This is a genomic window from Stenotrophomonas nitritireducens (genome assembly GCF_001431425.1).
Taxonomy (GTDB): Bacteria; Pseudomonadota; Gammaproteobacteria; order Xanthomonadales; family Xanthomonadaceae; genus Stenotrophomonas; species Stenotrophomonas nitritireducens.
Genome location: NZ_LDJG01000015.1, coordinates 1 through 111202 on the forward strand (window position 1 = coordinate 1; position 111202 = coordinate 111202).

At 69.2% G+C, this 111202-nt stretch carries 105 protein-coding genes (1 of these 105 cut by a window edge); 47 read left to right on the forward strand and 58 right to left on the reverse strand.

The annotated features are described in order from the left end of the window. Positions 1 to 752: 752 nt before the first annotated feature. The 4 genes from ABB22_RS09930 to hemN form a co-directional block, all read right to left on the reverse strand. Complete coding sequence (locus ABB22_RS09930) at positions 753 to 3026, reverse strand: nitric-oxide reductase large subunit (protein ID WP_055767390.1); 2274 nt, start codon at positions 3024 to 3026, stop codon at positions 753 to 755. A 747-nt stretch (positions 3027 to 3773) separates the two neighbouring features. Continuing rightward, positions 3774 to 3914, reverse strand: a complete 141-nt coding sequence (locus ABB22_RS18415) for a hypothetical protein (protein WP_161809362.1) — start codon at positions 3912 to 3914, stop codon at positions 3774 to 3776. Positions 3915 to 3967: 53 nt separating this feature from the next. Beyond that, positions 3968 to 4723, reverse strand: coding sequence for a helix-turn-helix domain-containing protein (locus tag ABB22_RS09935; RefSeq protein ID WP_055766692.1), 756 nt, complete (start codon positions 4721 to 4723; stop codon positions 3968 to 3970). Positions 4724 to 4742: 19 nt separating this feature from the next. Then, the gene (gene hemN, locus ABB22_RS09940; RefSeq protein WP_055766689.1) at positions 4743 to 6146 is read right to left on the reverse strand and encodes an oxygen-independent coproporphyrinogen III oxidase; all 1404 of its coding nucleotides are present in this window, start codon (positions 6144 to 6146) and stop codon (positions 4743 to 4745) included. 158 nt (positions 6147 to 6304) lie between these two features. Between hemN and rocF the strand changes: the two genes are divergently transcribed. The 4 genes from rocF to ABB22_RS09960 all read left to right on the forward strand — a co-directional run bounded on the left by rocF (position 6305) and on the right by ABB22_RS09960 (position 8104). Further along, positions 6305 to 7225, forward strand: coding sequence for an arginase (gene rocF / locus ABB22_RS09945; RefSeq protein ID WP_055766685.1), 921 nt, complete (start codon positions 6305 to 6307; stop codon positions 7223 to 7225). 127 nt (positions 7226 to 7352) lie between these two features. Continuing rightward, entirely contained in the window at positions 7353 to 7505 is a 153-nt protein-coding gene (locus ABB22_RS09950; RefSeq protein WP_055766683.1) for an entericidin A/B family lipoprotein, read from the forward strand. Between the two features lie 55 nt (positions 7506 to 7560). Next, positions 7561 to 7695, forward strand: a complete 135-nt coding sequence (locus ABB22_RS09955) for an entericidin A/B family lipoprotein (RefSeq protein WP_055766680.1) — start codon at positions 7561 to 7563, stop codon at positions 7693 to 7695. A gap of 187 nt (positions 7696 to 7882) precedes the next feature. After that, positions 7883 to 8104, forward strand: coding sequence for a CsbD family protein (locus ABB22_RS09960; RefSeq protein WP_055766676.1), 222 nt, complete (start codon positions 7883 to 7885; stop codon positions 8102 to 8104). Positions 8105 to 8184: 80 nt separating this feature from the next. On the opposite strand, the gene ABB22_RS09965 is transcribed toward ABB22_RS09960, so the two are convergent. Further along, a complete protein-coding gene (locus ABB22_RS09965; RefSeq protein WP_055766673.1) occupies positions 8185 to 8976 on the reverse strand; it encodes a hypothetical protein in 792 nt (263 codons plus the stop codon). Positions 8977 to 9086: 110 nt separating this feature from the next. Between ABB22_RS09965 and ABB22_RS09970 the strand changes: the two genes are divergently transcribed. From ABB22_RS09970 to ABB22_RS09985, 4 genes are all read left to right on the forward strand, one after another. Continuing rightward, the gene (locus ABB22_RS09970) at positions 9087 to 10379 is read left to right on the forward strand and encodes a tryptophan--tRNA ligase (protein ID WP_055766669.1); all 1293 of its coding nucleotides are present in this window, start codon (positions 9087 to 9089) and stop codon (positions 10377 to 10379) included. 67 nt (positions 10380 to 10446) lie between these two features. Then, positions 10447 to 10746 carry a hypothetical protein gene (locus ABB22_RS09975; protein WP_055766666.1) on the forward strand — a complete coding sequence of 100 codons (300 nt, stop codon included), beginning with the start codon at positions 10447 to 10449 and terminating at the stop codon, positions 10744 to 10746. Between the two features lie 168 nt (positions 10747 to 10914). Further along, positions 10915 to 11847, forward strand: a complete 933-nt coding sequence (locus tag ABB22_RS09980) for an MBL fold metallo-hydrolase (protein ID WP_055766664.1) — start codon at positions 10915 to 10917, stop codon at positions 11845 to 11847. Between the two features lie 160 nt (positions 11848 to 12007). Beyond that, a complete protein-coding gene (locus ABB22_RS09985) occupies positions 12008 to 13660 on the forward strand; it encodes a M28 family metallopeptidase (RefSeq protein ID WP_055766660.1) in 1653 nt (550 codons plus the stop codon). Positions 13661 to 13682: 22 nt separating this feature from the next. Here the strand turns inward: ABB22_RS09985 and ABB22_RS09990 are convergent, their stop codons facing one another. Next, on the reverse strand, positions 13683 to 15017 hold the full coding sequence (locus ABB22_RS09990) for an MFS transporter (RefSeq protein ID WP_055766657.1): 1335 nt from the start codon (positions 15015 to 15017) through the stop codon (positions 13683 to 13685). Between the two features lie 171 nt (positions 15018 to 15188). Between ABB22_RS09990 and yedA the strand changes: the two genes are divergently transcribed. Together yedA and rarD are read left to right on the forward strand one after the other, a co-directional pair. Then, positions 15189 to 16088, forward strand: coding sequence for a drug/metabolite exporter YedA (yedA, locus tag ABB22_RS09995; RefSeq protein WP_055766654.1), 900 nt, complete (start codon positions 15189 to 15191; stop codon positions 16086 to 16088). Continuing rightward, positions 16085 to 16996 carry an EamA family transporter RarD gene (rarD, locus tag ABB22_RS10000; RefSeq protein WP_055766651.1) on the forward strand — a complete coding sequence of 304 codons (912 nt, stop codon included), beginning with the start codon at positions 16085 to 16087 and terminating at the stop codon, positions 16994 to 16996. Before yedA ends, rarD begins: the two co-directional genes overlap by 4 nt. 8 nt (positions 16997 to 17004) lie before the next feature. Here the strand turns inward: rarD and ABB22_RS10005 are convergent, their stop codons facing one another. The 7 genes from ABB22_RS10005 to ABB22_RS10035 form a co-directional block, all read right to left on the reverse strand. After that, positions 17005 to 18168, reverse strand: coding sequence for an alpha/beta fold hydrolase (locus ABB22_RS10005; RefSeq protein WP_055766648.1), 1164 nt, complete (start codon positions 18166 to 18168; stop codon positions 17005 to 17007). 182 nt (positions 18169 to 18350) lie between these two features. Further along, the gene (locus tag ABB22_RS10010) at positions 18351 to 21203 is read right to left on the reverse strand and encodes a TonB-dependent receptor (protein ID WP_055766647.1); all 2853 of its coding nucleotides are present in this window, start codon (positions 21201 to 21203) and stop codon (positions 18351 to 18353) included. A gap of 248 nt (positions 21204 to 21451) precedes the next feature. Continuing rightward, positions 21452 to 22756, reverse strand: coding sequence for an ABC transporter permease (locus ABB22_RS10015; RefSeq protein WP_055766644.1), 1305 nt, complete (start codon positions 22754 to 22756; stop codon positions 21452 to 21454). Between the two features lie 10 nt (positions 22757 to 22766). After that, positions 22767 to 23927, reverse strand: a complete 1161-nt coding sequence (locus ABB22_RS10020; protein WP_055766639.1) for an ABC transporter permease — start codon at positions 23925 to 23927, stop codon at positions 22767 to 22769. Between the two features lie 202 nt (positions 23928 to 24129). Further along, on the reverse strand, positions 24130 to 24816 hold the full coding sequence (locus ABB22_RS10025; RefSeq protein ID WP_055766636.1) for an ABC transporter ATP-binding protein: 687 nt from the start codon (positions 24814 to 24816) through the stop codon (positions 24130 to 24132). 612 nt (positions 24817 to 25428) lie between these two features. Then, complete coding sequence (locus tag ABB22_RS18505) at positions 25429 to 25632, reverse strand: hypothetical protein (RefSeq protein ID WP_057505205.1); 204 nt, start codon at positions 25630 to 25632, stop codon at positions 25429 to 25431. A 77-nt stretch (positions 25633 to 25709) separates the two neighbouring features. Further along, positions 25710 to 26960, reverse strand: coding sequence for an efflux RND transporter periplasmic adaptor subunit (locus tag ABB22_RS10035; RefSeq protein WP_055766630.1), 1251 nt, complete (start codon positions 26958 to 26960; stop codon positions 25710 to 25712). A gap of 204 nt (positions 26961 to 27164) precedes the next feature. Here ABB22_RS10035 and ABB22_RS10040 point away from each other — a divergent pair, with 204 nt between their 5' ends. From ABB22_RS10040 to ABB22_RS10055, 4 genes are read left to right on the forward strand one after another with little or no spacing between them, the layout of a single operon-like run. Then, positions 27165 to 28091, forward strand: coding sequence for an ABC transporter ATP-binding protein (locus tag ABB22_RS10040; RefSeq protein ID WP_055766627.1), 927 nt, complete (start codon positions 27165 to 27167; stop codon positions 28089 to 28091). Next, on the forward strand, positions 28091 to 28876 hold the full coding sequence (locus ABB22_RS10045; protein ID WP_055766624.1) for an ABC transporter permease: 786 nt from the start codon (positions 28091 to 28093) through the stop codon (positions 28874 to 28876). Before ABB22_RS10040 ends, ABB22_RS10045 begins: the two co-directional genes overlap by 1 nt. A gap of 36 nt (positions 28877 to 28912) precedes the next feature. After that, positions 28913 to 30109, forward strand: coding sequence for a sensor histidine kinase (locus tag ABB22_RS10050; protein ID WP_235504259.1), 1197 nt, complete (start codon positions 28913 to 28915; stop codon positions 30107 to 30109). Next, a complete protein-coding gene (locus ABB22_RS10055) occupies positions 30106 to 30708 on the forward strand; it encodes a response regulator transcription factor (protein ID WP_055766618.1) in 603 nt (200 codons plus the stop codon). Before ABB22_RS10050 ends, ABB22_RS10055 begins: the two co-directional genes overlap by 4 nt. Positions 30709 to 30817: 109 nt before the next feature. Here the strand turns inward: ABB22_RS10055 and ABB22_RS10060 are convergent, their stop codons facing one another. From ABB22_RS10060 to ABB22_RS10105, 10 genes are all read right to left on the reverse strand, one after another. After that, a complete protein-coding gene (locus tag ABB22_RS10060; RefSeq protein WP_055766615.1) occupies positions 30818 to 31354 on the reverse strand; it encodes a cytochrome b in 537 nt (178 codons plus the stop codon). After that, positions 31351 to 32457, reverse strand: coding sequence for a catalase family peroxidase (locus tag ABB22_RS10065; protein WP_055766612.1), 1107 nt, complete (start codon positions 32455 to 32457; stop codon positions 31351 to 31353). Before ABB22_RS10065 ends, ABB22_RS10060 begins: the two co-directional genes overlap by 4 nt. A gap of 142 nt (positions 32458 to 32599) precedes the next feature. Next, positions 32600 to 33985: a leucyl aminopeptidase family protein gene (locus ABB22_RS10070; RefSeq protein WP_200911349.1), complete on the reverse strand. Its 1386-nt coding sequence runs from the start codon at positions 33983 to 33985 to the stop codon at positions 32600 to 32602. Between the two features lie 46 nt (positions 33986 to 34031). Further along, entirely contained in the window at positions 34032 to 34691 is a 660-nt protein-coding gene (locus ABB22_RS18735; RefSeq protein WP_055766608.1) for a DUF1294 domain-containing protein, read from the reverse strand. Positions 34692 to 34695: 4 nt separating this feature from the next. Beyond that, the gene (locus tag ABB22_RS10080; protein WP_055766606.1) at positions 34696 to 35391 is read right to left on the reverse strand and encodes an HAD family hydrolase; all 696 of its coding nucleotides are present in this window, start codon (positions 35389 to 35391) and stop codon (positions 34696 to 34698) included. Positions 35392 to 35429: 38 nt separating this feature from the next. After that, a complete protein-coding gene (locus tag ABB22_RS10085; protein WP_055766602.1) occupies positions 35430 to 36527 on the reverse strand; it encodes an AI-2E family transporter in 1098 nt (365 codons plus the stop codon). Positions 36528 to 36572: 45 nt separating this feature from the next. Beyond that, entirely contained in the window at positions 36573 to 36989 is a 417-nt protein-coding gene (locus tag ABB22_RS10090) for a hypothetical protein (protein WP_055766599.1), read from the reverse strand. After that, positions 36986 to 37483 (reverse strand): phage holin family protein, encoded by a 498-nt coding sequence (locus tag ABB22_RS10095; protein ID WP_055766596.1) that lies wholly within the window; start codon positions 37481 to 37483, stop codon positions 36986 to 36988. The genes ABB22_RS10090 and ABB22_RS10095 overlap by 4 nt, the downstream gene beginning before the upstream one ends. Before the next feature lie 7 nt (positions 37484 to 37490). After that, complete coding sequence (locus ABB22_RS10100) at positions 37491 to 37850, reverse strand: hypothetical protein (RefSeq protein WP_055766593.1); 360 nt, start codon at positions 37848 to 37850, stop codon at positions 37491 to 37493. Positions 37851 to 37949: 99 nt separating this feature from the next. After that, a complete protein-coding gene (locus tag ABB22_RS10105) occupies positions 37950 to 39374 on the reverse strand; it encodes a Do family serine endopeptidase (protein WP_055766589.1) in 1425 nt (474 codons plus the stop codon). Between the two features lie 465 nt (positions 39375 to 39839). Here ABB22_RS10105 and ABB22_RS10110 point away from each other — a divergent pair, with 465 nt between their 5' ends. From ABB22_RS10110 to ABB22_RS10125, 4 genes are all read left to right on the forward strand, one after another. Beyond that, on the forward strand, positions 39840 to 41993 hold the full coding sequence (locus ABB22_RS10110; RefSeq protein ID WP_055766586.1) for an adenosylcobalamin-dependent ribonucleoside-diphosphate reductase: 2154 nt from the start codon (positions 39840 to 39842) through the stop codon (positions 41991 to 41993). A 141-nt stretch (positions 41994 to 42134) separates the two neighbouring features. After that, positions 42135 to 42776: a hypothetical protein gene (locus ABB22_RS10115; RefSeq protein WP_055766584.1), complete on the forward strand. Its 642-nt coding sequence runs from the start codon at positions 42135 to 42137 to the stop codon at positions 42774 to 42776. Positions 42777 to 42852: 76 nt separating this feature from the next. Then, positions 42853 to 43617, forward strand: coding sequence for a TSCPD domain-containing protein (locus tag ABB22_RS10120; RefSeq protein ID WP_055766581.1), 765 nt, complete (start codon positions 42853 to 42855; stop codon positions 43615 to 43617). 111 nt (positions 43618 to 43728) lie between these two features. Beyond that, positions 43729 to 44595 (forward strand): hypothetical protein, encoded by an 867-nt coding sequence (locus tag ABB22_RS10125; RefSeq protein WP_055766578.1) that lies wholly within the window; start codon positions 43729 to 43731, stop codon positions 44593 to 44595. Positions 44596 to 45222: 627 nt separating this feature from the next. On the opposite strand, the gene ABB22_RS10135 is transcribed toward ABB22_RS10125, so the two are convergent. Further along, complete coding sequence (locus ABB22_RS10135; protein WP_055766572.1) at positions 45223 to 45600, reverse strand: VOC family protein; 378 nt, start codon at positions 45598 to 45600, stop codon at positions 45223 to 45225. 181 nt (positions 45601 to 45781) lie between these two features. Here ABB22_RS10135 and ABB22_RS10140 point away from each other — a divergent pair, with 181 nt between their 5' ends. From ABB22_RS10140 to bioD, 6 genes are all read left to right on the forward strand, one after another. After that, positions 45782 to 46909 carry an alpha/beta fold hydrolase gene (locus ABB22_RS10140; RefSeq protein WP_055766569.1) on the forward strand — a complete coding sequence of 376 codons (1128 nt, stop codon included), beginning with the start codon at positions 45782 to 45784 and terminating at the stop codon, positions 46907 to 46909. Between the two features lie 918 nt (positions 46910 to 47827). After that, positions 47828 to 48496 carry a hypothetical protein gene (locus tag ABB22_RS10145; RefSeq protein ID WP_055766566.1) on the forward strand — a complete coding sequence of 223 codons (669 nt, stop codon included), beginning with the start codon at positions 47828 to 47830 and terminating at the stop codon, positions 48494 to 48496. Between the two features lie 78 nt (positions 48497 to 48574). Beyond that, positions 48575 to 48847, forward strand: a complete 273-nt coding sequence (locus tag ABB22_RS10150) for a hypothetical protein (protein WP_055766563.1) — start codon at positions 48575 to 48577, stop codon at positions 48845 to 48847. A 61-nt stretch (positions 48848 to 48908) separates the two neighbouring features. After that, positions 48909 to 49478 carry a DinB family protein gene (locus ABB22_RS10155; protein ID WP_055766560.1) on the forward strand — a complete coding sequence of 190 codons (570 nt, stop codon included), beginning with the start codon at positions 48909 to 48911 and terminating at the stop codon, positions 49476 to 49478. Between the two features lie 45 nt (positions 49479 to 49523). Next, positions 49524 to 50816, forward strand: coding sequence for an adenosylmethionine--8-amino-7-oxononanoate transaminase (gene bioA / locus ABB22_RS10160; RefSeq protein WP_200911348.1), 1293 nt, complete (start codon positions 49524 to 49526; stop codon positions 50814 to 50816). Beyond that, entirely contained in the window at positions 50813 to 51463 is a 651-nt protein-coding gene (bioD, locus tag ABB22_RS10165; protein WP_055766557.1) for a dethiobiotin synthase, read from the forward strand. The genes bioA and bioD overlap by 4 nt, the downstream gene beginning before the upstream one ends. A gap of 231 nt (positions 51464 to 51694) precedes the next feature. Here bioD and ABB22_RS10170 read toward each other — a convergent pair whose 3' ends face one another. Beyond that, positions 51695 to 54061 carry a membrane-bound PQQ-dependent dehydrogenase, glucose/quinate/shikimate family gene (locus ABB22_RS10170; protein WP_055766554.1) on the reverse strand — a complete coding sequence of 789 codons (2367 nt, stop codon included), beginning with the start codon at positions 54059 to 54061 and terminating at the stop codon, positions 51695 to 51697. A 201-nt stretch (positions 54062 to 54262) separates the two neighbouring features. Between ABB22_RS10170 and ABB22_RS18895 the strand changes: the two genes are divergently transcribed. After that, positions 54263 to 54391 carry a hypothetical protein gene (locus tag ABB22_RS18895; protein ID WP_268768277.1) on the forward strand — a complete coding sequence of 43 codons (129 nt, stop codon included), beginning with the start codon at positions 54263 to 54265 and terminating at the stop codon, positions 54389 to 54391. Positions 54392 to 54463: 72 nt separating this feature from the next. On the opposite strand, the gene ABB22_RS10175 is transcribed toward ABB22_RS18895, so the two are convergent. Further along, the gene (locus ABB22_RS10175) at positions 54464 to 54853 is read right to left on the reverse strand and encodes a DUF6165 family protein (protein ID WP_152984118.1); all 390 of its coding nucleotides are present in this window, start codon (positions 54851 to 54853) and stop codon (positions 54464 to 54466) included. A gap of 147 nt (positions 54854 to 55000) precedes the next feature. Between ABB22_RS10175 and ABB22_RS10180 the strand changes: the two genes are divergently transcribed. After that, a complete protein-coding gene (locus ABB22_RS10180) occupies positions 55001 to 55429 on the forward strand; it encodes a hypothetical protein (protein WP_152984119.1) in 429 nt (142 codons plus the stop codon). Positions 55430 to 55457: 28 nt separating this feature from the next. Here ABB22_RS10180 and ABB22_RS10185 read toward each other — a convergent pair whose 3' ends face one another. Continuing rightward, positions 55458 to 55658 carry a heavy-metal-associated domain-containing protein gene (locus ABB22_RS10185; protein WP_055766545.1) on the reverse strand — a complete coding sequence of 67 codons (201 nt, stop codon included), beginning with the start codon at positions 55656 to 55658 and terminating at the stop codon, positions 55458 to 55460. Between the two features lie 147 nt (positions 55659 to 55805). Between ABB22_RS10185 and ABB22_RS10190 the strand changes: the two genes are divergently transcribed. The 3 genes from ABB22_RS10190 to ABB22_RS10200 all read left to right on the forward strand — a co-directional run bounded on the left by ABB22_RS10190 (position 55806) and on the right by ABB22_RS10200 (position 59564). Further along, a complete protein-coding gene (locus ABB22_RS10190) occupies positions 55806 to 58286 on the forward strand; it encodes a heavy metal translocating P-type ATPase (RefSeq protein ID WP_055766542.1) in 2481 nt (826 codons plus the stop codon). 93 nt (positions 58287 to 58379) lie between these two features. Next, positions 58380 to 58853 carry a Cu(I)-responsive transcriptional regulator gene (cueR, locus tag ABB22_RS10195; protein WP_082443549.1) on the forward strand — a complete coding sequence of 158 codons (474 nt, stop codon included), beginning with the start codon at positions 58380 to 58382 and terminating at the stop codon, positions 58851 to 58853. Positions 58854 to 58988: 135 nt separating this feature from the next. After that, on the forward strand, positions 58989 to 59564 hold the full coding sequence (locus ABB22_RS10200; RefSeq protein WP_055766539.1) for an OmpO family porin: 576 nt from the start codon (positions 58989 to 58991) through the stop codon (positions 59562 to 59564). 330 nt (positions 59565 to 59894) lie between these two features. Here ABB22_RS10200 and ABB22_RS10205 read toward each other — a convergent pair whose 3' ends face one another. Continuing rightward, a complete protein-coding gene (locus tag ABB22_RS10205; RefSeq protein WP_055766536.1) occupies positions 59895 to 60365 on the reverse strand; it encodes a YehS family protein in 471 nt (156 codons plus the stop codon). 107 nt (positions 60366 to 60472) lie between these two features. On the opposite strand from ABB22_RS10205, the gene ABB22_RS10210 reads away from it, so the two are divergent. Both ABB22_RS10210 and ABB22_RS10215 read left to right on the forward strand, forming a co-directional pair. Then, entirely contained in the window at positions 60473 to 61519 is a 1047-nt protein-coding gene (locus ABB22_RS10210; protein WP_057505207.1) for an NAD(P)-dependent alcohol dehydrogenase, read from the forward strand. Positions 61520 to 61526: 7 nt separating this feature from the next. Continuing rightward, on the forward strand, positions 61527 to 61850 hold the full coding sequence (locus tag ABB22_RS10215) for a DUF6122 family protein (RefSeq protein ID WP_055766530.1): 324 nt from the start codon (positions 61527 to 61529) through the stop codon (positions 61848 to 61850). Positions 61851 to 61884: 34 nt separating this feature from the next. Here the strand turns inward: ABB22_RS10215 and ABB22_RS10220 are convergent, their stop codons facing one another. The 3 genes from ABB22_RS10220 to ABB22_RS10230 all read right to left on the reverse strand — a co-directional run bounded on the left by ABB22_RS10220 (position 61885) and on the right by ABB22_RS10230 (position 64146). Further along, complete coding sequence (locus tag ABB22_RS10220) at positions 61885 to 62322, reverse strand: hypothetical protein (RefSeq protein WP_055766526.1); 438 nt, start codon at positions 62320 to 62322, stop codon at positions 61885 to 61887. A gap of 97 nt (positions 62323 to 62419) precedes the next feature. Continuing rightward, the gene (locus tag ABB22_RS10225) at positions 62420 to 63631 is read right to left on the reverse strand and encodes an NAD(P)/FAD-dependent oxidoreductase (protein ID WP_055766523.1); all 1212 of its coding nucleotides are present in this window, start codon (positions 63629 to 63631) and stop codon (positions 62420 to 62422) included. A gap of 23 nt (positions 63632 to 63654) precedes the next feature. Continuing rightward, positions 63655 to 64146 (reverse strand): lipocalin family protein, encoded by a 492-nt coding sequence (locus ABB22_RS10230; protein ID WP_055766520.1) that lies wholly within the window; start codon positions 64144 to 64146, stop codon positions 63655 to 63657. Between the two features lie 143 nt (positions 64147 to 64289). Between ABB22_RS10230 and ABB22_RS10235 the strand changes: the two genes are divergently transcribed. Both ABB22_RS10235 and ABB22_RS10240 read left to right on the forward strand, forming a co-directional pair. Continuing rightward, positions 64290 to 64538 (forward strand): hypothetical protein, encoded by a 249-nt coding sequence (locus ABB22_RS10235; RefSeq protein ID WP_055766515.1) that lies wholly within the window; start codon positions 64290 to 64292, stop codon positions 64536 to 64538. A gap of 203 nt (positions 64539 to 64741) precedes the next feature. Next, positions 64742 to 67123, forward strand: coding sequence for a DUF3772 domain-containing protein (locus tag ABB22_RS10240; RefSeq protein ID WP_082443548.1), 2382 nt, complete (start codon positions 64742 to 64744; stop codon positions 67121 to 67123). A 42-nt stretch (positions 67124 to 67165) separates the two neighbouring features. Here the strand turns inward: ABB22_RS10240 and ABB22_RS10245 are convergent, their stop codons facing one another. Together ABB22_RS10245 and ABB22_RS10250 are read right to left on the reverse strand one after the other, a co-directional pair. Next, positions 67166 to 69268, reverse strand: a complete 2103-nt coding sequence (locus ABB22_RS10245; RefSeq protein WP_055766508.1) for a phosphoglycerol transferase I — start codon at positions 69266 to 69268, stop codon at positions 67166 to 67168. Between the two features lie 331 nt (positions 69269 to 69599). Further along, on the reverse strand, positions 69600 to 71252 hold the full coding sequence (locus tag ABB22_RS10250) for an ABC1 kinase family protein (protein ID WP_152984137.1): 1653 nt from the start codon (positions 71250 to 71252) through the stop codon (positions 69600 to 69602). A gap of 178 nt (positions 71253 to 71430) precedes the next feature. Between ABB22_RS10250 and ABB22_RS10255 the strand changes: the two genes are divergently transcribed. Then, positions 71431 to 72339 (forward strand): DUF808 domain-containing protein, encoded by a 909-nt coding sequence (locus ABB22_RS10255; RefSeq protein ID WP_055766505.1) that lies wholly within the window; start codon positions 71431 to 71433, stop codon positions 72337 to 72339. Positions 72340 to 72534: 195 nt separating this feature from the next. Here the strand turns inward: ABB22_RS10255 and ABB22_RS18420 are convergent, their stop codons facing one another. Beyond that, a complete protein-coding gene (locus ABB22_RS18420) occupies positions 72535 to 72711 on the reverse strand; it encodes a hypothetical protein (RefSeq protein WP_156357987.1) in 177 nt (58 codons plus the stop codon). Between the two features lie 69 nt (positions 72712 to 72780). Between ABB22_RS18420 and ABB22_RS10265 the strand changes: the two genes are divergently transcribed. Continuing rightward, complete coding sequence (locus ABB22_RS10265; RefSeq protein ID WP_055766496.1) at positions 72781 to 75531, forward strand: M16 family metallopeptidase; 2751 nt, start codon at positions 72781 to 72783, stop codon at positions 75529 to 75531. An 84-nt stretch (positions 75532 to 75615) separates the two neighbouring features. Here ABB22_RS10265 and ABB22_RS10270 read toward each other — a convergent pair whose 3' ends face one another. Further along, a complete protein-coding gene (locus ABB22_RS10270; protein ID WP_055766493.1) occupies positions 75616 to 77169 on the reverse strand; it encodes a GGDEF domain-containing protein in 1554 nt (517 codons plus the stop codon). A 108-nt stretch (positions 77170 to 77277) separates the two neighbouring features. On the opposite strand from ABB22_RS10270, the gene ABB22_RS10275 reads away from it, so the two are divergent. Then, on the forward strand, positions 77278 to 77910 hold the full coding sequence (locus ABB22_RS10275) for an NAD(P)H-binding protein (RefSeq protein WP_055766490.1): 633 nt from the start codon (positions 77278 to 77280) through the stop codon (positions 77908 to 77910). A 50-nt stretch (positions 77911 to 77960) separates the two neighbouring features. On the opposite strand, the gene ABB22_RS10280 is transcribed toward ABB22_RS10275, so the two are convergent. The 8 genes from ABB22_RS10280 to pdhA all read right to left on the reverse strand — a co-directional run bounded on the left by ABB22_RS10280 (position 77961) and on the right by pdhA (position 84326). Then, positions 77961 to 78719, reverse strand: coding sequence for an SDR family NAD(P)-dependent oxidoreductase (locus tag ABB22_RS10280; RefSeq protein ID WP_055766487.1), 759 nt, complete (start codon positions 78717 to 78719; stop codon positions 77961 to 77963). 53 nt (positions 78720 to 78772) lie between these two features. After that, positions 78773 to 79159 carry a VOC family protein gene (locus ABB22_RS10285; RefSeq protein WP_055766485.1) on the reverse strand — a complete coding sequence of 129 codons (387 nt, stop codon included), beginning with the start codon at positions 79157 to 79159 and terminating at the stop codon, positions 78773 to 78775. A 30-nt stretch (positions 79160 to 79189) separates the two neighbouring features. Further along, positions 79190 to 79822, reverse strand: coding sequence for a DUF998 domain-containing protein (locus ABB22_RS10290; protein WP_055766482.1), 633 nt, complete (start codon positions 79820 to 79822; stop codon positions 79190 to 79192). Positions 79823 to 79852: 30 nt separating this feature from the next. After that, entirely contained in the window at positions 79853 to 80191 is a 339-nt protein-coding gene (locus ABB22_RS10295) for a hypothetical protein (protein ID WP_055766479.1), read from the reverse strand. 277 nt (positions 80192 to 80468) lie between these two features. Continuing rightward, complete coding sequence (locus tag ABB22_RS10300) at positions 80469 to 81815, reverse strand: dihydrolipoamide acetyltransferase family protein (protein ID WP_055766475.1); 1347 nt, start codon at positions 81813 to 81815, stop codon at positions 80469 to 80471. A gap of 1 nt (position 81816) precedes the next feature. After that, on the reverse strand, positions 81817 to 82167 hold the full coding sequence (locus ABB22_RS10305) for an SH3 domain-containing protein (RefSeq protein WP_055766473.1): 351 nt from the start codon (positions 82165 to 82167) through the stop codon (positions 81817 to 81819). Between the two features lies 1 nt (position 82168). Further along, positions 82169 to 83245 carry an alpha-ketoacid dehydrogenase subunit beta gene (locus ABB22_RS10310; RefSeq protein ID WP_055766470.1) on the reverse strand — a complete coding sequence of 359 codons (1077 nt, stop codon included), beginning with the start codon at positions 83243 to 83245 and terminating at the stop codon, positions 82169 to 82171. Next, positions 83238 to 84326: a pyruvate dehydrogenase (acetyl-transferring) E1 component subunit alpha gene (pdhA, locus tag ABB22_RS10315; protein ID WP_055766467.1), complete on the reverse strand. Its 1089-nt coding sequence runs from the start codon at positions 84324 to 84326 to the stop codon at positions 83238 to 83240. Before pdhA ends, ABB22_RS10310 begins: the two co-directional genes overlap by 8 nt. 280 nt (positions 84327 to 84606) lie before the next feature. Between pdhA and ABB22_RS10320 the strand changes: the two genes are divergently transcribed. From ABB22_RS10320 to ABB22_RS10335, 4 genes are all read left to right on the forward strand, one after another. Then, complete coding sequence (locus tag ABB22_RS10320; protein WP_055766463.1) at positions 84607 to 85485, forward strand: tryptophan 2,3-dioxygenase; 879 nt, start codon at positions 84607 to 84609, stop codon at positions 85483 to 85485. A 198-nt stretch (positions 85486 to 85683) separates the two neighbouring features. Continuing rightward, a complete protein-coding gene (locus tag ABB22_RS10325) occupies positions 85684 to 87174 on the forward strand; it encodes a peptide MFS transporter (RefSeq protein ID WP_055766460.1) in 1491 nt (496 codons plus the stop codon). A 10-nt stretch (positions 87175 to 87184) separates the two neighbouring features. Further along, complete coding sequence (locus ABB22_RS10330; protein WP_055766456.1) at positions 87185 to 87781, forward strand: thioredoxin family protein; 597 nt, start codon at positions 87185 to 87187, stop codon at positions 87779 to 87781. A gap of 119 nt (positions 87782 to 87900) precedes the next feature. After that, complete coding sequence (locus ABB22_RS10335; RefSeq protein ID WP_055766454.1) at positions 87901 to 89019, forward strand: hypothetical protein; 1119 nt, start codon at positions 87901 to 87903, stop codon at positions 89017 to 89019. Positions 89020 to 89074: 55 nt separating this feature from the next. Here ABB22_RS10335 and ABB22_RS10340 read toward each other — a convergent pair whose 3' ends face one another. Then, positions 89075 to 89569 (reverse strand): MarR family winged helix-turn-helix transcriptional regulator, encoded by a 495-nt coding sequence (locus ABB22_RS10340; RefSeq protein WP_055766452.1) that lies wholly within the window; start codon positions 89567 to 89569, stop codon positions 89075 to 89077. Positions 89570 to 89695: 126 nt separating this feature from the next. On the opposite strand from ABB22_RS10340, the gene hppD reads away from it, so the two are divergent. From hppD to ABB22_RS10360, 4 genes are all read left to right on the forward strand, one after another. Further along, entirely contained in the window at positions 89696 to 90811 is a 1116-nt protein-coding gene (hppD, locus tag ABB22_RS10345) for a 4-hydroxyphenylpyruvate dioxygenase (protein ID WP_055766449.1), read from the forward strand. A 31-nt stretch (positions 90812 to 90842) separates the two neighbouring features. Continuing rightward, complete coding sequence (locus tag ABB22_RS10350; RefSeq protein WP_055766445.1) at positions 90843 to 91307, forward strand: hypothetical protein; 465 nt, start codon at positions 90843 to 90845, stop codon at positions 91305 to 91307. 40 nt (positions 91308 to 91347) lie between these two features. Then, positions 91348 to 92643 carry a homogentisate 1,2-dioxygenase gene (hmgA, locus tag ABB22_RS10355; RefSeq protein WP_055766442.1) on the forward strand — a complete coding sequence of 432 codons (1296 nt, stop codon included), beginning with the start codon at positions 91348 to 91350 and terminating at the stop codon, positions 92641 to 92643. A gap of 338 nt (positions 92644 to 92981) precedes the next feature. Continuing rightward, positions 92982 to 95858 carry a TonB-dependent receptor domain-containing protein gene (locus ABB22_RS10360; RefSeq protein ID WP_082443517.1) on the forward strand — a complete coding sequence of 959 codons (2877 nt, stop codon included), beginning with the start codon at positions 92982 to 92984 and terminating at the stop codon, positions 95856 to 95858. 100 nt (positions 95859 to 95958) lie between these two features. Here ABB22_RS10360 and ABB22_RS10365 read toward each other — a convergent pair whose 3' ends face one another. From ABB22_RS10365 to ABB22_RS10420, 12 genes are all read right to left on the reverse strand, one after another. Then, entirely contained in the window at positions 95959 to 96318 is a 360-nt protein-coding gene (locus tag ABB22_RS10365) for a hypothetical protein (protein WP_152984120.1), read from the reverse strand. Between the two features lie 148 nt (positions 96319 to 96466). Further along, positions 96467 to 98155 carry a putative 2OG-Fe(II) oxygenase gene (locus tag ABB22_RS10370; protein ID WP_082443516.1) on the reverse strand — a complete coding sequence of 563 codons (1689 nt, stop codon included), beginning with the start codon at positions 98153 to 98155 and terminating at the stop codon, positions 96467 to 96469. A gap of 6 nt (positions 98156 to 98161) precedes the next feature. Then, positions 98162 to 98626 carry a hypothetical protein gene (locus tag ABB22_RS10375; RefSeq protein ID WP_055766429.1) on the reverse strand — a complete coding sequence of 155 codons (465 nt, stop codon included), beginning with the start codon at positions 98624 to 98626 and terminating at the stop codon, positions 98162 to 98164. Positions 98627 to 98669: 43 nt separating this feature from the next. Continuing rightward, a complete protein-coding gene (locus ABB22_RS10380; protein WP_055766426.1) occupies positions 98670 to 99944 on the reverse strand; it encodes an aspartyl/asparaginyl beta-hydroxylase domain-containing protein in 1275 nt (424 codons plus the stop codon). 279 nt (positions 99945 to 100223) lie between these two features. Beyond that, a complete protein-coding gene (locus tag ABB22_RS10385) occupies positions 100224 to 100724 on the reverse strand; it encodes a hypothetical protein (RefSeq protein WP_055766423.1) in 501 nt (166 codons plus the stop codon). 86 nt (positions 100725 to 100810) lie between these two features. After that, entirely contained in the window at positions 100811 to 101182 is a 372-nt protein-coding gene (locus ABB22_RS10390; protein WP_055766420.1) for a Na+/H+ antiporter subunit G, read from the reverse strand. Further along, positions 101179 to 101421 (reverse strand): K+/H+ antiporter subunit F, encoded by a 243-nt coding sequence (locus tag ABB22_RS10395; protein ID WP_267914007.1) that lies wholly within the window; start codon positions 101419 to 101421, stop codon positions 101179 to 101181. The genes ABB22_RS10390 and ABB22_RS10395 overlap by 4 nt, the downstream gene beginning before the upstream one ends. A gap of 38 nt (positions 101422 to 101459) precedes the next feature. Beyond that, positions 101460 to 101966, reverse strand: coding sequence for a Na+/H+ antiporter subunit E (locus tag ABB22_RS10400; RefSeq protein ID WP_055766413.1), 507 nt, complete (start codon positions 101964 to 101966; stop codon positions 101460 to 101462). After that, complete coding sequence (locus ABB22_RS10405; protein WP_055766411.1) at positions 101963 to 103510, reverse strand: monovalent cation/H+ antiporter subunit D; 1548 nt, start codon at positions 103508 to 103510, stop codon at positions 101963 to 101965. The genes ABB22_RS10400 and ABB22_RS10405 overlap by 4 nt, the downstream gene beginning before the upstream one ends. After that, positions 103507 to 103869 carry a Na+/H+ antiporter subunit C gene (locus tag ABB22_RS10410; RefSeq protein WP_055766408.1) on the reverse strand — a complete coding sequence of 121 codons (363 nt, stop codon included), beginning with the start codon at positions 103867 to 103869 and terminating at the stop codon, positions 103507 to 103509. Before ABB22_RS10410 ends, ABB22_RS10405 begins: the two co-directional genes overlap by 4 nt. Further along, positions 103869 to 106697 carry a monovalent cation/H+ antiporter subunit A gene (locus ABB22_RS10415; protein ID WP_055766406.1) on the reverse strand — a complete coding sequence of 943 codons (2829 nt, stop codon included), beginning with the start codon at positions 106695 to 106697 and terminating at the stop codon, positions 103869 to 103871. Before ABB22_RS10415 ends, ABB22_RS10410 begins: the two co-directional genes overlap by 1 nt. A gap of 325 nt (positions 106698 to 107022) precedes the next feature. Next, positions 107023 to 107943 (reverse strand): universal stress protein, encoded by a 921-nt coding sequence (locus tag ABB22_RS10420; RefSeq protein WP_055766401.1) that lies wholly within the window; start codon positions 107941 to 107943, stop codon positions 107023 to 107025. A gap of 75 nt (positions 107944 to 108018) precedes the next feature. Between ABB22_RS10420 and ABB22_RS10425 the strand changes: the two genes are divergently transcribed. Further along, positions 108019 to 108906 carry an NAD-dependent epimerase/dehydratase family protein gene (locus ABB22_RS10425; protein ID WP_055766399.1) on the forward strand — a complete coding sequence of 296 codons (888 nt, stop codon included), beginning with the start codon at positions 108019 to 108021 and terminating at the stop codon, positions 108904 to 108906. A 286-nt stretch (positions 108907 to 109192) separates the two neighbouring features. Here the strand turns inward: ABB22_RS10425 and ABB22_RS10430 are convergent, their stop codons facing one another. Then, positions 109193 to 109672: an Mpo1 family 2-hydroxy fatty acid dioxygenase gene (locus tag ABB22_RS10430; RefSeq protein WP_055766397.1), complete on the reverse strand. Its 480-nt coding sequence runs from the start codon at positions 109670 to 109672 to the stop codon at positions 109193 to 109195. 56 nt (positions 109673 to 109728) lie between these two features. Continuing rightward, positions 109729 to 110655, reverse strand: coding sequence for a phosphoribosylaminoimidazolesuccinocarboxamide synthase (locus tag ABB22_RS10435; RefSeq protein ID WP_055767375.1), 927 nt, complete (start codon positions 110653 to 110655; stop codon positions 109729 to 109731). Positions 110656 to 110799: 144 nt separating this feature from the next. Here ABB22_RS10435 and ABB22_RS10440 point away from each other — a divergent pair, with 144 nt between their 5' ends. Then, positions 110800 to 111129, forward strand: a complete 330-nt coding sequence (locus tag ABB22_RS10440; RefSeq protein WP_055766393.1) for a J domain-containing protein — start codon at positions 110800 to 110802, stop codon at positions 111127 to 111129. An 11-nt stretch (positions 111130 to 111140) separates the two neighbouring features. Continuing rightward, on the forward strand, positions 111141 to 111202 hold the 5' portion of the coding sequence (gene rpe, locus ABB22_RS10445) for a ribulose-phosphate 3-epimerase (protein ID WP_055766391.1). Its footprint extends 613 nt past the window's final position; 62 of the gene's 675 nt are visible here — the first part of the coding sequence; the start codon lies at positions 111141 to 111143; the stop codon falls past the right edge of the window.

Sequence of the window (111202 nt, forward strand, 5' to 3'; positions counted from 1 at the left end):
CGGCGGCCGGCGGCCGGCGGTTGTTGCCGTTGCTGTTGTTCCTTGGCTTTGACTTACGGATCCCCTTCCGTAGCGGCGGAGTGGACCCGGAGTGCCGCAGGCACGGAGGGCGCGGAGGCGGGGAGGGCGCGGAGGCAGGGGCGTGTTTCTTTGGGCCACGTTTCTTTGCACGAGTAAAGAGGAGCTTTTTCAACAGCCGAATGGCTGGTCAAGGTGGCTCGCGTCCCGAAGGGGAGCGAAAGCCCTTGATTCTGCTTCCGCCCTTGCTTGGGCTCCCCAAGGCCGGCCAGGGCAGAGTCCGGGAGAACCGTGCCCAGGCGATAGCCGGGAAATCCAATGGGAAAATCCAAAGGCAAAGCCTGAGAGCAGGCGCTTGAAAGCAAGGCTTTCACTCCTGCTTCGCAGGAGCGAGTTACTTCTCTTTGCTCGTGCAAAGAGAAGTAACCAAGAGAAAGCACGGGCCGGGCCGCGAGCCGTCGGGCTGCGCCCACCGGTTCCCTGCGCTCCTCGCGGGCCAGGGGGACGGCGCACAACTCGCTTCGCTCAGACACGTGCGCCTCTTCGCCCCCTGTCCCGCTGCGGTGCTCGGCTCGCTCTACGGCCATGGGAATAAAAAGCTGGGAGCAACAGCAACAGCAACAGCAACAGCAACAGCAACAGCAACAGCAACAGCAACAGCAGCTGTTGTCGCCTAACAAAAAGGAAGAGCCGCTTTTGCGGCTCTTCCTCGTTGCATCGTGCGCTATGCCCGATCAGGCCTGATCGGTCTCGCCCACCGGCAACGCCGCCTTCTTCGGCGCCACCCACAGGCGGAACACGAACCAGGCCAGCGCCAGCGCGCCGACGCTGAACAGCGTGTCCGACGGCACCCGCATCCACACCAGCATGTCCACGATCGGCTGCTGCATGAACTCGGCCGAGCGCGCATACCAGTAACCGTGCTTGAGCGCGGCGCTGAGCTGCAGGATGCCCAGCGGCAGCAGGGTGAACGCGGCCATGCCGGCCAGGCCCAGGTTCAGCGCCCAGAAGGCGGCCTTGAGCAGTTTCTCGTTCCACACCACGTTCGGTTTGAGGCCGCGCAGGCAGAACAGCATCAGGCCGATGCCGAGCATGCCGTACACGCCGAACAGCGCGGTGTGGCCGTGGGTCGGGGTCAGGTTCAGGCCCTGCATGTAGTACAGCGACAGCGGCGGGTTGATCAGGAAGCCGAACAGGCCGGCGCCGACCAGGTTCCAGAACGAGACCGCGATGAAGAACAGGATCGGCCACTTGTACTTGGCCATCCACGGCGTCGCCTTGCCCATGCGGTAGTTGTGGTACGCCTCGAAGCCCACGTAGGCCAGCGGCACCACTTCCAGCGCGCTGAAGCTGGCGCCCAGCGCGATGACCGCGGTCGGGGTGCCGGCGAAGTACAGGTGGTGCAGGGTGCCGAGCACGCCGCCGGCCATGAACACGATGGTGGCGAACAGCACGGCCACCGTGGCCGACTTCACCTGCAGCATGCCCAGGCGGGTGAACAGGAAGGCGATGACCGCCACCGCGAACACCTCGAAGAAGCCTTCCACCCACAGGTGCACGACCCACCAGCGCCAGTACTCGACCATCGACAGGTGCGTGTGCTCGCCCCACATCAGGCCGGCGGCATAGAACAGGCCGATGGCGACCACCGACAGGAACAGCAGGCTGACGATCGATTTGGATTCGCCGCCATTCCTGATCGCCGGCCACAGCGCACGCCCGACCAGGGTCAGCCACAGCATCAGGCCGATGAACAGGAACCACTGCCAGAAGCGGCCCAGGTCCACGTATTCCCAGCCCTGGTGGCCGAACCAGAAGTTGTACTTCAGGCCCAGCTTCTGCATCACCGCGAACCACTGGCCGGCGAACGCGCCGACCACGATCACGATCAGGCAGACCCACAGGAAGTTCACCCCCAGACGCTGGAACTTCGGTTCGTGGCCGGAGATCGCCGGGGCGATGTACAGGCCCATGCCCAGCCAGGCGGTGGCGATCCACAGCACCGCCAGCTGCGTGTGCCAGGTACGCGTGAGCGAGTAGGGCAGCACGTCGGAGAGGGCGAAGCCGTAGGCCTGCTGGCCTTCGATCTGGTAGTGCGCGGTGATGGCGCCGAGCAGGATCTGGGTCAGGAACAGCGCGATCACCACCCAGAAATACTTGGCGGTGGCGCGCATCGACGGGGTGATCTTGATGGCGGCCAGCGGGTCGGTCTTCGGCAGCACCGGCGCCATTTCATCGCCGTGGCTGACCGCGTAGTGCCATCCGAGCAGGGCGACGCCGGCGATCAGGAACAGCACGCTGAACACCGTCCAGATGAAGGTGCTCGGCGGTGCGGTATTTCCCACCAGGCTGTCGGCCGGCCAGTTGGCCGTATAGGTGATGTCCGAACCGGGGCGCTCGGTCACCGACGCCCAGGCCGCCCACCAGTAGAAGGCGGTCAGTTCGCGGCGGTGTTCGGCATCGGGCACTGTGTCGTTGCGCATGGCGTAGGCCTCGCGCAGTCCGGCGGTGGCCGGGTCGGCCGAGAACAGGCTCTCGTAGTGCGCGGCGACCGTGGCCATCGCTTCGGCACGGTCGTTGTCCACGGTGATCGTGCCGTCGACCGCGTCATAGGTGTTGGGGCGCATCAGGTTCTGCACGCGCTTGGTGTAGGCAGCCTGGGTGGCTTCATCCAACGCCTTGTGGTTCTCTGCGCCGGCCTCGCGCCTGGCCCAGATGTCGAGGACGGCTTCGGCCTCGCGGTGCAGCCAGTCCGCGCCCCAGTCCGGGGCGACGTAGCCGCCGTGGCCCCAGATGGAGCCGAGCTGCTGGCCACCGATCGACTGCCAGACCTGGCGGCCGGTTTCGATGTCCTTGCGGGTGTAGATGACCCGGCCGTCCTCGGTCACGACCCTGTCGGGCAGAGGGGGGGCCTGGCGGTGGACCTCGCTCCCGACCCATAGCAGGACGGCGAACGAGGCGATGAGCAGGGCCGCCAGCCCTACCCATAGCTTGCGTGTCGAATTCATGATGCGGCTCTCCTGGGGAACGGCCGCATCATCGGCGGGGCGGTCGAGGGGCTCCATGACGCAGGTCAAGCGTGGGGGCGATTGCAGTCTCGCGGCTCGGTGAGCCGGTTGGCGCCGTTGCGGTTGCCATCGCTCTTGCCCCTTTGCCCTCGCTGTCTCCCGGCTTTTGCTTTGCTCCTGGCGTTGACGTCCCCCGGCCGTAGAGCGAGCCGAGCACCGCAGCGGGGCAGGACGCGAAGAGGCGCACGTGTCTGAGCGCAGGGAGTTGTGCGCCGTCGCCTGGCCCGCGAGGACCACAGGGAACCGATGCGGCGTAGCCGCATCGGCTCGCGGCCAGGCCCGTGCTTGATCAGCTATTAGGCTGTTGGAAAAACACTTCTCTTGGTTACTTCTCTTTGCACGAGCAAAGAGAAGTAACTCGCTCCTGCGAAGCAGGGGCGAAAGCTGTGCTTTCAAGCTTCAGCTCTGGCGGTTTCCTCTTTTCAGAGCCAAGGTCCAAGCGACGGCTGAGGCAGGATCAAGAGCTTTCGCTCCCCTTCGGGGCGCGAGCTACTTTTCTTTGCCCGTGCAAAGAAAAGATAGCCAAAAGAAACACGGGCCGGACGCGATCCGTCGGGCTGCGCCCGTCGGTCCTCTGCGCTCCTCGTGTGCCGAGGGGACGGCGCACAACTCGCTTCGCTCAGACACGTGCGCCTCTGCGCCCCTCGTCACACTGCGGTGCTCGGCTCGCTTTACGGCCGAGGTAAGTCAAAAACCAGGAGCAACAGCAAAATCACGGGCAACGGCAACGGCAACGGCAACGGCAACGGCAACGGCAACGGCAACGGCAACGGCAACGGCAACGGCAACGGCAGCAACTGCAAAGGCTGCAATGAAAAGAGCCCGCACGGGGCGGGCTCCACGGGGCTTCGGAATAGGGGGAAGCCGTACCGCGCGCGGACTCAGTCGCGCAGGACCGCCAGCGCCATCGTCTCCAGGCGCGGCAGGTCGAGGATCTCCACGTCGCGCTGCTTGATGTGCAGCAGCCCTTCCTGCTCGAAACGGCGCAGCACCCGGCTCACCGTCTCCGGTGCCTGCCGCAGGTAGTTGGCGATATCGGTGCGGGCCATCGTCAGCTGGAACCGGCGCGGCGAGAAACCGCGCGCGGCCAGGCGCCGCGACAGGCCGATCAGGAACGCGGCCATGCGCTCGTCGGCGCTGTTGTCGCGCGCGAACAGCGAGGCCACGCCGATGTCGCGGCTCATCAGCTTGAACAGGTGCTGCTGCAGGTTGGGCAGGCGCGTGGCCAGCAGGGCGATGCGCGGGAACGAGAAACGGCACAGCATCACCGTGTCCAGCGCTACCGCGTTGCACGGGTAGCGGTCGCCGTGGATCGCGTTCAGACCGATCACTTCGCCGGGCAGGTGGAAGCCCAGCACCTGCTCGTGGCCGTTGCGGTCTGTCTGGTAGGTCTTGACCGTGCCGGCGCGGACCGCGGCGATCGCGCCGAACGGATCGCCCTCGCGGAACACGTGCTCGCCGGCGCGCAGCGGGCCGACATGTTCGACCAGCACGTGCAGGTCGGCCAGCGCGCCCTTGTCCATGCCCTCGGACAGGCAGGCCTGCGAGAACGCGCAGGTGGAACAGAACGTCAGGGCGTCGCCGTCGTCGGCGACGATGCGCGCGTCGGTGCGCGGGAAGACCAGCGGCGAACTCATTCGGGCACTCCCGTCGGGGTCACACCGTGCGCGAGAAGCGCGGTGTCGCGGCGGCGGTATCGGCGGTGGGCAGATGGTTGTCGAAGCACATGGCGATGATACGCAACAGCAGGCGCCCCCGCGAGGTAGCCCGCAGGCCGTCCGCGGAGAGCTCCACCAGCCCATCCGCGCGCAGGGCCTGCAGGCGCTGCAGGGCGGTGGCGAAGTAGCTGGCGAACTCGATCACGTGGCGCTGCTCGATGTCGCGGTAGTCCAGCGCGCCATGGCACATCAGGCGCTGGATCACGTCGGCGCGGATCACGTCGTCCTCTTCCAGGCGCATGCCGCGCCACACCGGCAGGTGGCCGCGGTCGATGGCCTGTTCCCAGCTGCCCAGGTCGCGCGGGTTCTGGCTGAAGCTGGGGCCGATGTGGCTGATGGCGCTCACGCCAAGGCCGATCAGGTCGCTTTCGGCGTGGGTGGTGTAGCCCATGAAATTGCGGTGCAGGCTGCCGTTGCGCTGGGCTACGGCCAGGCTGTCCCCGGGCAGGGCGAAGTGGTCCATGCCGATGTAGACGTAGCCGGCCTGGCCGAGCTTGTCGATCGCGCACTGCAGCAGGCCGAGCTTGGCTTCGGGGCTCGGCAGTTCGCTGGCGTCGATGCGCTGCTGCGGGCGGAACATCGACGGCAGGTGGGCATAGCCATAGATCGCCAGCCGGTCCGGGCGCGCCTGCAGGGTGATGTCCAGGGTGCGCGAGAACCCTTCCAGGCTCTGCCGCGGCAGGCCGTAGATCAGGTCCACGTTGACCGAGCGCAGGCCATGGCGGCGGCAGGCCTCGATGATCGCCAGCGTCTGCTCGACGCCCTGGATGCGGTTGACCGCGCGCTGCACCTCCGGGTCGAAGTCCTGCACGCCGAGGCTGGCGCGGTTGAAGCCGGCCGCGGCCAGTTCGCCCACTTCGTCGGGGGTGATGAAGCGCGGGTCCAGTTCGATGGAGCAGTCCAGCCGTTGCGGCGCGGCGAAGGAGAAGTGCCGGCGCAGCACGTCCATGGCCTCGGCGATCTGCGCCGGCGCGAGGAAATTGGGAGTGCCGCCGCCGAAGTGGACCTGCTCGACCTCGCGGTCGCGGTCGAACAGCGCCGACATCATCGCCATCTCGCGGTACAGCCGGGTCAGGTAGGCGGCGCCGCGCGCGGTGTCGCGGGTGATGATGCGGTTGCAGCCGCAGTAGAAGCAGGGGCTGGTGCAGAACGGGATATGCAGGTACAGCGACAGCGGGCGCGGGATCGGGTCGCCGTTGCTGGTCGCCGCCATCTCGCGCAGGTCGGCTTCCTGGAACTCCGGGGTGAACTGGGGGGCGGTCGGGTAGGAGGTATAGCGTGGCCCCGGCGTGTCGTAGCGCCGCAGCAGCTCGGAATCGAACAGGGGAGACGGAGTGACCATTGCGCCAGCCTAGGCAGGCACCGCGGGGTTGTCCTTGACGTGGGTCAACCGCGTCGCGCATGCCGGCAACGGTTGTCAGGGCGCTGGAACTGCTGCGTTGCCGCAGGCGGCTGTAACCTGCGCCCGCTAGACTATTTTCATTTGTAACGGAGAAAGGCATGGCCACTCATCGTCCCGTTTCGCTGATCGGTGTGCCCACCGACGTCGGTGCCGGCCACCGCGGCGCGCGCCTGGGACCGGAGGCGCTGCGCATCGCCGGCCTGCCCGAGGCGCTGGCTGCGCGCGGCGTGGCCGTGCGCGACGTGGGCAACCTGCAGGGGCCGCGCAATCCGTGGACCGACCCGGTGGATGGCTACCGCCACCTGGACGAGGTGGTGGCCTGGAACCACGCGCTGATGGAAGCGACCCGTGCCGAACTGCGCGACGGCCGCCTGCCGATCATGCTCGGCGGCGACCATTGCCTGGGCATCGGCTCGATCACCGCGGTGGCGCGCTGGTGCCGCGAACAGGGCAAGCAGCTGCGCGTGCTGTGGCTGGATGCGCATTCGGATTTCAACACTTCCGAAGTCACGCCCTCGGGCAACATCCACGGCATGCCGGTTGCCTGCCTGTGCGGACTCGGCCCTGATGCGTTGACCCGGCTTGGCGGCGACGCCCCCGCGATCTCGCCGCAGCAGGTGCGGCAGATCGGCATCCGCTCGGTGGACCAGGACGAGAAGCGCCTGATCAAGCAGCACCAGGTGGACGTGTACGACATGCGCTACATCGACGAAAGCGGCATGAAGCGCACCATGGAAGCGGCGCTGGAGGGCATCGACGCCAACACCCACCTGCACGTCAGTTTCGACGTGGATTTCCTCGATCCGAGCATCGCCCCGGGCGTGGGCACCACGGTGCCGGGCGGGGTGAACTACCGCGAGGCGCAGCTGGTGATGGAGATGATCGCCGACACCGGGCTGATGGGCTCGCTGGACATCGTCGAACTCAATCCGCTGCTCGATCGCCGCAACCGCACCGCCAAGCTGGCGGTGGACCTGGTCGAAAGCCTGTTCGGCAAATCGACCCTGATGCGCGATTGACGGCGGCGCCACGTCACTGAACCGGCGCCGGCGGCATTCACGTCCGCTGCACATGAATGCCGCCAGATTCCTCTCCACACGCGGCGTCGCCACCCGGCGGCCGCCAGTCGAGCAGAGGAGAAAACTGATGAAGCGAGTACTGATGCTGGCCCTGCTGGGGATGTTTTCGGCGGGAATGCTCAGCGCCTGCAACACCGTCGCCGGCGCCGGCAAGGACATGCAGAAGGCCGGCGAAAAGGTCGAGGACAAGGCCCACGACTGCCGCGACGGCAAGTGCTGATCCCCACCGCGGCCCGCCCGGGCCGCGATATCCACGAGCCACTCAGGAGAAAGACATGAAGCGCTTGGTAGCCCTGACGATGTTGTCGCTGTTCTCGATCGCAATGCTGTCCGCCTGCAACACCGTGGCCGGCGCGGGCAAGGACGTGCAGAAGGCCGGCGAAAAGGTAGAGGACGCAGCCAAGCGCTGAGCCTGGCGATTGGCGGGAATGGAAAGGCCGGCGCATCGCGGGCCTTTTCGTTTGCGTCGCCGGAAGATGAAGCACCCGTTCAAGAACATCGCGGTCTGCAAACGAATCGTCGATGCGGCGCCAACATCGGCGCCGGCATGCTGGTTGCGCGGCGGAAATGCCGCCATTCCCCCGAAAGGAGACACGCATGAACAAAGACATCATTTCCGGCAAGTGGACCCAGCTCAAGGGCAAGGCGCAGGCCAAGTGGGGCGACCTGACGGATGACGATCTCAAGGTCGCCGAGGGCAATGCCGAATACCTCGCCGGCCGCCTGCAGGAACGCTATGGGTGGGCCAAGGACCGCGCCGAGACGGAAGTGCACGATTTCCAGAAGGCCTTGCACAAGGATTACCCGGACTGGCACTGAGGCGGCGCCGGTGACCGGCGCGCATCGCCAGTGATGCACGAGGGACGGGCCGCACTGCGGCCCGTCCCTGTCATGGGCGATCAGCGCCCGCGCGCCGGCGGATCGGGCACGAAGCCGCCGGGGAACGCACGCGGCGCGGTGTCCACGCGCTGGCGCGGCAGGACGCCCATCGCCACCAGGCGCGCACGCGCGTCGTAACGCAGCTGGCCGAGCTGTACCGGCGTGCCGCTGGCACGCTCGAAGCGGGTGGCGCGGCTGGCCGATCCTTCGCGCTCGTCATGGCCGGTGCCCAGCTGCTGGCGCTCGCGCACTTCCCCGCGCCCGACCGGCGCCTGCGGGGCCATCGCGCGGTCGGCGCGCGCGTCCTGCGCGATCACCGGCGCGGGCCGGCGCGGCATCGGCTGCGGCGCGATGTAGACCGGGCGCGCCTCGCGGAACACCGCGATGCCGACCACGCCGACGTCGGCCGGGCGGCCGGTACGGCTGGCGTAACTGTCGCCGTGGTCGGTGAACACGAACTGCGCCACCTCCGCCGACGACTTGCGCCAGCCGGTGATCTCGCTGTCCTGCCAGGGCTCGAGCACGTAGCCGGCCTGGTCAGGCGCGGCGGTTTCGCCGCTGATGGCATTGACCCCGTCCACCGACAGCACCGCCAGCACGCGTTCGCCGGTGAGGTTGCGCAGGCGCACGGCATAGCGGTGGCCGGGGGTGCCGGCCACCCAGCGATCGCCGCGGTGCGGGTACTGGGCCAGCTCCTCGCCGGTATCGCGGTCGACCAGCGACAGGGCCACCGGTCCCGTGGCGGGGGGCGGCACGGCGCGGAAGCCGCACAGGGCAAGGACGGTCAGCAGGCAGGCGGAAAAGCGGTACATGGCGGGCTCCTTGGCCGGGGGACGGAGCCATGAACGGACCGGTGCGGGCGGCGGGGTTGGCGCGCGGCGGTTACACTGGGCCGGTTAATCCGTCCGTCACGTCTGCGTTCATGACTACCCGCGTCCTCACCGGCATCACCCCTTCCGGCACTCCCCACCTCGGCAACTACGTCGGCGCCATCCGACCGGCCATCGCGGCCAGCCGCGCGCAGGAGATCGAGAGTTTCTTCTTCCTGGCCGACCTGCACAGCCTGATCAAGTCGCAGGAGCCCGAGCGCACCCAGCGTTCGACGCTGGAGATCGCCGCCAGCTGGCTGGCCTGCGGCCTGGACCCGGACAAGGTGTGGTTCTACCGGCAGAGCGACATCCCGGAAACCACCGAACTGATGTGGTTCCTGACCGTGGTGGCCGGCAAGGGCATCCTCAACCGCGCCCACGCCTACAAGGCGGCCGTGGACAAGAACCGCGAGGAGCAGCTGGACGACGATGCCGGCGTCACCGCCGGACTGTTCATGTACCCGGTGCTGATGGCCGCCGACATCCTGATCTTCAACGCCGACAAGGTGCCGGTGGGCCGCGACCAGATCCAGCACATCGAGATGGCGCGCGATTTCGCCCAGCGCTTCAACCACATCTACGGCAAGGAATATTTCACCCTGCCGGAAGTGGTGATCGACGAGCAGGTGGCGACGCTGGCCGGCCTCGACGGCCGCAAGATGAGCAAGAGCTACCACAACACCATCCCGCTGTTCGCCCCGCGCGAGGAGCTGAAGAAGCTGGTGTTCTCCATCGTCACCGACTCGCGCGCGCCCGGCGAGCCCAAGGACACCGAGGGCTCGGCGCTGTTCCAGATGTACCAGGCCTTCGCCACGGCCGAGCAGACCGCCGCGTTCGCCGCGGCGTTTGCCGCCGGCATCGGCTGGGGCGAGGCCAAGCAGCAGCTGTTCGAACGCATCGACGGCGAACTGGCGCCGCTGCGCGAGCGCTACAACGCGCTGATGGCCGAGCCGGAGAAGATCGAGGCGATCCTGCGCCGGCGCGGCCAGCAGCTGCGCGAGCAGTTCGCCATCCCGCTGCTGAAGGAACTGCGCCACGCCGTGGGCCTGCGTGACCTGTCCGCCGCCGGCGACAAGCCCAGGGCCGCGGCCGCCGCCAAGGCCGCGCTGCCGCTGTTCAAGCAGTACCGCGAGAAGGACGGCCGCTTCTACTTCAAGCTGCTCGACGGCGAGGGCGCGCTGCTGGTGCAGAGCCAGGGCTTCGATTCGCCGCGCGATGCCGGCCAGCTGATCGCCGCGCTCAAGCAGGCCGGACACGGCGATGCGCTGCAGGGCGGGCAGTACACGCTCGAAGCGGATGTCGATACGGTGCTGGCGGCCCTGCGCCAGCTGCGCGAAGCGGACTGACGCGGCGCTTTCCCGCCGCCTGCCACGGCGCCCGCCCTGCCGGCGCGCGCCCAACACGGAGCTCACGATGGCCTGGTTGTCGTTGCTGTTGTTCCTGCCCTGGTTCGGGGTGATGGCCGGGCTGTACTGGTGGTTCCCGCGCCAGCCGCGGCATCGCGCGCGCACCGTGTTCGACGCTTGCGTGCTGGCGCTGGCCCTGCTGGTCAGCGTCTGCTCCATGCACTGGGGTTACCGCATCGGCGCGGCCGACGTCGATGCGGACACGATGTGGAAGCAGATCCTGGCGGTGCTCTACGCCTACGGCGGCTTCCTCGCGGTGATGGTGCTGGCGCTGCTGCTGCGGCCGCGCGTGCTGCGCCGCCGGTAGGGCCGCCTTTTCCCGCAGGACCGGCTTCAGCCGTCAAAGGGCTTTTCCTGCGGACTCCCCATCGCGGCTGAAGCCGCTCCTGCGGAGGCGCCCGCAGACCCGACGAAAGCCGTATTGCCGCGTTCCGGTGCCGGTGACAGCATCGGGCCGGATCCCGGGAGCCATTGCATGAGCGCCGAGCACGACATCCACGTCATCGACACCGCCTTCCAGCGCGACCATTTCGATGCCGCCTACCTGCTGGTGGGCAATGGCCGCGGCGCCTTCATCGACTGCGGCACCAGCCACTCGCTGCCGAACCTGCTGGCGGCGGTGGAGCGGGCCGGGTTGGGCGTGGATGCCATCGACTGGCTGATCCTGACCCACGTGCACCTGGACCATGCCGGCGGTGCCGGTGCGCTGATGCAGCGCCTGCCCAATGCGCGGCTGCTGCTGCACCCGCGCGGGGCGCCGCATATGATCGACCCGGCACGGCTGGTCGCCGGCGCCACCGCGGTCTACGGCGAAGCGGAAATGGCGCGCAGCTACGGGCGGATCGTGCCGGTGGCGGCCGAGCGCGTGGTGGTGGCCGAAGACGGTCACCGCCTGTCGCTGGGCGGGCGCGAGCTTTTGTGCATCGACACCCCAGGCCATGCCCGCCACCACCTGTGCGTGTGGGACGAGGCCAGCCGCGGCTGGTTCACCGGCGACACTTTCGGCCTGTCCTACCGCGAACTGGACAGCGCGCAGGGCGCCTTCATCGTTCCCACAACCTCGCCGGTGCAGTTCGAGCCGGAAGCGCTGCATGCCTCGATCGACCGGCTGATGGCGCAGGCGCCGGAAGCGATGTACCTGACCCACTATGGGCGCGTGCGCGACACCGCCCCACTGGCCGCCGACCTGCACGTGCAGATCGACGCGATGACCGCCATCGCCCGCGCCTGCGATGGCCGCGCCGACCGCCACCGCGCGCTGGTGGCGGCGCTGGGCGAGTTGTGCCTGGAGCGCGCCCGCGTGCATGGTTGCCGGCTCGACGACGCTGGCGTGCTGCGCGTGCTCGGCATGGACATCGAACTCAACGCCCAGGGCCTGGAATGCTGGCTGGATCGCGGCCGTACGTAGGAGCGCACGCCAGTGCGCGACGGGGCGGACAATCCCTGCACCATGGTCCGCGCCTCCATGTGCACCGGTTGAACCGGGAAGGCGTACCGCAGCAGCCAAGCTGCGCTGCTGCGGGTAAAATCACGCGCTTCTCCTGCTGTCTGGTACCGCCGTGAATCCGATGCGCATGCTGTTGTTGTCGTCCTGCCTGTTCGTCGGCGGCATCGCCAGCGCGGCCAACGACCTGCCCGGTGGCGGCATCGACCCGGAAGCGCTGTCGCAACATGTGCGGGTGCTGGCCTCGGACGAGTTCGAAGGCCGCGCGCCGGCCACCGCCGGCGAACAGCGCACCGTCGATTACCTGGTCGAGCAGTTCCGCAAGGCCGGCGTGCAGCCCGGCGGCAGCGACGGCGGCTGGGTGCAGGAAGTGCCGCTGGTGCGCGCGCAGGTGGACGGCGCCATCGATGCCAGCCTGCAGCTGGCCGGCAAGCGCCAGGCGCTGGTCAATGGCGAGGATGTGACCCTGCAGAGCCTGCGCCCGCTCGGCGACGTGGACCTGGAGAACGTGCCGCTGGTGTTCGTCGGCTACGGCATCGACGCGCCTGAGCGGCACTGGAACGATTACAAGGACGTGGACCTGCACGGCCGGATCGCGGTGGTGCTGATCAACGATGCCGACTTCGAGGCCGACGCGCCGGGCGCGTTCGACGGCAGGGCGGTGACCTATTACGGCCGCTGGACCTACAAGTTCGAGGAAGCCGCGCGGCGCGGTGCGGCGGGCGTGCTGATCGTGCACGAGACCGCGCCGGCAGCGTATCCGTGGGCGACGGTGAAGGCCTCCGGCACCTCGCCGCTGTTCGACATCCAGCGCAGCGATGCCGACGCGCGGGCGCTGCACACGCCGTTGCGCGGCTGGATGCAGCGCGCGCTGGCCGAGCGCATCTTCGCCGCCGCCGGGCTGGATTTCGAAGCGGAGAAGCGCAAGGCGATGCGCGCCGATTTCCGCCCGGTGGAACTGGGCGATGCACGCCTGTCGGCCCGCTTCAAGGTCAAGCGCGAGCCGGTCATCACCCGCAACGTGGTGGCGAAACTGGAAGGCGCGGCGCATCCGGACGAATCGGTGGTCTTCTCCGCGCACTGGGATGCGTTCGGCATCGGCCAGCCCGACGCCAGTGGCGACAGCATTCGCCACGGCGCCATCGACAACGCCACCGGCGTGGCCTCGGTGCTGGAACTGGCGCGCGTGTTCGCCGCCGGCCCGCGCCCGCAGCGCACGCTGTACTTCATCGCGCTGACCGCCGAGGAAAAGGGCCTGCTCGGCGCCAGTTACTACGCCGAGCATCCGCTGGCACCGCTGGAGAAGACCGCCGCGGTGCTGAACATCGAGATGTTCAGCCCGGACGGCGAAACCGCCGACATCGCCACCTGGGGCAATGGCCGCGTGTCGCTGGAGGGCGATGTGGCGCGTGTGGCGCAGGCCCGCGGACGGCGCTGGTCGCCGGATCCGAACCTGGAGGCCGGCTTCTTCTACCGCGCCGACCATTTCGCCTTCGCCCGCAAGGGCGTGCCGGCGATCACCGTCGGCGCCGGCCTGGACAAGCGCGAGGGCGGTGTCGCCGCCGGCCGCGCGCTGCGCGATGCCTACTTCGCCCGGTGCTACCACCAGGCCTGCGACGCGTGGTCGCCACAGTGGGATGCGCGCGGCCTGGCCGCCGACACGCTGCTGGTCTACGACCTGGGGCTGGAACTGGCCAACAGCCGGCGCTGGCCCGCCTGGGACAAGGGCGCCGAGTTCGAGGCCGCGCGCGAGGCCAGCGACGCCGCGCGCCGCTGATGCGGCAGCACGGCGCGGCGGATCAGCGCGTGCCGTCCAGCCAGTTCGGCCCCTTGTTCTGCAGGAAGAACACGTAGACCAGCAGCGACACGGCGATCACCGCGGTGACGTACAGCGCGAACGCGCCGACGTGGCCGGTGCGCAGCGCGGCCTGGTACAGCAGCGGCGCGGTGCCGCCGAACAGCGAGTTGGCCAGTGCGTAGCCGAAGCCCACGCCGAGCGCGCGCACGTGGGTGGGGAACAGTTCGGCCTTCACCACCGCGTTGATCGAGGTATAGCCGGTGAGGATGATGAAGCCGACCGCCAGCGTCGCGAACGCGGCCAGCGCGTCGTGCTGCTGCGGCAGCCGGGTCACCAGGTATCCGCTGTAGAGCACGCCGCCGACGCCGAAGAACACCAGCAGTGCCTTGCGGCCGACCAGGTCCGAGAGCCAGCCGCCGACCGGCTGCAGCAGCATCAGGAACACGAGCACGCCGAGGTTGATCAGGGTGCCGGTCATCGGGTCGTCGCCGGCGAAGGCGCTCTGGATCATCTTCGGCCCGTTCACCGAATACGTGTAGAAAGCGACGGTGCCGCCGGCGGTGATCAGGAAGCACAGCAGCAGCGGCCGCCACTGGTGCACGAACAGTTCGCGCATCGAGCCGGCGGTGCGGGCCCTGCCTTCGCGCGCGGCGGCGATGGAGGACGCTTCCAGCGATTCGTCCATGGAGCGGCGCAGCCAGAACACCACGATCGCCGCCACGCCGCCCAGGGCGAAGGCGATGCGCCAGCCCCATTCGGAAATCTGCGGCCGTTCCCAGAACAGCAGCATCGCCAGCAGGGTCAGCTGCGCCAGCACGTGGCCGCCGACCAGGGTGACGTAGTGGAACGAGGACAGGAAGCCGCGGCGGCCGGGCAGGGCCGCTTCGGACATGTAGGTGGCGCTGGTGCCGTACTCGCCGCCGGTGGCGAAGCCCTGCAGCAGGCGCGCCAGCAGCAGGATCAACGCCGCCCAGATGCCGATCGTGCCGGCGGTGGGGGTGATGGCGACCACGAACGAACAGCCGGCCATCACCGACACCGAGACGGTCAGGGCCAGGCGCCGGCCGTAGCGGTCGGCGAAACGGCCGAAGTACCACGCGCCCACTGGCCGCATCAGGAAGGTGGCGGCGAAGATCGCCCACACGTACAGCGTGGAATTCCTGTCGGCGGCGGAGAAGAAGCGCGACTCGAAATACACCGCGAACACCGAGTAGACGTAGACGTCGTACCACTCGACCAGGTTGCCGGCCGAGCCCTTGAGGGTATTGGCGATGGAGCGCCGCAGCGCGGTGCGCTCCGGTCGTGCGGCGGTGGCGGCGGCCGTGGAAGTGCGCATGCCGGGAAGGTCCTCGCGTGGAAAGCGGCTGTCCGCACCCGGCCGGGCATGGCCGGGGCTACCCCGCCGCCAGGCGCGGCCGGGGCGGATACAGCATGCCGTTTTTCGCGCTGATCGCCAGCGCCGCGGTGCCCTAGAATCCGCATTCCCCCGGATGGCGGTACCTGCCCCATGTCTGCGCCCCCCACCACGTCGGCTGCTCCACGGAGCGGCCTTGTCGTTCTGGCCCTGTTCCTCGTGTACGTCGTCTGGGGTTCGACCTACCTCGGCATCCATCTGGCGCTGGAGGGCGGCATGCCGCCGCTGTCGGTGATCTCCGGCACCCGCTTCGTCATCGCCGGCGGCGTGCTCTATGCGATGCTGCGCTGGCGCGGCGTGGCCCCGCCGACGCGCGCGCAGTGGCGGACGCTGGCGGTGATGGGCCTGAGCCTGCTGTTCCTGGGCAACGGCATGGTGGTGCTGGCCGAGCGCGACGTATCCTCGGGCCTGGCCGCGGTGGCGGTGGCCTCGGTGCCGCTGTGGATGGCGCTGTTCTCCGCGTTCCGCGGGCAGCGCGTGACCGGCGGCGAATGGCTGGGCATCGCGGTCGGTTTCGCCGGCGTGCTGTGGCTCAACGCCGGCAGCAGCCTGACCGCGACGCCGGCCGGGCTGGTGTTCCTGCTGGTGGCGCCGCTGGGCTGGGCCGCCGGTTCGATCTGGTCGCGCGGGCGCGACCTGCCGTCGCCGTTCATGACCGCCGCCGGGCAGATGCTGTGCGGCGGCGCGATCCTGGTGGTGGCCGGCCTGCTGCGCGGCGAACGCATGACCGCGCCGCCGTCGCTGCAGGGCGTGCTGGCGGTGGCCTACCTGTGCGTGTTCGGCTCCATCGTCGCCTTCACCGCCTACGTGTGGCTGCTGCACAACGTGCGCCCGGTGCTGGCCAGCAGCTATGCCTACGTCAACCCGGTGATCGCGGTGGCGCTGGGCGCGTGGATCGCGCACGAGCGCTTCAGCGCTGCCGACATCGGTGCGATGGCGGTGATCCTGGCCGGCGTCGTGGTCATCACCCTGGCCCGGATGCGCCGCGCATGACGCCCGCCCACGAACACCGCAACGGCCTGCTGGCCACCACCCTGGCCTTCGTCATCTGGGGCCTGTTCCCGCTGTACTGGCGGCTGCTGATCGAAGTGCCGTCGTTCCTGATCATCGCCCACCGCATCATCTGGAGCGCGGTGCTGCTGATCGGCGGGCTGGGCCTCGTGCGCGGCTGGGGCTGGCTGCGCGAGGTGTGGGCGACGCCACGGCGGTTCTGGCTGCTGGGGCTGTCGAGCCTGCTGATCGGCGCCAACTGGAGCCTGTACATCTGGGCGGTGAACGCCGGCCACGTGGTCGAGACCAGCCTGGGCTATTTCATCAATCCGCTGCTGAGCGTGGTGCTGGGCGTGGCGGTGCTGCGCGAGCGGCTGGGCCGGCTGCAATGGCTGGCGGTGGCGCTGGCCGCGCTGGGCGTGGCCTGGCTGACCTGGCAGAGCGGGCGCGCGCCGTGGATCGCGATCGGGCTGTCGATCACCTTCGGCCTGTACGGACTGCTGCGCAAGCTGGTGGTGGTCGAGGCGGTGACCGGGCTCGGCGTGGAAAGCCTGTTCATGGTGGCGCCGGCGCTGGCCTATGCGCTGTGGGCCGAGAACGGCCACGGCGGCGGGTTCGTGTCCGGCTGGGGCTGGGGCAACGATGCGCTGCTGGTGCTGGCCGGCGTGGTCAGCGCGGTGCCGCTGATCGCCTTCGCCTACGGCGTGCGCCGCATCCCGCTGTCGGTGGTCGGGCTGCTGCAGTACATCGGCCCGACGCTGCAGTTCCTGATCGGCGTGCTGATCCTGCGCGAACCGTTCGCACCCTCGCAGCTGATCGGCTTCGGCCTGATCTGGGCCGGGCTGGTGGTGTTCGCGACCGCCGGCGTGCGCGCTGCGGCACGGGCGCGTTCGCAGGCCCAGGCACGGTAGGAACGGCTTCAGCCGCGAAACGCTTTCCCGGCCGAGTCCTTCGGGACTGGCGCCGCACCCGTGGCCGGGGATGCCGCCACGACCGTTCCGCCGGATGCGGGTGCGGCAGGTATCGGGCAGGGCGCCCCGTCGTTGCCGGCCTGCGCGAACCAGTCGTCGACCACGCCCGAGAGGCGGTCCAGCCGCAGCGGCAGGGTCAGGTGGTCCTCGCCCTGCAGCTCCAGGTAGCGCGCGCGCGGCGCGGCGGCGGCCAGGGCGCGGCCCTGCGCGACGGGGATGTGCGCATCGTCGCGGCCATGCAGCAGCAGGACGCAGGCCGGCACCTGCGCCAGCGCCTGGCCGACATCCACGCGGTCCAGGTCGATGCCGAGCCTGCGGTCGGCGGCGGCGATGGCCGCGTCCAGCCCGCTGCCGCCGTACTGCCAGCGCGCCAGCGGCAGCGCGACGTAATCGCTGATGCGTTCGGGCGGGCGCGACAGCATGTGCGGCACCATCGCGCGGATCGCCTGGCCGGCGTTGTCGAAGGATTCCATCGCCACCACGCTGCGCAGCCGCGGGCCGAGTTCGCGCGCGGCGAAGATCGCGGTGGCCGCGCCATAGGACACGCCGAGCAGGTGCACCGGCCCGCTGATCTCGCCGCGTGCGTCGAGCGCGCGCAGCGCGGCGGCCACGTCGTCGCCTTCGCGGGTGCCGTAGCCTGAGGGCGCCTGCCCGGAGCGGCCGTGGTTGCGCAGGTCCAGGGCGATGGTGCGGTAGCCGTCCTGCGCCAGCTCCAGTGCCCAGGGCAGCAGCGAGCCGCCATCCATCATCCAGCCATGCAGCAGGATCACCGTGCCGCGCGGCGCGGGCGGCGTGGCGTCCGCGGCCGGTGCGGTGGCGTCCAGCGAAAACTCGGGAAAGCGCCCGCCCTTGCCCAGATAGCGGTACTGCAGGCGGTAATCGCCGGGGTCGAGGGCGAGCCAGTGCAGCGCCACGCCCTCGCTGCCGGGCACCATGCCCTGGCGATGCGGCAGGCGCGCGAGCAGGGCGTCGATGCGCGCGGTGGGCACCATCGGCGAGGTGCCGCCGGGCGCGGCCAGCCGCGCGCTGAGCGACAGCGGCGGCATCGGCGAGGACAAAGCGAAGCCGGCCAGCATCACGCAGACGCCGGCCAGCGCCAGCGAACGCAGCATGGCGGTGATCCGAAAGGGGGAAGAACGCCACGGTAGCGCCTGCGCCGCCGCGGCTCTACCGCGCGGGGATGACAGGAAGATGACCGTTGTGTGGTGTTCGGGTTCGGCTTCCGCCGGATGCGGAAAAAGCAAAGGCACCTTGCGGTGCCTTTGCCGGATGGAACGCGTCGCTGACCGGACGATCAGAAGCGCTGCTGGTACTTCATGTACATGAAGCGGCCGATGTCGAAGCCACCGTAGTAGGTGAAGCTGCTGTTCGGCTGGCTGTACATGATCGGGCCTTCATGCTTGAACACGTTGTTCACGCCCAGCGACACGGTGCCGTTCCACGGCAGGGCATAGCGCACCTGCAGGTCGTGGAAGGAGTTGGAGCCGACCTTCCTGCTCGGCTGCACGTCGGTATACGGCGAGCGGAAGTCCGGCAGGTTGCACTCCGGGCCGCCGTCCAGGTCGTAGGAGCACTTTTCCTTCATGCCGGAGTAGTAGCGGGTGCTCCAGGTCAGGCCGAAGTCGCCGCGCTGCCAGTCGGCGCTGAAGTTCGAACGCACGCGGAAGTTGCCGCCCCAGCCGGTGTACTGGTCGACCGGGGTGGTGGCTTCGCTGTCGCTCTTGCGCGCCAGGTAGTCCACGTAGGTGGCATTCAGGCGCAGCGAGATCTGGCCGATCGCCAGCTCCGGCAGGCGGTAGCGCACGCCGACGTCGTAGCCGGCGGTTTCCTGGTAGCCGGCGTTGTTGAGCGAGCGGTTCATGCCGCTGACCTGGCCCTTGTTGGTGCCGGAGGTGTAGCGGGTGAAGCGCGAGCACGCCGAGGCGATGCCCTGCACGTAGCACTGGTTGAGGATGTCGGTGGCCGATTCGCCGACGATCACGTTGTCGATGCGGATCTTCCACCAGTCCAGGCTCAGGTCCAGGCCGGAGACGAAGTCGGGGCTGTAGACCAGGCCCACGGTCCAGGTCTTGGCGGTTTCCGGCTTCAGGTCCGGGTTGGAGCCGGAGGTGAAGTCGGTCACCGCCTGCACGCCGGAGGTGCTGGCCAGTTCGCCGTCGCCGGTCTTCTGGCGGAAGTCGCTGCCCATGCCGGCGGCGGTGCAGCGTGCGGCCACTTCGCTGTTGCGCGCGGCCGCGCCGAAGGAGCGGTCGCACGGATCGGTGATGCGGTCACGGGTGGTGACGGTGCCGCCGTACAGGTCGTCCACGGTCGGCGCGCGGAAGCCGGTGCCGTAGGTGGCGCGCACCAGCAGGTTGTCGACCGGCTTCCACTTCAGGCCGAACTTGCTGTTGGTGGTGCCGCCGAAGTTGTTGTAGTCCGAGTAACGCCCGGCCACGTCCAGCGACAGCTCGCGCACGAACGGCAGGTCGGCCAGCAGCGGCACCTGCAGTTCCAGGTAGACCTCGTCCAGCTTGTAGTCGCCACGGGTCGGCTGGCCGCTGGTGCCGGCGATCTCGCCGTTCTGCACCATCAGGTCGGGGGTGTAGCTGGCTTCCTCGCTGCGGTGCTCGACGCCCATCGCGGCCATCACGTCGCCGGCCGGCAGGCTGAACAGCGAGCCGGAGATGTTGGCGCTGATCACCTTGGTGGTGCTCTGGATGTCGTCGACGAAGCTGCGGAACAGGTAGTCGCGCACGGCCGGATCGCCGCTGAGCGAGCCGGGGCTGTTGCTGCCCATCGGCGCCAGCGGGTTCCACGGCACGCAGCCTTCGATCACGTTGTCGCGGGTGCCGCAGCGGGCCACGCCGTTGTCGTCGATGAACGAAGCGCCCACCGCCTTGTTGACGTTGGGCTGGTACATGCTCTGCAGCGTGCGGCGCTCGCCCTCGTTGCGGTTGAACATGTAGCCCACGTTCCAGTCCCAGAAGCGCGAGCCGGTTTCGAAGCTGCCTTCCAGGCCCAGGCTGGCGCGCTTGGTGGTCAGGCTGTTGTTGGTCGCGCGCGGGAACTCCTCGGTGCGGTGCGAGAACAGCACGTCCTTGCCCCAGTGGTTGAACGCGCTGTCCTTGGACAGCATCGCGCGCGCACCGCTGGCGGCCTGCGCCGAGGACACCGAGTACGGGTAGCCGGCCAGCTGCTTGAGCGATTCGCGCTCGCTGTACAGCACGTCGGCGACCACGCGCAGGTCGTCGGTGATCTGGAAACCGCCGTTGGCGAACGCCGAGCGGCGCTCCAGGCCCGACAGCAGGGTCATGTTGGTCTTGGTGTTGGCGTAGACCGAGCGGTCCAGCGGCTTGAAGTCTTCCACCCTGGACGGATCGCCGCCGGGGCCGACGCTGATGACCTTGCCATCGACGGTGACCGAGCCCCATTCGGTGGTGCCGTTGAGGCCGTCGGTGGGGTGGTACGGGCCGTTCGGATAGGCAGTGAATTCGCGCGCGCCGCCCAGCACCGGGTCTTCCTTCACCTTCTCCGCGCCGACGGTGATCCAGCCGCGATCGAAGGTCTTGCCGTAGGTGGCGCTGTAGGAGCGCTTCTGGCCGTCGCCTTCGCTGTACTGGCCGACATAGGCGTTGGCCTGGCCGCCATCGAAGTTCTTGCGGGTGATGATGTTGACCACGCCGGCGATGGCGTCGGAGCCATACAGCGCCGAGGCGCCGTCGGTCAGCACTTCCACGCGCTCGACGATCGCCGACGGGATCGAACCCACGTCCGAATAGCCGCCCGCGCTCACGCCCATGCGGCGGCCATCGACCAGCACCAGGCTGCGTTCCGGGCCGAGGTTGCGCAGGCTGACGAACATGCCGCCGTAGTCGCGCGCCGAGGACAGCGCCGAGGCGCGGCTCAGCGCCGGCGAACCGGCCGCAGTCACGTCCTGCAGGATGTCGGCGACGTTGACGTAGCCCTTCTTCTCGATCTCGGCGCGGGTCAGCGCGATGACCGGCTTGGCGGTCTCGACGTTGGCCTGGCGGATGCGCGAGCCGGTGATCTCGACACGGTCCAGGGTGGTGGTGCCGTCATTGGACTGGGCGAGGGCGGGGGCGCTGCAGGCGGTGGCAAGGGCCAGCGCGATCGCGGAGCGGAGGGGGGTCGACTTCAGATACATCGTTTTGCGTTTCCTTTACTGCCTACGAAAAAAAGCGCCCGCGAGGGGCGCCATGAACAGATGCGATCACCGTTGGGGGAGGGACGCAGCATCCGTTGCCACGCAGCTGCGCGCCCGCCGGGTTCCGGCGGGCGCGCATCATGGACCAAACGGGTAGATGCGTGAAGGGGGAAAATCCGCCATTCCGCCGGGGATCGTTTCGCAGGCAGGGGCGGCGGCGGCGTTTCCGGGCGCCGCCGCCGTCGCCATCAGGTCTCGCGCAGGGCGGTGGTGATCGGCAGCCGCGCCGCGCGCAGCGCCGGGAACAGGCCGCCGACCAGGCCGATCCCCAGCGCCCACTTCAGTCCGCTCCACAGCAGTCCGGGCGAGACGTGGAACTTGAACACCACTGCGCTGAAGTTGCTGCCGATGGTGGACACGCTGTAGCCGTTGAACACCAGCCAGGCCACCGCGCAGCCGAGCAGGCCGCCGACCAGCGCCAGCAGCATGGTCTCCAGCATCACCGCGGTGACTACCGGCAGGCCGCGGAAGCCGATCGCGCGCATGGTCGCGATCTCGCGGGCGCGCGTGGCCACCGCCGCGTACATCGTGTTGAGCGCACCGAACACCGCGCCCACGGCCATGATCGCGCCGATCACCGTGCCGAGGATGCTGATCAGCTTGTTCAGCCCGCCGCCCTGCTTGCTGTAATAGGCGCGGGTGGTCTCCACGTCCAGCTTCAATCGCGGGTCGGCCGCGACGGCCGCCTTGAACCGCTCGAAGCCGTCCTTGCCCTCGGTGCGCACGCTGATCGACTGGTAGGCGCCGCGCTGGTAGGTGGTGGCCAGGGTCTGAACATCGGTCCACAGCTCCGAATCGTGCGCATCGCCGGAAGCGAACACGCCCACCACCGTCCAGGCCTGGTTGCCGAGGGTCAGGGTCTTGCCCACCTCCATGTCGCGGAACTGGCCCTGCGCGCCTTCGCCGACCACGATCTCGCGCAGGCCCGGCTTGAACTGCCGGCCCTTCACGAGCTTTACCTTGTCGTGCACCGCCCAGGCCATGTCGCCGACACCGCGGAACTGCGCGTTGACGTCGGTGCCGTCGGCCCTGGAGACCAGGTTGACCACCTGCGACAGCTCGGCCGACAGCAACGCGCGGCCCTGCGCATCGCGGGCCACGCCCGGCAGCGTGCCCAGCAGCGGCACCTGGTCGCGGGTGATGACCGAGTTGGTCTCGGCCTGCGAACCGCCGCGCAGCACGATCGCGGTGGTGTCGTCGCCCGTGCTGTTGAGCGTGGCCTGGAAGCCCGCGCCCATCGCCAGCATCGCCACCAGCACGCCGACCACGCCGGCGATGCCGACCACGATCACCGACGAGGCGCCCCAGCGCTGCGGCAGGCTGGCGATGCCGATGCGGGTGGCGGCCAGCGCCAGCCGCCCGCTGCGGGTGAGCGGCAACCACAGCGCGATGACGACCACGGCCAGCACGCCGACCCATGGCAGGGCGATCCATGCGGCCAGGCCGATGGCGAGCAGGAAGATCACCAGTGCATTTGCAATGAACTTCTTCATGGTCTTCTCCTCAGCGTCCGGCCAGCGCGTCGACGATCTTCAGCCGCTTGGCGCGCAGCGCCGGCAGTACGCCCACGATCAGGCCGATCAGCACGATCAGCCCCAGGCCCATCAGCCAGGTCTGCAGCGGTACCTGCGGCGGCAGCATGCCCATGGTCTTGGGCGCCATCGCGGGCAGCGCCAGCGCCGCCAGGCCCAGGCCGATGGCACCGCCCAGGCCTACCAGCAGCACCGATTCGACCATCACCAGCATCAGCACCGTGCCGTCCTTGAAGCCCAGCGTTTTCAGCGTGGCCAGCTCGGGGATGCGTTCGCGCACCGCCTGCGCCATGGTGTTGCCGGTCAACAGCAGCAGGGTGAAGAACACCGCGCCCATGATCGAGGTGACGATCATGCCGATGTCGGCGAACTGCTTGATGAAGGCCTGCTGGAACGCCGACTCGGTCTGGCTCTTGGTCTCGTGGTCGGAGTTGGCCGAGATCGCATCGATGGCCTGGGCCACGCGCGAGGCGTGGTCGGCGTTGTCCAGCGTCACCGTGTACCAGCTCACCTGGTTCTTGATGTAATCGTTGGATTCGTCGAAGTACTTCCAGTTCATCATCAGCTGGCGCTCGTCGTTGGCGGCAGCGGCGGTGTTCTTCGAATGGAAGATGCCCACCAGCTGCAACGGCCAGTCGTTGCTGCCGCCGCGCGGGAAGATCGTGGCCTGCAGCGGGATGGTGTCGCCGATCTTCCAGCCGAACTGCTGTGCCAGGGTCGCGCCGACGATGGCGCCGGTGCGCGTGTTGTGGAAGGCCTCCAGCTGGTCCTTCGGTACCTCGAACTCGCGGTACACGTCGAAGTAGTTCGGCGCCACCGAGAAGTTGGGGAAGAAATTCTTCGGGTCCTGGTAGATGCCGCCGAACCACATGGCGGAGGTGACGTCGCGCACGCCCTGCACCTGGCGGATCTGCGGGTCCAGGCGGATCGGCAACGACTGGGTGATCGACAGGCGCGAGGTGACGATCAGCCGGTTGGCGCCGGCCACGCTGTTGCCGCCGCTGTTGAAGGCCACGCGCACCGAATCGAGCATGCCGAACAGCAGGAACGCGGTGACCACCGACAGCAGGGTGAACAGGGTGCGGGTGCGGCTGCGGAACAGCTGGGCCCAGATGAGGGAGAAATATTTCATGGTGCACCTCCCTGTGCGCCACCCTGCAGGCGGCTTCGCCGTGCAAAACGGCTGTCCTGCCGTTTTGTCATGGGCGCACCTCTGACCGCCATGGACGGCGGGAATGCCGGCTTTGCAGGAGCACAAACCGGCCCTGAGCCACCCTGCGGGCGGCTTGGCCGTGGAAAACACCGGTCGTGTTGGTTGTTCATGGCCGCGCTCCTCAGTGCACCGGGGCGTCGACCAGCTCGCCCTTGTCCAGATGTACGGTATGGGTGGCGTATTCGGCCGCCTTCGGATCATGGGTGACCATGATGATGGTCTTGCCGTGCTCTCGGTTGAGCAGCTGCAGCAGGCCCAGTACTTCCTCGGCCGAATGGCGGTCCAGGTCGCCGGTGGGCTCGTCGCAGATCAGGAAGGTCGGATCGGAGACGATGGCGCGGGCGATGGCCACGCGCTGCTGCTGGCCGCCGGACAGTTCGTTGGGGCGGTGGTCGCGACGGTCGGCCAGGCCGACCAGGGCCAGCGCGATCTGCGCGCGACGCTTGCGCTCGCCGGCCGACAGGCTGGTCAGCAGCAGCGGCAATTCCACGTTCTTCTGCGCGGTCAGCATCGGCATCAGGTTGTAGAACTGGAACACGAAGCCGACATGGTGGCTGCGCCAGGTCGAGAGCTGGCCGGCACCGAGCTGGTCGATGCGCTGGCCCTCGATGGCGATCTCGCCGCCGCTGGGCGTATCCAGCCCGCCGATCAGGTTGAGCAGGGTGGTCTTGCCGGAACCGGACGGACCCATCAGCGCGACGAAGTCGCCGCGGGCGATGTCCAGGTCGATGCCGTGCAGCACCTGCACCTTCTCGGGGCCGCGCTGGTAGGTCTTGGTGATGTTGCGGAGGGTGACGAGGGCGGTCATGGGTGATCCTCTGCGGGTGATGCGGTGGGTGGCGGGCGCTGCCGCGCCGCTCTGCTTTTATCCTCCCGCCTGGGGCGGGAGCGGGTGAATGGGGGCGATGCTGCGGCGGTTGCGGTTGCGGTTGCGGTTGCGGTTGCGACTGTTGCTTTTGCTTCCTGCTTCTGACTTCCCCGGCCGTAGAGCGAGCCGGGCACCGCAGCGGGACAGGGGGCGAAGAGGCGCACGTGTCTGAGCGAAGCGAGTTGTGCGCCGTCCCCCTGGCCCGCGAGGAGCGCAGGGAACCGGCGGGCGAAGCCCGACGGATCGCGGCCCGGCCCGTGCTTGACCAGCCATTCGGCTGTTGGAAAAACACTTCTCTTGGTTACTTCTCTTTGCATGAGCAAAGAGAAGTAACTCGCGCCTCGAAGGGGAGCGAAAGCTCTTGATCCCGCTTCAGCCGTTGCTCCGGCTTTTCAAATACAAACGACAAGGGCCAAAGCACCAGCACAAAGCCAAGGCGGAAGCTTGAAAGCAAGGCTTTCACTCCTGCTTCGCAGGAGCGAGCCACCTTTCTTTGCTCGTGCAAAGAAACGTGGCCCAAAGAAAGCACGCCCTGCCTCCGCGCCCAACGCGCTACGCGCGTCGGGTCCACTCCGCCGGCGGGATTTTTCGACGAGACATCCCTGTCTCGTCGAAAAACGACGTGCATCCCTGCACGTCGCCCTTCGGGTTTTTCCCACCGGCTCCGTCGCTGCAGAAGGGGACCCGAACGTCAAAAGCGAAGAGCAACAGCAGAATCACGGGCAACAGCAACAGCAACAGCAACAGCAACAGCAACAGCAGAATTCGAGGTGGCTGCCTGCTGAGTGGTTCGCCAAGCGACGCCGCGCGTCACACGGCCGGACCACCGCGGATCACTGCCCCGCGTCGCCGGCCAGCGTCACCTTGTCGCCATCCTTCAACGCCGGCGGCGGATTCACCACCACCGTCTGTCCCGCCGACAGGCCCGACAGCACCTGCCGGTCCTTGCCCATCTCCATGCCGGTCTTCAGCGCCTGCGCCTGCACCGTGTCGTCGCTGCCGACCACGAACGCCACTGCGTCCTGGCCGCGCTGCACGATCGCCGCTGCCGGCACGCGCACGCCTTCGGGCTTCTTCTGCCCGGCCTCGGCCGGCTTTTCCAGGAAGCTCACCCGCACGCCCATCTCCGGCACGATGCGCGGATCCTTCACCTTCAGCGCCACGCGCACCTTCACCGTGGCCTTGCCGCGGTCGGCGGTGGGAATGATCGCGATCACCTCGGCCGGGATCTTCCAGTCCGGGTAGGCGTTGAGCACGGCCTCCACCGGCATCTTCGGCTGCACGCGGCCGATATAGGCCTCGCCGACCTCGACCTCGATCTCCAGCGAATCCATGTCCACGATGGTGCCGATGCCGGTGCGGGTGAAACCGCCGCCGGCCGACAGCGGCGAGACGATCTCGCCCGGCTGCGCGGCTTTGGCTGTGACCACGCCGGCGAAGGGCGCGCGCACCACGTTGTTGTCCACGCCCAGGTCGGCGATGGCCAGCGCGTCCTGCGCGACCCGGGCGTTGTGGCGGGCGGAGGCCAGCTGCGCGCGCAGGTTGTCGCGCTGGGCGACGGACTGGTCGAACTGCGCGCGCGATACGAGCTGCCGGCCCACCAGCTGCTGCAGGCGCTGGGCGTCGGCCTCGGCCTGGCGCAGCTGCGCCTGCAGCCCGTCGACCTGGCTGCGCGCGGCGTCGAGCTGGGCGGCGTTGAGCGCGCGCTGCGCATTGGCGTCGATCGGGTCGAGCGTGGCCATGACCTGGCCTTCCTCCACGCGCATGCCTTCCTCGATCAGCACCTCGCGCACCTTGCCGGTGATCTTGGCCGAGACCGTGGCCATGCGCCGCGCCACCACGTAGCCGCTGGCGTCGAGCACCGACGCGCTGGCGCTGTCCTGGCCGATGGCGACCACCGGCGCGGTCTCCACCACCACCGGCTTGCCGCGGCTGAAGAAGAGGCCGGCGGCGATCGCCAGCAGCAGGGCCAGCAGCAGGCCGAGCACCCACCACAGCCAGCGGCGCGGCGAGGACGGGCCTGGCGCCGGCGGAGCCGAACGGTCGATGCGCAGTTCCTTGAGCAGATCGGCAGAGGTGTTCATCGGCGACAGGACAGTGTCCGCGGGAAGAAGTGACGGAAGGTAACCCAAACCGGCGGGGCAGGCTCGCCGGCGACGGAGACCGATTCTAGGCGGCACCCGGCGGCGGAACAGGTGACGGGTGTCATCCGCTTGGCCTGACCGCCCGCACTACGGGGCCGTGGCGCGCATCGATACCTTGGCGCCATTCCCGGAAGGAGCGAACAGATGGGCGCGAACGACGAGGTACTGGCAAGCCTGCGCGGCGTGCACAAGCGCTATGGCGCGCTGCAGGCGCTGGCCGGCGTGGACCTGGACCTGCATGCCGGGCAGGTGCTGGCCCTGCTCGGCCCGAACGGCGCCGGCAAGACCACCACCATCGGCCTGCTGCTGGGCCTGCTGCGCGCCGATGCCGGCCAGGTGCGCCTGTTCGGGCAGGACCCGCAGCAGGTGGCGGCGCGGCGCGGCATCGGGGTGATGCTGCAGGATGCGGCGCTGCCGCCGACCCTGAAGGTCGGCGAGCTGCTGCGGCTGACCGCCAGTTACTACCCGGCGCCGCGCCCGCTGGCCGAAAGCGCGGCGCTGGCCGGCATCGAGGACCTGCTCGAGCGGCCCTACGGCAGGCTGTCCGGCGGCCAGCAGCGGCGCGTGCAGTTCGCCATCGCCCTGTGCGGACGCCCGCGCCTGCTGTTCCTGGACGAACCCACGGTCGGGCTCGACCTGCCGGCGCGGCAGCGACTGTGGGCCACCGTGCGCATGCTGGCCGGCGAAGGCGCGGCGGTGGTGCTGACCACGCACTATCTGGAAGAGGCCGGGCACCTGGCCGACCGCGTCTGCGTGCTGCTGCGCGGGCGCATCGTCAGCGACGGCAGCGTCGATGCGCTGCGCGCGCGGGTGGAAACGCGCCGCATCCGCTGCATCTGCGCGCTGGATGCCGATGCCGTGGCCGCCTGGCCGGGCGTACGCCAGGTGCAGCGCGACGGCGCGCGGCTGGACATAGCCAGCGACCAGGCCGAGGCGGTGGTGCGGCGCCTGCTCGACACCGATCCGGCATTGTCCGGCCTGGAGGTACTGGCCGCCGGGCTGGACGAAGCGTTCTGCGACCTGACCCGCGACGAGCCCGTCGCTTCTCCCGATCTGCGCGAGGCCGCCTGATGGACACCCTGCATGCCTTCTCTCCGGTACAGGCGCCGATGCCGCGCCGCCGGATATTCGCCGCCTACCTGCAGGAAACGCGCGCCGAATGCCTGCGTTACCTGCGCAGTCCGTCGTTCCTGCTGCCGACGCTGCTGTTCCCGGCGGTGTTCTTCCTGATGTTCGGCGTGGTGCTGGCCGGGCGCAGCACGCCGGAGGCGCCGCGCTTCCTGCTGGCGTCCTATTCCACCTTCGGGGTGATGGCGCCGGGCCTGTTCGGTTTCGGCATGTCGCTGGCGCTGGAGCGCGACAATGGCCTGCTCACCCTCAAGCGCGCGCTGCCGATGCCGCCGGCCGCGTACCTGGCCGGCAAGATGGCGATGGCGATGCTGATGGCCGCGCTGATCACCACCTTGCTGCAGACGCTGGGGCTGACCCTGGCGCATGTGCAGCTGCAGGCGCTGCAGATGCTGCGGCTGGCGCTGGTCTGCATCGCCGGCGCGGTGCCGTTCTGCGCGCTGGGCCTGCTGCTGGGCACGCTGGTGAAGGGCCAGGGCGCGCCGGCCATGGTCAACCTGCTGTACCTGCCGATGGCCTTCCTGTCCGGGCTGTGGTTCCCGCTGCAGATGCTGCCGCCGCTGGTGCGCGCGCAGGCGCCGCTGTGGCCGAGCTACCACCTCAATGCGCTGGCGCAGTCGGCGGTGGGCTTCGATACCGGCAGCGCCTGGCCGCACCTGCTGTGGCTGGCCGCATTCACCGTGGTCGTCCTTGCCATCGCCGTGCGCCGCCTGCGCCGGCATGGCTGATGGCATCATCGACGCCTGCGCGACAGGAACCGCCCCGTGAACCACCGCCACCTCCCCGCCTGGCTGAAGCCCGCCCCCGATTCGGTGGTGGCCGACAACCTCAAGCTCGGCAAGTGGCCGTGGATCGACGCCGTGCACCTGCTGTGGACGGTCTGGGTGTTCCTCACCCCGATGTTCGGCGGCGGCTTCACCCTGCGCTGGGTGCTGATCACGCTGTGGTCGTATCCGCTGTTCATCCTGTTGTTCGTGATGACCCTGGTGGCGTCGCGGCGCAGCGCGCCGATCTTCGCCCTGGCGATGGTCGTGCTGGCGATGGCGCTGCTGCGCAGCTATCCCTCGGGCATGAACTATTTCGTGTTCGGCTGCGTGATGCTGCGCTCCAACCGCTGCATCGGCGTGCGCCGGTACCTGCTGGAGCTGGCGCTGCTCAACGCCGGTTTCGTCTCGCTGGCCTGGTGGATCGGCTATCCATGGCAGGTCGTGGCCTGGATCCCGGCATTGACCGTGGTCATCGGCCTGATCGTCAATGTCGAGCGCGCGAGCAGCGAGAAGGACGCGGCGCTGCGGCTGTCGCATGAGGAAGTGCGGCGCCTGGCCGCCACCGCCGAGCGCGAGCGCATCGGCCGCGACCTGCACGACCTGCTCGGGCATACGCTGTCGCTGATCACGCTGAAGATGGAACTGTCGCGCAAGCTGTTCGAGCGCGACCCGGCGCGTGCGCAGCGCGAGCTGGCCGAGGCCGAGCAGATCGCCCGCGACGCGCTGGCGCAGGTGCGCAGCGCCGTCACCGGTTTCCGCGCCGCCGACATGGCCGCCGAACTGGCCTCGGCGCACCTGCTGCTGGAGTCCTCGCGCGTGCACCTGCGGCATTCGCCGCCGCCGCCGATGCCGGCCTGGATCGAATGCGGGCTGGCGATGGTGCTGCGCGAGGCGGTCACCAACATCGCCCGCCATGCGCAGGCCAGCGAGGCGATGATCGCGGTGCGCGTCGAGGCCGATACCGTGGTGCTGGAGGTCGCCGACGACGGCCGCGGCGGCGTGTCCGCCAACGGCAACGGACTGGCCGGCATGCGCGAGCGGGTGGCAGCGCTGGGTGGCACCCTGCGCATCGATTCGCCGCGCGGCGCCGGCACGCGGCTCACGGTGACGGTGCCGCTGGGCGACGGTAACGCGGCCGTGGCGGCCGCCGCACCCGATGGTCCCGGGCTGCCGGCGATGGAGGCGCGCGCATGATCCGCATCCTGCTGGCCGAGGACCAGGCGATGGTGCGCGGCGCGTTGTCGGCGCTGCTCAACCTGGAAGCCGACATCGAGGTGGCAGGCACCGCCGCCGATGGCGAGACGGCATGGCGCGAGCTGCAGCGGCTCGCGCCCGACGTGCTGGTCACCGACATCGAGATGCCCGGCCTGACCGGACTGGAGCTGGCCCAGCGCGTGCAGCGCCATGGGCTGGCGGCGAAGGTGGTGATCGTCACCACCTTCGCCCGCACCGGCTTCCTGCGCCGCGCGCTGGACGCCGGCGTGCAGGGCTATCTGCTCAAGGACGCGCCGGCGGAGAAGCTCGCCGAAGCCTTGCGCCAGGTGCATCGCGGCGGCCGCGCCATCGACCCGCAGCTGGCGGTGGAAGCCTGGACCGAGGCCGACCCGCTCAACGACCGCGAGCGCCAGGTGCTGCGACTCGCGGGCGAAGGCCGCTCGGCCAACGAGATCGCCGAACAGCTCGGTCTGTCGCATGGCACCGTGCGCAATTATCTGTCCGAGTGCATCGGCAAGCTGGGCGTCGCCAATCGCATCGAGGCGCACCGGCTGGCGCGGCAGAAAGGCTGGCTTTGAGCCGCGATCGCGGCGCCCTGTCATGCATGGCCATGCGTCGAAGCGGCGGTGGCGGCAGGACTCCCCGGCACGCGGAACCGTGCGGCCGGGCGTGTCCGGCGGCGGAGCGTCAGTCCCTGCCGCGCGCCATCGTCTGGAACACGCCATCGCGGCGCACCCACAGGTGCAACAGCGCGGCGCCCACGTGCATCAGCACCGTGGCGAACAGTACGTAGGCCAGCATGCCATGGGCGTTGCGGAGCGCCGCGTACAAGGCCGGCGTATGCGGCACGATCGCTGGCAGCTGCAGGCCTTTCCACAACACGATCGGGTAGCCGCCGGCCGACAGCATCGCCCAGCCGATCAGCGGCATCAATAGCATCAGCGCGTACAGCATCCAGTGCGACAGCCTGGCCGCCATCGCCTGCCATGCCGGCAGCTCGGCCGGCAGCGGCGGCGGACGATGGCGCAGGCGGTTGTACAGGCGCAGCAGCGCCAGCACGCCGATGGCCACGCCCAGCGGGCGGTGCAGGTCGATCAGCAGCGGCCGCAGGTGCAGCGAGGCGACCATGGTCACGCCGATGAACAGCATGGCGATGATCATCACTGCCATGGACCAGTGCAGCACCCGGGCCGGCAGGTTGAAGTGGCCGTTGCCGGTGTTCATCGCGCGGTCTCCCTGGCTTGTGCCGGAGCGCCGGCAGCGCGTTCGCGCTCGCGGCGGTTGAACGATTGCGAATAGATCGCCGAGCGTGCTGCCAGCACCGGATCATCGCTGCCGCGCATGCCGCGGGGCAGGATCAGCGGATCGAAGTTCAGTTCGCCGCAGGCGCCCTGTTCCTGCGACTGCATGCGCTCCAGGCTCAGTACGCCGGCCATCACTTCGCTGCGCGACGCCGGCCAAGGGGTGGAGGGATCGTCCACTGCGTCGCCGGGTTCGGCGATGCTGACCACCAGGTTCCAGCGCACCGGGCCGTTGTTCAGGCGGCGCCGCAGGTCCTGTTCGAGGAAGTCCGCATCCGCGCGCCCGCGCGCGTCGGCATCGAGTTCAGCCACCGGTGCCTGCGGCTGCCAGCGCCAGCGCACCGCGCGCTGGTTGCCCTGTGCGTTGGTGAACCAGAAGCTGTTGACGCTGTTGAACGTGGTGTTGGCCCAGCTGTCGGTCCACGGCGCGCTCTTTGCCCATTGCTGGAAGGCCCGCGCGCTGGGATAGCGGGCCAGCAGCGCCGCCATTTTCTGCGGGTCGGGCTTGCCGGTGGCCGGATCGGGAAGCTGCGCACGGGTCTGTTCGAAGAAGGCCTCCGGCGTCGGCACCGCGAAGAACGGGAAGCTGTTCATCGCCATCCGCCATTCCTGGCCATCGTCGCCGACCAGCTGCAGGGCGATGCTGCGTACCCGCGCGTTGCCGTCGGCGCCATGCGGGTCGCCGCCGCCGATCGACAGGCGGCCGAGCACCGGCACTTTCTGCTGCGAAAACACTCGTGCGCTGGACAGCATCGGCGCCTGTGCGCTGGGAGAGAACCAGCCGCCCACGCACACGCCCTTGCTGTGCGCACGGCGGAAACCGGGATGGGCCGGGCCGGTGGCCTCGATGGTGTCGGTGAAGCGCTGCGCGGTCAGCCGGTCGCGGCCGATCCAGCCGGCCAGCCACGCAAAGGCGAGCGCGGCGGCGCCCAGGATCAACGCGATCAGGGCGATCCATGGCAGCGGCGTGTGCCTGCGCGGAACCGGTGGTTCCTGGCCGGCGCGGGTATAACGGAACAGTGGCATTGGCGGACTCCTGCCGTCGCGGAACGCATCGGGCGCGATGCACAGATCCTTGCAGAACCCGGACGGGTGCGAAATTCAATTTTTCGTGAAGTCTGCCGCAGCGCGTGGTGCCGGCCACCGGCCGGCCCACGCATCGCACGCTTCAGGCGTAGCGGGCCTTGAGCATCGCCCAGGCCGAGCGCAGCGCCAGCGCTTCGCCGCCGGCCGGGCGGCCCGGGCGCTCGCCGTCGTTCCAGGCGTAGACGTCCAGATGCGCCCACTTCTGGCCTTCCTCGACGAAGCGTTCCAGGTACAGCGCGGCGGTGACGCTGCCGGCCATGCGCGAGCCGGCGTTGGCCATGTCGGCGATGCCGCTGTTGAGGTAACGCAGGTAGGGGCGCCACAGCGGCATGCGCCACACCGGGTCGCGGGTACGGTCGCCGGCGTCCAGCCACTGCTGGGCGAGCGTGTCGTCGTTGGCGAACAGCGCCGGCAGGTCGGGGCCGAGCGCGATGCGCGCCGCGCCGGTGAGGGTGGCGAAATCGACGATGGCGTCCGGCCGCTGCTCGCTGGCGTAGGCCAGCGCGTCGCACAGGATCAGGCGGCCTTCGGCATCGGTGTTGTCGATCTCCACGGTGATGCCTTTGCGCGTGGTGATGACCTCGCCGGGGCGGAACGCATCGGGGCCGATGGAGTTTTCCACCGCCGGCACGATCAGGGTCAGCCGCACCGGCAGCCGCTGCGCCATGACCAGCCCGGCCAGCGCCAGCGCGTGCGCGGCGCCGCCCATGTCCTTCTTCATGTTGCGCATGCCGTCGGCCGGCTTGATGTCCAGGCCGCCGGTGTCGAAGCACACGCCCTTGCCGACCAGCGCCAGGTGCGGCGCGGCTTCATCGCCCCAGCGCAGCACGATCAGGCGCGGCGCGCGGTGCGAAGCGCGGCCGACGGCGTGGATGGTGGGGAAGTTGTGCTCCAGCAGTTCGTCGCCGGCGATCACCTCCAGCGCGCCGCCATGGGCGTCGGCCAGCGCGCGCGCGGCGTCTTCCAGCTGCTGCGGGCCCATGTCCTCGGTCGGGGTGTTGACCCAGTCGCGCACGCGCAGGCAGGCGGCCAGCACGTCCAGCACTTCCGGCGCCGGCGTGGCGACCAGCTGCGCCGGCAGTCGCGCCGGCTTGCGGTAGCGGGCGAAGCGGTAGCTGCCCAGGCCCCAGCCGAGCTGCAGGTTGGCGGCATCGGCCGCGTCCAGCGCATTGGCCAGCTGCCAGGCGCAGCCTGCCGGCAATGCGAACGGCGCATGCGCATAGGCATAGGCGTCGCCGCGGTCGCCGACGCCCAGCACCGCGCCGGCCAGTCCGTCCGCGCCCGGCAGCAGGGCGACGCTGCCCGGCGCCGCGGTGAACTGCTGGCTGCCGAGCCAGGCGCGGGTCGCCGCCGGTTGCGCATCCAGCCATGCGGCGAAGGCCGCCTTGTCCAGCACATGCAGCGGAAGGGCGTTGCTGGCGTCGGAAGTGAAGCCTGCGGGAGACAGCGGAGCGGACATGGGGGTCATTCCTGGAAGTAGGGGCCGGCGGCCGGCGATGGCCGTCGGCAGGGCATCACGATGCGGTTTCGATATGGGGCAGCAGCCAGTACAGGGCGGCGCAGTTCAGTGCGGCGGTGATCCAGAACATGATCTGGAAGCTGGTCTTCCGGGTCTTGTGCCGATACGCCTGCTGGGCCAGCAGGCCGCCCGGCCAGCCGCACAGCAGGTCGAACAGGTGCAGGGTTTTTTCCTGCGTGCGTTGCAGGTTCTGGTTGGCGGCGCTCTTGTCCAGCGCATAGGCAATGAACGACAGGGCGCTCATTCCCGCAAAGGCCAGCGTTACCGCAAGCGGCCACCAGTGCAGCCACGTGCCGGCGGCCAGCGCGGTGAGTGCGCCGGCCAGGATCAGGCGGTGCACGAGGTCTTGCAGCTTGCCGGAGGCATGGCGCTGGCGTGCGGTGGCTCTGGCGTCGTTGCGGCGCCGTGCCTGCGCACGCATCGCCCCGGCATTGACGAAACTGGCGCCCACCGCGTTCAGGCGGCCCTTGTCGTCGCGCCGGGTTTCATAGCGGATCAGGTCGCCGTTGCCCGGGCGGCGACCGGCATGTTCGATGGTCCTGATGTGCACGAAGGCGCGGGCCGCGTGATCGCCGCCGGCCTGCGCTTCGAGCGGGCGCACGAAACCGTAGCCCTTCGTGTCGTCCCACTGTTCGATGCGGCCCAGTTGCGGCATGGGCTCAGTCCTGCGCGTCCAGCCAGTCGGCCAGCCCGGCGAGGGTGTCGAACTGCAGGTCCGGCGGCGGCGCGGCATGGTTCCAGGCATGGGCTTCGCGGTTGATCCAGCAGCCGCGCAGGCCGGCGCGCATCGCACCGGCCACGTCCATCTCGGCATGGTCGCCCACGTGCAGGACGCTGGCCCGTTCGACGCCCAGGCGCTTGCAGGCGGCGTGGAAGATGCCCGGGTCCGGCTTGGCTGCGCCGAATTCGCGCGAGCCCAGCTGGAAGGCGAACAGCCCGCCGATGCCGATGCGCTGCAGATCGGCGTTGCCGTTGCTGACCGCGGCCACCGGCACGCGCGCGGCGATGCGGCGCAGCGCGTCCAGCGCATCGGGGTAGAACTCCACCTGGTTGCGCGCGGCGTAGAACGCTTCGTAGGCCGGTTCCAGCAGGTCCATGCCGGCGCCGCTCTTCTCCAGCGCCTCGGCCAGGGTGAGGCGGCGCAGCGCGCTCAGGTCGTAGTGCAGGTGCGGGTTGTCGTCGAAGGTGCGCACGCGCAGTTCGCGCATGGCCTCCACCGGGTACATCGCCGCCGTGGCGGGGCTGTGGACGACCATCCAGTCGTGCAGCACCTGGTCGATGCGGGCGCCGATGGGCGCGAACGGCCAGAGCGTGTCGTCCAGGTCGAGGGTGATGGCTAGGACAGGAAAGTTCACGGGGCCATTTTACGGCAGCGGGCCGGGCGGCGCCTTGCCTATTCCAGCAATCGCGCCCAGCCCTGCATGCCGTCCAGCCGCACCAGCACCAGTTTGGCGCAGACCAGCAGCGGCACCGCCAGCAGCAGGCCGACGATGCCCCACAGCCAGCCGGACAGCATCAGCGCCAGCACCAGCATCAACGGCGAGATCGCCATGCGCCGGCCCAGCACGATCGGCGTGACCAGTTGCCCCTCCAGCGTGTGCAGCGCCAGGTAGGCCAGCGCCGGCAGGGCAATGGCCAGCGGCTCGCGGAACTCGGTAAGGCCGACCAGCAGCATCAGCGCGATGCCGACCAGCGGGCCCACATAGGGAGCGAAGTTCAACAGCATCGCCACCGTGCCCCACAGCAGTGCCTCGGGCAGGGCGATGCCGAGCAGCATCAGCGCCCCGGCCAGCGCCAGCCCGAGCAGGGTGTTGATGATGGTGATGGTCAGCACGTAGCGCGATATCTCGCGCTCCATCGCGCGCAGGATGTCGGTGGTGAAGCGTTTCTGCTGGCGGTTGGGCAGCAGCGCGATGATGTGCCGCTGCAGGTTCTCCCCGTAGATCATGAAGAACAGGGTCAGCAGCACCACTGCCAGCGCCGAGGCGGCCAGCCGCGGAGTGCGCACCAGCGCCCGGTACGGGTCGTCGAGCCGGGTGCGGATCACTTCCACCTTGCGGTTGTCCTCGCCGCCGGCGGCACGGGCGAAGCTCTCGGCGGCCTGGTTGGCCTGCTGCACCGGCCGCACCAGGTCCTGCACCTTGCGCGAGACCTGGCGCAGCTGCTGCGGCGTCTCTGCGAACCAGTCGGCCGCAGGCACCGCCAGCTGTACCGCCAGCGCGCCGGCACTGGCCAGGCCGATGGCCAGCACCAGCAGCGCGGCGAGGAAGCGCGGCAGGCGCAGTTTCTGCAGCAGGCGGATGATCGGGTTGCCGACCAGGGCGAAGAACATCGCCAGCAGCACCGGCAGGATCACGTCCTGCGCGGCCCACAGCGTATAGCCCACCGCCAGCGTGGCCAGTACCAGTACGGCGGAAGACGCGCGCGGGCGCGGCGTCGGCGGGGCCGGTTCGGCGGCGGGAGGGGACGGATCGGACGGCAGTGCGGGCATCGCGGCACTCCGGAGCGGGAAGGGCGCGGCCGGCGGCCGCGCGGATCAGGACTCTGACAGCTCGGTGGCGGCTGCGGCCGCCTGCGGCGGTGGGCCGGCAGCGGGTTCGGGCGGCGCGGATGCGGCCTGGCCTTCGTCCGTGGCGGCGTGGCTGGCGGCCATGCCCGCCGCGGCCGCCAGTCCCGCTTCCTGCAGGCTGGCGATCGACGCCTGCGCCGAGGCCACCAGCCCCGACACCGAGCCGATCATCTGCAGCCAGCGCGCGCCGCTGAAGGCGCCGCCCGGTTCCAGCCTGCCGGCCACGAAACCGCCGGCCAGTCCGGCGATCACGATGCGTCCCGGCGTCCAGCTGCGGCGCCAGGTCGTTTCCAGCGTGTCCCACTGCTGCACGGTCTCGTCCATGCGCACCTGCACGACGGCTTCGGCGCGGCGCACGCGGCGTTGCAGGGCATCGAAGTTCATGGTGTTCCGTTCCCCGGGATCTTCACGTCGGCGTCCGGATCGTCCTCGGCCGGCTCGTCGAACAGGCCCAGCCGCGACAGCTGCCGCCGCGTGGCGTGCATGCCGGTGTGGTGGAAGAAATACGTGACCCGCCAGACCGCATAGCCGGTGACCGCCAGGCTCGCCACCGAAGCGATCAGCAGGGAGACGAACCACGACAGGCCGACGTAGCGCAGGAAGGCGATCAGCGTGGCGGCCAGCAGCAGCCAGGCCGAGGCGCCGAACACGATGGCCACCCCGCTCCAGGCCAGCGCGCGCCCGAAGGCGCTGCGGGCCAGGGCGAAATCGGCCGAGGCCAGGCGCCGCAGCGAGCGCAGCGTGTGCGCCGCCGAATCCAGCGTCTGCCGGCCGGCGCTGCCGACCTGGCGGATGCTTTCTTCCAGCCCGGGCGCCGCGTTGCCGTCCTCTTCCGTGCCGTTGCCGGTGGCGCCGGGTGGTGGCGCGTTGTCGCTCACGCCCGGGTCAGTCGTTGCTGCGGGCGAGCTTGGCGATGATCCAGCCGGCGGCGAAGGCCACGCCGAACGAGGCCAGCGGGCGCTCGCGGATCAGGTCGGCGGCGCTGTCGATCAGGTCCTTGCCCTTGTCCATCAGCGCGTCCATCTGCTCCTTCGCCGCGGCGCCGGAAAGTTCGGCGGCGGCCAGGCCGGACAGCGCGCTGTCGGACAGCTCCGCCTTCACGTTGGCCTTGCCCAGGCGCAGTTCGTCGCCGGCGGTGCTGGCCGCGTCCTTGACCGCCGAGCCGGCGGCGCGCGCGGCCGACTTCAGGTGCGATCCTGCATCGCCCAGGTGTTCCTTCATGCTGTCGGTGTTGGTGGGGCTCATCACTTCGTCTCCTTGTTTCGGCGGGAGCGCCACCATGGCGGCGCAGGGTGCAAGCAATAGCAGCGATGGGGTGTAAGGAACGTTACGAGCGCGCGGCCATCATCGCATCACCAGCTGGCCCTGCGTGTTTCCACGGACGATGCGCAGCACCAGCTGCTGCGGGCGCGGGCTGAAACTCGCGCGCCAGCTGGCGAGATCGACGAACTCGCCGCTGCTGGCGGCCAGCACGATGTCGCCGCCGGACAGGCCCGACTGCGCGGCGCGGCTGCCGCGCGCCACCTCGCTGACCAGCACCCCGTTGAGGCCCGCCTGGCGCGCCGATTCGGGCAGGTCGACGAAGGTGGCGCCGGTCAGGCGCGGGTCCAGCGTGTCGCCGGTCACCGCACGCGGCTGTTCCTTGAGCGTGGCCTTGAGCTGCAGCGGCTTGCCGTCGCGGCGCACATCCAGTTCGACGGTACGGCCCACCGGCTGCAGGCCCTCGAAGTTGTGCAGCGCCTGGGCATTGTCCACGCGCTGGCCGTTGATCGCGGTGACCACGTCGCCGGCGCGCAGCCCCGCCGCGGCAGCGGCCGACCCGGACAGCACCCGGGTGACCAGCGCGCCGCGCGGTTCGTCCAGACCCAGCCCCTGCGCGATCTGCGCGCTCAGGTTCTGCGTCTCCACGCCCAGCGTGCCGCGCACCACCACGCCCTTGGTGATCAGCTGTTCGACCACGTCGCGGGCGAGGTTGGAGGGAATGGCCAGGCCCAGGCCGATGTTGCCGGCCATGCTGCCCTGCGGGTTGAAGCTGGCGGTGTTGATGCCGACCAGCTGCCCGGCCAGGTTGACCAGGGCGCCGCCGGAGTTGCCCGGGTTGATCGAGGCGTCGGTCTGGATGAAGTTCTGGTAGCCCAGCCCGCGGATGCCGCTGCGGCCCACTGCCGAGACGATGCCCGAGGTCACGGTCTGGCTGAAGCCGAACGGGTTGCCGATGGCGACCACGAAATCGCCGGTGCGCAGCTGGTCGCTGTCGCCCAGCGGCAGTGCGGTGAGCTTGTCGGCGGGGATGCGGATCAGCGCGATGTCGGTGTCGCGGTCCGAGCCGAGGAACTCGGCCTTGACCGTGCGCCCGTCGGCCAGCGTCACCTGCACGTCGTCGGCGTTTTCGATCACGTGGTGGTTGGTCAGCACGTAGCCCTTGGCCGCGTCGATGATCACCCCCGAGCCCAGCGATTCGTTGATGCGCTCCTGTGGCACCTGCGGGAACAGGCGGCGGAAGAACGGGTCGTCGAAGAACGGATTGCGCACCCGCACCACCTGCTTGGTGTTGACGCTGACCACCGCCGGCATCACCCGTTCCAGCATCGGCGCCAGCGACGGCACCGGCTGGCCGGCGACCGAGGCCGGCAGCGCCGCGGTCGCCGGCAGCATGGCGCCGGTGGCCGCTTCGGCGCGGTTGTCCAGGTGGGCGTTGATGGCGCTGGCGGTGAAGCCGCCGAAGGCGGCGGCCAGGGCGAGGGTGAGCAGGGTCGGGAGCGGTCGCATAGGTGCCGGGGTTCCATGCTGGGACGCCGTTCGGGGCGTCCGGGGTGGGGCGGAAGTTGCTGAACGGGAGTGTGGCGGCAGTGACCTAAATCGACAATGAAATGTTCCGCAGCGCCGCAATCGCCGGGCTGCCAAGCCTTGCGCGGATTGCAAGATCCCCGACACATATTTTTCGTTTGACATCACCCCTATGGTGGGTAAGCTTGGCCTCGCCATCAGCCACTAGATGTTGGGTTGATGTGAAATGCGTCCCCAAGAAGTAGGGTTGAGGCCCGGGGTGCAAGCACCCCATCGGAAGGCGTGCAATGACGACGGAAGCGATGCAGACAGCCGGCCCGCGCCGGACCAATCCCCGCCCACCCGCAGGCGCGTGACCACGCGCCGGCATCGTCGTCGTTGCAGCCCGGCCCGACCGGGGAAACGGTAAACCGCACCGCAAGGTGCACAAGGAGAGTTCCCACCATCATGAGTACGGTGCGTCTGGAAGTGGTCAGCAACCCAACCCGATCGGACCTTATCCCCCTGCAGCCCGCCTCGCAGGACATCTGGGACAAGAAGTACCGCCTCAAGACCAAGGCCGGCGAGGCGCTGGATGCCGACATCGACGGCACCTACCAGCGCGTGGCCCGTGCCCTGGCCGACGCCGAGGGCAGCGACGAGAAGCGCGCCTACTGGTTCGAGCGCTTCGTCTGGGCGCTGCGCCGCGGCGCGATCCCGGCCGGCCGCATCACCTCCAATGCCGGCGCGCAGGAACACAAGCCGGCCACCAGCACCATCAACTGCACCGTGTCGGGCACCATCACCGACTCGATGGACGGCATCCTGGAAAAGGTCCACGAAGCGGGCCTGACCCTGAAGGCCGGCTGCGGCATCGGCTATGAGTTCAGCACGCTGCGTCCGCGCGGCGCGTTCGTGGCTGGCGCCGGCGCCTACACCTCCGGGCCGATGTCCTTCATGGATATCTACGACAAGATGTGCTTCACCGTGTCCTCGGCCGGCGGCCGCCGCGGCGCGCAGATGGGCACCTTCGACGTGTCGCACCCGGACGTGAAGGACTTCATCCGCGCCAAGCGCGAGGACGGCCGCCTGCGCCAGTTCAACCTGTCGCTGCTGATCACCGACGGCTTCATGGAAGCGGTGGACCAGGACGCCGACTGGCCGCTGGTGTTCCCGATCAACATCAAGGAGCAGGCCGAGCTTGACCCGGCCAGCGGCGAGGAAGTGGTCTGGCGCGAATGGCCGACCCACGAGAACTACATCGTGCGCGACGACGGCCTGGTGGCCTGCAAGGTGTACGGCCACATCCGCGCCCGCCACCTGTGGGACATGATCATGGTCTCGACGTACGACTACGCCGAGCCGGGCTTCATCCTGATCGACCGCGTCAACGAGATGAACAACAACTGGTGGTGCGAGAGCATCCGCGCCACCAACCCCTGCGGCGAGCAGCCGCTGCCGCCGTACGGCGCCTGCCTGCTGGGCTCGGTCAACCTGACCAAGTTCGTGCGCGACCCGTTCACCGACAAGGCCTCGTTCGACTGGGACGAGTACAAGGAGGTGGTGCGCGTGTTCACCCGCATGCTCGACAACGTGGTCGAGGTCAACGGCCTGCCGCTGGAACAGCAGCGCAACGAGATCGTGCGCAAGCGCCGCCACGGCATGGGTTTCCTCGGCCTGGGCAGCACCATGACCATGCTGGGCATGAAGTACGGCTCTGCGGAATCGTGCGAATTCACCGAGTCCATCGCCCGCGACATGGCCGTGGCCGGCTGGGAAACCGGCCTGGAACTGGCTCGCGAGAAGGGCCCGGCGCCGATCATGGAGGAGGCCTTCGACGTCACCGCCGCGATGCTGCGCCAGCGCCCGGAGATGCGCAAGGACGGCTGGAAGGCTGGGCAGAAGATCCAGGGCAAGGTGCTGCACGCGCGCTACAGCCGCTACATGCAGCGCATCGCCTCGGTCGCCCCGGAACTGGTGGACGAACTGGCCGAGACCGGCGCGCGCTTCACCCACCACAGCTCCATCGCGCCGACCGGCACCATCAGCCTGTCGCTGGCCAACAACGCCTCCAACGGCATCGAGCCGTCGTTCGCGCACCACTACAGCCGCAACGTGATCCGCGAGGGCAAGAAGACCAAGGAGAAGGTGGACGTGTTCTCCTTCGAACTGCTGGCCTACCGCGAACTGGTCAACGCCAAGGCCATGCCGTTCGCCGAGGATTCGCAGGCGCGGCTGCCGGACTACTTCATCGCCGCCGACGACATCTCGCCCAAGGAGCACGTCGACGTGCAGGCCGCCGCGCAGAAGTGGGTGGACAGCTCGATTTCCAAGACCGCCAACGTACCGACCGACTATCCGTACGAGCAGTTCAAGGACATCTACCGCTACGCGCACCAGCAGGGCCTGAAGGGCTGCACCACGTTCCGCTTCAACCCGGCCGCCTTCCAGGGCGTGCTGGTCAAGGAAGCGGACCTGGAGAACACCACCTACCGCTTCGAGCTGGAAGACGGCCAGGTGGTGGAGGTCAAGGGCAACGAGCAGATCGAGTACGACGGCGAGATGCACACCGCCGCCAACCTGTTCGATGCCCTGAAAGAAGGCTACTACGGCAAGTTCTGAAGTCGCCTTCGAACGCCGTTCAGCCGTGTGGCTGAGCGGCGGCGGTGGTTCCGCCACCGGGTTTTCGCGCATGTCCCACGCTTCACCCGCTTCGATTTAGCATCGCCAACGTTACGGACCCGATGCCCTCAGGAGGGCTTTATGAGCAATGGCAATGGTGTGACGGCGACTGTTTCCCAGGTTGCCGAGAACGTGAAGGAAGGCGCGGCCCACCTGGGCGAAGCGATGGCCGCCACCGCCAGCGATACCGTGGCCGCGGTGAGAACCCGCGCGCGCAAGGTCGAAGCCGGCGCGAAAAAGCAGGTCGCCAAGGTGAAGAAGGCCGTCAAGAAGGCCGAGAAGGTCGTCGCCAAGAAGGCGGCCGCCGCGAAGAAGGAAGTAAAGAAGACCGTCTCGAGCGTGCGCCAGAAACTGGAAGCGGCCAAGGCCAGCGCCAAGGCCGAGGCCGCCGACCTGAAGAAGAAGGGCGCCGGCAAGCGCGCCACCGCCAAGAAGGCCGTCGCCGCCGCCGAGAAGAAGGCGGTCAAGAAGGTCACGTCGGCGAAGAAGACGGTGAAGGCCGCTGAGAAGAAGGTGGCCAAGGCCGTCGGCAAGAAGACCGCCGCGGTGAAGAAGGCGGTCGGGAAGGTCGAGAAGAAAGTCGCCGGCAAGACCGCCGCCGTGAAGAAGGCGGTGAAGAAGGTCGAGAAGAAAGTGGCCAAGAAGGCCGCTTCGGCGAAGAAGACGGTGGCGAAGAAGGCCGCCGCCGTGAAGAAGGCCGCGAAGAAGGCCGTCCGCAGGTAGGCCGTACCCGCGTCCCCGTCCGCCACGGGCGGGGACGCCGCAACCCGCACCACAACGCATAACCAGGACCCGCACCATGGCCGTCAAGATCGACAAGAAAATCAAGGGTTATTCCGTCATCACCCCGGACGACAAGGCCCGGGAGGCGACGGCCAAGGCTCCGGTCGCACAGGCGCAGGACGATGCCCAGGACAGCAACATCGTGCACATGCACGAGCGCATCGAGCGTCCCGACGTGCTGATCGGCAGCACCTACAAGATCAAGTCGCCGCTGGTGGAGCACGCCTTCTACGTGACCATCAACGACATCGTGCTCAACGCCGGTACCGAACACGAACTGCGCCGCCCGTTCGAGATCTTCATCAACTCCAAGTCGATGGAGCATTTCCAGTGGATCGTGGCGCTGACCCGCATCATGTCCGCCGTGTTCCGCAAGGGCGGCGACGTCACCTTCATCGTCGACGAGATGAAGGCCGTGTTCGACCCGAAGGGCGGCTACTTCAAGGCCGGCGGCGTGTACATGCCCTCGCTGGTGGCCGAACTGGGCTCCATCGTCGAAGACCACATGAAGTCCATCGGCCTGCTGCACGACCCGGAAATGAGCGCCCACCAGCGCGCCCTGATCGCCGAGAAACGCAAGCAGTTCGAAGAGCGCTCAAAAAAAAACACTGACGCCGTGATCGCCGCTCCCGCCAGGCGCGAGGAAGACGTGGAAGTCACCGGCGAAGGCACCAGTTTCCCGCCCAGCGCCACCATGTGCCACAAGTGCAGCACCAAGGCGCTGGTGGTGATGGATGGGTGCGCGACCTGCTTGAATTGCGGGTACAGCAAGTGCGGTTGATGGTCGGATAACGCCAAAAGAGATCGGGGCCGGAGCTCTAACGAGTCCGGCCCTTTTCTTTGCAGCATTGGGAAAGCCCTCTGCTCTGATCCTGCCGCAAGCCGGGTGCCGATGCGCTGGTCCTTCGTATTGCCGGAGCCGGATGCGCAGTCAGCTTTTGGCATGGCCGCTCTTTTCATGGACCGCAATGCAGGGGAGACGATGCGAAAGAACCGATGGATGATTGGAGCCTGGCTGACCTTCGTCGCGTCGATGGCCGCGACGGCCGGACCACTGGACTACACGCCTTCGCAATGGGCGCAGATCGACGTACTGCGCAGGTCGGCAAGCGAGCATGCCAATGCGAAAGCCGGCGAAGCATGTGGATGGAGCCCGGCCGAGCCCGATACGCCGATCGACATGGTGGCGCTGGACGCGGCGCCGGTGAGCCAGCCGGCGCTGCGTGAAAAGCTGATGGCCATGTTGAAGGAAGACCAGGCTTCACGCGATGTGATGTTTGCTGCGGAATCGCCGATCAGCAAGGCCCGGGTGGGATATGGCGACGCGCGGCATCGGAAGGAATTGATCGCCATCGTGGATGAATATGGCCTGCCTACCACGGCCATGGTGGGCGACAGCGGTGTGTGGGCAACGTTCTATCTTTCCGTGCATGCGGATGAGGACCTCGCCCTGCAGCGGCGTCTGCTGGATCTGATGGAGAAAGCAGCAGGAGCAAGCGCGATACCGGCCTATTTCCCGGGAATGTTCACCACGATCCGTCGCAATGTGCCAATGGGAAAGCCCTATGCCGAAATCTACGAAGGCGATCAGAAGGGGAGGGAAGAGGCGGGTGCGGAGCCTTTGATCCCCGGCGATCCGAAATCCTGCTTCGCTTCCAGGCGCAGGACGTTTGCCAGGGAATGGTTGCGCGATCATCTACCCGTCGATATTGCAGGCGTTCTTCCGGATGCGGGGGAGGGAGCTGGAGAGGCGCTCTGAGTTCGTCGACGGAGGAAGGAGGTATTACGCGTCGGTTGTGTTGGACGCGAACCAGCGTTTAAGCCGTAGCGCCCTATGAAGCGGCGGTCACGCAATTCCATTCCATGAAGCGGCATTGCGTCGAACCTGGGGCCGGTGGTCAAGGTCGCTTTTGCCGGAACAACCAGTCGCGCCATGCCGTGCCGGGGTGGATGTCGGCAACCTGCATGCGAGCGGGGCGCAGCACCCGATAGGGCATGGCCATTCGGTAGGACGTGGTGGAGACTCCGGCGCCGAACTTTCCGGCGTGGGCCCCTGCGGAAACATCCGCTGCCATCCGGGCGATGCCCGCGGCACTCTCCATCGGGCAGCCGGCCCGTGCGCATCCGACGAGTGGGATGCACAGGCGGGAGAGGGGGCCGATCATTGTTCGCATCGGGAACATCGGATGGAAACCAAGCTGCGGATGCCGGCTGGGTAGGGTTGTACGGTGAACCATTGTCTGTGGCAGGAGCGCGGGCTCAAGGCACAGTGATTGCCGGCGGGCACCATCGCGTGGCTACCTGTACCTGCCTCGACATTTTTCCATGGCCGCCATGCACCGGATCTGCATCCGCGAGCGCCCGCGAGCGCCCGCCGGAGGCTCGGTCACGCGGATGGCGGGTCGATGTTCTGCCCGATCCGCCACAGCACGCCGCTGGGGTCGGTCAGCACGAAATCGCGGATCGCCCACGGGCGGTCTTCCGGTGGAAGCGCGCGCACGCCATAGCGCTCGGCCAATCGCTGCGCCTGCACCTGCCGCCACCACGATTCCACGTCGGCGACGAGCATGTGCATCATGAAATTGCCGGCGTGTTCGGCCACGTAGAATTTCTGCAGCAGGAAGCTGCAGTCGCCGGCATGCAGGTAGGCCAGGTCGTCCGACGACCATGGAACGCTGAAACCCAGGTCGCGGTAGAAGCGCAGCGACAGGTCCATGTCGCGCGCCGGCACGAAGGCCTTGATCTCGACGGTTTCCAGGTTCATGGCGGGTTCCCGTGGTGGACGGTCCCGATCCTGCCGCATCGACCGGCCGCTTTCCAGGATCCTGCACCGGTCACACGCCGGTGCGTCGAAAGACGGAATGACTTTGGACCTGCTTGATCTGCCCCTCGTGCCGATGGAGGCTGTCGGGCAAGCCCCCAACATTGCAACGCAGGAGACTGCCATGACGAGGAATCGATCCGGATGGCGTGCGCTGGCCATCCTGTTGCTGGCGTCGCCCCTGGCGGCGACCGCGCAGGACGCCTGCCCGGACCGCTCCAGCTACGCGCCGGCGCGCGAGATCATCGCCGACCTCGGGCGCATCGTGGCGCCTGGCGGCGTGCAGGAGGACTACGCGGCACAGATCGGCGGCATCCAGCAGTGGGTGAACGTGCGCGGGCAGGACCGCGACAACCCGCTGCTGCTGTTCGTGCACGGCGGGCCGGCGTCGCCGGTGATTCCCACGCTGTGGCAGTTCCAGCGGCCGCTGGAGGAGTACTTCACCGTGGTCAACTACGACCAGCGTGGAGCGGGCAGGACGCTGCTGCTCAATCCGCAGGAGGACGTGGCCGGCACGCTGCACATCCAGCGCTACGTGGACGATGCCATCGAACTGGCCGACTCCCTGCGCAGGCGCTACCACAAGCGCAAAGTTGTACTGGTCGGCCACAGCTGGGGCACGGTGGTGGCGATGCAGGCCGCCCTGCAGCGGCCGGACCTGTTCCATGCCTACGTCGGCATCGGCCAGGTGATCGACGTGCGCACCAACGAACGGGTCAGCTTCGACTACGGCCTGCGCACCGCGCGCGAGCGCGGCAATGCCGGGGCGGTGCGCGAGATGGAAGCCATCGCGCCTTACCCCGGCGATGCGCCGATCACCCGCGATCGGATCGTCGTCGCCCGCAAGTGGCCGCAGTACTACGGCGGGCTCAGCGCCTACCGCAGCGAGTCCAACTACTTCTTCAAGGGACCGAGGCTGTCGCCGGACTACGACGATGCCGCGCGCTGTGCGATCGACGCCGGCAGCGTGTTCACGCTGGGGCGGCTGCTGGACGAGTTCCTGCAGGTGGACTACCGCGGGGTGAAGGAATTTCCCATCCCGGTGCTGATGTTCATGGGGCGCCACGACTACACCACGCCATCGGAACCCACCGCCGCCTGGCTGGCGCAGGTGCGCGCGCCCTACAAGCGCGGTGTCTGGTTCGAGCATTCGGCGCACATGATGCCGTGGGAGGAACCGGGCAAGACCCTGGTCAGCCTGCTGGAGCATGTGCGCCCGTTGGCGGTGCAGGGAGAAGCCCAAGGCCGGTGACCGCGCGCGGTGAGCCGTGCCGCATTCCGGTGCGCGATGCGGAACGCCGCCCGCCCTGCCGGGCCATGACCGGCGTCCATCCCGGCAGGGAGAGGCCGCGTGCGGGGGACGCGGTGGCATGGACGGTCGTTGGCATTGGCGGGAAGGGTGACGGTGCCGGCGGCCTGAAGCGCGCCGGGGGCTCTTTCCGCAGCCGTGGCACCGGCAGTCGCGCCGGATGCGCCGGCTACCGCAGCAGGCGTGTTCACGACGGTGGCGCACACACCGGTCGGCACCCACGCCCCGGATGCCTGCATGATCGCCGGCGAGTTCTCTCTCCTCGGCCAGATCATCCGCTCACGCGATGGCGTGCAGACGGCAGGGGCCTCGACAGAGGCGGAACTGAGCCGCGTGTGCGAAGGGCCGGCCCGACCTCGGCGCAGATGGGCGGCAAGGCCGTCGAGGTCATCTACATGGACGCGTGCCCGTCGCCAGCGCAGGGCAAAGGCCGCGGGCTGTTCGGCAAGTACTTCGACGGTGAATGCGGCGAGCACAAGGCCGCCGACCTGTCCGGCCTGCCGGCAAGCTGCGCGCAGGGCGGCGGTATCGGGATGGCGGATTGGCGCGGAGCCGGTCGTGAGGAACGCAGGGCCGGTCCGTGGCCGCACTGCCGGCCCGTAACGCCGGTGGTCAGCGCCCCGGCGTCCCCGTCACGCGCGATTTCGCGCACGAAGTCCGCTGGTGATGCCGCTGCGGGTGGGCCACGGCCTGGCCGCGCTGGGCCGGGGAGTCGCCACGCGCGGCGGCAGCGCCGGCCGACCGGCTCAAGCTGGAACTGCCGAGGATCGGGCGTGCTTCGAAGGCGGGCCAGCCCGGCGCGGCTTGCAAGCCGCGCCCGCGCGCCGCAGATTGACGCATCGCCATCCAGGGAGCGCACGCATGCGGGGTCTTGATTTCAGTTCATGGCAGGCCGTGCTCTCAACGCTGCTGGGGCTGATGATCATCACCCTGGTAGGCGTGGGCATCCGCCTGCTGGTGATGCAGACGCTGCAGCAGCGGCGCGAGCGTGAGAACCGGCAGATCAACGAGCGCCTGCGCACGCTGATCGCCGCGTACAAGACGCTGGGCGGCTCGTTCACCGGCGAGCTCGGCGTGGACCCGAAGCATCTGCGCGACCTGCGCGGGCAGGAGGGGGCCGAGGCTCTCGCCGCCACGGCGTCGGACCGTTCCCGGCGCATCCGCGATGCGGTGGAGGCGGCGCTGTCGGACATTCTGCTGCTGGGTACCGACGAGCAGGTGCGGCTGGCCGCGCACGCCGCCACCGAACTGGCGCAGGGCCGCCCGGTGCATACCGATGCGCTGGTGGTGTCGTTGCGCGACTTCATCCGCCAGGCGCTGGACTTGGCGCCGGTTCCCCGTGATCTGGCGATCCCGCGCCAGGGGCCGACGCGCCCGGCTGCCGGCGCGGCCAAGGGGCGCAAGGACGAGGGCGGCGCCAAGGGCGGCAAAGGCGGTGGCGGCGGAGGCATGGGCGCGATGGGCGGCGGCATGGGCGCGGGCATGGCGCTGGGCGCGCGCGGCGGCGAGGACCACGACAGCGACGCGTGAGGCGGACAGGCGCGCCGCGATTGCGTTGGCAATGGGCTTCGCGCAAGCTCTGGGCTCCCTCAATCCTGGTGGCCGCCCATGCAAGACAACATCATCCAGATCATGCCCGCCGCCGGCTGGGTTGCCGTGTTCGATGAGGACGGCGAGGAAAGCGCGCAGGGCGTGGTGTGCTTCGCGCTGGTGGAAAGCGCGATGAAGCGCGAGGTGCGGGCGATGGTCGCCGACGGCGCGCAGATCGGCTTTGCCGACGCGCTGCCCAACTTCGTGCGCGTGCAGGAGCTGGACGCGTTCGAGGAGGACGACGAGGACGAGGAAGAAGAGGACGAGGAAGAGGAAGAAGACGAGGCGTGATCTCCGTTGCGCTCCTTGTTCCCGGCGTCGCCATGGCAGGCCGCATCACGGGCCTGTCGCGGTGACGCCGCGGTCTTCCGGCGCGGGGAACGACCTGCTCGACGAAGCCTTCGCCTACAAGCGCTGGGCGATGCGGCGCACGCTGGAAGCGATACGTGCGATGGATGCGCAGGCGTTCCCGGCCAGCGTCGCCTTCGCGCGGCAGCAGCTCAACCACATCGTGATCGTGGAGGAGCTGTTCCGTTCGCGCCTGCTCGGGGATGCGGCGCCGCATGCGGCTACCAATACCGCCGAGGTGCCGGCGCTCGACGCACTGGCTGCGCGCCTGGAAGCATCGGATGCCTGGTATGCATCCCATCTGGCCGGGCTGGCGCCCGCGCTGTGGGACGAAGCGCTGCGCTTCCGCTTCGCCGATGGCCGCGAAGGCTGCATGACGCGGCGTGAAATCCTGTTCCACATCCTCAACCATTCCACTTACCACCGCGGCGCCATCGGGCATGCGCTGGATCTGGCGCGGGTGCCGCATCCGGCCGACACCTGGACGGTGTTCCTCCACGAGAGCCAGCCGCAGCGGCGCGATGGCGTGCCGCCCGGCGCAGGCCCGGATGCGGGCCTGCGGGCGAAGCGGTAAGGTACGCGCCCGCACGCCACCGCACCGGTGGCACGAAACACGCACATGCTGACCGATCCATTCGACAGGGAGCATCTCTGGCATCCCTACAGCGCGCTTGGCCAGGCGCTGCCGGCATTGAAGGTGGCGCGCGCCGACGGCGTGCTGCTGGAACTGGCCGACGGCACGCGGCTGATCGACGGCATGGCCTCGTGGTGGTGCGCGATCCACGGCTACAACCATCCGGCGCTGAACCAGGCGGCCATCGACCAGCTCGGGCGCATGTCGCACGTGATGTTCGGCGGGCTCACCCACGAGCCGGCCATCGCTCTGGGCAGGCAGCTGCTGGCGATCGTGCCGCAGCCGCTGGATGCGATCTTCTATGCCGACTCCGGTTCGGTGTCGGTGGAAGTGGCGCTGAAGATGGCGATCCAGTACCAGGCCGCGCGCGGCCGGCCCGGCCGCCACGACATCGCCACCACGCGTTCGGGTTATCACGGCGACACCTGGAACGCGATGTCGGTCTGCGATCCGGTCACCGGCATGCATGGCCTGTTCGGTGCGGCGCTGCCGTCGCGCCGCTTCGTGCCGGCGCCGGCCACGCCGTTCGACGGGCAATGGGACGCGGCCGAGATCGTGCCGCTCGAGCGCCTGTTCGCCGAGCACGGCGACGAACTGGCCGCCTTCATCATCGAGCCGGTGGTGCAGGGCGCCGGCGGCATGCGCTTCTACCACCCGCAGTACCTGCGCGAACTGGCGCGGCTGTGCCGCGAGCACGACGTGCTGCTGATCTGCGACGAGATCGCCACCGGCTTCGGTCGCAGCGGCCGGCTGTTCGCCTGCGAGCACGCCGGCATCGCCCCGGACATCCTGTGCATCGGCAAGGCGCTGACCGGGGGCTACATGACCCTGGCCGCGACGATCACCCGCCGCGACATCGCCGACACGATCGCCTCCGGCGAGGCCGGCGTGTTCATGCACGGGCCGACCTTCATGGCCAACCCGCTGGCCTGCGCGGTGGCGCTGGCGTCCACGCAGCTGCTGCTGGCGCAGGACTGGCAGGGCAACGTGCAGCGGATCGAACGCACCCTACGCGAACGGCTGGCGCCGGCGCGCGCGCTGCCGCACGTAAGCGATGTGCGCGTGCTCGGCGCCATCGGCGTGATCGAGCTGACCGCGCCGCTGCGGCTGGAACGCATCCGGCAGCGCATGCTGGAGCAGGGCATCTGGATCCGTCCGTTCGGAAGGCTGGTGTACGTGATGCCGCCCTACGTGATCGACGACGCGCAGCTGCGGCAGCTGTGCGACGGCATGGTCGCGCTGGTGGAAGGACTGCAGGCCGGGGATATGCGCGCATGAGCGGCGAGGTGATTTTCGTCGGTGGCATCGACACCGAGATCGGCAAGACCGTGGTGACCGGCTGGCTGGCGCGGCAATGGATCGAACAGGGCCGCGAGGTGATCACCCAGAAGCTGGTGCAGACCGGCTGCGTGGGCGCGTCGGACGACATCCTGCTGCACCGGCGGCTGATGGGCAGCGGCCTGTTCGACGAGGACCGCGACGGCACCACCATGCCGGCGCTGTATGCCTACCCGGCCTCGCCGCACCTGGCGGCGAAGCTGGAAGGCCGCGCGCTGGACCTGGACGCCATCGCCGCCGCCACTGCGCGGCTGCGCGCGCGTTACGACACGGTGCTGGTGGAAGGCGCCGGCGGGCTGCTGGTGCCGTTGACGGCCGAACTGCTGACCCTCGACTACGTGGCGGCGCAGGGTTGGCCGGTGATCCTGGTCACCTCCGGGCGGCTGGGCAGCATCAACCACACCCTGCTGTCGCTGGAGGCCATCGCCGCGCGCGGCGTCGCGCTGCACGGCATCGCCTGGAACGGCCGCGACGACGGCAGCGACGAGGTCATCGCCGCCGAAAGCCGCCGCTATCTCCGTCAGTGGATGCAGGCGCGCTTCCCGCAGGCGCGCTGGTACGACGTGCCGGTATTGATGCTGGATTGAGCGTCCACTTCCCCTAGGTGCGGGGCTCGCCCCGCACGCTTGCGCCGCAATTCATCGCAAAGCCCCATGCCGGGCGGGCCCGGCATCCACGAGGTTGCGCCGCCATGGTGGGTGGCCGGATCGCCCGCGTTGCGCATCGCCCCGCGCGGGCGTCGCGGGGCCGGCGTGTCGAGGACCGCGTCGTGTGGCAGGAGCGCGATGGAGCCGTGCCGCTGCCTCACGCGTTCCTCTTCACTCCTTCCCGCCTGCGCTTCCGTCCTTCAGCCGGTAGGCGAGCACGTAGTCTCCCGGCCGGGTGCCGATCGAACCATGGCCGCCAGCCACCAGCAGCACCATCTGCCGGCCCTGGCTGTCCAGGTAGGTCATCGGCGTGGCCTGGCCGCCGGCGGGAATGCGCACGTTCCACAGCACCTTGCCGCTGGCCAGGTCGTAGGCGCGGAAGTTGTCGTCCACCGCCGCGGCCAGGAAGGCGACGCCGCCGGCGGTCAGCAGCGGGCCGCCGATGCCGGGCACGCCCAGGCGTATCGGCACCGGCACCGGCGAGAGGTCGCGGATGCTGCCGTTGCGGTACTGGTAGGCGATCTTGCCGGTGCGCAGGTCGGCGGCGGCGACAGTGCCCCATGGCGGCGCCTGGCAGGGCACGCCCAGTGGCGACAGGAACGGCTTGAGTTCCACCGCGTAGTCGGCGCCCTTGTTCTCGTTCAGGCCGTGCTCGCCGGTGTTCATCGCCTGCCCGCCGAGCTGCTCCTTGGGCACCAGGGTGGAGACGAAGGCCAGGTAGGTCGGCATGCCGAACATCGCCTGCCGCTGCGGGTCCACCGCCACGCCGCCCCAGTTGAAGGTGCCGAAATTGCCCGGGTAGATCAGCGAACCGCGCAGCGACGGCGGGGTATAGCGGCCCTCGTAGCGCAGGCGGCGGAACTGGATGCGGCACAGCATCTGGTCGACCAGGCTGGCGCCCCACATGTCGGCCTCGCGCAGCGGCGGCGGCTCGAAGCTCAGCGCCGAATAGGGCTGGCGTGCGGCCACGGTCTGGCCGGGAATGTCCGTGCCCTGCGGCGCCGGGCGCTCGCCCACCGGCAGCAGGGGATGGCCGTCGCGGCGGTCTAGCACGTAGACGTCACCCTGCTTGGTGGGCACCACCAGCGCGGGCGTGCGCCCCTGCGGCAGGTCCAGGTCCAGCAGCGAGGGTTGCGCAGGCGTATCCATGTCCCACAGGTCGTGGTGCACGAACTGGCGCACCCAGCGTACCTGGCCGCTGGACAGGTCCAGCGCGACCACGGAGGAGGCGTATTTTTCCTCCGCCGGACTGCGGTACATGCCGAGCTGGTCCGGGGTGCGGTTGCCCATCGGGAAGTAGGCCAGGCCCAGCGCTTCGTCGGCGCTGGCCACCGCCCAGCTGTTGGGCGAACTGGCGGTATAGACCTGCGCCGGGTCGGCCGGGTCCAGCGGCGCGGTCTGCGTCGGGTTGCCCGAATCCCAGTTCCACAGCAGCCTGCCGCTGCGCGCGTCGTAGGCGCGGATCACGCCGGAGGGCGAGTCCACCGCGTAGTTGTCGTTGACCGCGCCGGCCACGATCACCTTGCCGGCGGCCACCAGCGGCGGCGAGGTCGAATAGTAGTAGCCGGCCTGCTTGAACGGCATATTGTGGGTCAGGTCGAGCACGCCATGGTCGGCGAAGTCCTCGCAATGGCGGCCGGTCGACGCATCCAGCGCATGCAGTTTCGCGTCGGCACTGGCCAGGAACACGCGCGTCGCGCAGGCGCCGTCGGCCGCGGTGGCGGCGTTGTCGCCGGCCGGCGCGGCGAACCACGACAGCCCGCGGCAGGTCTGGTGCTGGCGCTGCGGTTCCATGCCCGCACCCGGGTCGAAGCGCCAGCGCTCCTTGCCGGTATCGGCGTCCAGCGCCAACGCCCAGCTGTGCGGGGTGCACAGGTAAAGCGTGTTGCCGATCTTCAGCGGCGTGGCCTCGTAGGTGGTCTCGCCCACGTCCTGCGGCAGGCGCACGTCGCCGGTGCGCATCTGCCAGGCCAACTGCAACCGCTCGGCATTCGCCGGGGTGATCTGCGCCAGCGGCGAATAGCGCTGGCCATAGTCGCTGCGGCCGTAGGCGCTCCATTCGCCGGGCGGCGGCGCGTTGTCGCCGAGCGCGGGCGTGCCGGTGTTGGCGGCCACCGGCAGGGTCCCGTGGATCTCGTGCAGGTGGCGCGGGATGCCGGCCAGCGCCACCGCCGCCAACAACAGCGACGCGCCCAGCACCGGCCAGCCGGCCGGGCCGGTGTAGCCATGCGGCCCGGAGCGGCGCGCCGCGGGCAGGGCCAGCAGCAGGCCGAGCAGTACCGGCACGCCCAGGCGGGTCGCCAGCGGCCACCAGTACAGCCCGGCTTCCCACAACGACCAGGCCAGCAGCACCAGCAGCCATCCGGCGTACAGCCAGCCCGCCCAGCGACGGTGGCGCCACAGTCCCCAGGCCACCGCGAGCAGTGCCAGTCCGCTGAGCAGGTAGAACGCGCTGCCGCGCAACGCCAGCAACCAGCCGCCGCCGACGGCCAGGGTCAGCCCGGACAGCAGGAACAGGCACAACATGATCACGCGCATGGCGCACCCGCATGGCACGGAAGGTGCGGCCATGGTGCGCGCGGCCATGTCTGCGCCGCGTCATGCGCCGTTTCGGCGTGGCGTTGTACCGGTGGCGGGCGGGATGGCTTGAAAAAGCAGGGCGCCGCCGCGATATTGCCGGATCGAACAACGAAGAAGAGAGGGCTCATGGAAGCCATCACGACTGGAATGGTCCAGTGCATGAAGTGCAATACGGTGTACCGGCCCGCGATCAAGGTGCTGGAGAGCGTCTGCCCGATGTGCCTGTCGATCAAGACCGCACCGGTGCCGGCCGGACAGGCGCGCAGCGCCGCGGCCAGCCTGCGCTGAACCGCAGCCACGCCGCACCCCACGCAGGCCAGGTCATCGACCTGGCCTTTTCATTGCGCGAAACCGGGCGGCCTATTCGCCCTGGTACTGCTTTTCCTCGACCAGCGCCGAGCCGGCGACGCGGTTGATCTCGTTCTTGACCGCCACGCGTTCGCCGTTGGTGCCGTAGACGCCGCGCGCCAGGGCGACGAAGCCATCGCCGAAATCCTGCGCGGTTTCCTTGGCGCGCAGCTGGTCCTGGATGTCCCACATGCGTTCGTTGATCGCCTTGAGCTGCTGCTTGAGCGCGGCCAGTTCCGGGCGCGCGGCCTGCTGCTGCAGCCACAGCGGCCACAGGCCGTCCAGCTCGGTGCGCACGTTGTCCAGCTTGGCCGCGTCGGCGATGCGCTCGGCCTTGATTTCCAGGATGGTGATCTTGTCGATCAGTTCGCCGATCGATACCGGGGTGAGGATGGTCTGCACGCGCATGCCGCCGAGGAAGATTGGCGGCCATGATAACGCCCCGCCACGAGGGCCCCCGGCATGGCGGAAAAGTTGCCGATGAACCGGTGCTGGTGGCGCCGTGCCGATGCCGCGCACAATGCCGCTTCCCGTTCCATGGAGGCTCCGATGCCGATGCGCCCGACCTTGCGCCTGCTTGCCGCCACGCTGCTGTGCGTGGGTTCCATCGCGGGCGTCGATGCCTCCGGGCTGGCGCGCCTGCAGGGCGCATGGCAACTGCAGTCGGGCGAGTTCGTCGATGGCGACGGCGCGCGCGTAGACTACGCCAGCCGCGGCCTGGCCGGCAGCAAGGTGCTCGCCGACGGCCGCTTCGCCTTCACCACCACCAGCAACGGCACGTTCTGGGCCGGTGGCTCGGGTACCTACGAGGGCGACGGCGTGCGCTACGTGGAGACGCCGCTGATGGCGTCCTATCCGCTGGAGGGCGGTGGCCGCTACGAGTTCCGCTACACACTGGAGGGCGATGTGTGGACGCTGGAGCGCTGGGAGGGCGGGCGTCGCGTCGAGCGCGAGGTGTGGAAGCGCGTGGGCCGCTGAGAGCGGGGCGGCGCCCCGCTGCATGGGATCAGGCCTGCTCCACCTGCGGCGGAAAGCCGGCTTCGTCCAGCGCGCTGGCGAAGCGTTCGGCCGGCTGCGTCGATGCGATGCGCACGCGCTTGGTGGCCAGGTCGATCTCGACCGTCGCGGCCGGGTCCACCTCCTTGACGGTGGCGGTGACGCTGCGCGCGCAGCCGCCGCAGGTCATGTTCCCGATATGCAGTTCCATGGCGTTCTCCTTGAAGGGATGGGCAGTCTGGACCTTGCCATGGTGGCAAGGTCAAGCGCCGCCGGCTGGTGAGCCGGAGGTGTTGACCTTCCCATGATGGGAAGCTTCATGATGCCGCCATCATGGATAAATCCAGGTGAGCCGGCGATGAGCCAGAACAGCCAGAACCGCGTCGATGCGGGCGGAACGACGCAGGAGTTCCCTGTGGAGGGCATGACCTGCGCTTCGTGCGTGGGCCGGGTGGAGCGCGCGCTGGCCGCCGTGCCCGGCGTGGCCAGCGCGGCGGTGAACCTGGCCACCGGCCGCGCCACCGTGCGCGGCGATGGCGTGGACCGGCAGGCATTGGTCCGAGCGGTGGAGAAGGCCGGTTACGAGGTGCCCGCGCCGGTACCGCTGGAGCTCGGCATCGACGGCATGACCTGCGCCTCGTGCGTGGGCCGCGTCGAGCGTGTTCTGGCCAGGGTGCCCGGCGTGCGGTCGGCCAGCGTCAACCTCGCCACCGGCCGCGCACTGGTGCACGGCGACGCCGCGCTCGATCCGGCCGCGCTGGTCGCGGCGGTCGCGAAAGCCGGCTACCAGGCGCACATGCTGGAGGCGGCCGTGGACGACGACCGCGAAGCGCAGCGCCGCGACGACGAACTGCGCGGCCTCAGGCGCGACCTGCTGCTGGCCGCGGCGCTGACCCTGCCGGTGTTCGTACTGGAAATGGGTGCGCACCTGGTGCCGGCCTTCCACCACGCCATCGCCGCGACCCTGGGCACACACAACAGCTGGCTGCTGCAGTTCGCGCTGACCACCCTGGTGCTGGCGATCCCCGGTCGCCGCTTCTACCGCGCCGGCATACCCGCGCTGCTGCGCGCCGCGCCGGACATGAACTCGCTGGTCGCGGTCGGCACGCTGGCCGCCTACGGCTTCTCGCTGGTGGCGACCTTCCTGCCGGGCCTGCTGCCGGCGGGCACGGTCAATGTCTATTACGAAGCGGCGGCGGTCATCGTCACCCTGATCCTGCTCGGGCGCATGCTCGAAGCGCGCGCCAGGGGCCGCACCTCCGAGGCGATCAGGCGCCTGCTCAAGCTGCAGGCCAGGACCGCGCGCGTGCGCCGCGATGGCGGCGCGGTGGAGGTGCCGCTGGCGCAGGTCGTGGCCGGCGACGTGATCGACGTGCGTCCCGGCGAGCGCATCGCGGTCGATGGCGTGGTGGTGGACGGCGACAGCTACGTGGACGAATCGATGATCACCGGCGAGCCGGTGCCGGTGGCCAAGGCGGCCGGCGCCGGCGTGGTCGGCGGCACCGTCAACCAGACCGGCGCGCTCGGCGTGCGCGCCACCGCGGTCGGCGGCGCCACCGTGCTGGCGCAGATCATCCGCCTGGTGGAGCAGGCGCAGGGCGCCAAGCTGCCGATCCAGGCGCGGGTGGACCGCATCACGATGTGGTTCGTGCCGGTGGTGATGGGCCTGGCGCTGCTCACTTTCGCGGCATGGTGGCTGTCCGGGCCTTCGCCGGCGCTGACGTTCGCCCTGGTCAACGCGGTGGCGGTGCTGATCATCGCCTGCCCCTGCGCGATGGGCCTGGCGACGCCGACCTCGATCATGGTCGGCACCGGCCGCGGCGCGGAGCTGGGCGTGCTGTTCCGCAAGGGCGAGGCGCTGCAGCTGCTGAAGGAAGCGACGGTGGTGGCGGTGGACAAGACCGGCACCCTGACCGAAGGCCGGCCGCTGCTGACCGACCTGCACCTGGCCGACGGCTTCGCCCGCGGGCCGGTGCTGGCGCAGGTGGCGGCGGTGGAAGATCGTTCCGAGCATCCGATCGCGCGCGCGATCGTGAAGGCCGCGCTGGAAGACGGGCTGGCGCTGCCGCCGGTGCAGGCCTTCGAGTCGGTCACCGGCCATGGCGTGCGCGCGCAGGTGGACGGCGTGCGGGTGGAGGTGGGCGCGGACCGCTTCATGCAGAAGATCGGGCTGGATGTGCTGGCGTTCGCCGCCATCGCCACGCGGCTCGGCGAGGAAGGCAAGACCCCGCTGTATGCCGCCATCGACGGCAGGCTCGCCGCGATCATCGCCGTCTCCGATCCGATCAAGCCCGACACCGCCGCGGCCATCGCCCGCCTGCACGCGCTGGGGCTGAAGGTGGCGATGATCACCGGCGACAACCGCCGTACCGCCGAAGCCATCGCGCGTCAGCTGGGCATCGACGAGGTGGTGGCCGAGGTGCTGCCGGAAGGCAAGGTCGATGCGGTCAACCGGCTGCAGGCCGCGCATGGCCGCCTGGCCTACGTCGGCGACGGCATCAACGACGCGCCGGCGCTGGCCGCGGCCGACGTCGGCATGGCCATCGGCACCGGCACCGACGTGGCGATCGAGGCCGCCGACGTGGTGCTGATGTCCGGCAGCCTGCAGGGCGTGCCCAACGCCATCGCGCTGAGCCAGGCGACGATGCGCAACATCGGCCAGAACCTGTTCTGGGCATTCGCCTACAACACCGCGCTGATCCCGGTGGCGGCGGGCGTGCTGTATCCGCTGTGGGGCGTGCTGCTGTCGCCGGTGTTCGCCGCCGGGGCGATGGCGCTGTCCTCGGTGTTCGTGCTCGGCAACGCGCTGCGGCTGCGGCGATTCATGCCCTGGGCATGAGCACGGGCGCACCTTTGCGCGTGATGAGGTTTTCCCGGTACGACCCATGGCGCGCTGTGGTGCGCCCCCACGGAGACGATGATGGAAGACGCCATGAACATCGGCCAGGCGGCCAAGGCCACCGGCATCTCGGCCAAGATGATCCGCTACTACGAGGACAGCGGCCTGATCGGCCCGGTGGCGCGCACCGCGTCCGGCTACCGCGTCTACGGGCCGCGCGACATCCACACGCTGGGCTTCATCAAGCGCTCGCGCGACATGGGCTTCAGCGTGGAACGCATCGGCGGACTGCTGCAGCTGTGGCGCGACCGCTCGCGCCACAGCGCCGACGTCAAGCGCATGGCGCTGGAGCATGTGGCGGTGCTGCAGCAGCGGATCGCCGAACTGCAGGACATGGTGGCCACGGTGCAGACCCTGGCCGACTGCTGCGCCGGCGACGAGCGGCCGGACTGCCCGATCCTCAGCGACATCGCCACCGGTGCGCCGCTGCATTCTCCGGCGGGAGGCAAAAGGCTGGCGAAAGGAAGCCGTGGCAGGGCGCGCGCGTGCCAGAAAACGCCTGAATAAAAGCCTAAAAAAGCCGTTCAGGCGGGACGGCGACTTCAGGAAGGATTGAGGTGGATAACGGAAAAATTACATCCGGACGCAGGCAGCCGACGAGCCGCCGCGCCACCAGACAGTAATTCCTGAAGGTGTACCCCCATGAAGACTTCCCTGATTGCCCTGGCCCTGGCGGCCGCCCTCCCGTTCGCCGCTTCGGCTGCCGACAATCTTTCCTACAACTACGTCGAAGGCGACTACGTCAAGACCGACGTTTCCGGTCCCGACGCCGACGGTTGGGCGCTGAAGGGCTCCTGGGCCTTCCACCCGAACTTCCATGTTTTCGGTGATTTCACCCAGCAGAAGATCGACCACACCGACGCCAAGTACGACCAGTGGCGCATCGGTGCGGGCTACAACCGCGCCATCGCGCCGAGCGCCGACCTGGTCGCGCGCGTGGCCTACCAGAAGTTCGACCCGCACCACAGCAACCTGGACTTCGACGGTTACAACGCCGAAGTGGGCCTGCGCAACGCGTTCGGCGAGCACGTCGAGGTGTATGCCTTTGCTGGTTACCAGGACTACACCAGGAAGCACGGCGTCAATCCGGAAGGCCAGTTCTACGGCCGCCTGGGTGGCCAGGTGAAGTTGAACCAGAACTGGGGCATCAACGGCGACATCAAGATGGACCGCCACGGCGACAAGGAATGGTCGGTCGGCCCGCGCTTCAGCTGGTAAGAAGCCCGCGGACAGCGACATGCAAAAAGCCCGGCGATGCCGGGCTTTTTGCTGTGCGCCAGTCGTGCCGCACATCCTGTAGCGCCGGGCACCGCCCGGCGGGGCTTGCCCGGGAAAGCTCCAGCGGGGCGTTGCCCCGCTCTACAGGGGGCTGGTCGTGATGCCCAGCGATGCCGGGCTTCTGCCGTGGACCTGTCGTGCCGGACCGGTTGCAGGGCAGGGCATCCTGTAGCGCCGGGCATCGCCCGGCGGGTTTGCCCGGGAAGGCTCCAGCGGGGCGTTGCCCCGCTCTACAGGGGCACGGCGATGCGGCGGACGGTGGCGTCCCCGTCAGGCGGCGCGCAGGCGTGCGGTCAGGCCCTTGAGGAAATTGCGCAGCGCCTGGTCGCCGCAGGGCCGGTAGTTCTTGTGGTCCGGCTGGCGGAACAGGGCCGACAGCTCCGGCTTGGACAGCGGGAAGCCGGCCGCCTCGAAGATCTCGTGCATGTCCACGTCCTTGAGCTGGAAGGCGACGCGCAGCTTCTTCAGCACCAGGTTGTTGGTGATGCGCGTTTCCGGCGCGCGCTGCGGCTGCGAGTCGTCGCGACCGCGGAAGTGGAGGATCAGGCCATCGAGGAAGCGCGCCAGCGCCGCGTCCGGGCAGGCTTCGAACAGCGGCTCGTCGTCGCGGCGCAGGAAATCGTGCACCTGCGCCTGGTCCACGTCGAACGCCGGGTCGGCCATGTGGATCAGGTCCACCACATGCTTGTCGCCCAGGTCGAGCATGTAGCGGATGCTGCGCAGTACGTCGTTGTTGATCATCACCACTCCGGAACGGCCGCGGCGCGACTGCCCGGCAGGGCGCACAGTGTAACGCCGCCGCCGGGAGCGGCCGGTACAATCCGGTGGTCCTTCCCCCCGGAACAGCCATGCACATTCCCGCCTACGCCGCGCTATCGGCCGGCGCGCCGCTGCAGCCAATGGCCATCGAGCGCCGCGCGCTGCGCCCGGACGACGTGGCCATCGACATCCTGTACTGCGGCGTCTGCCACTCGGACCTGCACCAGGTCCGCAACGACTGGGGCGGTTCGCGCTATCCGATGGTGCCGGGCCACGAGATCATCGGCCGGGTCAGTGCGGTGGGCAGCGCGGTCGCGCGGCTGAAGGTGGGCGATCCGGTCGGTGTCGGCTGCATGGTCGACAGCTGCCTGGCCTGCGACCAGTGCGGGCACGGCGAGGAGCAGTTCTGCCGGCAGGGCCCGACCATGACCTACAACGGCCGCGATCGCGTCAGCGGGGAGACCACGCTGGGCGGCTATTCGCGGATGATCGTGGTGCGCGAGCCGTTTGCCATCGGCCTGTCGCCGAAGCTGGACCTGGCGCGCGCCGCGCCGCTGCTGTGCGCCGGCATCACCACCTGGTCGCCGCTGCGCCACTACGGCGCCGGCCCCGGCACGCGGCTGGGCGTGGTGGGGCTGGGCGGACTGGGGCACATGGCGGTCAAGCTCGGCGTGGCCCTGGGCTGCGAGGTCACCCTGGTGACCGGCAGCGCGGCCAAGGCCGACGATGCGCGCGCGCTTGGCGCGCACCGCGTGCTGCTGTCGCGCGACGCCGAGGCGATGAAGGCGGCGGCTGCATCGATGGACCTGGTCATCGACACGGTGCCGGTGGCGCACGAACTCGACCCCTACGTGCGCCTGCTCGACGTGGAAGGCCGCATCGTCGTGGTCGGCGCGCTGGAGCAGATGCCGGTCAACGCCGCGGCGCTGATGCGCGGCCGCCGGCAGGTGTCCGGCTCGCTGATCGGCGGCATCGCGCAGACCCGCGAACTGCTGGAGTTCTGCGCCGAGCGCGGCGTCTACCCGGACTGCGAATCGATCCCGATGCAGCGCATCGACGAGGCTTTCGCGCGCATGGAGCGTTCGGACGTGAAATACCGCTTCGTCATCGACATGGCCTCGCTGGCCGGCGCCTGAGCGGCCGATGGGACTGCGCGCGATCCTGCACCTGTGCCTGCACGCGGCGGTGCCGGCCCTGCTGGCGTGGCTGTTCTGGCGCCCGCGCTTCGGCCGCGCCTGGCTGCTGATGCTGCTGGGCTGGGTGATCGACCTGGACCACCTGCTGGCCGATCCGATCTATGCGCCGGACCGCTGCAGCATCGGTTTCCACCCGCTGCACACCGCGCCGGCGGCCATCGTCTATGCGGGCCTGCTGCTGCCGCGGCGCACGCGGCTGTTCGGCATCGGCCTGCTGCTGCACCTGGCGCTGGACGCCATCGACTGCGCCTGGATGCGCTGCGGCGGTTGATGCCGTCCGCGCCGGTGGCCGGCGCGGCGTGGGCTCACCAGCCGCCGTACCAGGGGCCGGGGCCGTAGCCGAACGGGCCGGCGCCCTTGCCCTGGCTGACATGGATGTTCAGGTCCACGCGCCGGGTCTTGCCTTCGTCGGTGTTGTAGTTCTTGCCGATGTTGATATCGGCCGAACTCCAGTGGCTGTTGCCGTAGGCCTTGGAATAACCGATGCCGGTGCTGAGCGCGCCGTGCACCTGCAGCTTGTCGTCGACCACCGTCGCGGCCGTGGCGTCCTTGCGCGGCAACGGGCCGCTGTGGTCGCCGTAGTAGGTGCCCGGAGCATCGGCCTGGTAGGACGGATCGTTGAGATAGCGCATCGGCGCCTGCGGCACGCTCAGGTCCAGCGAGCCCGGCGCGGTGCCGGCCGGCTGCGCCGTCGCCAGGGCCGGCGCCAGCAGGCAGGCAAGGATCGTGAAGGACCGGTTCATCGCGCTGGCGCTCCTGGCTGGGGCCGTCATCGTGGCAGGTGGGAGACGCTGACGCTAGCGCGGCGGCGGTGAACCGGGGCTGTCGTGGGCGGCGCGCTCACTCCTGGCGGGCGAAACCGAACAACCCCGACAGCCGGTGCCGGCGCCGCTCGATCGCCGCGCGCAGCAGGCCGGCGCCGAGCATCGAGTAGGTGATGCCGTTGCCGCCATAGGCCATGGCGAACAGCACGCGTGGTCCCCATTGCGGATGTGCGCCGAAGAACGGCAGTCCGTCGCGGGTTTCGGCGAAGGTGCCGGCCCAGGCGAAGGCCGGCTTCACCGGCAGTTGCGGGAACAGGCGCCGCACCTTGGCGACCAGCCGATGCGCCTTGCGGTCCACGCGCGCATCGCGGCGTGCCGGAACGTCCACGGCGTCGTCCTCGCCGCCGACCAGCAGGCGCAGGTCGGCGGTGCTGCGCAGGTACAGGTAGGGACGGGCCGATTCCCACAGCATGGTCCGGCGCAGCGGCCCGAGCGCCTCGGCCGGCAGCGGATCGGTGACGAAGGCATAGCTGCTGCGGTTGCGCGCGACGCGCTGGTCGAGCCAGCGTTCGTTGGCATAGCCGGCGGCCAGCACCACATGGCCGCAGCGTACCTGCACGCCATCGGCGGTGGTCGCCACCACGCCGTGCGAGATCGGGCGCAGGCTGGCGATGGTGGTGCGGTCGAACACCCGCGCGCCGCGCCGCTGCAGGCGCGCCAGCAGGCGGTGCGCCATGCGGTACGGGTCCAGGCTGGCGGCCAGGTCGCTGAGGATGGCCGCCGGCGCCTGGAAGCCATAGGCGGCAAGCAGGTCGCCCGGTTCCAGCCAGTGCACGCCGAAGCCGTGCTTCCTGCGCAGCCCGAACTCGGCGCGCAGGTCGTCGCGATGGCGCCTGCGGCTGGCGTAGTAGAGGCTGTCGCCGCGGCGGAAGTCGACGCCGCGCACTTCCGCCGCGAGCGCCTGCAGCGCCGGGATCGCGTCGGCGCAGGCGCGGTAGGCCAGCACCGCCGCCTGCTCGCCGTAACGTTTGGCCAGGTCGACCATGTGCGTATCGATCTCGTACTGCAGCAGCGCGGTGCTGGCCGCGCTCGATCCCCAGCCGATGTCGCGCTGTTCCACTACCGCCACGTCGTGCCCGTGGCGGGCCAGCTCGTCGGCGACCAGCGCGCCGGTGATGCCGCCGCCGATCACCAGGACATCGCAGCGCAGCGCCTGCCGCAACGGCGGATAGGCGCGCATCAGGCCGTTCCTGACCGCCCAGAAGGGGTAGCCGCTCTTCAGGTCCATGCAGCGGTCCCGTCGCAGGCCGTTCAGGCGGTCGGATGGCCGGTGTGCGGCGTGTGGATCAGGCGCTCCACGTCGAAGCCCTGTTGGCGCGCGTAGCCGATGTAGTGCTGGCGGGTGGTCTCGTCCATGTGCGGTTCGCGCGCCAGCAGCCACAGGTACTTTCGGTCCGGGCTGCCGACCAGCGCGTTGGCATAGCCGGCATCGACCAGGATCACCCAGTAGTCGCCCTTGGTGAACGGAATCCAGCGCAGCCCTTCGGGCAGGAAGCTCACCTCCAGGCGGCTGTTGGACGCATCGATCGGCCGGGCCTGGCCGATGGCCTCCTGCAGTTCGCCATCGCGCAGGCAGCGGTTGCGCACGCGGATGCCGCCATCGTCTTCGAGCGTGTAGTGCGCGCTGACGTCGGTGGCATCTTCCGGTTCGTGGCGCATCGGCAGGCGGTCGATCTCGTACCAGGTGCCGAGATAGCGCGGCAGGTCGAGGGCGGCGACGGTGGGCAGCGGCGGATGGTTCATGGCGGACTCCGGCAGGGCGGGCCCATGGAGCTATAGGCCAGCGGCGGTGAATGCGATGTGCCCAAGCGCTCGCCCGCGGCGTCGCGGCACGCTCCGGCAACGCGCTTGCGTTAGGCTTGCAGCTCCGAAAACGGGAGAGGCCGATGTACGCCGTGATCCTTCTCAAGGACCCGGAGCGCTTTGCGCGCGAACGCTGGGAGCAGGTCCCGGACCTGGTCGACTACGAGGGCGGAAGCTACTCGCTGCGCGCCGGGCCGCGGCAGCCGCTGCCGACCGACCGCGAGTGGGACCCGGTGGCGGTGTATGCGCTCGACGAGCTCACCGAGGAAGAATTCCAGGACCTCTACGCGTCGCATCGGCCGCACGTTGCCGAGCTCGGCCTGAAGTACTGAGCCGGGCTGCGCGATGCTCGCCGTGCGGGCAACAGGACGGCGCTGGCAGGCGCGCTGTTGTCGGAGCGTGGACGCGGGCTGACTTATAGTCCGTACACGCGCGGTAGTCCGCGCATGACCGCGGATCCACCGCCTTGTCCTTCCGCCACCGTTTCCCGTTGCTGCGCGCGTTGTTGCTGGTGTTCCTGCTGGCCGGGAGCGGCATGTCGCCCCTGGCGGCCAGTGCCGCCGACCCGGGCGCCGAGGCGCCGTCGCCGCAGGCGCGCATCGGCCAGGCCGAGCGCGCGCTGCAGGCGGTGCGTCGTTCGCTGGACGACGCCGACGCGCCGGAAACACTGCGCACGCTTTCCGAACAGGCGCTGCAGGCCAAGCGCGATGCCGATGCCGCGGTGGCGGCGCTGGTGCCGCAGCTGGAGCAGATCGACGCACGCATCGCCCAGCTCGGGCCGCTGGACGACGGTGCCACCGAGGAGCGCAGCATCACCCGCCAGCGCAACGCGCTGGATCAGCAGCGCAGCCAGGTCGATGCGGACGTCAAGCGCGGCAAGCTGCTGGCCGAGGATGCGCGCCAGCTGAGCGATTCGATCGAGAAGGCGCGCAGCCAGCAGATCGGCGAGCAGTTCGGACGCAAGGTCGGTTCGCCGCTGTCGCCGGCGCTGTGGCGCCAGTTCGCCGGCAGCCTGCCCGACGACCTCACGCGCATCCAGGGGCTGTACCGGCAGGCGGCAGGCGGCCTGGAAACGGCGGTGGCCGCGCATGGCTGGAGCTCGCCGCTGCTGGGGGCGGCGCTGGCCCTGCTGATGGTGTTCCCGCTGCGGCTGTGGCTGCGCCACCTCGGCCGCCGCTATGCCGCTTCCGACCACGCGCCGGCCGGGCGCCTGCGCCGTTCGGGACTGGCGGTCTGGCTGCTGCTGGTCGGTACCCTGCTGCCGGGTTTCGCCGCCGTGGTGATGGTCGCCAGCCTGCATGGGATCTCGGCGATTCCGCCGCGGCTGGAGTCGGTGGCGGACAAGTTCATCTGGGTCACCTTCGTATCGGCCTTCATCGCCGCGCTGGCGGCCTGCCTGCTGGTACCGCACCGGCCATCGTGGCGGCTGCTCAACATCGACGACACGGCGGCGCTGCGCCTGCGCTGGTTCGCCAGGGGAGCCGCCGGACTGACCTGGCTGACCGTGCTGCTGCGCGAGATCAACCGCGCCGCGCGCACCTCGCAGGTAAGCACGGTCACGCTCGACGGCCTGGTCGCGTTGACGTACGTGGCGCTGATCATGGCAATGCTGGCGACGTTGACCCGGCTGCACCGGCGCCGCGCGGCCGAGGCCGCGCTGGCCGAGCAGCAGGCCGACGCGTCGCCGGGAGCGAAGCTGCCGCGCGCGGCGCGCAGCGGCTGGCTGGTGCTGGCGCGCCTGGGCGGCCACCTGACCGTGCTGGCGGCGCTGCTGGCGACCCTGCTGGGTTACCTCAACTTCGCCATGTTCGTCGCCCAGCAGATGGTCTGGATCACCGTCGTGGTGCTGGCGATCTCGCTGCTGACCCGCTTCGCCGACGACCTGTCGTTGTGGCTGCTGGCCCCGGACAGCGCCTTCGGCCGTACCCTGCGCCTGTCCACCGGCGTGCAACCGGCACGGCTGGAGCAGGCCGGGGTGCTGTTGTCGGCGGTACTGCGGGTCGGCCTGGTGCTGCTGGGCATCGTCGCGGTGGTGGCGCAGTTCGGCAATCTCGGCGCTCTGTACGGGCTGGCCGACACGCTGGAGGCGGGCCTGAAGATCGGCGGCCAGTCGCTGCGCCCGTCCGCGGTGTTCTGGGCGGTGCTGGTGCTGGTGCTGGGCCTGGCCCTGATGAAGGCGCTGCAGCAGTGGCTGGTGGATACCTACCTGCCCAAGACCGGGCTGGACATCGGCGCGCGCAATTCGATCAGCACCGTCGCCCGCTACCTCGGCATCGTGCTGGCGGTGCTGTGGGCGCTGGCCACGCTGGGCATCGGCTTCGAGAAGCTGGCGTTGCTGGCCAGCGCCCTGTCGGTGGGCATCGGCTTCGGCCTGCAGGCGATCACCCAGAACTTCGTCTCCGGGCTGATCCTGCTGGCCGAACGGCCGGTGAAGATCGGCGACTGGGTGAAGATCGGCGACCAGGAGGGCGACATCCGCCGCATCTCGGTGCGCTCGACCGAGATCCAGGTGGGCGACAAGTCCACCCTGATCGTGCCCAACTCGGAACTGATCACCAAGACCATCCGCAACATGACGATGGCCAATGCGCTGGGCCGCATCCAGATCCAGTTCTCGGTACCGCTGGGCACCGACGTGGGGCAGGTGCGGCAACTGCTGCTGGACATCTTCGCCGGCAACGAGAAGGTGCTGGCCGAGCCGGCACCGTCGGTGTTCATCGATTCGATCGGCGGCGGGCTGGTGGCGCTGAACTGCTTCGCCTATGTGTCCAGCCCGCGCAGCGTCTATGGCGCGCGCAGCGAGGTGCTGTTCGAGCTGCTCAGGCAGCTGGCCGCGCATGGCATCCCGTTGTCCACGCCGACCGATGTCAGGCTGGTGCGCGGGGCGGTGCCGCCGGAGGCGGACGTCGCCGGCTAGCGGCGGGCCGCCGGCAGGAACGCGGCCCGGCGGCGAGGGAGCTCAGGAACGGGGCCGGCCGCGGATCGCCGGCACCAGCGCGTAGCTGTCCACCGCCAGTTTCTCCGCATGGCCCAGCCAGGCGCGGATCTCCAGGTCGTCGATCTCCTCGTCCAGGCCCAGCGGCAGGGTGATGCGGCCGTCGCGGTCCGGCAGCACCCATTGCTGGGCCACCACCACCTTGCGCTGCGAGGACACCGCCTCGACCCAGAACGCGCGTTCCGGGCGCTGGCTGGCGTACAGCTCCAGCACGTACCGGCCGGGACGCGTGTGCTGCGCCTGGCGGCTGATCATGCGCGACTGGCGCACGCTCGGGCGCGGGCCGTGGAATGGCTCCAGCGGCGCGTCCACGGCGATGCCGCGGCGCAGCTGCGGATCGCGGTACAGGCGCATGCCCTGGTCGCTGTCCACCAGCAGCGCGCACCAGTCGCCGTCGGCCGAGGCGTCCTCGAAGGCGGTGCAGCGGTCCACATAGGCCAGGCGATGGCTGGGGTCGGCCTCGTCGAACCGGCGCGAGGTGTTCTCCAGATACACCGATTCCAGCGCCCATTGCGCGTCGTATTCCAGCAGCACCGGCGGCTGCACCTTCTGCACGCCGACCAGCACCTGGCCATCGTCCAGGCGCAGCATGCGGGTCTGGTCGCCCAGCCACAGCGAGCGGGCGAAGGCGCGGTAGCGCGCATAGTCGGACGGATCGGCCTTGAGCGCGGCGACGCTGGCGCTGGCCGCGCGTGGCGTGGCCAGCAGCGAACGGCCGAAGCCGATCGCATCGATGCCCGGATCCAGCAACTGCAGCAGGGTCGCGCCCGAATCCAGGGTGGTGCCGGCGTCGGCGGCCAGCTGGCGCGGGGCGATGTCCTTGCCCAGGAATAGCAGCAGGTTCTCGCGCTGCAGGTTCTCCAGCACATCGCTCAGGTCGTTGGGCATGGCCAGGTGGTCGGAGGCGACCACCACCAGCGTATCGTCGCCGAACTCGCTGGCGCGGATGCGGTCCACCAGCTGCGAGATCAGCCGGTCGGTGCACTTGAGCGCCTTGAGCAGGCCGATGTCGCCATACGCGCTCGGATAGCGCGTGCCCTTGCAGGCTACCGGCAGGTGCCCGGCCGGATGATGCGTGTCCATGGTCAGCGCGGTGAGCATGAACGGCTGGCCGGCGCGTGAGAGTTCGACGAAGCGGTCGAAGGCGCGTTCCAGCAGCACGTCGTCGTGGATGCCCCAGTTGGAGAAATGCTTGTCGGCGATGCCCTGTTCCTTGAACCAGGCCAGGTCGCGGATGTCGTCATAGCCATGGCTGGCGAGGAAGTCGGCCTTGGCCGCGAACTGGCCGTTGGCGCCGCCCATGTAGTGGTTGCCGTAGCCCTGCTGTTTCAGGTAATCGCCCAGGCAGAACGCCTCGGGCAGGAAGTGGCCCATGCGGCCCATGCTGTTCTCGTCGCCCTGCGCGGTGGTCAGCGGCACGCCGCACATCGACGAGACCAGGCCGGCGATGGTCCAGCCGCTGCCGTCGGCCGAGGCGATGCCGCGGAAATCCAGCGCTTCGCCGGCGAGGCGGCGCAGGTTGGGCATCAGCCCCGGAAACGCCTTCTCGTCCAGGTAGGTGCGTTCCAGGCTTTCGCCATAGATCCACACGATGTTCTTCGGCCGCGCCAGCGTGCGCGCGGGCACCACGTACTCCGGCGCCACCGCGCTGTAGTCCACCGGCTTCATCTGCTGGTACATGCGGCGCGCATCGCCATACAGCGGGCTGCCGAGGACGGCGGCCACCAGCAGCGCGGCGAACGCCGCCGACAATCCCGCGCCGTGCCGCGGCAGTCGGAAACGGCGCACGCGCAGCAGCAGCAGCGGAGCCAGCGACAGCAGGGCCAGGACCACGAAAGCGGCGATGTAGCCAGTGAAATCGCCGACCCCGGCGCCTTCCATGTCGCTGCGCAGGTGGTAGAGCGTGGCCGAATTGATGCCGTCGCCGCTGAGTCTATCGATCAGCCACCAGGCGCTGGAGGCCAGCAGCAGCAATGACAGCAGGCCCGCCTTGAGCCGCGCCAGCATGGGCGTGGCCAGCAACAACAGGAACAGCGCGGGCAGGTACAGCCAGAAGGTCCAATGCATGCGGTCGCTTGGGTAGTGGAAACGGAAGGCGCCCCGACGCGGGAGAGAAAAGGCGCGATCCACAGGCCCGTGTCAGGCTCATGAAATGTGGATGACAGAAATCATGCACAGACAAACCTGACTGAAATGTTTGCTGGAAACGGCATAGTGCGCGCTGTGCGGCAGCGGGTGTCGCAGGCGCCGCGTTGCCTTCTGAAAGCGCCGTGGCGCAGAACATCGCGGCCCGTGGCGATGCGGTCCGCACGGCCTTCGATCGCTGCGCAGGGGTCCGTGCGTGCCGGATATGGCGGGTATTCCGGAAATTGCGCTTCCCGCGCGGTGCGGCCGCTGCTCAGCGGTGCCCGCGTTCCTCGCGCGCACGCGCCCGGGTGCGGCGGTCGAACAGCAGCGCGCTCACGATCAGGCCCAGGCCGATGACCACGCCGATGACGAGCAGCAGCATCGCGAACGCCGGATAGCCGAACAGCGAGAAGCGGCTGGGAACGCGCATCAGCAGCGCCGAGGACAGCAGCAGCGCAGCGGTGATCAGGCCGGCGGCGATGCGGTTGGCGACCTTCTGGATGTTCTCCATCAGCCGCGATTCCTCCAGCCCGGTGACCTTCATCTGCAGGCGGTTCTCGGCGACCAGGCTGAGGATGTCGGACATGCGCCGCGGCCCGGTGCGCAGCAGCTGCTGCAGCTCCATCGCCTCGCTGGCGAGGTTGGCGACCGACAGCGATTTGACCAGGCGCGCGCGCATCACGTGCTGCAGCTGGCGTTCGACCACCTGGCGCGTATCCAGCTCGGGCGCCAGCAGCCGGCACGCGCCTTCCAGGTTGAGCAGGGCCTTGCCGAGCAGGCTCAGTTCCGGCGGCGTGCGCAGGTTGCAGGCGGTGGCGATGCGCACGATCTCCAGCACCACGCGGCCCTCGGACAGGGTGTCGTTGGCGGCGTAGCGCGCGATCATCTGCCCGGTCAGGCGCAGGTAGCGCTCCTCGTCGTAGTCCTCCAGGCGCGTGCTGATGCCGATGATCTCGTCGGCCACTTCCTCGCCGCGCCCGTCCACGGCGGCGAACAGCACCTTGAGCAGGCGCTCGCGCAGGCGCGGCGGCACGTGCGCGACCATGCCCAGGTCGAACACCGCCAGGCGCTGGTCGTCGGTGACGCGCAGGTTGCCGGGATGCGGGTCGGCATGGATCTCGCCATGCACGAAGATCTGGTCCAGGTAGCCGCGCACCAGCGCCGCGGCCAGCGGCAGCATCGACTGCTCGGTGCGCCGCACCGGCGGGATCGCATCCACGCGCACGCCATGCACCAGCTCCATGGTCAGTACCCGCCGGCGGCACAGGTCCCACAGCGGCTGCGGTACCCACAGCTCCGGATAGGGCGCCAGGTGCTGGCCGAAGCGCGACAGGTTGGTGGCCTCGGCTTCGTAATCCAGCTCCATGCGCAGGGTCGTGGCGAACTCGTCCAGCCAGTCGGCGAAGCGCACGCGGCGGCCGATGCGGGTCAGGTGGTCGGCGGCGCTGGCGAAGCTGCGCAGCACGGCGATGTCCGAGCGCAGCTGCGCGGCGACCTCGGGCTTCTGCACCTTGATCGCGACTTCGCGGCCGTCGTGCAGCACGGCCCGGTGCACCTGGGCGATGGAGGCGCAGCCCAGGGGTTCGGGATAGAACAGGGCGAACAGCTTGCCGACCGGCGCGCCGAGTTCCTGCTCGATCACCGTGCGTATCTGCTCCACCGGGATGGGCGCGACCTGTTCCTGCATGCGCTCCAGCGCGGCCACGTACTCCAGCGGGATCATGTCCGGGCGCGTGGACAGCACCTGGCCGAGCTTGACGAAGGTCGTGCCCAGCGCTTCCAGGTCGGAGACGAACTGCGCCGGGTCGGCGTCGTCGGGAAGCTTCGTGTTGCGTGGCAGTCCGCCATCCAGCTGCAGGCCGGAGAAAACGCCCGAGTTGCGGTAGCGCAGCAGCAGCCGCAGGATCTGCTGGCGTCGGCTCATGCCGCCGACGGTCGTGGGGGTGGCCGGATCGTGTTTCGCTGCAGTCAAGGCGTTCTCCCGCACGGCATGATCGGGCAGTGTCACCGCCCGCCGGTGGGCGGGGGGTGAATGCGGCGGCCATGTCGCACCGGGCCGCGATGCGGGACAATCCGCGCATTCCACGCGCCCACGGTGCCCCATGGCTGGAGCCGGCCTGTTCGCCCTGCTCGACGATATCGCGACCCTGCTCGACGACGTTTCCATCCTGACCAAGGTCGCGGCGAAGAAGACCGCCGGCGTGCTGGGCGACGACCTGGCGCTCAACGCGCAGCAGGTCACCGGCGTCAGCGCCGCGCGCGAACTGCCGGTGGTGTGGGCGGTGGCCAGGGGCTCGCTGCTCAACAAGGCGATCCTGGTGCCGGCGGCGCTGGCGATCAGCGCATGGCTGCCCTGGGCGATTACCCCGCTGATGATGCTCGGCGGCGCCTTCCTCTGCTACGAGGGCGTGGAGAAGCTGGCGCACAGGTTCCTCCACGGCAAGGAGGACGAGCAGCGGCACGCGGAACGGGTGCAGGCGCTTGCCGACGCCAACGTGGACATGGTCGCTTGGGAGAAGGGCAAGGTGCGCGGCGCGATCCGTACCGACTTCATCCTCTCGGCCGAGATCATCGTGTTGTCGCTGGGCGTGGTGGCGCACGTGCCGTTCCTGCAGCGCGTGCTGGTGCTGGCGGCCATCGCGCTGGCGATGACCGCCTTCGTCTACGGACTGGTGGCCGGCATCGTCAAGCTCGACGACGTCGGCATGTGGCTGCTGCGCCGTGGTCGCGCAGCCGCCACGCTGGGCCGCGCCATCCTGCGCGCGATGCCGTGGCTGATGCGCGGCCTGTCGATCGCCGGGACCGCCGCGATGTTCCTGGTCGGCGGCGGCATCCTCGTGCACGCCATACCGGCCCTGCACCACCTCGTGGTGGGCTGGATCCCCTCACCGGCCTGGGAAATGGTGGCCAATGCCCTGGGCAGCGTGGTGGTGGGCCTCTTTGCCGGCGCGCTGGTGCTGGCGGCGGTGATGCTGGTGCAGCACATGCGCGATGGCAGGCCGGCGGATTGAGTTGCGCCCGCCATTTGTAGCGGCATCCATCCAGCGCCGCCCTCGAATTTCGCGCCCGGCAGCGATCCACAGGAAGCGTGTTTGCCATTCGCGGTGATTGGACGCGCGGACGGAACAGTGCATGCAATGCGGAGGGGCACGCCGGGATCCATGCCGCTTTTCCAGTTCCGATCACCGGATGGGGATCCAGATATGTCAATGCGCCATGTACACATTGCGCATGACGATGGGGAACGGGGACATTGAGGGGCGCCGGATGATCGCGCCTGCGATTTCGTTGATCGCGTCAGGAACAGTGGACGCGCCGCTGTCAGCATTGACAGTTGCATGCGCACACGCGTTCCGGATCAAATCGTCGGGTTCGCGGCGCATGGATGCCGTGTCGTGCCTGCCGGCCCATGTGGATGCCGGCGCGTTGTTCCGAACATAAGACAAGGGGAAATGATGCTGAAGCTGTCTTCCTGCGCCCTGGGCGTAGCGCTTTCGTTCGCGTTGATGCCGACGGCGTACGCCAAGGGCGAAACGGCCGTGCTGCCGAAGTCGGTAGCTGCCGGGCCGTGCGTCGAAGGCATCTGCGAGTACCGCCTGCCCAACGGCCTGCGGGTGCTGCTGTTTCCCGATGCGAGCAAGCCCACCGTCACCGTCAACCTGGTCTATGGCGTGGGCTCGATGCAGGAGAACTACGGCGAGACCGGCATGGCGCACCTGCTGGAGCACCTGCTGTTCAAGGGCACGCCGAAGCATCCGGACATCCCCGGCGAGATGCAGCAGCGCGGGGTGAGCAAGAACGCCACCACCTCGCTGGACCGCACCAACTACTTCGCTTCGTTCCCGGCCAACGACGACACGCTGGACTGGCTGCTGGCGCTGGAAGCGGACCGCATGGTCAATTCCAGGGTCGCCAAGGCCGACCTGGACAGCGAGATGACCGTCGTCCGCAACGAAATGGAAGCCGGCGACAACAATCCCGCCGGCGTGCTGATGAAGCGCATGCGTTCGGTCGCCTACGACTGGCACAACTACGCCAACCTGCCCATCGGCGCGCGTTCGGACGTTGAGAACGTGCCGATCGAGAACCTGCAGGCGTTCTACCGCACCTGGTACCAGCCGGACAACGCGCTGTTGATCGTGGCCGGCCGCATCGACGCCGACAGGGCGCTGGCGCGGGTCGCCGCGCATTTCGGGCCGCTGAAGAAGCCGGCGCGCGTGCTGCCGGCGTTCCACACCGTCGAGCCGACCCAGGACGGCGAGCGCGAGGTGACGGTGCGCCGCACCGGCGACCTGTCGCTGGTGGCCACCACCTACCACGTGCCGGCGCTGGCGCAGGCCGACAGCGCGGCGCTGGCGGTGCTGGGCAACGTGCTCGGGCATACGCCCAGCGGGCGCCTGCACAAGGCGCTGGTGGAAACCAAGCTGGCGGCGGGTGCGGGAGCCGGCAGCGGGAGCATGCGCGATCCGGGGCTGTTCAACGTGATCGCGGTGCTGCCCAAGGACGGCGACGCCGCCAAGGCCGAGGCCGAACTGCTCCGGCAGGCCGAGGCTGTCGTGGCCCGGCCGGTGACCGGGGAGGAGGTGGAGGCCGCGAAACAGCGCATCGCCAATGACCAGGAAAACCTGCTCAACAACGTCAACGCGGTGGCGATGGCGTTGTCGGAGTACCAGGCGGCCGGCGACTGGCGCCTGCTGTTCGTGCAGCGCGACGCCATCGCCAGGGTGACGGCCGCGGACGTCAACCGGGTGGCCGCGGCCTACCTGAAGCCGAGCAACCGCACGCTGGGACGGTTCGTGCCCACCGATGCGCCGGACCGCGCCGAGGTGCCGGCCGCGCCGGCCATCGCCAGCGTGGTCGACAGCTATACCGGCCGGACCGCGGTGGAGGCGGGCGAGACGTTCGAGGCGACCCCGCAGAACATCGCCGCGCGCACGCAGACGTTCACCCTGGGCGAGGGCCTGAAGGTGTCGCTGCTGCCGCGCCGGACCCGCGGGCAGACGGTCGCGGTCAATGCCAGTTTCGAGTTCGGCAACGAACAGGCCGTCACCGGACGCGACACCGCCGCGCAGTGGGTGGGGTCGATGCTGCTGCGCGGCGCGGCGGGGCAGAGCTACGAGCAGCTCGTCGCGCGTTTCGATGCGCTCAAGACCGAGGCGTCCATCGGCGGCAACCTGCAGGGCGCGCAGATCCGCCTCGCCGGCAAGCGCGAAACCCTGGCCGAGGCGCTGGCGCTGGCCGCGCAGGTGCTGCGCCAGCCCGACTTCCCGCAGGACCAGTTCGAGCAGCTGCGCCTGCAGGCCGTCACCGGCATCGAGGCCCAGCGCAAGGAGCCGGGCATGCTCGCGTCGATGGCGATGGCGACGTACTTCGATCCGTGGCCGGCGGGTCATCCGCTGCATGCGGATTCGCTGGACGAATCCCTGGCCAAGCTCGAGGCGCTGAAGCTGGAAGACCTGCGCGCGTGGCACCGCGATTTCTACGGTACCGCCAGCGGCCAGATTAGCGTGGTGGGCGACTTCGATCCCGAAGCGGTCAAGGCGCAACTGCAGGAACTGTTCGCCGGCTGGAAGCCGCCGGTGCCGTATGCGCCCATCTCCACCCGTTACCAGCCGCGCGCCGCGCACCGCGAGAGCTTCGCCACGCCCGACAAGCCCAACGCGGTGCTGCTGGCGCGGCAGAACGTATCGCTCAACATCGCCGACGCCGACATGCCGGCGCTGAGCATCGCAGTGGACATCCTCGGCGGCGACCCGCTCAAGTCGCGCCTGGCCGACCGCATCCGCCAGCGCGAAGGCCTGAGCTATGGCGTCAGCGCCGGCCTGCGCGCGGATGACAGCCGCATCGGCCGCGACGACAACGGCAGCCTTACCGTGCAGGCCATCGCCGCCCCGGAGAACATGGGCAAGGTCGAGGCTGCGCTGCGCGAGGAGCTGGCGCGGCTGGTCGCCGATGGCGTGACCGCGCAGGAACTGCGCGACGCCGTCGCCGCGCGCCTCGTGCAGCGCGAACAGTCGCGCGCCACCGATGGCGCGGTGGCCGGCCTGCTGCAGGGCCTGCTCGATTACGACCGCACCATGTCGTTCGTGATCGAGCGCGATGCGGCCTACCAGGCGTTGACGGTCGAGCAGGTCAACGCCGCCCTCCGCAGGCACCTGAAGCCGGACAGCCTGAGCGTGTTCGTGGCCGGCGACTTCAAGTAAGCGGATGCCGGGGCGGGCATGTACCGCCCCGGTCCTGTCGATGGACGCGCATGCGCCTGCCCGCGGTCCGCGCCGACGGCGGGGTCAACCGGCGTTGCCCACCCGGTCGCGGCCGGCCTGCTTGGCCGCGTAGAGCGCGCGGTCGGCGCGCTGCAGCAGCGCGTCGGCGGATTCGCCGGCGCGCCATTGCGCGATGCCGGCGCTGAAGCGCACGTGCACGCGCTGGCCTTCGTGCAGGAACGGGCGGTGGGCGAGGGCCTCCTGCAGCCGGCGCAGCTGCGCGTCGGCCTGGTCCTGCGGCATGCCGGGCAGGACCAGCACGAACTCGTCGCCGCCCAGGCGCGCGACCTGGCCGTGGCTGCCCAGGCGCGTCTGCGTGGTCGCCACCAGGTGGCGCAGGGCATGGTCGCCGCCGGCATGGCCGTAGTCGGCATTGGTCTGGCTGAAATGGTCCAGGTCCAGCATGGCGATGCTGAGTGGCGCCTGCGCGGCGCCCATCGCATCGGCGAGCAGTTCCTGCAGCCCGCGCCGGTTCAGGGCGCCGGTCAGCGGATCGGTGCGCAGCTGGCTGCCGGCTTCTTCCAGCTCGCGTTCGAGCTGTTGCACGCGCTGCTCGGCGGCCAGCGCTTCCGCGCGCGCGCTGGACAGGCGGTCGCGCGCGCGCAGGGCCTGCGACTGCAGCCGGGCGGTGTCCTGCAGCACGCTCTGCAGCAGCTGGCCCAGGTCGGCGAGGCTGCGCGCCTGGCGCACGGCTACCGCGTAACTGGCGATGCGGTCGTGGTACTCGCCGGTCTGCGAGGCCATGCCATCCACCTGCTCGACGAAATCGACCATCAGGTCGCGCATCGCCGCCTTGGATTCGTCGATGCCCTGCTTGAGCACGCCCTGCCGGTAGATCACCTCGCGCAGGTCGTTGCGGGTGCGCTCCAGCGAGGTGCGGTCCAGAGGCCCGGCGAGCATCTGCCGCACATTGCCGATCTGGCCGTGCAGCCAGCTGCCGCCATCGATCAGCTCGGCGATGTTCTGCAGCAGCAGGTCGAACAGGTTGAGCAGCAGGTCGTGCTGTTCGTGCAGCACGTCGTTGCGCACGCCGACCTGGTGGCAGAGTTCGCGCAGGTGCTGCTCCACCGGCTCCAGCGATTGCCCCGACCGCCAGCCGCGCAGTTCCTCGCCCATGCGCCGGGCCTGGGTTTCCAGTTCCGGCGCCTGCTGCAGCAGGCTGGACAGCACCGCGCCGAGGGTATTGCGCAGCATGTCGCGCAGGCGCTCGGCCTCGCCGTTGCCGCCGTGCGCGGGTTCCAGTTCGATGGTGCGGATGTACTTGTCGATCAGCTGGCGCAGCAGGCGGCCGTAGCGTTCCCATTCCTGGCGGTCGTAGGCGCTCTGCAGCAGCCGGCCGAGGTCGCCGAGTTCGCCGGGAAGGCTGGACATCCCCTGGGCGAAGGCATGCAGCAACGCTTCCGGCGCGTGCGCCTGGGCGAACATCCGCTGCAGCGGCGCCGCGCCGTGGCCGTGGGATGCCGGAGCGGATGCGGCGGGTGCGCCGGGTGCGGTCGGCTCGGCCATGGACTGGCGGCGTGACAGGATGCGTCCCAGTCCGGCAGGCTTGGGGGGCGGAGTGTCGGTGCTGTCGGCCATCGCGAGGCGGTTCCGGACGGGGCGCGGCCGGGCCGCGGGCGGGGATTGATGCCCCCATTATCGGCATTGCGGATGCCGGCTTGAACAGCCGTGCGAAGGAGGAGCGGGATGCGCGTATTGCTGGCCGGGGCCACCGGACTGGTTGGATCGCAGGTGTTGCGGCGGCTGCTGGCCGACGCGCGCTGCACGGCGGTCGTCGCACCGGGCCGGCGGCCGCCGGCATTGCAGGATCCGCGCCTGTCCAGCCCGGTGCTGGATTTCGACCAGCTGTCGCTGGAGGCGCCCTGGTGGAATGTGGACGCGGCGATCTGCGCGCTGGGCTCGACCCTGAAACAGGCCGATTCGCGCCAGGCTTTCCAGCGCGTCGACCACGGGTATCCGCTGGCCATCGCACGCGCCGTGCGGGCCCATGGCTGCACGGTCTTTGCCTTGAACTCGGCGATGGGCGCCAATCCGCGCTCGCCGTTCTTCTACAACCGGGTCAAGGGCGAACTGGAGCGGGACCTGCGCGCGCTGGAATTCGCATCGCTGGCGCTGGTGCGGCCGGGCTTGATCGGTGGCGAACGCGTCGAGCCGCGCCCTGGCGAGCAGGCCGCCGCACGGGTGCTGGGAGCGCTGGCGCCCGTGCTGCCGCGCGCGTGGCGGATCAATCCGGCCGGACGCATCGCCGATGCGCTGGTCGAAGCGGCATTGGCGCCACGGCCGGGCGTACGGGTGATCGGATCGGCGCAACTGGTCTAGGCGCGAGGCAGGAATGGAGCCGGCCGGTGGCCCGCTGGCGCGGGACGCGCTCAGGCCGGCAGCGACTGGCCGCCGTCCACCGCCAGGACCTGCCCGGTGATCCAGCGCGCGGCGGGCGAGCACAGGAACACCGCGGCCGCGGCCACGTCGTCGGCATCGCCGAAGCCGCCGAACGGAATCCGCTCGCGGATGCGTTCATACAGCGCCGGATCGGAGGCGCGGCGCTGGTCCCACAGCCCACCGGGGAACTCGATGGAGCCCGGGGCGATGGCATTGACGCGGATGCGCTCGCGCGCCAGTTCGGTGGCCAGGGTGACGGTGTAGTAGTCCAGCGCCGCCTTGGCGGTGGAATAGGCGGCCGCGCGCGGCGTCGGCACGCGGCCGTTGATCGAGCTGATGTTGAGGATGACCGGGGCCGCGCTGCGCCGAAGGTGCGGCAGCGCGAAACGGTTGGTGCGCACGGCGGCCATCAGGTCGACATCGAAGCCGGCCTGCCAGCTGGCGTCGTCGTTGCCGTTGCCGAACCCGGAGGCGTTGTTGACCACGATGTCGATGCCGCCCAGCGCGGTGGCGGCCGCTTCGACCCAGGCTTCGATCTGCGCCGCATCGGCCAGGTCGCAGGCGTGCACGTGTATGTGGGCGCCATTGGCCTGCAGCGTTTCCCGCGCACGCTGCAGGCCCTCGTGGCCGCGCGCGCACAGGCCCAGTCGTGCGCCGTGCCGGGCGAAGGCGGCGGCGATGGCCAGGCCGATGCCGCGGCTGCCGCCGGCAACCAGTACACGGGCCTGGCCCAGGTCGGGAAGGGACATCGTCGGGCTCCGCTGCAGGGGAAGGCGGACATTGTCGCCGCAATTGCCCGCCACTATTCCCAAGCGTTGGCGGGCTGCCCTTGGTCGGGATGGCGCATGCGCACCACGCAGAAGCGGTGACCGGTGGGCGCTTCCATCACCCACCAGCGCTTGACCAGGCCGATGCGGCGCGCGCCCAGGGCTTCGAGCCGGTCGGCCTCGGCGTCGATGTCGTCGGCCTCGATGTCCAGGTGCACGCGCGAGGGATGGCCGACGCGCTGCACTTCCACGTGCAGTCCGCCGGGCGCGCCCAGCAGTTCGGCGTACTGCGCGCCATCGGCATCGGTTTCGGCGGGGCGCGATGGCAACCCCAGCGCGGCGCTCCAGAACGCGGCGGCGGTGTCGCTGTCGGTGTCCTGGCAATCGATGATGAAGCCGGCCAGACGGCTGCGATGGGCCATGCGGGTGCTCCTGTGTCGGGAAAGGCGAGCTTACGTCCGCGACGCCGGAGCGCGCGTGGACGCCGTGGCATGGGCTTGTCCGCCAAGGCGCCATGCGGCGCCGCACAGCGCGCCGTAGACCAGCCATTCGGCCAGCCGCTGCAGCAGGCCGCGCCAGGGCTGCAGGTCCGGTGCGCCCATCAGCACGAACAGCAGCAGCCATGTCGCCGCCAGCGCGATCCACAGCAGGCGGAAGCCGGTACGCAGGCCGGGCGCGGTCGCCAGCAACAGCAGGCCCAGCGCGGTTCCGCCGTAGGTGACCAGGCCCAGCAGCGTATGCAGCAATTGACGGGTGCTGCCGCCCGCCGGGCAGCCCAGATCGCACGGCGCCAGCGCCGAGCCGATCCAGGCCAGCGGCTCGCACAGCAGCAGCCAGTAACCGAACCGGCTGGCGCCGCCAACCGGCGCGAAGGGCGCGGTGGCGACCAGCAGCCAGGCCGCGACCAGCCCCACCGGAACGAAGCTGGCCAGGCTGATCAGCCGCGCATGCGCGCTGCCGCTGGCGCCCAGTTCGCTGATGTACTGCGCCAGGTGAGAATAGCCCGGCTTGAGCAGCGCACCGCCGAACAGCATGCACAGGTAGGCGAGCGCGAACAGCACGACGATACGGCGGGGATGGCGCATGGCGGCTTCCAGGTGTGGCGTCGCGCCGGATCAGCGCGGCGCGCTGGAAAGGAACAGTTCGACCTTGCCGCAGGACGGGCAGGCATGCAGGTCGAACTCCTCGCGGTTCACCAGCAGTTCGCCGATGCCGCCGAGCAGGAACGGCATGGCCTGCGAGCCTTCGTGGAAGCGCTTGCGGCCGGCGAACACCATGGGCGTGCCGGGGCAGCGCAGGCAGTGGAGCAGGCGTGGCGGCCAGGCCTGCGGATCGCCGTTGTCGGGCCGGAAGTCCGGGTCCGCGCTGCCATCGGCGCGCGTGCCGCATTTCCAGCATTGTTCGAAACCGTCCTCGTTGCTTTCCCTGCAGTGGGTGCAGATCCAATGCGTCATGGCGTTGCCGGGTGGAGAGGAGTCGACATCGTAGCCCGGCCGTGCCGCGATGGCCGGAGCCTGGCAGGAGTTTCATCCGGCGCGCTTGCGGCCAGCGCCGGGCCGCCGACAAAAAAACCGCCGCCGGGCAGCGCGGCGACAAAGCGACCGCCCGGTGTGATCGCGGGTGTTTCCGGTCGATGGCCCGCGCGGTTGTCGTCATGGAGGGCGGCAACAAAAAAAGCCCGCATCGCTGCGGGCTCAAGTCTTGCTGCAAAAAAGCGTCCGTCGCCGGCGGTCAGTCCGGCCGGGCCAGGTCGTCGATCAGCACGCGCAGGAAGCGCGCGGCCTCGCCGCCGGTGCAGGCGCGGTGGTCGAAGGTGACCGACAGCGGGATGACCTTATGCGTCTCCACGCCGCCCATCACCGGGGTCACCTGGAAGCGGGCGCGGCCGGCGGCGACGATGGCCACGCACGGCGGCACCACCACCGGGGTGGCGTAGCGGCCGGCGAACATGCCGAAGTTGCTCAGCGAGATGGTGTAGCCGCTCAGTTCCGATGGCGCGATGCTGCGCTCTTCCACCTGCTGGCGCAGGCGGTTGATGCCTTCGCGCACGCCGCGCGCGTCGAGCATGTCGGCGTTGCGCAGGGCCGGCACGAACAGGCCGTCGTCGGTGTCCACGGCGATGCCGATGTCCACCTGCGCATGCAGGGTGCGGGTCAGGTTGTCGCCGTCGAACCAGGCGTTCATCGCCGGCACCGCCTGGCAGGCGGTCACGATCCCGCGCACCAGGCGCGAGGTCATGTCGTTGCCCGGTGCCCAGGCATGGATGTCGGCGTCGTCGGTCAGCGTGGTCGGCACGACCTTGCTGTGCGCGTCGGCCATGACCCGCGCCATGTTGCGGCGCACGCCCTTGAGCGGTTCCGGCTGGCCCTTGGCGACCACGCCCGGGGGCGCGGTGCGCATCGGCTTGCCGGCGGCCGAGAGCGGGGTGCGCGCGGCTTCGGCGCGCACGGCCGGCGCCGCTGCGGCGGCCGCCTGCGGAGCGGCGGCGGGCGCCGAGCCGATGCGCGCGGTACCCGCGGCGGCGGCCTGCTTGACGTCGTTCATCGTCACCGCGCCCTCGGCGCCGGTGGCGCGCACCAGCGCCAGGTCCACGCCCAGCTTGCGCGCCATTGCGCGCACCGCCGGCACGGCCTTGACGCCGCCCACGGCCACGGCCTGTTCGGTATGCACGGCGTTGGAGCTGACCATCGCGCCGACCACGGTGCCTTCGTCGGCGCGTTCGGCCGCTGCCGTGGCTGCCGGTGCCGGTGCAGCGGCAGGTGCCGGCGCGGCTTCGGCCGGCGCGCCATGGTGGTGGCCGGTGTCCTGGCCTTCGGCGCGCTGCGGCAGGTTGGGGTCGATCTCGAACTGGGCCAGCATGTGCCCGGTCACCACGATGTCGCCGGCCGCGCCAGCCAGCTTCAGTACCTTGCCGGAGACCGGCGAGGGCACTTCCACCACGGCCTTGGCGGTCTCCATCGACACCAGCGGCTCGTCCAGCTTGATCACGTCGCCTTCCTTGACGAACCACTCCACGATGGTCGCGTCCGGCAGGCCTTCGCCCAGGTCGGGCAGATTGAAATTCTTGGTCTGGCTCATTTCAGGGGGTTTCTTCCAGTAGTTCCAGGTCGCGTGCCGGCAGCCAGCCGAGCGCGCCGTTGGCGCGTTCGGCCCACCACCAGCCACCGTGTTCGTGATGCAGTCGCACCAGTTCGCCGCTGTCCACGTCCAGCTCCTGCGCGGTGTAGTCGCGCAGCGCCTCGGCGCGGCCGTCGCCGAGCACGCGCAGCCAAGCGACCGGCGCCCAGCCGGCGCGGTTGTCGGCGGTGCGTACCCAGGCGAAGTCCGGCCATTCCTCGTCGCGCACGCCGAGCTGGACGATCTCGCCAGCCCGGAAACGCAGCGGCACCGGATACTGGCTGCGGTAAGCGCTGAGCAGTCGCGCGCGCATGTCAGCCCGCCGCCACCGCGCGCCTGGCTGCGGCCACGATCCGCTCCACGCTCGGCAGGTACTTCATTTCCAGGCGGAACAGCGGGATGTGGGTGTCGTAGCCGGTGACGCGTTCGACCGGCGCCAGCAGGTCGTACATCGATTCCTCGGCCAGGCGCGCGGCGATCTCGGCACCAAAACCGGCGGTCTTGGGTGCTTCCTGCACGATCACGCAGCGGCCGGTCTTGGCCACCGACTCGGCGATGGTGGCGAAATCCAGCGGGCGCAGCGTGGCCACGTCGATGACTTCGGCGCTGATGCCTTCGCCGGCCAGCTTGTCGGCCGCTTCCAGCGCTTCCTTGACCTGCGCGCCCCAGGTCACCAGGGTCACGTCGGTGCCGTCGCGCAGCACGAAGCACACGTCCAGCGGCAGCGCCTCGCCGTCGTTGGCGACCACTTCCTTGTACTGGCGGTAGATGCGCTTGGGCTCCATGTAGATCACCGGATCCGGCTCGCGGATCGCGGCCAGCAGCAGGCCGTAGGCGCGCTGCGGGCTGGACGGCAGCACCACGCGCAGGCCCGGCACGTTGGTGAAGATGGCCTCGTTGGCTTCGCTGTGGTGTTCCGGCGCGCGGATGCCGCCGCCCCACGGCACGCGCAGCACCATCGGGCAGTGCAGGCGGCCGCGGGTGCGGTTACGCAGGCGCGCGGCATGGCAGACGATGTGGTCGACCATCGGGTAGACGAAGCCGTCGAACTGGGCCTCGGCCACCGGCTTCATGCCCTGCGCAGCCAGGCCGACGGTGAGGCCGGCGATGGTGGTCTCGTCCAGCGGGGTGTCGAGCACGCGCTGCGCGCCGAACTGCTGCTGCAGGCCGGCGGTGGCGCGGAACACGCCGCCGTTGACGCCCACGTCCTCGCCCAGCACCAGCACCGACGGGTCGTGCTCCATCTCCCAGGCCAGCGCCTGGGTCACGGCTTCGATCAGGGTGATGGGAGTGGCGGTCATGGTGGTTTCTCCGCTGGCGCCTGCGGCGCCGTGGTCGCTGACGGGGTCGTGGCCGGCGTGCGCGCCAGCGCTGCGCTTCATGTCATCCATGGCGCTGCTCCAGGGCGATGGCGGCGGCGCGCTGGGCCAGCAGGTCCGGCGGCGGATCGGCGTACAGGTAGTCGAACATGGCTTCCACCGGCTGCACCGGGCAGTTGAGGTAGGCATTGACCTCCTCGTCCACGCGAGCGCCGCATTCGGCGATCCAGTTCTTCTCTTCTTCCTCGCTCCACACGCCCTGCGCGGTCAGGTATCTGCGCAGGCGGATCAGCGGCTCCTTCAGCCACGCGGCCTTGACCTCGGCATCGTCGCGGTAGCGGCGCGCGTCGTCGGCGGTGGTGTGGTCGGACAGGCGATAGGTGAGGAATTCCAGCACCGTGCCGCCCTGGCCGGACAGGGCGCGCTCGCGCGCCTGCTCCATCGCCGCCAACACCGCGATCAGGTCGTTGCCGTCCACCTGCAGGCAGAACAGGCCGCCGGCCAGGCCCTTCTGGGCCAGTGTTTCGGCGCCGGTCTGGGCCGCACGCGGCACCGAGATCGCCCAGCCGTTGTTGACCACGCACAGGATCAGCGGCAGCTGGTAGGCACCGGCCGAGTTCACCGCGGCGTAGAAGTCGGTCTTGGAACTGCCGCCGTCGCCGCAGACGGTCACCGCCACCTGCGGCTTGCCCTGCAGCTTGAACGACAGCGCCGAGCCGGCCGCATGCAGGCACTGGGTGGAGATCGGCACGCAGATCGGGAAATCGCGCACCGCATCGCTGTTGCGGTCGTAGTCGCTGCCGCGCTCGTCGCCGCCCCAGTACATCAGTACGTCGCGCGGGCGCACGCCGCGCATGAACATGGCGCCGTACTCGCGGTAGCTGGGGGCGAACACGTCGCCGGGCTTCATCGCCGCGCCGATGCCGACGTGGGCCGCTTCATGGCCCAGGCAGGAGGCGAAGGTGCCGAGCTTGCCGGTGCGCTGCAGCGCCACGGCCTTGGTGTCGAACACCCGGGTGGCCAGCATCTGCCGGAACATCGGCAGCAGCGCGCGGGGATCGCGCAGCGAGGGTGGCAGGTCGTCGCGTACCAGGGCGCCGTCGGCATCCAGGTACTGCAGGTATTCGATTTGGAACTGGGCGGAAACCGTCATTGCAGCAACACCTTGGACAGATGGTTTCAAATGATAGGAATTGCGCATGGTAAGGAATCGGACCGGAAAAGCCGTCCTGCGCCGCAGCACGAATTTCCGCACGCCAGCCCATGCACGGTCCCGACAGCGCATGGATGCTGCGCATTCAGCCTGTCGCGGCGACCGCGGACGGATTGTCGCGCCGGTTGCGGTTGCAAGTGTTGGCATTCCGTTTGCGCGCTGGCGGCGGCCGGCCGCCGCGCTGCGTTACCCTTTGCGCCCCGCGCAAATGGCAAGGCCGATGACCGTAGAACAGAACCAGCGTGAGCTCGAAGCCGGTATCCATACCGACCTGCACGGGCGGCTCACCTATGGCGGCTACCTGTGCCTGGACCGGCTGCTGTCGGCGCAGCAGCCGCTGTCGAACCCGGCGCACCACGACGAGATGCTGTTCATCATCCAGCACCAGACCTCGGAGCTGTGGCTGAAGCTGCTCGACCACGAACTGCGCGCGGCCATGGGCTTCCTGCAGCGCGACCAGGTCTGGCAGTGCCGCAAGGTGCTGGCGCGCGGCAAACAGGTGCTGCGCCAGCTGACCGAGCAGTGGTCGGTGCTGGAGACCCTGACCCCGTCGGAGTACATGGGCTTCCGCGACGTGCTCGGGCCGTCCTCGGGCTTCCAGTCGCTGCAGTACCGCTGCATCGAGTTCCTGCTGGGCAACAAGAACGCGGACATGCTGCTGGTGTTCGGGCACGACCCGGACGGGCAGGCCAGGCTGCGCCAGGCGCTGGAGGCGCCGAGCCTGTACGAGGAATTCCTGCGCTACCTGGCGCGCTTCGGCCACGCCGTCCCGCCCGCCTACGAAGGCCATGACTGGACCCTGCCGCATGTCAGCGATCCGGCGCTGCGCCCGGTCTTCGAGAACATCTACCAGGACACCGACCGCTACTGGCGCGAGTACTCGCTGTGCGAGGACCTGGTGGACCTGGAGAGCCAGTTCCAGCTGTGGCGCTTCCGCCACATGCGCACGGTGATGCGGATCATCGGCTTCAAGCGCGGCACCGGCGGGTCCAGCGGCGTGGGTTTCCTCAAGCAGGCGCTGGAGCTGACCTTCTTCCCCGAGCTGTTCGAGGTGCGCACCAGCATCGGCGGGGAACCGGCGGCCCCGGCGGGGGCCTGAAAGGCCTGCGTATTCAGCGCGGCGGGGACGGCCGCCGGCTGCTTCCGGCCGCCAACGCCGGGCTGGCGGCGGCGATCTGGCCGTTGCGCTGTGGATTTGACGTGAAGCCGGCGCTTCGGTGATCCTCGCCCGTCGTGCCGATTCCGGCCGACTTCATTTGCCTTTTTTGCCCAACGAAACATTCAGGGGGAACCCCGCATGAGCGCTGCCGCGCCGAATTCCGCAACGACCCCGGCGCCCGTGCCGGAGTTCAAGAACCTCCTCGGTCACCCGCGTCCGCTGTGGATGCTGTTCATGACCGAGTTCTTCGAGCGCTTCGCGTTCTACGGCATCCGCTGGGCGCTGACGCTGTACATCGTCGCCCAGTTCTCCGAAAGCCAGGCCGGGGCCAGCAAGCTCTATGGCGCCTACCTGGCGCTGGTCTACGCCGCGGCGCTGTTCGGCGGCTTCGTCGCCGACCGCATCATCGGTTACCAGCGCTCGATCCTGATCGGCGCGGCGGTGATGTCGCTGGGGCTGTTCCTGATCGCTATTCCCGACGACCAGGTGTTCCGCCTCGGCCTGGCTACGGTCATCGCCGGCAACGGCCTGTTCAAGCCCAACATCTCCAGCATGGTCGGGCAGTTGTACGGGATCAACGATTCCCGCCGCGACTCGGGCTTCACCATCTTCTACATGGGCATCAACGCCGGCGCGCTGGTCGCCCCGGTGCTGACCGGCATCCTCGCCGAGAACGTGTTCGGCACCGAGGCCATGCCGGCCTACAAGTACGTGTTCATCGCCTCGGGCATCGGCATGCTGGTCAGCCTGGTGTGGTTCTGGATCGGCCGCCGCCAGCTCGGCACCATCGGCGCCGCCCCGGCCGGGGCCGGCATCGGCCGCACCATCGCGGTGCTGATCGGCGCGCTGGTCGCCGTGCCGGTGGCCTACGGCCTGCTGTCGATCGACGCCGGCATCCTCGGCTGGATCCTCGGCGCGCTGTTCACCGTGCTGTGCGTGATGATCCTGGTCGAGGGCGTGCGCGAGGGCAGGGTCGCGCGCGACCGCTCCATCGCCATGCTGATCATCTTCGTGTTCAACGTGCTGTTCTTCATGTTCTTCGAACAGGCCGGCAGCTCGTTCAACTTCCTGGCGCAGAACATCGTCAACCGCGACCTGTCCGGCTGGATGTTCCCGGTGGGCTGGTTCCAGTCGGTGAACTCGGTGGCCATCCTGGCGCTGGGCCCGATCTTCGTGTGGCTGTGGACCGCGCTCGGCTCGCGCAACCCGTCGATCCCGCGCAAGTTCGGCCTGGGCCTGATCTTCAACGGCCTGGCCTTCCTGCTGCTGATGTACGCGCTGTCCTCGCTGGTCGACGGCGCCGGCAAGATCCCGTTCTGGACCCTGTTCATGGTCTACGTGATCCAGACCGTCGGCGAGCTGTGCCTGTCGCCGATCGGCCTGTCGATGACCACCAAGCTGGCCCCGCTCAAGGTCGTCGGCCTGGCGATGGGCGGCTGGTTCCTGTCCACCGCCATCGGCAACAACCTGTCGGGCATCTTCGCCGCGGTGGTCAGTGGTGAAAGCGGCATGACCGTCGAATCGGCCCTGAAGGGGTATACCTTCGGTTTCTGGTCGCTGCTCGGCGCCGGCGTGCTGCTGTTCCTGATCGCGCCGCTGGTGCAGAAGCTGATGCATGGCGTGAAGTGAGGAAGCAACGATGAAGCGGATGTCCGGCGGAATCTCCCTGCTGCTGGCCGCGGCGCTGGGCGGCTGTTCGCAGCCGCCGGCGCAGCCGGCGGAGAAGGTGCAGCCGCTGGACACTTCCGAGCAGAAGGCGCCGGTGGCTGATACCAGCCAGCCGGTCGCCTCCGGCAATACCCCGGCCGCGGCGGACATCGCCGCGGTGGCCGCGCTCAACGCGCGGTTCGATCCGGCGCGGGATCCGGTCGCCGACCTGGAGACCGCCAAGGTCGAGGCCCAGCGCGGCGGCAAGCGGATCGTGCTGGACGTAGGCGGCGAGTGGTGCTCCTGGTGCCACCTGATGGACGCCTTCATGGAGGGCGACTCGGAGATCCGCCGTTTCCGCGACGCCCACTACGTGTGGATGAAGGTCAACTACAGCGAGGACAACGAGAACGCGGCGTTCCTGTCGCGCTTCCCGGCCATCACCGGCTACCCGCACCTGTTCGTGCTCGATGCCGAGGGCCGGCTGCTGCACTCGCAGTTCACCGGCGAACTGGAAAAGGGCAAGGGCTACGACCGCGGCAAGTTCTTCGCCTTCCTCAAGGAATGGGCGCCGCCGGCAGCGCCCTGACGGAGCGGGGGATGAAGGGAAAGACGGCGCCGCAGGGCGCCGTTTTCCTTGCGGGCTTCATTTCCGCGCCGGGCTGCCGTTAACGGGAGCATTCCCTTGCTCGCCGGGGCCGACTCCCCATGCCGTTTCCTTCCGATGCCACTCCTGAAGCCGCCGTCCCGGCCGCCACCGATGCGGCCGGCACGGGCCTGCCCACGGTGGATGCGCTGATGGACGAACAGCCGCCGGCCGATGGCGACGCGGCGCCGCCGCACTACCGCCTGCCGCAGGCGGCGGTGCCGCCGAACATCATGTTGCAGGCCGCGGTGGCGCGGCTGGTGGAGCAGAAGGAGCGGATCGACCTGCTGGCCCGCGAAGGGCTGCTCGATGGCCTCTTCCCCGCCGAATGGAGCGCGATGCCGGGCAACGAACTGCGCGCCTTCGTGGCCTCGGTGGTGCCGTTCGCCTCGGACAGCGTGCGCGGCGAGACCGTCGCCGCGCGTGCGCCACTGAAGTACCTGCTGGGGCAGTCGCACCGCTGGGGCAAGGCCGACGTCGCCGAGCCGCGTTCGCTGGGCGCGTTCCTGGCCAGCGACGAGCGCGCCGGCGCGGGCGCGGCCGACGCGGCCGAGGTGATGCTGCTGGGGCCGCTGGGGCTGGGCTGGGCGCAGGTGGGGCGCAGCCGGGTCGGGTTCCTGCGCGCGATGGGCGTCGAATCGCTGGCCGCGCGGGTCACCGCCTTGCCGTATCCGGCACCCGAGCAGCTGGCGCTGTACCACGTGACCGTGGCCGGGGTGGCGCAGGTGTGGTGCGTGCTGGACAGCCGCAGGCTGCGCGCGCTGTCCGCTCCTTCATTGACGGTCCCGTTGTTGACCGCCTATGGCGTGGCCGCACCGCAGGCATGGCCGGCGCAATGGCCGGATCCGGTCGAGGTGGAGGCCGAGATCGGCCTGGCGCGGGCCGGAAATGGCGCCCACGAGGTCGACCTGGTCCGGCTGGTGGACAAGATCCAGCGCAGCCGCGCCGGCGAGGCCTGGAGCAGCGCCAGCCTGATGCAGCTGCATACCTGGGTGCCGCGCTGGCGCTTCTTCCTGACCTCGTTCATCGGCCTGCCGGCGGCGCTGCTGCTGATCGCGGCGCTGGCCCTGCCCGGCCGCGTCGAGGCGGCCGCGGTGGCCGTGGCGCTGGGCTTCGCCGGCGGCGCCATCGCCGCGCTGGCCGCGCCGTGGATCTACGCGCGGCGCAAGTTCCTGAGCTGAGCCGGCCGCAGCGGGCCCGGCCCGATGCCGGGGCCAGCCCGGGGACGGGCGTGCCTCAGTCGATGCTCATCTGCGCAAGGCCGGCGTCGGCCAGCCGGGTGATGAGCCGCTCCAGCACCTGCTCCTCTTCCTCGGTCAGTACCGACATCAGCTTGCGGGTGATTTCCATCACCATCGGCGCCACGGTCTCGTAGACCTCGAAGCCCGCCGCCGACAGGGCCAGCACCGAGCGGCGGCGATCGTCGCCATGGGTCTCGCGCCGGATGAAGCCGCGCTCCAGCAGGCGCGCCACCGCGCGGCTGACCGCCACCTTGTCCATCGCCGTGCGATCGGACACCTCGCTCGCCGACGAGCCCGGGTACAGCGCCAGGATGGTGATCACGCGCCATTCCGGAATCGACAGGCCGTAGCGCTCGCCGTACAGCCGCGCGATGTTGCCGCTGACCCGGTTGGACAGGACGCTGATGCGATAGGGCAGGAACTGTTCGAGATCGAGCAGCACGTGCGAGGAGCGGAAGCTGGTGGACTTGCTGTAGTCGGAAGAGCTCATGTTGCAGTGCACCTTGATGGTGGTTTCATGTGAAACTATAACCTTCAGTCTCGACCCGCGTTCGCCGCGCGTCTTCCTGTATCCCGCCGCCGGCATCGGCGACGGCCCCACTTCCGGAGGCAAGCCATGAATACCCAAGTCCACGCCGCATCCAACGCGCCCAACCTGGGCATGCAGGTCACCACCTTCGAAAACCCGATGGGCATCGATGGCTTCGAGTTCGTCGAGTTCGCCGCGCCGGCAGGGCAGGCCGCCCAGCTGCACGACTACTTCCGGAACATGGGGTTCACTGCCGTGCTCCGCCACCGGCAGCGTGCTATTACCGTCTACCGTCAAGGCGGCGTCAACTTCCTCGTGAACGAGGAGCCGGACTCCTTCGCCGCCGACTTCGCCGCCAAGCACGGCCCCTGCGCCTGCGGTTTCGCCATCCGTTTCCAGAAGCCGGCCGCCGACGTGCTCGCTGCCGCGCTGGGCAATGGCGCCGAGGAAGTGAGCCTGCTGGCCGACACCCGCGCGGTGCCGGCGCCGGTGATCAAGGGCATCGGCGACTGCATGCTGTACCTGGTGGACCGCTACGGCGAGGCCGGCAGCATCTACGACGCCGACTACGTGCCGGTAGACGGCGCCGAGCAGGACCCGAAGGGCTTCGGCCTTACCTTCATCGACCACCTGACCCACAACCTGTACCTGGGCAACATGCAGCAGTGGTCGGACTACTACGAGCGCCTGTTCAACTTCCGCGAGATCCGCTACTTCGACATCAAGGGCGCCAAGACCGGCCTGGTGTCCAAGGCGATGACCGCGCCGGACGGCATCGTGCGCATTCCGCTCAACGAGTCCTCCGACCCGAAGAGCCAGATCAACGAATACCTGGACGCGTACAAGGGCGAGGGCATCCAGCATATCGCCTGCTTCACCGACAACATCTACGACACCGTCGAGGCGATGCGCGAACATGGCATCGAGTTCCTGGACACCCCGGATACCTACTTCGACGTGGTCGACCTGCGCATCCCGGACAATGGCGAGGACGTGCCGCGCCTGCGCCGGAACAAGATCCTGATCGACGCCGACCCGGAGACCAAGCAGCGCAAGCTGCTGCAGATCTTCACCCAGAACTGCATCGGCCCGATCTTCTTCGAGATCATCCAGCGCAAGGGCAACGAGGGTTTCGGCGAAGGCAACTTCCAGGCGCTGTTCGAGAGCATCGAGCGCGACCAGATCAAGCGCGGCGTGCTGTAACGTTGGCGGTCCACTCCCCGAGGAACACGCGATGCTGACCGAACTGATCACCCTGTTGACCTGCGATGGCCTGGAAGGCGACGACCTGGCCGACTGCGTGGCCAGGATCGAGGCATCGCCGGCGGACCCGGAACTGGAGTGGATCGAGGGCGACGGCCCGGCGGCGTTCATGCAGTTCGCGATCCTCGCCGAGCTGGGCGATTTCGTCGCCATCGGCGACAAGGTCGACGAACTGCACGAAGAGATCAGCGAGCAGTTCGCCGACCCGCTGCCGGCGTTTCCGGGACAGGAAATGCCGGCGGCGGAGTACTTCCAGTGGCTGGACGGGCAGCTGGCCGCCCGGCCTACGCCCTACGAAATCCTGCTGTGGGGCAATCACTTCGATGACAACCTCTATGCCTTCATCGTCCGCCGCAAGGACACCGCACGCGTCCTCGACCTTGCCGACGGACTGGGGCTGCTGGCCGAGCGCGCGACCCGGCGCCAGCTGACCTGAAACCGCCTGCCCGTCCGGGCACATCCACGCGAGCGCAGCCATGTCCCAGAGCAACAACGCCTATCAATCCGGTTTCGGCAACGAGTTCGCCACCGAGGCGGTGCCCGGCACCCTGCCGGTGGGACGCAATTCGCCGCAGCGCGTGGCCCACGGGCTGTATGCCGAGCAGTTGACCGGCACCGCTTTCACCGCGCCGCGCGGCAGCAACCGCCGCAGCTGGCTGTACCGTATCCGCCCGGCGGCGATGCATGGCAGGTTCACGCCGTTCGAGCAGCCGCGCCTGCACGGCGACTTCTGCCATGGCGCGGTGTCGCCGGACCAACTGCGCTGGAATCCGCTGCCGCTGCCGGAAGCGCCCACCGATTTCGTCGAGGGGCTGTACACCATGGGCGGCAACGGCTCCCCCGAGGCGCACGCCGGCGCCGGCATCCACCTGTACGCCGCCAACGCCGACATGCGTGGCCGGTACTTCTATGACGCCGACGCCGAACTGCTGATCGTGCCGCAGCTCGGCCGGCTGCGCCTGCGCACCGAGCTGGGCGTGATCGAGATCGAGCCGCAGCAGATCGCGGTGATCCCGCGCGGCGTGCGCTTCGCGGTGGACCTGCCGGACGGGCAGGCGCGCGGCTATGTCTGCGAGAACTTCGGCGCGCTGCTGAAGCTGCCCGACCTCGGCCCGATCGGCAGCAACGGCCTGGCCAACCCGCGCGATTTCGAAACGCCGGTGGCCGCGTACGAGAACGTGGAGGGCGATTTCGAACTGGTCGCCAAGTTCCAGGGCCGGCTGTGGCGCGCGGACATCGGCCACAGTCCGCTGGACGTGGTCGGCTGGCACGGCAACTACGCGCCGTACCGCTACGACCTGCGCCGCTTCAATACCATCGGCTCGATCAGCCACGATCACCCCGATCCGTCGATCTTCCTGGTGCTGCATTCGGCCAGCGACACGCCCGGCACCAGCAACCTGGACTTCGTGATCTTCCCGCCGCGCTGGCTGGTGGCGCAGGACACGTTCCGCCCGCCGTGGTTCCACCGCAACATCGCCAGCGAGTTCATGGGCCTGGTCCACGGCGCCTACGACGCCAAGGCCGAGGGCTTCGTCCCCGGCGGCTGCTCGATCCACAACTGCATGACCGGCCACGGCCCGGACGCGGCCACCTTCGACAAGGCCTCCAGCGCCGACCTGTCGCGCCCGGACGTCATCGTCGACACCATGGCCTTCATGTTCGAGACCCGTGGCGTGATCCGCCCGACCGAACAGGCCATGGCCGCCGGGCACCGCCAACGCGACTACCAGGCCTGCTGGAGCGGGCTCGCGAAGCACTTCCAGGGTTGAGCGGGGCGCCCTGGCACTTTCCGCCAGGGCCGATCGAGCGTTTGGATGCACATGAGCTGTCGAGGCCCGCGAAAGCGGGAGGTGCAGTCGTGCCCGCTTCCCGCTCTTTGCCTATTCTGGCCGTTTGCGTCAAATAGTGACTTATGTCACTGGTGTTGGGTGGGCTGGTTCTATCGATCGAGTGATGTTAGCTTTCCGTTGGGCTGCGGACATGGGGGCTTTGATGCTGCAACGGCATCAATAGGTGGGAGCCGCCATGCGTTGCCTGACACGGTGGCCTGGGGAAAGTCCGCCGCCGACGACCGTCACATCCATTTCAGCGCTTTTAGGGGAGTTTCATGAAGACAAGCAAATTGCGTGATGCGATTCTGGTTGCATTGGTCGGTTCCATGGGTCTTGCCGGCACGGCAATGGCGCAGGATGCGGCCAAGTCCGAGTCCGACGCTGCCACCAATCTCGATGCCATCACTGTCACCGGCAGCCGCATCAAGAGCCAGACCTTCACCGCATCCTCGCCGGTCACGGAAATCACCGCCGAGGAGTTCACGCAGGTTGGCGCCACCAAGGTCGAGGATCTGGTCAACCAGTTCCCGCAGGTCGATCTGAGCTTCGACAACTTCGCCAACAACGGTTCCTACGGTCATGCGACCATTTCCATGCGTGGCCTCGGCCCCGAGCGCACGCTGACCCTCGTCAACGGCCGTCGTCTTCCGGCCAGCCGCAATGAGATCGCCGACCCGTCGATCATTCCGGTGGCAGCGATCAAGCGGGTGGACATCCTTTCCGGTGGCGCTTCGGCCGTGTATGGCGCCGACGCCGTGGCCGGCGTGGTCAATTTCGTGCTGGACGACAAGTTCGAGGGCGTGAGCCTCAACCTCGGCTATTCGGCTTTCCAGCACAACAACGACGACAAGACGGTCCAGCAGCTCAACAAGGACAGGGGCTTTCCCTACCCGACCGGCAATTCGGGCCTGGATGGCACGAGTCATAGTGCCGAGCTGGTGCTGGGCAGCAGCTTTGCCGACAACAAGGGTCACGCCATGGGCTGGCTGACCTGGCGTGAAAACGAAGCGCTTTACCAGGCCGAGCGTGACTACTCCGCCTGCTCGGTATCGGCCACCTCAGCGGCCTGCGGCGGTTCCGGCACGGCCAACCCGGGCCGTTTCACGGTCAATCAATATGCAAACGGCGGCGTGGTCAATTGGCCGACCGGAAAGAACGCCAACTACGTCTGGAACGGCAAGAACTACCAGAACGGCACTTACCTGTACAACTACGCGCCGATCAACTTCTACCAGCGTCCGGACAATCGCGTCACCGCAGGCTTCATGGCCAGCTATGACATCAACGACTACGCCACGCCGTATGTCGAGGCCATGTTCCTTGAGCGCCGTTCCAGCACGCAGATCGCCGAATCCGGCGCTTTCGGCGTGCCGATCGTCGTGGACTGCAACAACCCGCTGATCGGCACCATGTGCGCCGATGCCGGCGTCGCCACCAGCCAGGCGCAGGTCACCCTGTGGAAGCGCAACGTGGAAGGCGGTCCGCGCATCTCCTCCAGTGATGACAGCACCTACCGCATCACGGCGGGCATGAGGGGTGGTTTGTTCGGCTCGTCCTGGACCTATGACGCTTCGGCGACCTTCGGCCGGACCAAAACCATCGATATCGGCAAGAACGACTTCCTCAACACCAATATCGCCGCTGCCGCGCTGGGTTGTACCGATCCTGTTTACGGCACCTTCCCGGGTTGCTCGCTGTACGACATCTGGACCGACAAGATCTCCAAGGAAGCGGCCGATGCGATGGCCGGCACCAGCTTCAGCATCTACAAGACCAGCTACAGTTCGCTGTCGGCCGTTGCCGACGGTTTCCTCGGCTGGGGTTTCCCGACCGCAGGCGGCGAGGAAATCGGTCTGGCGGTAGGTGCCGAGCGCCGCCATTACACCTACACCAGCGACTACGATGGCGATTCGGCCGCGGGCAACTTCGCCGGCGCCGGTGCCGCCAGCCTGCCGGTGGACGCGGGCAATACCGTGAACGACTTCTTCTTCGAAGCGGCGTTGCCGGTCTACGTGGGTGACGGCCTGTTCAACCGCTTCGACGTTTCGCTGGGTTATCGCTATTCGGATGACGAGACCTCGGGCAACTACGACACCTACAAGCTCGGCCTGAGCAGCGCGCTGTGGGACAGCAAGCTGCTGCTGCGCGGCGGCTACAACCGTGCCGTGCGCGCGCCGAGCCTGAACGACCTGTACTACTCGCAGCGCATCGCCCTGGATGGCGAAGAGGATCTGTGCGCCGGACCGAAGCCGGCCTACACCGCGGCGCAATGCGAGCGCGCCGGCGTGCCGACCTCGGCCTACGGCAACGTGCCGGTCAATCCTGCCGAGCAGTATTTCGGCCTGGTCGGCGGCAATCCCAACCTGGCGCCGGAAATTGCCGACACCTACACCGTTGGCTTCGCGGTCGAACCCCTCGAGAATCTGAACATTTCCCTGGATTGGTACGACATCAAGATCGAAGGGGCGATCGCCGGCATCGGCCACGAAACCATCCAGCGGCTCTGCCTGGAGAATGGCCTGTATTGCGACCGGATCAAGCGCGACGCGCGTGCGGGCAACTACGACCTGTGGATCGGCCAGGCGTCGGATCCGAAGTCCGGCTACGTCATCAACCTGCCCGACAACATCGGCGTCTACAAGCGTTCGGGCCTCGACCTGGCCACGAGCTATTCGTTCCAGTTCGGCCCCGGCCGCTTGAGCGCAAGCCTGGTGGCCAACTACGTCCTGAAGCAGTTCACCCAGTCGCTTGCTTCCGAACCGAGCACCGCCTTCGAGTGCAAGGGGCTGATCAACAACGACTGCGGAAACTCGCCGAAGTGGCGTCATATCGCCTCGGCGAACTATGCCTGGGACCGCTACACCGTGGGCATGCGCTGGCGCCATATCGGCGGCACCAGCTACAAGGACGTGAACGGCAACAAGCTGAGCAGCAACATCTGGCTGGGTAGCGGTGTTTCCACCTACAACTACCTCGATCTGAATGCCAGCATGAGCATCGGCCCGGCATTGATCTCCCTGGGCGTGAACAACGTGTTCGACAAGGAGCCGCCGTTCGTGGGTTCCGCCAGCTTCGCGGCCAATGCCAACGCCGTGGGTGGCTACGATCAGGCCGGCCGTTACATCTTCGGCAGCTTCAGCCTGAAGTTCTGATCGAAGCGTTACGTTTCATGGCAAGAAGAAGGCGGCGGGCTTGGGCCCGCCGCCTTTTTTGGCCCCTTCCGTGGCGACCGTCCGTGCGGTCGCGGCTGTTTCAGCCTTCGTCACCGTCCTTCGCCACCGGCTTTGCATCCAGTTCGCGGGTGAAATCCTTTGCCGCTTTCTGGCGCGCTTCCCATTGTTCCGGTGTGAGGCAAATCCGCTTCTTCATGCGGCTGCCGGTGATGTCTTCGTACTCGCAGATCCTGACGGGCTTGCCCTGCTTGGCCGGGGGGGCGGCTTCTTGGGCTTCGGGAGAATTTGCGGGAGCGCTTGTCTGCGCCGCTACCTGGCCGATGGGCAGCATGCCGAGGGCCGCCGTTGCGAGCATCAGGCGAGCAGTGCGCCACGGCTGCGGTGTGTCAGTTGCAGGCGCGGACGATGGGCGGGCGGGACGAATGGAATCGACGTGCATGGCGGCATCTTCGGCTGGGTAAGGTAGGCCCGCCATGGGTTTGGCGGGGGGAACGGCATGACACCTCATGGTGCGCGAAAGCCATGCGCTGCGCCAGAACTCCAGGGCCGCCGCGGCTCCATGGGCTCGGGGCCTGCCTGGTAGGGCGTCAGTTCTTCGGCTGCACGTCGAAGGCGATGGTCAGCCGCGACTCGGGGTCGTCGAACGGCACGGTGCCGTGCCACATGTAGGAAGGGAACAGGGCCAGATGCCCGGGCCTGGGCTGGATGAGGCGACGAGGCGGCAGGTCAAGTCCCAGGCTTTCCAGCGGCTGCCCGAACTGTATCCAGCCTGCGCATGACGTGGCGTCCGACGCCAGTACGCTGCCGGGCAGGGCGACATAGAAGGCGGAGCTTGCCCAGCCCTTGGTATGGATGTGGTTGGAATGATGCCCCGATGAGCGGAGTTTCACCGACCAGGAGCCGGCGAAGCGGATCTCGCGCCGTCTGCGCGAGAGGAACGGGTGCGTCGGGTCGACCGGCATTGTCGCCAGCCAGGTTTCGACAGCGTTGCTCAGGGCGGCCTGGGCAGCATCGATTACCGTGTCGCTGCGTCCGAACAGCTGGCCTGCCGTCTGCGTGCCGCCGCGCACGCTCTGGTTCACCGGCTCGCGGGTGGCACCGTGCATGGCATCGAGGGTTGCGGCCAGCGCATGCAGGAACGCGGGGAGATCGTTGAAACCGGGTGGGGGGGCGATCTCGACATAGCCGACCAGCTTTTCGTAATCGAACAACCAATGCTCGCGCTCGTCGCCGGCCAGCCGCCATGCCGTACCCAGGTGGCTCCAGCCTTCCTGGTTGTGCGGGTCGAGCCGGACCGCCTTTTCCGCGCACCTGGCAGCCAGGTCGAAGCGTTCCGTGCGGAATGCGTGCCGTGCGTGGGCGTTGAGGAATTCCGGCAGCACGCCCAATTCGCCGCGTGCCGCCGCGGCGTACAGCGGCGCGGCCTGCTCATGCTGTTGCAGCGTGTCCAGCGCATCAGCGGCGAACCACTCCAGCATGGCGTTTCCGGGTTCGCGCCGGCGCAGCGGGGTAAGGAGCGCGATGGCCTCATCGGCGTTCTTGGTCGCCACCAGCATGCGCACGAAAGCCAGCTGCAGCGCCCGGTTGTCCGGCTGTGCCCGTGCCGCGGCGCGAAGCGCATCCAGCGGGTCTTCGCCCGGCGCCAGTGTCGCGCCGTTTTCCCAGAGCAGGTTCCCCAGGGTTTCGTGCGCAGGCGCATGGCCCGGATGCCGGGCGACCAGCCTGCGTGCACCGGCCAGTGCTTCGGCGGTGCGGCCCGCATCGGCCAGCACGCCGTTGATGGCGTCCTGCAGCTCGGGCGCATCGACGCCACGCCGGCGCAGCAATTCCTCTGCCTGCCGGTAGGCGGACAAGGCTTCGTCGATGCGCCCCAGCAAGCGCAGTACGGCCCCGAGGTCGACCCATGCGGAGGCCTGCTCCGGCGACAGGGCGAGCGCTTTGCGCAACACCGGTTCGGCTGCTTCCAGTCGATCCTGTGCACGCAGCGCCTTGCCGTGGCGGGCGAGGGAAATTCCGTAATTGCGCGATACCGTGGCATTGCCCGGCAGCAGGGCCAGGGCGCGTTCGAACGCTGCATTCGCCTCCGCCTGGCGGCCATCGTCCGCCAGGCACATGCCCAGCAACTGCCATGCGTCGACAGCCTGCGCTGCCTGCTGGGTCAGCGCTTCGGCGATGGACAGCGCCTGCGCGCGCTGTCCGGACTGCAGCAGGCCCTGCGCCTGCTTGAAGCGCTGGGCCTGCGCTGGGTTCAACGGCTGGCCGTGCGGTGCGGGCATGGATGCTCAGCGCATGCGGCGCACGCCAAGGCGCACGCCTGCGGGTGTTACCAGCACATAGCTGCCCAACAGCCCCTTGCGCAGTTGTACGTTGTCGCCGGCCTGTACATGGCCGCTGCTGCGCGATTCGGCCTGTGTCCAGACCTGCCCGTTCTCGAGCGTGAAACTGCGTTGCCCGGCGCGGCCGTACTCCACCTTGACCACCCGGCTTTCGATCCGTTCCGGGGCGGCCTGCTCATGCGTCTGTCCCGGGTTGAGCAGGGGCTCATGGGGTTTGGCCAAGCCGAAATCCGCCTGCGCCTTTTCCGCCGCCGCCGCATGCACGGCAGGCGGTGGCGGGAACGCCTTGTCGTAGCAGGCCAGCCGCGCGGCCGGCTCGGCCACGCTGGCGCAGGCATGAAGGAGGGGTTGCGCCGCCAACGTCGGGGCGAGCAGGTACAGGAGCGAGGGCAACAGGCGGCGCATCAACATGGGCGGCATCGATCCTATGGAAGGGGCAGCATAACCGGCCGGTTCAGGCTCCGTCGTCCGCCATGCGCCAGCTGCGCATCGCGCCAGCCAGTGCCGTCGCCATTTCGCGCTCGGCCACAGACAGCAGCGGGTTCCATACGTCGAACATCAGGATCACGCGCAGTGCGCTGCCGTCGTTGCGCGCTTCGTGTTCGAGCGTATCGTCGAACACCCAGCACTTGCCTTCCCGCCACTGTCGCCAGTCGTAGCCGACGCGGTAGTGGCAGCCGTCCGGCACCACCAGCGGAAGGTGCGCGACCAGCCGCGCATTGGTCTCGCCTGTATGCGGTGGAATGTGCGCGCCGGGCGCCAGCGCGGAGAACATGGCGTTCGGGCAGAGACCGGCTATTTCCACTGAATCCACCAAGGCCAGCGCTTCGGCGGTGCGCGGGCACTGCGCCAGATGTTCGTGTACCGGTTCGCCATGCGCATAGAGGTGGAAGCCGCTCCAGCTATGCGAATGGTTGAGCTTGTCCCACTGGTTGACCGGCGTGCCCGGTGGATACTGGATGTACGGCACGAATTCGGATCCGCGGCGCACGATCATCTCCTGCAACTCGGCCTTGATCGCATCGGTGCGCGATTCGAGCTCGCGCATCCAGGGGAACAGGGCATCGTCGTAAAAGGTGATCGCCGGCAGGCGGGGTACCTGCAACTGGTTGCAGACGGAGTGGTAGGGCCTGCTTTTTCCGGCGAGCAGGGAGATCGCTTCATCCCAGCGGCTGCCCAGCGCGGCATTCACGGCCGCGCGTTGCGCGCCGGTCTGGTGATGCAGGAATGCGGCGATCTCCTCGGTGTCCCGCGCGACGGCATCGCGCGCGTGCTGCAGGCGCGCTTGCAGCGCGCGCGGCCATTGCTCCTGCGGCGGCGCCACCTTCATTACGTCGCGGAACACCGCTGCGGCGGCCCGGGAGCGTTTCTGTCGTTCAAGGAATTCACCACGGGCCAGCAGGCCCGGCAGGAAATACGGGTCGATATCGAGCGCTGCGATGATGGCAGCCCATTCCTGTTCCGTACGCCCCGCCTCCCGGTGCACACGGGCAATGCTCAACGGAATCATCGGGTCGCCAGGTGCGCCCGCGCGCGCCTGCTCAAGCAGGTCGAGCGCGGCGGCCGAATCGTTGCGCTGGAACGCATGGACCCCGAGGCTGAAGAGGGCTTGCACATGGCCGGGATCGCGTGCGCGGACCTGCGCCCACAGGCGCTCCGCTTCCTGCCAGTGTCCGGCTGTCGCCGCCGCACCCGCCGCATTCACCAGTCCGGCCAACAGGTCGTTCATGCTTTCATGTCCATGAGCGCTCACGGGACGCTTTGGCGCATTCTAGGACAGGTCAAGTGGCAAGGCGGCCATTGGCGTTGCGGTCATGCCGGGTGCCGGACGGCCCGCGCTGCGGGGCGGATGGGCAGGGCTGCAGCCATCCGCCACGGTCTTCATGCTCCAGATCCGTGGCCTGATCCGCCCGGCCGAACAGGCCATCGCCGCCGGGGCACCGCCAGCGCGACTGACAGGCCTGCTGTGGTGGGCTGCGCGGCAACTTCGCGCCGCCACGGGAATGGTTCAGGCCGGCAGCGGCGTCTCCAGCACCGCGGCCAGGTGCGACTCGGGCAGCACTTCGCGCAGGCGGTCGCGCACGCGCTGCACGTAGCCGTCGGAGGTCATCGCGGGGAGCTGCGCCAGCGCCAGGCGCAGCGCATGCAGGGTGTCCGACTCCTCGCGCGTGGCCTGCAGCAGCTGGTGCAGGCGCGCCGCCGCCGGATTGCGCTGCAGTGCGAGCATGTCCAGCAGGTAGATGCGCGCGGCGACCAGCGAACGGCGCCGCGCCATGGCGGCGGGGGCGGCGTCCGCCGCCACTGTCGGCGCCGGTTGTTCCACGTGCAGGTAACCCTCGCGCTGCAACTGTGCGATCAGCGCCGGCGCATCGTCGCCGAGCAGGTTGCTCAGTTCGCCGAGGCCGCGCTTGCCGTCGCACAGGATCAGGGCACGGCGTTGGCGCAGGTCCAGCGGGGCGCGGTGGGCCTGGAGTGCGGCATGCGCGAGGTCGGTCTTGCGCGGTTGCATGGGCGGAGGGGCGATGCGGCGCGGAGCCCTGAGCCTGCCCGGCGCAGGTGAAAGCGTGATGACAGGGCGCGACCGCCCTGCGGCCTTCAGTCGCCGTCGCGACCTTCCGGCGGCGGCAGCTGTTCCTTGCGCGCACTGCTGTCGCCCGGCACTTCCGGCCGGCTTTCCATCATCAGCGACAGCGCGGCCTTGGCCATCAGGTGCGCGCTGATCGGCGCGGTGATGAACAGGAACACGGTGATCAGCAGCTCGCGCGGCTGCGGGTCCTCGCCGAGGAAGATGTGGTAGGCCACCGAGCACACCAGCACGCAGCCCACGCCCAGCGTGCTGGCCTTGGTCGGCGCGTGCAGGCGCTTGAAGAAGTCGGACAGGCGTACCAGGCCGAGCGCGCCGACCAGGATGAAGAAGCAGCCGGACAGCAGCAGCGCCGACAGCAGGACTTGGAGGAAGAGCATCATTCGACGATGTCCCGGCGCAGCACGAACTTGCTCAGCACCACGGTGCTGCAGAAGCCGAGCATGGCGATCACCAGCGCGGCCTCGAAGTAGACCGCCGAGTTGATGTACATGCCGAACAGCATCAGTTCGGCGATGGCGGTGACCGAGAGCGTGTCCAGGGCGAGGATGCGGTCGGGCACGGTCGGGCCGCGCAGCAGCCGCCACAGCGCCAGCAGCATCGCCAGCCCGACCATGTGCATGCACACCACCAGCGTGGTCTGGAAAACCAGGTGTCCGGTCACGGGAAGATCTCCATCAGCGGCGCTTCGTAGCGGGACTTGATCTCGGCGATCAGGGCCTGCGGGTCTTCCAGGTGCAGCACGTGCACCAGCAGGTGGCGGCGGTCGTCGGACAGGGCCGAGGACACCGTGCCCGGGGTGAGGGTGATCAGGCTGGTGAGCGCGGCGATGCCGTGGATGTTGCCGATGTCCAGCGGCACCCAGATGAAGCCCGGGGTGAGACGGCGCTCCGGCCCCAGTACCTGTGCGGCGACGCGGAAGTTGGACAGCAGGATGTCCCACAGCATCACGCCCACCAGCCGCGGCAGCGGCCGCAGCGAGCCGATGCGGGCGAACTCGCGGTCCAGGCGCGCGGCGAACAGCGGGATCACCACGCCCAGCAGCATGCCCAGCAGCAGCTGGCCGAGGTCGAAGCTGGCCGACATCACCATCCAGAACGCGACAACGGTGATCGACAGCACGGGCGACGGGAACAACCGCCGCAGCAGGGACGGGCGCGGGCTCATGGCTGCCTCGATTGCGGGGCGGTGCCGCGCACGTCGTGCAGGTACTGCTGCGGTGCCAGCAGCTGCGCGGCGATGGCATCGGTCTGGCGCATCAGCGGCGCGGCGAAGACGCTCATCGCCACCGCGCAGGCCAGCAGCAGGGAGGTGGCGGCGGTCTCGAACGGCCGCGCCGGTACGTCGGGGTCGGGCGGCGGCGCCGCATCGTCCTCGCCGGGCACGTGCCAGAACAGGCGGATGCCGCTGCGCACCAGGCCGATGATCACCAGCAGCCCGCCGCCGAGCACCACCGCCCACACCATGCCCGTATGTGCGGCCGGCACCGCCGACAGCAGCGCGGCCTTGGCCAGGAAGCCGGCCAGCGGCGGCAGCCCGGCCACCGCCACCGCGCCGACCAGGAACAGCAGGCCGGGCACGGTCTTGCCCGGCAGCGCCGCGGCCAGGTCGCGCTCGCCGCGTTCGCCGTTGCGGAAACGGCGGCGGCGGATCAGGTCGGCGACCAGGAACAGGGCGGCGGCAGTAAAGGTGCTGTGCGGCAGGTAGTACAGGCCGGCCGAGATCGTGCCGGCGTTGCCGAGCGCGAAGGCGATGAACAGCGTCGCCGCCGAGACCACCACCAGATAGGCCACCTGCACCCGCAGCCGGGTCGCCGCCAGCGCGCCGAGCGCGCCCAGCAGCAGCGTCGCCGCGCCGGCCCACAGCAGCCAGTCGGCGCCGTAGCCGGCCAGCGCGCCGGCGCCTTCGCCGAACCACAGCGTGCCCACCCGCAGCACCGCATACAGGCCGACCTTGGTCATGATCACGAACAGCGCCGCCACCGCCGCCGGCGCGCGCGCATACGACTCGGGCAGCCACAGGTACAGCGGCAGCAGCGCGGCCTTGGCGCAGAACACCACCAGCAGCAGGCCCAGCGCGGCCTTGGCCAGCTTCAGGTGCGAGGGCGGCAGCTCGGCGATGCGCTGGCCGATCTCGGCCATGTTGAGTGAACCCAGGGTGGCGTAGAGCATGCCCAGGGCGACCAGGAACACCGTCGAGGCCGAGACGTTGAACACCACGTAGTGCAGGCCGATGCGCAGGCGCAGGCCGCGGCCGCCGGACAGCAGCAGGCCGTAGGAGGCGATCAGCAGCACCTCGAAGAACACGAACAGGTTGAAGATGTCGCCGGTCAGGAAGGCGCCGTTGAGGCCGACCAGCTGGAACTGGAACAACGCGTGGAAGTGCGGCGCGCGCCGGTCCCAGCCGGTGCAGGCGTGCAGCAGGCAGGCCGCGGCCAGCAGCAGGGTGGTGCCGAGCATCCAGCCGGACAGGCCGTCGGCGACCAGGGCGATGCCCAGCCGCGCCGGCCAGTCGCCGAGCAGGTAGACCATCACCTCGCCCTGGCTGGTGGCGGCGATCAGCAGCGCTTCGACCAGCGCCAGCAGCGCCATGCCGGACCAGGCCACGCTGCGCTGCACCCGGGGGCCGTAGCGGCGGTGTTCGACGAACAGCGACAGCGCCGCGGTCAGCAGCGGCACCAGGATCGGCAGGATCGGCAGGTGGTTCGTCATGCGCCGCCCCCGTGGCCTGCGTCGGGCTCATGCGCGTCGACATGGTCGCTGTGGTTGTCGCTGCGGCTGCGCATCGCCAGCACGATGCTGACCGCGGTCATGGCGAAGGCGATGACGATGGCGGTCAGCACCAGCGCCTGCGGCAGCGGGTCGGTGTAGTGCGCCAGGTCCGAGGCCACGCCGTCCTTGAGTACCGGCGCCTTGCCGCTGACCAGCCGCCCGGCGCTGAAGATCAGCAGGTTGGTGGCATAGGACAGGAAGGTCATGCCCAGGATCACGTCGAAGCTGCGCGCGCGCAGCAGCAGGTACACGCCGATCGCGGTGAGCACGCCGATCGCGCTTGCCAGGGCCAGTTCCATCAGTGCATCTCCCCGGTGCGCGCCGAACGGCGGTGGATGTCGATCTCGCCGTTGCGCGCGTTGCGCGTACGCGACGGCTTGATGGTGCCCATCATCGACAGGATCAGCATCACCCCGCCGAACACCACCAGGTACACGCCGGTGTCGAAGCCCATCGCACTGGCCAGCGGCACTTCGCCGATCAGCGGCAGGTGCAGGTCGAGGTGGCCGCTGGTCAGGAACGGCACGCCGAACAGCATCGACGCCACGCCGCTGAGCAGGGCGATCAGCAGGCCCAGGCCGATGCAGCGGATGTAGTCGAAGCCGAAGCGCGATTCCACCGACACCGTGCCCTGGATCACGTACTGGATCAGCAGCGGCACCGCCAGCACCAGGCCGGCGATGAAACCGCCGCCCGGCGCGTTGTGGCCGCGCAGGAACAGGAAGATCGACACCGTCAACGTCAGCGGGAACATGATCTGGGCAAGATCCGCCGGCACCGGCAGCTTGATCGGCGGGCCCGGCATGATCTGTTCCGGCGCCATCCGCGAGCGGCGCAGCAGCGCGTGCACAACCAGCGCGGCGATGCCGAACACGGTGATCTCGCCGAAGGTGTCGAAGCCGCGGAAGTCGACCAGGATCACGTTGACCACGTTGTGCCCGTAGGCCTCGGGTAGCGCGCGCCGCAGCATCTCGCCGGCCATGGTGTTGGGCGGCAGGGTCATCATCGCGTAGGCCAGCGCGGCCAGGCCGCCACCGGCGACGATGGCGATCAGCGCGTCGCGGCGTTTGCGCCACGCCGCGCGTTCGGGCGGCGACTGCGCCGGCAGGTAGTTCATGCCCAGCAGCATCAGCGCCAGCGTCACCGTCTCCACCATCAGCTGGGTCAGGGCCAGGTCGGGGGCGGACAGGAACACGAAGGCCAGCGCCACCATCAGCCCGGTACCGCCCATCACGATCACCGCCAGCAGGCGCTGCCGGTACAGGAACAGCGCGCCCAGCGCGCAGGCCAGCATCACCAGCCACAGCGCCCAGCCCAGCAGCGGCATCGGCTGCGCCGTCGGCCAGTCGGGGAGCGACGGCGCGGCGGCATAGGGCGCGGCGGCCACCACCACCGCGACCAGCACCAGCGCCAGCAGCATGCGCTGCAGGCTGCCGTTGGCCAGGGTATGGGTGAGGCGCTGGGCCAGCCCGAACAGCGCGTCCATGCCGCGCTGGAACAGCTGCTTGCCGAGCGGTCGGTTGCTGGCGGCGTACAGGTCGGTCAGACGGCGCAGGCCGAAATACAGGGCGATGCCGCCGGCCACGCCGACCGCGCTCATCGCCAGCGGCAGGTTGAAGCCGTGCCAGATCGACAGGCTGTAGGCGGGCATGGCCGGGCCGAGGATGGCCTGCGCGCTGGCCTGCAGCACCGGCGCCACGGTCAGCGCCGGCGCGATGCCGACCGCCAGGCAGATCAGCACCAGCACCTCCACCGGCACCTTCATCCAGCGCGGCGGCTCGTGCGGCACCACCGCGATATCGAGCGGGCCCTTGCCGAAGAACGTGTCGTGGACGAAGCGCAGGCTGTAGGCCACGCCGAGGATGCCGGCCAGCAGCGCCGCGCCGCTCATCGCCGTGCGCATCCATTGCGGGCCGCCGGTGGCCAGCGCCTCGGCGAACAGCATTTCCTTGGACAGGAAGCCATTGAGCAGCGGGATGCCGGCCATCGCCAGCGAGGCGATGATCGCCAGCGCGCTGGTGATGGGCATCAGCCGGCGCAGGCCGCCGAGCCGGCGCATGTCGCGGGTGCCGGTCTCGTGGTCGATGATGCCGGCGGCCATGAACAGCGAGGCCTTGAAGGTGGCGTGGTTGAGGATGTGGAACACGCCGGCCACCACCGCCATCGGCGTGGACAGGCCGAACAGCAGGGTGATCAGGCCCAGGTGCGAGATCGTCGAGTAGGCCAGCAGGCCCTTGAGGTCATGCTGGAAGATCGCGTTCCAGGCGCCGATCAGCAGGGTGGCCGCGCCGATGCCGCTGACCAGGTAGAAGAACAGTTCGCTGCCGGCCAGCGCCGGATGCAGCCGCGCCAGCAGGAACACGCCGGCCTTCACCATCGTCGCCGAATGCAGGTAGGCCGACACCGGCGTCGGCGCGGCCATGGCGTGCGGCAGCCAGAAGTGGAAGGGGAACTGCGCGCTCTTGGTGAAGATGCCGGCCAGCACCAGCAGCAGCGCCCACGGATACAGAGGGCTGCTGCGGATCAGCTCGCCGGAGGCCAGCACCACGTCCAGGTCGAAGCTGCCGACGATGCGCCCGATCAGCAACACGCCGGCGAGCAGCGCCAGCCCGCCGCCGCCGGTGACGACGAAGGCCATGCGCGCGCCTTCGCGCGCGTCCCTGCGGTGCGACCAGAAGCCGATCAGCAGGAACGAACTGATGCTGGTCAGCTCCCAGAACACCATCAGCAGCAGCAGGTTGCCGGACAGCACCATGCCCAGCATCGCGCCCATGAACAGCAGCAGGCAGCTGTAGAAGCGGCGCGCGCTGTCCTGTGCGGAGAGGTAGTAGTGCGCGTACAGCACCACCAGCGCGCCGATGCCCAGCACCAGGCCGGCGAACATCCAGGCCAGCCCGTCCAGGCGCAGGGTGGCGTCCAGCCCGATCCGCGGCAGCCAGGCCCAGCTCTCGCGCAGCACCGCGCCATCGAGCACGGCAGGCGTCATCGCTCCGAGCAGCACCAGGCCCAGCAGCGGCGCCGCGCCGGCCAGCCACGCGGCCGCCGTACGTGACAGGCGGGCGTGCAGGGCGATGAGCGCGGCCATCAGGAATGGCAGCGCGAGCAGCAGGGGGAGAACGGATGTCATGCAGGGAATGCGGGATTCGCGAGCAGGTTTTGCAGTCTAACAGGCGCTTTTTTGCTACCGGAACCCCATACATGAACGGACCGTTCGGGTTCCGCGCGTGCCGGCGAGCGCGCCGCGCCTGCCCTGGCGCCGGTCCGCGCAGGTGTCCGGCGGGTGGCTGCCCGATGGCCGGGGAGCGCGCCTGGTGGGGCATGGCGCGGCGGACGCGGCCACTGGCGCATCCGCGTGCAACGCGTGGAGCGATGCTTCGTTGCGCATGCCGGGCGAAGGCATGCCGTGGGCAGGGACAGGAGGAGTTGGCGCCTGCCGGAGCGGCAGGCGGGCCTCAGGGTTCCGGTTGTGGTGGCAGCGAGCGCGGATCGCGGACCAGCAGCGTGTCCGTTTCCAGGGTGGCGACCAGGCGCCGCGCGACACTGCCGATCAGCAGTTCGAACAGCGCGCCGCGGCCATGCGTGCCGACCACCGCCAGGTCGATGTCCTCGGCCTCGGCATGCTGGCGCAGCAGTCGCGCCGGATCGCCAGGCTCGATCACGGCCTGCACCTGGCCCGGCGCCGCCAGGGTCGGCAGGCCGGCCTGGAAATCGCGGGCCTGCTCGTTCGCGCGCAGCCGGGCCTGCGCCTGCAGCATCTCGCGGTCGCCGGCCAGCAGCGCGCTGCCCGGCGTTTCCAGCGCATGCACCAGCGCCAGCCGCAACGGCGGGCCGAACAGGTCCAGCGCCTGACAGGTCGCGTGGCGGGCGCTTTCCGAGAAATCCGTAGCCACGGCCAGGTTGCGGTAGGGCGCGCGTACGCGCCGGTGCACGACCAGCAGCGGCAGCGGGCAATGCCGGGTCAGCCACAGCACGCTCGAACCGAGTGCGGGCAACTCGAACGCCGGATCGCTGGCGATCCCGGTCACGATCAGGCCGCAGCCGGCTTCGGCAGCGAGCTGCAGCAAGGCGCGGCCGACATGGCCTTCGCCGATGCGCACTTCCAGCGCGATGCCGTCGGCCTCGGCGCCCAGGTCGAGGCGCAACCGCCATTCCACGGATTGGCGGGCATGCTCGCGGACCAGCGGGTCGGGCGCGTCGAGGATGCCGGCGATCATCCGCTGCGCCGGCACCGGCGGCAGCACGGTCGCCACCACCAGCCGCGCATTCCATTGCCGCGCCAGCTGCAGGGCGCGCGACAGGGCGCGGTCGCAGCGCGCACTCAGGTCGGTGGCCAGCAGGATGGCGCCCGGCGGCGCGGAGCGGGAGTTCGGCATGGCGTCCTCGGCAGGTCGGTCGCGCCGAGTCTACCCGCTGGGCGTCAGCCTGTTCCGATCGCCTATCCTTTCGCCATGGAAGCAGGGCGACACGACCAAAAGACGCCGCGGCGCGCGCTGGTGTTCGGCGGCAGCGGACAGATCGGCGAGCGGGTGCTGGCCGGGCTGCTGGCCGATGGCTGGCAGGTCAGCGCGGTATCGCGCGCGCCGCGCGCGCCGGCACCGGGGCTGGCGTGGCGGCAGGGCGATCTGTCCGGCGACTGGCAGGACGCGTGTCCGTTCGACGCGGTGTTCAGCTGCGGCCCGCTCGATCACTTCGCGCGTTGGTACGCGGCATCAGGCATCGCCGCACCGCGCGTGGTCGCATTCGGTTCCACCAGCGTCGAGGTCAAGGAGGATTCGAGCGAAGCGGCCGAGCGCGACGTCGCCCGCCGGCTGCGCGAGGCCGAGTCCCTCCTGTTCGCCACCGCGCGCGACCGCGGCGCGGCGGCGACGGTGCTGCGACCCACCCTGGTCTACGGCGCCGGCCGCGACGTCACGTTGACCGCGATTGCTCGGTTGGCGTCACGCGCAGGGGTGTTCGTATTGCCCTCCGGAGCCGATGGCCTGCGCCAGCCGGTGCACGTGCAGGACCTGGCCGACGCCGCGCTGCAGGTGCCGCGGCATCCGGACACGGCCGGGCGCGCCTATGCGCTGGGGGGCGGCGAACGCCTGGGCTATGCGGAAATGGTGCGGCGGGTGCTGGCTGCGCTGCAGCCGCAACCGCGACTGCTGCGCGTACCGGCGCCCCTGTTCCGCACCGCGCTGGCGCTGGCCCATGCCGCCGGCCGCCTGCGCGGCATGAACGCCGCCGCGCTGGCGCGTATGCGCGAGCCGCTGGTGTTCGACATCGGCCCGGCGCAGCGCGATTTCGGCTATGCGCCGCGTCCGTTCCTGCCGACCCGGGACATGTTCGGCCTGTAGAGCGGGGCAGCGTTCGGCCGGGGCATCACCGGCAAAGCCCCGCCGGGCGTCGCCCGGCGCTACAGAGCTGCAGGGCTCGTCCTGTAGAGCGGGGCAGCGCCCCGCTGGGGCATCACCGGCAAAACCCCGCCGGGCGTTGCCCGGCGCTACATAGCCGCAGCGCTCATCCTGTAGAGCGGGGCAGCGCCCCGCTGGGGTATCACCCAAAACCCCGCCGGGCGTTGCCGGGCGCTACAGGGGTATCCGCGATCCGGACGGACGGGCTTTCCCTCAAGGGACGGGGCGTTCAGTACTTCCAGCCGAACTGGCGGTACAGCTTGGCCAGTACCCAGATCGGGCCGATCAGCAGATACGTCAGGTCGGTGAGGAAGCTGGGCCGGCGGCCTTCGATGTGATGGCCGATGAACTGCGCGATCCATGCCACCACGAACACGCCGATGCCGGAGAAAAGCAGGCCGCGCAGGCCGATGCGGTCTTCCAGCAGCCGGCACAGGCAGCCGGAGATGAAGAACAGGATCAGCATGCCGATGCCCAGCGGCCGCGACAGGCGGTTGTAGTACGCCCAGGCGCCGAACATCGCCAGCGCCGCCCAGATGCCGTACTGGAACCACGGCAGCAGCGGCGGGATGCACCACAGCAGGGCGATCACCGACCACGCGATGGCCGGCACCGCGACCACGTGGATGGCCTGGTTGGTGGCATTGCGATGGTCGCCGGAATAACTGGCGAACCAGCGGTCGATGGGGCGTGCGGCGCTCATGTCCATGCTGCCTCTTCTCCCGGCGGGGCGTGTGGGGCGCGCCCGGGCGGGCGCGCCGGTGGTCAGTCGATGTGGATGCCGGCCAGCTTCTGCAGGGCTTCGGCGTACTTGTCGCGGGTCCGCGAGATCACCTCGGCCGGCAGCTCCGGGCCGGGGGCGGTCTTGTTCCAGTCCAGCGTTTCCAGGTAGTCGCGCACGAACTGCTTGTCGTAGCTCGGCGGGCTGGTGCCGACCTCGTACTCGTCGGCCGGCCAGTAACGCGAGGAATCCGGCGTCAGCATCTCGTCCATGATGTACAGGCGGCCGTCGGCGTCGGTGCCGAACTCGAACTTGGTGTCGGCCAGCAGGATGCCGCGCTCGGCGGCATAGGCGGCGGCGAACTTGTAGATGCGCAGGGTGGCGTCGCGCACCTTTTCGGCCAGGTCGGCGCCCACCGCCTTGACCATCGCATCGAAGTCGATGTTCTCGTCGTGGTCGCCCACCGCCGCCTTGGTGGACGGGGTGAAGATCGGCTCGGGCAGCTGCTGCGCCTGCTGCAGGCCGTCGGGCAGCTTGATGCCGCTGACCTGGCCGGTGCGCTGGTAGTCCTTCCAGCCGCTGCCGATCAGGTAGCCGCGGGCGATGGCTTCCACCGGCACCGGCTTCAGCTTCTTCGTCACCACCGCGCGCCTGGCGTACAACGCCGGGTCCACGCCCTCGGGCAGCACGCTGGCCACGTCGATGCCGGTCAGGTGGTTGGGCATCAGGTGTTCGGTCTTGCCGAACCAGAAGTTCGACACCTGGCACAGCATCTCGCCCTTGCCGGGAATCGGGTCGGGCAGCACCACGTCGAACGCGGACAGGCGGTCGGTGGCCACGATCAGCAGGTAGTCGCCGGCAGGCGTGTCGGCGGGCAGACGTTCGCGCGGGATATCGAATACATCGCGCACCTTGCCGCGGTGGCGCAAGGGCAGGCCGGGAAGATCGGATTGCAGCAGCGTGGTCGGCACGGGCACTCCTGGAACTTGGCGATGAAGCCGTCGGCACAGGACCCGGGGGGCCCGCGGCGGACGGCGGGCGGCCTAGTGTAAGGCCGTCCGGGGCCGCTGTGGCATAAAATGCGCGTCCGATCTGTCAAGGCCACAGCCCCACCCATGCGCTGGTACGGAAAACTGCTGGGATTCATCGCCGGCGCCCTGCTGTTCAGGCCCAACCCGCTGTTCGGCGCGGTGGTGGGCATGCTGCTGGGGCACGCGTTCGACAACGACTGGTTCAAGCTGGGCAAGGACCTGCCCTACCGCGAACTGGGCGTCACCCGCGATGCCACCGACGCCGAGATCGACCTGGCCTATCGCCGCCTGATTTCCCAGTACCACCCCGACAAGGTGGCCGGCGCCGCGCCCGAACTGCGCGCCCAGGCCGAAAGGAAGGCCCGGCAGATCAACGCCGCCTACGACCGCATCAAATCCCTGCGCAAGCGCTGAAAGGCTCCGACATGTCCAACTGCATCATCGCCCCGTCCATCCTCTCGGCCGATTTCGCCCGGCTCGGCGAGGA

What these genes read in the sequence shown, in the direction of transcription:
- ABB22_RS10125 (WP_055766578.1), top strand. Translation starts at nt 43,729, where the DNA reads ATGCGCTGGTCCTTCGTATTGCCGGAGCCGGATGCGCAGTCAGCTTTT.
- bioA (WP_200911348.1), top strand. Translation starts at nt 49,524, where the DNA reads ATGCTGACCGATCCATTCGACAGGGAGCATCTCTGGCATCCCTACAGC.
- rocF (WP_055766685.1), top strand. Translation starts at nt 6,305, where the DNA reads ATGGCCACTCATCGTCCCGTTTCGCTGATCGGTGTGCCCACCGACGTC.
- ABB22_RS10375 (WP_055766429.1), bottom strand. Translation starts at nt 98,626, where the DNA reads ATGTTGATGCGCCGCCTGTTGCCCTCGCTCCTGTACCTGCTCGCCCCG.
- ABB22_RS10275 (WP_055766490.1), top strand. Translation starts at nt 77,278, where the DNA reads ATGCGCGTATTGCTGGCCGGGGCCACCGGACTGGTTGGATCGCAGGTG.
- ABB22_RS10250 (WP_152984137.1), bottom strand. Translation starts at nt 71,252, where the DNA reads ATGAGCCGACGCCAGCAGATCCTGCGGCTGCTGCTGCGCTACCGCAAC.
- ABB22_RS10205 (WP_055766536.1), bottom strand. Translation starts at nt 60,365, where the DNA reads ATGATCAACAACGACGTACTGCGCAGCATCCGCTACATGCTCGACCTG.
- ABB22_RS10305 (WP_055766473.1), bottom strand. Translation starts at nt 82,167, where the DNA reads ATGCGCGCGCGACTGCTCAGCGCTTACCGCAGCCAGTATCCGGTGCCG.
- ABB22_RS10285 (WP_055766485.1), bottom strand. Translation starts at nt 79,159, where the DNA reads ATGGCCCATCGCAGCCGTCTGGCCGGCTTCATCATCGATTGCCAGGAC.
- ABB22_RS10140 (WP_055766569.1), top strand. Translation starts at nt 45,782, where the DNA reads ATGACGAGGAATCGATCCGGATGGCGTGCGCTGGCCATCCTGTTGCTG.
- ABB22_RS10145 (WP_055766566.1), top strand. Translation starts at nt 47,828, where the DNA reads ATGCGGGGTCTTGATTTCAGTTCATGGCAGGCCGTGCTCTCAACGCTG.
- ABB22_RS10045 (WP_055766624.1), top strand. Translation starts at nt 28,091, where the DNA reads ATGGACACCCTGCATGCCTTCTCTCCGGTACAGGCGCCGATGCCGCGC.
- ABB22_RS10405 (WP_055766411.1), bottom strand. Translation starts at nt 103,510, where the DNA reads ATGACGAACCACCTGCCGATCCTGCCGATCCTGGTGCCGCTGCTGACC.
- ABB22_RS10005 (WP_055766648.1), bottom strand. Translation starts at nt 18,168, where the DNA reads ATGCTGCGTTCGCTGGCGCTGGCCGGCGTCTGCGTGATGCTGGCCGGC.
- ABB22_RS10310 (WP_055766470.1), bottom strand. Translation starts at nt 83,245, where the DNA reads ATGGATGACATGAAGCGCAGCGCTGGCGCGCACGCCGGCCACGACCCC.
- ABB22_RS10400 (WP_055766413.1), bottom strand. Translation starts at nt 101,966, where the DNA reads ATGAGCCCGCGCCCGTCCCTGCTGCGGCGGTTGTTCCCGTCGCCCGTG.
- ABB22_RS10025 (WP_055766636.1), bottom strand. Translation starts at nt 24,816, where the DNA reads ATGACCGCCCTCGTCACCCTCCGCAACATCACCAAGACCTACCAGCGC.
- ABB22_RS10190 (WP_055766542.1), top strand. Translation starts at nt 55,806, where the DNA reads ATGAGCCAGAACAGCCAGAACCGCGTCGATGCGGGCGGAACGACGCAG.
- ABB22_RS10370 (WP_082443516.1), bottom strand. Translation starts at nt 98,155, where the DNA reads ATGCCCGCACCGCACGGCCAGCCGTTGAACCCAGCGCAGGCCCAGCGC.
- hppD (WP_055766449.1), top strand. Translation starts at nt 89,696, where the DNA reads ATGAATACCCAAGTCCACGCCGCATCCAACGCGCCCAACCTGGGCATG.
- ABB22_RS09985 (WP_055766660.1), top strand. Translation starts at nt 12,008, where the DNA reads ATGCGCATGCTGTTGTTGTCGTCCTGCCTGTTCGTCGGCGGCATCGCC.
- ABB22_RS09935 (WP_055766692.1), bottom strand. Translation starts at nt 4,723, where the DNA reads ATGAGTTCGCCGCTGGTCTTCCCGCGCACCGACGCGCGCATCGTCGCC.
- bioD (WP_055766557.1), top strand. Translation starts at nt 50,813, where the DNA reads ATGAGCGGCGAGGTGATTTTCGTCGGTGGCATCGACACCGAGATCGGC.
- ABB22_RS10020 (WP_055766639.1), bottom strand. Translation starts at nt 23,927, where the DNA reads ATGAAATATTTCTCCCTCATCTGGGCCCAGCTGTTCCGCAGCCGCACC.
- ABB22_RS10135 (WP_055766572.1), bottom strand. Translation starts at nt 45,600, where the DNA reads ATGAACCTGGAAACCGTCGAGATCAAGGCCTTCGTGCCGGCGCGCGAC.
- ABB22_RS10115 (WP_055766584.1), top strand. Translation starts at nt 42,135, where the DNA reads ATGAGCAATGGCAATGGTGTGACGGCGACTGTTTCCCAGGTTGCCGAG.
- ABB22_RS09980 (WP_055766664.1), top strand. Translation starts at nt 10,915, where the DNA reads ATGAGCGCCGAGCACGACATCCACGTCATCGACACCGCCTTCCAGCGC.
- ABB22_RS10065 (WP_055766612.1), bottom strand. Translation starts at nt 32,457, where the DNA reads ATGCCACTGTTCCGTTATACCCGCGCCGGCCAGGAACCACCGGTTCCG.
- ABB22_RS10210 (WP_057505207.1), top strand. Translation starts at nt 60,473, where the DNA reads ATGCACATTCCCGCCTACGCCGCGCTATCGGCCGGCGCGCCGCTGCAG.
- ABB22_RS10120 (WP_055766581.1), top strand. Translation starts at nt 42,853, where the DNA reads ATGGCCGTCAAGATCGACAAGAAAATCAAGGGTTATTCCGTCATCACC.
- ABB22_RS10200 (WP_055766539.1), top strand. Translation starts at nt 58,989, where the DNA reads ATGAAGACTTCCCTGATTGCCCTGGCCCTGGCGGCCGCCCTCCCGTTC.
- ABB22_RS09960 (WP_055766676.1), top strand. Translation starts at nt 7,883, where the DNA reads ATGAACAAAGACATCATTTCCGGCAAGTGGACCCAGCTCAAGGGCAAG.
- ABB22_RS18420 (WP_156357987.1), bottom strand. Translation starts at nt 72,711, where the DNA reads ATGCGCCGCGAACCCGACGATTTGATCCGGAACGCGTGTGCGCATGCA.
- ABB22_RS10325 (WP_055766460.1), top strand. Translation starts at nt 85,684, where the DNA reads ATGAGCGCTGCCGCGCCGAATTCCGCAACGACCCCGGCGCCCGTGCCG.
- ABB22_RS09990 (WP_055766657.1), bottom strand. Translation starts at nt 15,017, where the DNA reads ATGCGCACTTCCACGGCCGCCGCCACCGCCGCACGACCGGAGCGCACC.
- ABB22_RS09965 (WP_055766673.1), bottom strand. Translation starts at nt 8,976, where the DNA reads ATGTACCGCTTTTCCGCCTGCCTGCTGACCGTCCTTGCCCTGTGCGGC.
- ABB22_RS10390 (WP_055766420.1), bottom strand. Translation starts at nt 101,182, where the DNA reads ATGATGCTCTTCCTCCAAGTCCTGCTGTCGGCGCTGCTGCTGTCCGGC.
- ABB22_RS10055 (WP_055766618.1), top strand. Translation starts at nt 30,106, where the DNA reads ATGATCCGCATCCTGCTGGCCGAGGACCAGGCGATGGTGCGCGGCGCG.
- ABB22_RS10440 (WP_055766393.1), top strand. Translation starts at nt 110,800, where the DNA reads ATGCGCTGGTACGGAAAACTGCTGGGATTCATCGCCGGCGCCCTGCTG.
- ABB22_RS10105 (WP_055766589.1), bottom strand. Translation starts at nt 39,374, where the DNA reads ATGCGACCGCTCCCGACCCTGCTCACCCTCGCCCTGGCCGCCGCCTTC.
- ABB22_RS10320 (WP_055766463.1), top strand. Translation starts at nt 84,607, where the DNA reads ATGACCGTAGAACAGAACCAGCGTGAGCTCGAAGCCGGTATCCATACC.
- ABB22_RS10035 (WP_055766630.1), bottom strand. Translation starts at nt 26,960, where the DNA reads ATGAACACCTCTGCCGATCTGCTCAAGGAACTGCGCATCGACCGTTCG.
- ABB22_RS09955 (WP_055766680.1), top strand. Translation starts at nt 7,561, where the DNA reads ATGAAGCGCTTGGTAGCCCTGACGATGTTGTCGCTGTTCTCGATCGCA.
- hemN (WP_055766689.1), bottom strand. Translation starts at nt 6,146, where the DNA reads ATGGTCACTCCGTCTCCCCTGTTCGATTCCGAGCTGCTGCGGCGCTAC.
- ABB22_RS10240 (WP_082443548.1), top strand. Translation starts at nt 64,742, where the DNA reads ATGTCGCCCCTGGCGGCCAGTGCCGCCGACCCGGGCGCCGAGGCGCCG.
- ABB22_RS10430 (WP_055766397.1), bottom strand. Translation starts at nt 109,672, where the DNA reads ATGGACATGAGCGCCGCACGCCCCATCGACCGCTGGTTCGCCAGTTAT.
- ABB22_RS10360 (WP_082443517.1), top strand. Translation starts at nt 92,982, where the DNA reads ATGAAGACAAGCAAATTGCGTGATGCGATTCTGGTTGCATTGGTCGGT.
- ABB22_RS10085 (WP_055766602.1), bottom strand. Translation starts at nt 36,527, where the DNA reads ATGCCCGCACTGCCGTCCGATCCGTCCCCTCCCGCCGCCGAACCGGCC.
- ABB22_RS10335 (WP_055766454.1), top strand. Translation starts at nt 87,901, where the DNA reads ATGCCGTTTCCTTCCGATGCCACTCCTGAAGCCGCCGTCCCGGCCGCC.
- ABB22_RS10100 (WP_055766593.1), bottom strand. Translation starts at nt 37,850, where the DNA reads ATGAGCCCCACCAACACCGACAGCATGAAGGAACACCTGGGCGATGCA.
- ABB22_RS10420 (WP_055766401.1), bottom strand. Translation starts at nt 107,943, where the DNA reads ATGCCGAACTCCCGCTCCGCGCCGCCGGGCGCCATCCTGCTGGCCACC.
- ABB22_RS10340 (WP_055766452.1), bottom strand. Translation starts at nt 89,569, where the DNA reads ATGAGCTCTTCCGACTACAGCAAGTCCACCAGCTTCCGCTCCTCGCAC.
- ABB22_RS10215 (WP_055766530.1), top strand. Translation starts at nt 61,527, where the DNA reads ATGGGACTGCGCGCGATCCTGCACCTGTGCCTGCACGCGGCGGTGCCG.
- ABB22_RS10270 (WP_055766493.1), bottom strand. Translation starts at nt 77,169, where the DNA reads ATGGCCGACAGCACCGACACTCCGCCCCCCAAGCCTGCCGGACTGGGA.
- ABB22_RS10425 (WP_055766399.1), top strand. Translation starts at nt 108,019, where the DNA reads ATGGAAGCAGGGCGACACGACCAAAAGACGCCGCGGCGCGCGCTGGTG.
- ABB22_RS10385 (WP_055766423.1), bottom strand. Translation starts at nt 100,724, where the DNA reads ATGCAACCGCGCAAGACCGACCTCGCGCATGCCGCACTCCAGGCCCAC.
- hmgA (WP_055766442.1), top strand. Translation starts at nt 91,348, where the DNA reads ATGTCCCAGAGCAACAACGCCTATCAATCCGGTTTCGGCAACGAGTTC.
- ABB22_RS10040 (WP_055766627.1), top strand. Translation starts at nt 27,165, where the DNA reads ATGGGCGCGAACGACGAGGTACTGGCAAGCCTGCGCGGCGTGCACAAG.
- ABB22_RS10015 (WP_055766644.1), bottom strand. Translation starts at nt 22,756, where the DNA reads ATGAAGAAGTTCATTGCAAATGCACTGGTGATCTTCCTGCTCGCCATC.
- ABB22_RS10010 (WP_055766647.1), bottom strand. Translation starts at nt 21,203, where the DNA reads ATGTATCTGAAGTCGACCCCCCTCCGCTCCGCGATCGCGCTGGCCCTT.
- ABB22_RS10265 (WP_055766496.1), top strand. Translation starts at nt 72,781, where the DNA reads ATGATGCTGAAGCTGTCTTCCTGCGCCCTGGGCGTAGCGCTTTCGTTC.
- ABB22_RS10235 (WP_055766515.1), top strand. Translation starts at nt 64,290, where the DNA reads ATGTACGCCGTGATCCTTCTCAAGGACCCGGAGCGCTTTGCGCGCGAA.
- ABB22_RS09970 (WP_055766669.1), top strand. Translation starts at nt 9,087, where the DNA reads ATGACTACCCGCGTCCTCACCGGCATCACCCCTTCCGGCACTCCCCAC.
- ABB22_RS10410 (WP_055766408.1), bottom strand. Translation starts at nt 103,869, where the DNA reads ATGGAACTGGCCCTGGCAAGCGCGATCGGCGTGCTCACCGCGATCGGC.
- ABB22_RS10415 (WP_055766406.1), bottom strand. Translation starts at nt 106,697, where the DNA reads ATGACATCCGTTCTCCCCCTGCTGCTCGCGCTGCCATTCCTGATGGCC.
- cueR (WP_082443549.1), top strand. Translation starts at nt 58,380, where the DNA reads ATGAACATCGGCCAGGCGGCCAAGGCCACCGGCATCTCGGCCAAGATG.
- ABB22_RS18895 (WP_268768277.1), top strand. Translation starts at nt 54,263, where the DNA reads ATGAAGTGCAATACGGTGTACCGGCCCGCGATCAAGGTGCTGGAGAGC.
- ABB22_RS10180 (WP_152984119.1), top strand. Translation starts at nt 55,001, where the DNA reads ATGCCGATGCGCCCGACCTTGCGCCTGCTTGCCGCCACGCTGCTGTGC.
- ABB22_RS10290 (WP_055766482.1), bottom strand. Translation starts at nt 79,822, where the DNA reads ATGCGCCATCCCCGCCGTATCGTCGTGCTGTTCGCGCTCGCCTACCTG.
- ABB22_RS10220 (WP_055766526.1), bottom strand. Translation starts at nt 62,322, where the DNA reads ATGAACCGGTCCTTCACGATCCTTGCCTGCCTGCTGGCGCCGGCCCTG.
- rarD (WP_055766651.1), top strand. Translation starts at nt 16,085, where the DNA reads ATGACGCCCGCCCACGAACACCGCAACGGCCTGCTGGCCACCACCCTG.
- ABB22_RS10060 (WP_055766615.1), bottom strand. Translation starts at nt 31,354, where the DNA reads ATGAACACCGGCAACGGCCACTTCAACCTGCCGGCCCGGGTGCTGCAC.
- ABB22_RS10350 (WP_055766445.1), top strand. Translation starts at nt 90,843, where the DNA reads ATGCTGACCGAACTGATCACCCTGTTGACCTGCGATGGCCTGGAAGGC.
- ABB22_RS10150 (WP_055766563.1), top strand. Translation starts at nt 48,575, where the DNA reads ATGCAAGACAACATCATCCAGATCATGCCCGCCGCCGGCTGGGTTGCC.
- ABB22_RS10255 (WP_055766505.1), top strand. Translation starts at nt 71,431, where the DNA reads ATGGCTGGAGCCGGCCTGTTCGCCCTGCTCGACGATATCGCGACCCTG.
- ABB22_RS10225 (WP_055766523.1), bottom strand. Translation starts at nt 63,631, where the DNA reads ATGGACCTGAAGAGCGGCTACCCCTTCTGGGCGGTCAGGAACGGCCTG.
- ABB22_RS10380 (WP_055766426.1), bottom strand. Translation starts at nt 99,944, where the DNA reads ATGAACGACCTGTTGGCCGGACTGGTGAATGCGGCGGGTGCGGCGGCG.
- ABB22_RS10185 (WP_055766545.1), bottom strand. Translation starts at nt 55,658, where the DNA reads ATGGAACTGCATATCGGGAACATGACCTGCGGCGGCTGCGCGCGCAGC.
- ABB22_RS10280 (WP_055766487.1), bottom strand. Translation starts at nt 78,719, where the DNA reads ATGTCCCTTCCCGACCTGGGCCAGGCCCGTGTACTGGTTGCCGGCGGC.
- ABB22_RS10365 (WP_152984120.1), bottom strand. Translation starts at nt 96,318, where the DNA reads ATGCACGTCGATTCCATTCGTCCCGCCCGCCCATCGTCCGCGCCTGCA.
- ABB22_RS09950 (WP_055766683.1), top strand. Translation starts at nt 7,353, where the DNA reads ATGAAGCGAGTACTGATGCTGGCCCTGCTGGGGATGTTTTCGGCGGGA.
- ABB22_RS10090 (WP_055766599.1), bottom strand. Translation starts at nt 36,989, where the DNA reads ATGAACTTCGATGCCCTGCAACGCCGCGTGCGCCGCGCCGAAGCCGTC.
- ABB22_RS10170 (WP_055766554.1), bottom strand. Translation starts at nt 54,061, where the DNA reads ATGCGCGTGATCATGTTGTGCCTGTTCCTGCTGTCCGGGCTGACCCTG.
- ABB22_RS10330 (WP_055766456.1), top strand. Translation starts at nt 87,185, where the DNA reads ATGAAGCGGATGTCCGGCGGAATCTCCCTGCTGCTGGCCGCGGCGCTG.
- pdhA (WP_055766467.1), bottom strand. Translation starts at nt 84,326, where the DNA reads ATGACGGTTTCCGCCCAGTTCCAAATCGAATACCTGCAGTACCTGGAT.
- ABB22_RS10245 (WP_055766508.1), bottom strand. Translation starts at nt 69,268, where the DNA reads ATGCATTGGACCTTCTGGCTGTACCTGCCCGCGCTGTTCCTGTTGTTG.
- ABB22_RS10110 (WP_055766586.1), top strand. Translation starts at nt 39,840, where the DNA reads ATGAGTACGGTGCGTCTGGAAGTGGTCAGCAACCCAACCCGATCGGAC.
- ABB22_RS10300 (WP_055766475.1), bottom strand. Translation starts at nt 81,815, where the DNA reads ATGAGCCAGACCAAGAATTTCAATCTGCCCGACCTGGGCGAAGGCCTG.
- ABB22_RS09975 (WP_055766666.1), top strand. Translation starts at nt 10,447, where the DNA reads ATGGCCTGGTTGTCGTTGCTGTTGTTCCTGCCCTGGTTCGGGGTGATG.
- ABB22_RS10295 (WP_055766479.1), bottom strand. Translation starts at nt 80,191, where the DNA reads ATGACGCATTGGATCTGCACCCACTGCAGGGAAAGCAACGAGGACGGT.
- ABB22_RS10230 (WP_055766520.1), bottom strand. Translation starts at nt 64,146, where the DNA reads ATGAACCATCCGCCGCTGCCCACCGTCGCCGCCCTCGACCTGCCGCGC.
- ABB22_RS10395 (WP_267914007.1), bottom strand. Translation starts at nt 101,421, where the DNA reads ATGCACATGGTCGGGCTGGCGATGCTGCTGGCGCTGTGGCGGCTGCTG.
- ABB22_RS18735 (WP_055766608.1), bottom strand. Translation starts at nt 34,691, where the DNA reads ATGCCGCAACTGGGCCGCATCGAACAGTGGGACGACACGAAGGGCTAC.
- ABB22_RS10070 (WP_200911349.1), bottom strand. Translation starts at nt 33,985, where the DNA reads ATGACCCCCATGTCCGCTCCGCTGTCTCCCGCAGGCTTCACTTCCGAC.
- yedA (WP_055766654.1), top strand. Translation starts at nt 15,189, where the DNA reads ATGTCTGCGCCCCCCACCACGTCGGCTGCTCCACGGAGCGGCCTTGTC.
- ABB22_RS09930 (WP_055767390.1), bottom strand. Translation starts at nt 3,026, where the DNA reads ATGAATTCGACACGCAAGCTATGGGTAGGGCTGGCGGCCCTGCTCATC.